The organism is Brevibacillus fortis (assembly GCF_046196545.1).
Classification (GTDB): Bacteria; Bacillota; Bacilli; order Brevibacillales; family Brevibacillaceae; genus Brevibacillus; species Brevibacillus fortis_A.
In genome coordinates this window covers 5,945,172-6,060,514 of record NZ_CP176370.1, presented here as the reverse complement: position 1 = coordinate 6,060,514, position 115,343 = coordinate 5,945,172, and the positions used below count along the sequence as shown (strand labels likewise).

At 45.4% G+C, this 115,343-nt stretch carries 107 protein-coding genes, 1 pseudogene and 1 riboswitch (2 of these 109 cut by a window edge); of the genes and pseudogenes, 99 read left to right on the top strand and 9 right to left on the bottom strand.

Features of this window, described 5'->3' with window-relative positions; all coding sequences use genetic code 11:
• Positions 1-7: the 3' end of a stage II sporulation protein R gene (gene spoIIR / locus ACKKE8_RS29435; RefSeq protein WP_409176108.1), read on the top strand. It extends 776 nt beyond the left edge of the window; the window shows 7 of its 783 coding nt (coding positions 777-783); the start codon falls outside the window, past its left edge; the stop codon is at positions 5-7.
• 58 nt (positions 8-65) lie between these two features.
• On the opposite strand, the gene ACKKE8_RS29430 is transcribed toward spoIIR, so the two are convergent.
• Positions 66-863: a DUF3298 and DUF4163 domain-containing protein gene (locus tag ACKKE8_RS29430; protein WP_409176107.1), complete on the bottom strand. Its 798-nt coding sequence runs from the start codon at positions 861-863 to the stop codon at positions 66-68.
• A 230-nt stretch (positions 864-1,093) separates the two neighbouring features.
• Between ACKKE8_RS29430 and ACKKE8_RS29425 the strand changes: the two genes are divergently transcribed.
• The 54 genes from ACKKE8_RS29425 (at position 1,094) to ACKKE8_RS29160 (ending at position 56,292) form a co-directional block, all read left to right on the top strand.
• A complete protein-coding gene (locus ACKKE8_RS29425) occupies positions 1,094-2,173 on the top strand; it encodes an L-threonylcarbamoyladenylate synthase (protein ID WP_409176106.1) in 1,080 nt (359 codons plus the stop codon).
• A gap of 56 nt (positions 2,174-2,229) precedes the next feature.
• A complete protein-coding gene (locus ACKKE8_RS29420; RefSeq protein ID WP_409176105.1) occupies positions 2,230-2,790 on the top strand; it encodes a manganese efflux pump MntP family protein in 561 nt (186 codons plus the stop codon).
• Between the two features lie 33 nt (positions 2,791-2,823).
• Positions 2,824-3,294 (top strand): low molecular weight protein arginine phosphatase, encoded by a 471-nt coding sequence (locus ACKKE8_RS29415; RefSeq protein WP_409176104.1) that lies wholly within the window; start codon positions 2,824-2,826, stop codon positions 3,292-3,294.
• A gap of 140 nt (positions 3,295-3,434) precedes the next feature.
• The gene (gene rpiB, locus ACKKE8_RS29410) at positions 3,435-3,890 is read left to right on the top strand and encodes a ribose 5-phosphate isomerase B (protein WP_007725502.1); all 456 of its coding nucleotides are present in this window, start codon (positions 3,435-3,437) and stop codon (positions 3,888-3,890) included.
• On the top strand, positions 3,891-4,460 hold the full coding sequence (locus ACKKE8_RS29405) for a TIGR01440 family protein (protein ID WP_409176103.1): 570 nt from the start codon (positions 3,891-3,893) through the stop codon (positions 4,458-4,460).
• Positions 4,461-4,700: 240 nt separating this feature from the next.
• Positions 4,701-5,951 carry a serine hydroxymethyltransferase gene (gene glyA / locus ACKKE8_RS29400; protein WP_409176102.1) on the top strand — a complete coding sequence of 417 codons (1,251 nt, stop codon included), beginning with the start codon at positions 4,701-4,703 and terminating at the stop codon, positions 5,949-5,951.
• Positions 5,952-6,132: 181 nt separating this feature from the next.
• Positions 6,133-6,762: a uracil phosphoribosyltransferase gene (gene upp, locus ACKKE8_RS29395; RefSeq protein ID WP_007725492.1), complete on the top strand. Its 630-nt coding sequence runs from the start codon at positions 6,133-6,135 to the stop codon at positions 6,760-6,762.
• Positions 6,763-6,780: 18 nt separating this feature from the next.
• Positions 6,781-7,929 (top strand): non-hydrolyzing UDP-N-acetylglucosamine 2-epimerase, encoded by a 1,149-nt coding sequence (gene wecB, locus ACKKE8_RS29390; RefSeq protein ID WP_409176101.1) that lies wholly within the window; start codon positions 6,781-6,783, stop codon positions 7,927-7,929.
• 223 nt (positions 7,930-8,152) lie between these two features.
• A complete protein-coding gene (locus tag ACKKE8_RS29385) occupies positions 8,153-11,317 on the top strand; it encodes a phosphodiester glycosidase family protein (protein ID WP_409176100.1) in 3,165 nt (1,054 codons plus the stop codon).
• A 125-nt stretch (positions 11,318-11,442) separates the two neighbouring features.
• Positions 11,443-12,822, top strand: coding sequence for an adenosylmethionine--8-amino-7-oxononanoate transaminase (bioA, locus tag ACKKE8_RS29380; protein ID WP_409176099.1), 1,380 nt, complete (start codon positions 11,443-11,445; stop codon positions 12,820-12,822).
• Positions 12,823-12,827: 5 nt separating this feature from the next.
• Entirely contained in the window at positions 12,828-13,547 is a 720-nt protein-coding gene (gene bioD, locus ACKKE8_RS29375) for a dethiobiotin synthase (protein ID WP_409176098.1), read from the top strand.
• 20 nt (positions 13,548-13,567) lie between these two features.
• Positions 13,568-14,563, top strand: a complete 996-nt coding sequence (gene bioB / locus ACKKE8_RS29370) for a biotin synthase BioB (RefSeq protein ID WP_409176097.1) — start codon at positions 13,568-13,570, stop codon at positions 14,561-14,563.
• A 15-nt stretch (positions 14,564-14,578) separates the two neighbouring features.
• A complete protein-coding gene (gene bioF, locus ACKKE8_RS29365; RefSeq protein ID WP_409176096.1) occupies positions 14,579-15,772 on the top strand; it encodes an 8-amino-7-oxononanoate synthase in 1,194 nt (397 codons plus the stop codon).
• 1 nt (position 15,773) lies between these two features.
• Positions 15,774-16,511 carry an alpha/beta fold hydrolase gene (locus tag ACKKE8_RS29360; protein WP_409176095.1) on the top strand — a complete coding sequence of 246 codons (738 nt, stop codon included), beginning with the start codon at positions 15,774-15,776 and terminating at the stop codon, positions 16,509-16,511.
• The gene (gene bioC, locus ACKKE8_RS29355; RefSeq protein WP_409176094.1) at positions 16,480-17,340 is read left to right on the top strand and encodes a malonyl-ACP O-methyltransferase BioC; all 861 of its coding nucleotides are present in this window, start codon (positions 16,480-16,482) and stop codon (positions 17,338-17,340) included. The genes ACKKE8_RS29360 and bioC overlap by 32 nt, the downstream gene beginning before the upstream one ends.
• A gap of 45 nt (positions 17,341-17,385) precedes the next feature.
• On the top strand, positions 17,386-19,374 hold the full coding sequence (locus ACKKE8_RS29350) for an ABC transporter substrate-binding protein (protein ID WP_409176093.1): 1,989 nt from the start codon (positions 17,386-17,388) through the stop codon (positions 19,372-19,374).
• A 148-nt stretch (positions 19,375-19,522) separates the two neighbouring features.
• Positions 19,523-20,713, top strand: a complete 1,191-nt coding sequence (locus tag ACKKE8_RS29345) for an acetyl-CoA C-acetyltransferase (protein WP_409176092.1) — start codon at positions 19,523-19,525, stop codon at positions 20,711-20,713.
• 165 nt (positions 20,714-20,878) lie between these two features.
• A complete protein-coding gene (locus tag ACKKE8_RS29340) occupies positions 20,879-21,052 on the top strand; it encodes an AtpZ/AtpI family protein (RefSeq protein ID WP_307724157.1) in 174 nt (57 codons plus the stop codon).
• A 13-nt stretch (positions 21,053-21,065) separates the two neighbouring features.
• The gene (locus ACKKE8_RS29335; RefSeq protein WP_409176091.1) at positions 21,066-21,434 is read left to right on the top strand and encodes an ATP synthase subunit I; all 369 of its coding nucleotides are present in this window, start codon (positions 21,066-21,068) and stop codon (positions 21,432-21,434) included.
• A 113-nt stretch (positions 21,435-21,547) separates the two neighbouring features.
• Positions 21,548-22,342, top strand: coding sequence for a F0F1 ATP synthase subunit A (atpB, locus tag ACKKE8_RS29330; RefSeq protein ID WP_409176090.1), 795 nt, complete (start codon positions 21,548-21,550; stop codon positions 22,340-22,342).
• Between the two features lie 43 nt (positions 22,343-22,385).
• Positions 22,386-22,616, top strand: coding sequence for a F0F1 ATP synthase subunit C (atpE, locus tag ACKKE8_RS29325; protein WP_017252354.1), 231 nt, complete (start codon positions 22,386-22,388; stop codon positions 22,614-22,616).
• A 173-nt stretch (positions 22,617-22,789) separates the two neighbouring features.
• The gene (gene atpF / locus ACKKE8_RS29320) at positions 22,790-23,293 is read left to right on the top strand and encodes a F0F1 ATP synthase subunit B (protein ID WP_017252353.1); all 504 of its coding nucleotides are present in this window, start codon (positions 22,790-22,792) and stop codon (positions 23,291-23,293) included.
• A complete protein-coding gene (locus tag ACKKE8_RS29315) occupies positions 23,290-23,817 on the top strand; it encodes a F0F1 ATP synthase subunit delta (protein WP_409176089.1) in 528 nt (175 codons plus the stop codon). Before atpF ends, ACKKE8_RS29315 begins: the two co-directional genes overlap by 4 nt.
• Positions 23,818-23,860: 43 nt before the next feature.
• Complete coding sequence (gene atpA / locus ACKKE8_RS29310; protein WP_409176088.1) at positions 23,861-25,372, top strand: F0F1 ATP synthase subunit alpha; 1,512 nt, start codon at positions 23,861-23,863, stop codon at positions 25,370-25,372.
• Between the two features lie 74 nt (positions 25,373-25,446).
• Positions 25,447-26,310: an ATP synthase F1 subunit gamma gene (gene atpG / locus ACKKE8_RS29305; protein WP_409176087.1), complete on the top strand. Its 864-nt coding sequence runs from the start codon at positions 25,447-25,449 to the stop codon at positions 26,308-26,310.
• A gap of 48 nt (positions 26,311-26,358) precedes the next feature.
• Entirely contained in the window at positions 26,359-27,768 is a 1,410-nt protein-coding gene (gene atpD / locus ACKKE8_RS29300) for a F0F1 ATP synthase subunit beta (RefSeq protein ID WP_007725462.1), read from the top strand.
• A gap of 27 nt (positions 27,769-27,795) precedes the next feature.
• Positions 27,796-28,194 carry a F0F1 ATP synthase subunit epsilon gene (locus ACKKE8_RS29295; protein ID WP_017252349.1) on the top strand — a complete coding sequence of 133 codons (399 nt, stop codon included), beginning with the start codon at positions 27,796-27,798 and terminating at the stop codon, positions 28,192-28,194.
• A 221-nt stretch (positions 28,195-28,415) separates the two neighbouring features.
• Positions 28,416-29,156 carry a DUF6042 family protein gene (locus ACKKE8_RS29290; RefSeq protein ID WP_409176086.1) on the top strand — a complete coding sequence of 247 codons (741 nt, stop codon included), beginning with the start codon at positions 28,416-28,418 and terminating at the stop codon, positions 29,154-29,156.
• Between the two features lie 303 nt (positions 29,157-29,459).
• Complete coding sequence (locus ACKKE8_RS29285) at positions 29,460-29,831, top strand: NADH-quinone oxidoreductase subunit A (RefSeq protein ID WP_015893615.1); 372 nt, start codon at positions 29,460-29,462, stop codon at positions 29,829-29,831.
• Positions 29,822-30,340 (top strand): NADH-quinone oxidoreductase subunit B family protein, encoded by a 519-nt coding sequence (locus ACKKE8_RS29280; protein ID WP_007725455.1) that lies wholly within the window; start codon positions 29,822-29,824, stop codon positions 30,338-30,340. The genes ACKKE8_RS29285 and ACKKE8_RS29280 overlap by 10 nt, the downstream gene beginning before the upstream one ends.
• Positions 30,337-31,644 carry an NADH-quinone oxidoreductase subunit C gene (locus tag ACKKE8_RS29275; RefSeq protein ID WP_409176085.1) on the top strand — a complete coding sequence of 436 codons (1,308 nt, stop codon included), beginning with the start codon at positions 30,337-30,339 and terminating at the stop codon, positions 31,642-31,644. The genes ACKKE8_RS29280 and ACKKE8_RS29275 overlap by 4 nt, the downstream gene beginning before the upstream one ends.
• A 3-nt stretch (positions 31,645-31,647) precedes the next feature.
• Positions 31,648-32,796, top strand: a complete 1,149-nt coding sequence (locus ACKKE8_RS29270; protein WP_409176084.1) for an NADH-quinone oxidoreductase subunit D — start codon at positions 31,648-31,650, stop codon at positions 32,794-32,796.
• Positions 32,793-33,803, top strand: a complete 1,011-nt coding sequence (gene nuoH, locus ACKKE8_RS29265) for an NADH-quinone oxidoreductase subunit NuoH (protein WP_409176083.1) — start codon at positions 32,793-32,795, stop codon at positions 33,801-33,803. Before ACKKE8_RS29270 ends, nuoH begins: the two co-directional genes overlap by 4 nt.
• Positions 33,804-33,938: 135 nt before the next feature.
• On the top strand, positions 33,939-34,352 hold the full coding sequence (nuoI, locus tag ACKKE8_RS29260; protein WP_007722093.1) for an NADH-quinone oxidoreductase subunit NuoI: 414 nt from the start codon (positions 33,939-33,941) through the stop codon (positions 34,350-34,352).
• Between the two features lies 1 nt (position 34,353).
• Positions 34,354-34,863: an NADH-quinone oxidoreductase subunit J gene (locus ACKKE8_RS29255; RefSeq protein WP_409176082.1), complete on the top strand. Its 510-nt coding sequence runs from the start codon at positions 34,354-34,356 to the stop codon at positions 34,861-34,863.
• The gene (gene nuoK, locus ACKKE8_RS29250) at positions 34,860-35,171 is read left to right on the top strand and encodes an NADH-quinone oxidoreductase subunit NuoK (protein WP_007722089.1); all 312 of its coding nucleotides are present in this window, start codon (positions 34,860-34,862) and stop codon (positions 35,169-35,171) included. Before ACKKE8_RS29255 ends, nuoK begins: the two co-directional genes overlap by 4 nt.
• Positions 35,172-35,198: 27 nt before the next feature.
• Positions 35,199-37,112, top strand: coding sequence for an NADH-quinone oxidoreductase subunit L (gene nuoL / locus ACKKE8_RS29245; protein ID WP_409176081.1), 1,914 nt, complete (start codon positions 35,199-35,201; stop codon positions 37,110-37,112).
• The gene (locus ACKKE8_RS29240; protein ID WP_409176080.1) at positions 37,105-38,637 is read left to right on the top strand and encodes a NuoM family protein; all 1,533 of its coding nucleotides are present in this window, start codon (positions 37,105-37,107) and stop codon (positions 38,635-38,637) included. The genes nuoL and ACKKE8_RS29240 overlap by 8 nt, the downstream gene beginning before the upstream one ends.
• A gap of 3 nt (positions 38,638-38,640) precedes the next feature.
• Entirely contained in the window at positions 38,641-40,173 is a 1,533-nt protein-coding gene (gene nuoN / locus ACKKE8_RS29235; protein WP_409176079.1) for an NADH-quinone oxidoreductase subunit NuoN, read from the top strand.
• A 104-nt stretch (positions 40,174-40,277) separates the two neighbouring features.
• On the top strand, positions 40,278-40,508 hold the full coding sequence (locus tag ACKKE8_RS29230) for a DUF1146 family protein (protein WP_409176078.1): 231 nt from the start codon (positions 40,278-40,280) through the stop codon (positions 40,506-40,508).
• Positions 40,509-40,606: 98 nt separating this feature from the next.
• Positions 40,607-41,350, top strand: coding sequence for a YwmB family TATA-box binding protein (locus tag ACKKE8_RS29225; protein WP_409176077.1), 744 nt, complete (start codon positions 40,607-40,609; stop codon positions 41,348-41,350).
• Positions 41,351-41,368: 18 nt separating this feature from the next.
• A complete protein-coding gene (gene murA, locus ACKKE8_RS29220) occupies positions 41,369-42,694 on the top strand; it encodes a UDP-N-acetylglucosamine 1-carboxyvinyltransferase (protein ID WP_409176076.1) in 1,326 nt (441 codons plus the stop codon).
• Positions 42,695-42,866: 172 nt separating this feature from the next.
• A complete protein-coding gene (spoIID, locus tag ACKKE8_RS29215; protein ID WP_409176075.1) occupies positions 42,867-43,883 on the top strand; it encodes a stage II sporulation protein D in 1,017 nt (338 codons plus the stop codon).
• A gap of 88 nt (positions 43,884-43,971) precedes the next feature.
• Positions 43,972-44,700: a peptidoglycan DD-metalloendopeptidase family protein gene (locus ACKKE8_RS29210; RefSeq protein ID WP_409176074.1), complete on the top strand. Its 729-nt coding sequence runs from the start codon at positions 43,972-43,974 to the stop codon at positions 44,698-44,700.
• A gap of 180 nt (positions 44,701-44,880) precedes the next feature.
• Entirely contained in the window at positions 44,881-45,165 is a 285-nt protein-coding gene (gene spoIIID, locus ACKKE8_RS29205; RefSeq protein WP_003388385.1) for a sporulation transcriptional regulator SpoIIID, read from the top strand.
• 81 nt (positions 45,166-45,246) lie between these two features.
• Positions 45,247-46,263 carry a rod shape-determining protein gene (locus ACKKE8_RS29200; protein WP_088909734.1) on the top strand — a complete coding sequence of 339 codons (1,017 nt, stop codon included), beginning with the start codon at positions 45,247-45,249 and terminating at the stop codon, positions 46,261-46,263.
• A gap of 6 nt (positions 46,264-46,269) precedes the next feature.
• Entirely contained in the window at positions 46,270-47,259 is a 990-nt protein-coding gene (locus ACKKE8_RS29195) for a flagellar hook-basal body protein (RefSeq protein ID WP_409176073.1), read from the top strand.
• Between the two features lie 15 nt (positions 47,260-47,274).
• A complete protein-coding gene (locus ACKKE8_RS29190; RefSeq protein WP_409176072.1) occupies positions 47,275-48,108 on the top strand; it encodes a flagellar hook-basal body protein in 834 nt (277 codons plus the stop codon).
• 34 nt (positions 48,109-48,142) lie between these two features.
• Positions 48,143-48,397 (top strand): DNA-directed RNA polymerase subunit beta, encoded by a 255-nt coding sequence (locus ACKKE8_RS29185; protein WP_016740209.1) that lies wholly within the window; start codon positions 48,143-48,145, stop codon positions 48,395-48,397.
• Positions 48,398-48,527: 130 nt separating this feature from the next.
• Entirely contained in the window at positions 48,528-49,049 is a 522-nt protein-coding gene (locus ACKKE8_RS29180) for a CDP-alcohol phosphatidyltransferase family protein (RefSeq protein ID WP_409176071.1), read from the top strand.
• A 163-nt stretch (positions 49,050-49,212) separates the two neighbouring features.
• Entirely contained in the window at positions 49,213-49,671 is a 459-nt protein-coding gene (gene fabZ / locus ACKKE8_RS29175; protein WP_137033611.1) for a 3-hydroxyacyl-ACP dehydratase FabZ, read from the top strand.
• 70 nt (positions 49,672-49,741) lie between these two features.
• The gene (locus ACKKE8_RS29170; protein ID WP_409176070.1) at positions 49,742-50,479 is read left to right on the top strand and encodes a WecB/TagA/CpsF family glycosyltransferase; all 738 of its coding nucleotides are present in this window, start codon (positions 49,742-49,744) and stop codon (positions 50,477-50,479) included.
• A gap of 27 nt (positions 50,480-50,506) precedes the next feature.
• The gene (locus tag ACKKE8_RS29165; RefSeq protein ID WP_409176069.1) at positions 50,507-51,607 is read left to right on the top strand and encodes a glycosyltransferase family 4 protein; all 1,101 of its coding nucleotides are present in this window, start codon (positions 50,507-50,509) and stop codon (positions 51,605-51,607) included.
• A 176-nt stretch (positions 51,608-51,783) separates the two neighbouring features.
• Entirely contained in the window at positions 51,784-56,292 is a 4,509-nt protein-coding gene (locus ACKKE8_RS29160; protein ID WP_409176068.1) for an S-layer homology domain-containing protein, read from the top strand.
• 77 nt (positions 56,293-56,369) lie between these two features.
• Here ACKKE8_RS29160 and ACKKE8_RS29155 read toward each other — a convergent pair whose 3' ends face one another.
• Positions 56,370-57,029: a YigZ family protein gene (locus ACKKE8_RS29155; RefSeq protein WP_409176067.1), complete on the bottom strand. Its 660-nt coding sequence runs from the start codon at positions 57,027-57,029 to the stop codon at positions 56,370-56,372.
• 272 nt (positions 57,030-57,301) lie between these two features.
• Here ACKKE8_RS29155 and ACKKE8_RS29150 point away from each other — a divergent pair, with 272 nt between their 5' ends.
• The 4 genes and pseudogenes from ACKKE8_RS29150 to ACKKE8_RS29135 all read left to right on the top strand — a co-directional run.
• Positions 57,302-58,510, top strand: coding sequence for a TolC family protein (locus tag ACKKE8_RS29150; RefSeq protein ID WP_409176066.1), 1,209 nt, complete (start codon positions 57,302-57,304; stop codon positions 58,508-58,510).
• Positions 58,511-58,960: 450 nt separating this feature from the next.
• Complete coding sequence (locus tag ACKKE8_RS29145) at positions 58,961-62,122, top strand: S-layer homology domain-containing protein (protein WP_409179225.1); 3,162 nt, start codon at positions 58,961-58,963, stop codon at positions 62,120-62,122.
• A gap of 128 nt (positions 62,123-62,250) precedes the next feature.
• A complete protein-coding gene (locus ACKKE8_RS29140) occupies positions 62,251-66,762 on the top strand; it encodes an Ig-like domain-containing protein (RefSeq protein WP_409176065.1) in 4,512 nt (1,503 codons plus the stop codon).
• Between the two features lie 863 nt (positions 66,763-67,625).
• Positions 67,626-68,246, top strand: a pseudogene (locus tag ACKKE8_RS29135) (hypothetical protein); the annotation flags it as partial.
• A 434-nt stretch (positions 68,247-68,680) separates the two neighbouring features.
• Here ACKKE8_RS29135 and ACKKE8_RS29130 read toward each other — a convergent pair.
• From ACKKE8_RS29130 to ACKKE8_RS29120, 3 genes are all read right to left on the bottom strand, one after another.
• A complete protein-coding gene (locus ACKKE8_RS29130; RefSeq protein WP_409176064.1) occupies positions 68,681-69,193 on the bottom strand; it encodes an SMI1/KNR4 family protein in 513 nt (170 codons plus the stop codon).
• 21 nt (positions 69,194-69,214) lie between these two features.
• Complete coding sequence (locus ACKKE8_RS29125) at positions 69,215-69,559, bottom strand: HNH endonuclease (RefSeq protein WP_409176063.1); 345 nt, start codon at positions 69,557-69,559, stop codon at positions 69,215-69,217.
• Positions 69,560-69,634: 75 nt separating this feature from the next.
• On the bottom strand, positions 69,635-70,111 hold the full coding sequence (locus ACKKE8_RS29120; protein WP_409176062.1) for a hypothetical protein: 477 nt from the start codon (positions 70,109-70,111) through the stop codon (positions 69,635-69,637).
• 160 nt (positions 70,112-70,271) lie between these two features.
• On the opposite strand from ACKKE8_RS29120, the gene ACKKE8_RS29115 reads away from it, so the two are divergent.
• The 3 genes from ACKKE8_RS29115 to ACKKE8_RS29105 all read left to right on the top strand — a co-directional run bounded on the left by ACKKE8_RS29115 (position 70,272) and on the right by ACKKE8_RS29105 (position 72,279).
• A complete protein-coding gene (locus ACKKE8_RS29115; protein ID WP_409176061.1) occupies positions 70,272-70,619 on the top strand; it encodes a site-specific integrase in 348 nt (115 codons plus the stop codon).
• Between the two features lie 104 nt (positions 70,620-70,723).
• Positions 70,724-71,038, top strand: a complete 315-nt coding sequence (locus ACKKE8_RS29110; protein WP_409176060.1) for a tyrosine-type recombinase/integrase — start codon at positions 70,724-70,726, stop codon at positions 71,036-71,038.
• A 788-nt stretch (positions 71,039-71,826) separates the two neighbouring features.
• The gene (locus ACKKE8_RS29105; RefSeq protein WP_409176059.1) at positions 71,827-72,279 is read left to right on the top strand and encodes a hypothetical protein; all 453 of its coding nucleotides are present in this window, start codon (positions 71,827-71,829) and stop codon (positions 72,277-72,279) included.
• Between the two features lie 292 nt (positions 72,280-72,571).
• Here the strand turns inward: ACKKE8_RS29105 and ACKKE8_RS29100 are convergent, their stop codons facing one another.
• From ACKKE8_RS29100 to ACKKE8_RS29090, 3 genes are all read right to left on the bottom strand, one after another.
• A complete protein-coding gene (locus ACKKE8_RS29100; RefSeq protein WP_409176058.1) occupies positions 72,572-73,384 on the bottom strand; it encodes a hypothetical protein in 813 nt (270 codons plus the stop codon).
• A 54-nt stretch (positions 73,385-73,438) separates the two neighbouring features.
• Entirely contained in the window at positions 73,439-74,302 is an 864-nt protein-coding gene (locus ACKKE8_RS29095) for a tyrosine-type recombinase/integrase (RefSeq protein ID WP_409179224.1), read from the bottom strand.
• 328 nt (positions 74,303-74,630) lie between these two features.
• The gene (locus ACKKE8_RS29090; protein WP_409176057.1) at positions 74,631-76,451 is read right to left on the bottom strand and encodes a hypothetical protein; all 1,821 of its coding nucleotides are present in this window, start codon (positions 76,449-76,451) and stop codon (positions 74,631-74,633) included.
• A 1,261-nt stretch (positions 76,452-77,712) separates the two neighbouring features.
• On the opposite strand from ACKKE8_RS29090, the gene ACKKE8_RS29085 reads away from it, so the two are divergent.
• The 22 genes from ACKKE8_RS29085 to ACKKE8_RS28980 all read left to right on the top strand — a co-directional run bounded on the left by ACKKE8_RS29085 (position 77,713) and on the right by ACKKE8_RS28980 (position 99,716).
• On the top strand, positions 77,713-78,654 hold the full coding sequence (locus ACKKE8_RS29085; protein WP_409176056.1) for an accessory Sec system S-layer assembly protein: 942 nt from the start codon (positions 77,713-77,715) through the stop codon (positions 78,652-78,654).
• 96 nt (positions 78,655-78,750) lie between these two features.
• Positions 78,751-79,698, top strand: a complete 948-nt coding sequence (locus ACKKE8_RS29080) for an SLAP domain-containing protein (protein ID WP_409176055.1) — start codon at positions 78,751-78,753, stop codon at positions 79,696-79,698.
• 41 nt (positions 79,699-79,739) lie between these two features.
• Positions 79,740-80,735, top strand: coding sequence for an SLAP domain-containing protein (locus tag ACKKE8_RS29075; RefSeq protein WP_409176054.1), 996 nt, complete (start codon positions 79,740-79,742; stop codon positions 80,733-80,735).
• Positions 80,736-80,914: 179 nt separating this feature from the next.
• Entirely contained in the window at positions 80,915-83,491 is a 2,577-nt protein-coding gene (locus tag ACKKE8_RS29070; RefSeq protein ID WP_409176053.1) for a S8 family peptidase, read from the top strand.
• A 61-nt stretch (positions 83,492-83,552) separates the two neighbouring features.
• Positions 83,553-83,654, top strand: a riboswitch (SAM riboswitch).
• Positions 83,655-83,787: 133 nt separating this feature from the next.
• Complete coding sequence (gene metK, locus ACKKE8_RS29065) at positions 83,788-84,993, top strand: methionine adenosyltransferase (RefSeq protein ID WP_217437969.1); 1,206 nt, start codon at positions 83,788-83,790, stop codon at positions 84,991-84,993.
• Positions 84,994-85,144: 151 nt separating this feature from the next.
• The gene (locus ACKKE8_RS29060) at positions 85,145-86,161 is read left to right on the top strand and encodes a polysaccharide deacetylase family protein (RefSeq protein ID WP_409176052.1); all 1,017 of its coding nucleotides are present in this window, start codon (positions 85,145-85,147) and stop codon (positions 86,159-86,161) included.
• Positions 86,158-87,300 carry a sensor histidine kinase gene (locus ACKKE8_RS29055; RefSeq protein ID WP_047069765.1) on the top strand — a complete coding sequence of 381 codons (1,143 nt, stop codon included), beginning with the start codon at positions 86,158-86,160 and terminating at the stop codon, positions 87,298-87,300. The genes ACKKE8_RS29060 and ACKKE8_RS29055 overlap by 4 nt, the downstream gene beginning before the upstream one ends.
• 33 nt (positions 87,301-87,333) lie before the next feature.
• Positions 87,334-88,041: a response regulator gene (locus ACKKE8_RS29050; RefSeq protein WP_409176051.1), complete on the top strand. Its 708-nt coding sequence runs from the start codon at positions 87,334-87,336 to the stop codon at positions 88,039-88,041.
• Positions 88,042-88,111: 70 nt separating this feature from the next.
• Entirely contained in the window at positions 88,112-88,477 is a 366-nt protein-coding gene (locus ACKKE8_RS29045) for a glycosyltransferase family 2 protein (protein WP_409179223.1), read from the top strand.
• A gap of 149 nt (positions 88,478-88,626) precedes the next feature.
• Complete coding sequence (locus ACKKE8_RS29040) at positions 88,627-90,615, top strand: DEAD/DEAH box helicase (RefSeq protein ID WP_409176050.1); 1,989 nt, start codon at positions 88,627-88,629, stop codon at positions 90,613-90,615.
• Positions 90,612-91,397 (top strand): ComF family protein, encoded by a 786-nt coding sequence (locus ACKKE8_RS29035; RefSeq protein ID WP_409176049.1) that lies wholly within the window; start codon positions 90,612-90,614, stop codon positions 91,395-91,397. The genes ACKKE8_RS29040 and ACKKE8_RS29035 overlap by 4 nt, the downstream gene beginning before the upstream one ends.
• Before the next feature lie 87 nt (positions 91,398-91,484).
• The gene (locus tag ACKKE8_RS29030) at positions 91,485-91,913 is read left to right on the top strand and encodes a TIGR03826 family flagellar region protein (protein ID WP_069850884.1); all 429 of its coding nucleotides are present in this window, start codon (positions 91,485-91,487) and stop codon (positions 91,911-91,913) included.
• 110 nt (positions 91,914-92,023) lie between these two features.
• Entirely contained in the window at positions 92,024-92,299 is a 276-nt protein-coding gene (gene flgM, locus ACKKE8_RS29025; RefSeq protein WP_409176048.1) for a flagellar biosynthesis anti-sigma factor FlgM, read from the top strand.
• Positions 92,300-92,371: 72 nt separating this feature from the next.
• Positions 92,372-92,863 carry a flagellar protein FlgN gene (locus tag ACKKE8_RS29020; RefSeq protein ID WP_409176047.1) on the top strand — a complete coding sequence of 164 codons (492 nt, stop codon included), beginning with the start codon at positions 92,372-92,374 and terminating at the stop codon, positions 92,861-92,863.
• Between the two features lie 12 nt (positions 92,864-92,875).
• Positions 92,876-94,363, top strand: a complete 1,488-nt coding sequence (flgK, locus tag ACKKE8_RS29015; protein ID WP_409176046.1) for a flagellar hook-associated protein FlgK — start codon at positions 92,876-92,878, stop codon at positions 94,361-94,363.
• Positions 94,364-94,380: 17 nt separating this feature from the next.
• Positions 94,381-95,283, top strand: a complete 903-nt coding sequence (flgL, locus tag ACKKE8_RS29010; protein ID WP_069850879.1) for a flagellar hook-associated protein FlgL — start codon at positions 94,381-94,383, stop codon at positions 95,281-95,283.
• Between the two features lie 19 nt (positions 95,284-95,302).
• The gene (locus tag ACKKE8_RS29005) at positions 95,303-95,881 is read left to right on the top strand and encodes a DUF6470 family protein (RefSeq protein WP_409176045.1); all 579 of its coding nucleotides are present in this window, start codon (positions 95,303-95,305) and stop codon (positions 95,879-95,881) included.
• Between the two features lie 13 nt (positions 95,882-95,894).
• Positions 95,895-96,311, top strand: coding sequence for a flagellar assembly protein FliW (gene fliW / locus ACKKE8_RS29000; RefSeq protein ID WP_409176044.1), 417 nt, complete (start codon positions 95,895-95,897; stop codon positions 96,309-96,311).
• Between the two features lie 11 nt (positions 96,312-96,322).
• Positions 96,323-96,574, top strand: coding sequence for a carbon storage regulator CsrA (gene csrA, locus ACKKE8_RS28995; RefSeq protein WP_409176043.1), 252 nt, complete (start codon positions 96,323-96,325; stop codon positions 96,572-96,574).
• A gap of 164 nt (positions 96,575-96,738) precedes the next feature.
• On the top strand, positions 96,739-97,560 hold the full coding sequence (locus tag ACKKE8_RS28990) for a flagellin (protein ID WP_327934867.1): 822 nt from the start codon (positions 96,739-96,741) through the stop codon (positions 97,558-97,560).
• Between the two features lie 256 nt (positions 97,561-97,816).
• Entirely contained in the window at positions 97,817-98,638 is an 822-nt protein-coding gene (locus tag ACKKE8_RS28985) for a flagellin (protein ID WP_327934868.1), read from the top strand.
• A 256-nt stretch (positions 98,639-98,894) separates the two neighbouring features.
• The gene (locus ACKKE8_RS28980) at positions 98,895-99,716 is read left to right on the top strand and encodes a flagellin (RefSeq protein WP_409176042.1); all 822 of its coding nucleotides are present in this window, start codon (positions 98,895-98,897) and stop codon (positions 99,714-99,716) included.
• Between the two features lie 150 nt (positions 99,717-99,866).
• On the opposite strand, the gene ACKKE8_RS28975 is transcribed toward ACKKE8_RS28980, so the two are convergent.
• On the bottom strand, positions 99,867-101,336 hold the full coding sequence (locus ACKKE8_RS28975) for a hypothetical protein (RefSeq protein WP_409176041.1): 1,470 nt from the start codon (positions 101,334-101,336) through the stop codon (positions 99,867-99,869).
• A gap of 115 nt (positions 101,337-101,451) precedes the next feature.
• On the opposite strand from ACKKE8_RS28975, the gene ACKKE8_RS28970 reads away from it, so the two are divergent.
• From ACKKE8_RS28970 to fliS, 15 genes are all read left to right on the top strand, one after another.
• Positions 101,452-102,000, top strand: coding sequence for a serine O-acetyltransferase (locus tag ACKKE8_RS28970; protein WP_409176040.1), 549 nt, complete (start codon positions 101,452-101,454; stop codon positions 101,998-102,000).
• Positions 102,001-102,164: 164 nt separating this feature from the next.
• Complete coding sequence (locus ACKKE8_RS28965; RefSeq protein ID WP_409176039.1) at positions 102,165-102,770, top strand: hypothetical protein; 606 nt, start codon at positions 102,165-102,167, stop codon at positions 102,768-102,770.
• Positions 102,757-104,622: a motility associated factor glycosyltransferase family protein gene (locus tag ACKKE8_RS28960; protein ID WP_409176038.1), complete on the top strand. Its 1,866-nt coding sequence runs from the start codon at positions 102,757-102,759 to the stop codon at positions 104,620-104,622. Before ACKKE8_RS28965 ends, ACKKE8_RS28960 begins: the two co-directional genes overlap by 14 nt.
• 15 nt (positions 104,623-104,637) lie before the next feature.
• A complete protein-coding gene (locus ACKKE8_RS28955) occupies positions 104,638-105,648 on the top strand; it encodes an NAD-dependent 4,6-dehydratase LegB (protein ID WP_409176037.1) in 1,011 nt (336 codons plus the stop codon).
• Positions 105,645-106,826: a LegC family aminotransferase gene (locus ACKKE8_RS28950; RefSeq protein ID WP_271755614.1), complete on the top strand. Its 1,182-nt coding sequence runs from the start codon at positions 105,645-105,647 to the stop codon at positions 106,824-106,826. Before ACKKE8_RS28955 ends, ACKKE8_RS28950 begins: the two co-directional genes overlap by 4 nt.
• Positions 106,819-107,991: a UDP-N-acetylglucosamine 2-epimerase gene (gene neuC / locus ACKKE8_RS28945; protein WP_409176036.1), complete on the top strand. Its 1,173-nt coding sequence runs from the start codon at positions 106,819-106,821 to the stop codon at positions 107,989-107,991. Before ACKKE8_RS28950 ends, neuC begins: the two co-directional genes overlap by 8 nt.
• Before the next feature lie 87 nt (positions 107,992-108,078).
• Positions 108,079-109,170, top strand: a complete 1,092-nt coding sequence (neuB, locus tag ACKKE8_RS28940) for an N-acetylneuraminate synthase (protein ID WP_409176035.1) — start codon at positions 108,079-108,081, stop codon at positions 109,168-109,170.
• Entirely contained in the window at positions 109,154-110,152 is a 999-nt protein-coding gene (locus ACKKE8_RS28935; protein ID WP_409176034.1) for a hypothetical protein, read from the top strand. The genes neuB and ACKKE8_RS28935 overlap by 17 nt, the downstream gene beginning before the upstream one ends.
• A gap of 14 nt (positions 110,153-110,166) precedes the next feature.
• Positions 110,167-110,829, top strand: a complete 663-nt coding sequence (locus ACKKE8_RS28930; RefSeq protein ID WP_409176033.1) for a class I SAM-dependent methyltransferase — start codon at positions 110,167-110,169, stop codon at positions 110,827-110,829.
• Positions 110,830-110,863: 34 nt separating this feature from the next.
• Positions 110,864-111,529 (top strand): class I SAM-dependent methyltransferase, encoded by a 666-nt coding sequence (locus ACKKE8_RS28925; protein ID WP_409176032.1) that lies wholly within the window; start codon positions 110,864-110,866, stop codon positions 111,527-111,529.
• Positions 111,530-111,557: 28 nt separating this feature from the next.
• Positions 111,558-112,607: a nucleotidyltransferase family protein gene (locus ACKKE8_RS28920; protein WP_409176031.1), complete on the top strand. Its 1,050-nt coding sequence runs from the start codon at positions 111,558-111,560 to the stop codon at positions 112,605-112,607.
• A complete protein-coding gene (locus tag ACKKE8_RS28915) occupies positions 112,604-113,296 on the top strand; it encodes a cytidylyltransferase domain-containing protein (RefSeq protein ID WP_409176030.1) in 693 nt (230 codons plus the stop codon). Before ACKKE8_RS28920 ends, ACKKE8_RS28915 begins: the two co-directional genes overlap by 4 nt.
• Positions 113,297-113,375: 79 nt before the next feature.
• Positions 113,376-113,732 carry a flagellar protein FlaG gene (gene flaG / locus ACKKE8_RS28910; RefSeq protein ID WP_017252270.1) on the top strand — a complete coding sequence of 119 codons (357 nt, stop codon included), beginning with the start codon at positions 113,376-113,378 and terminating at the stop codon, positions 113,730-113,732.
• 12 nt (positions 113,733-113,744) lie between these two features.
• The gene (gene fliD, locus ACKKE8_RS28905; protein WP_409176029.1) at positions 113,745-115,223 is read left to right on the top strand and encodes a flagellar filament capping protein FliD; all 1,479 of its coding nucleotides are present in this window, start codon (positions 113,745-113,747) and stop codon (positions 115,221-115,223) included.
• Between the two features lie 15 nt (positions 115,224-115,238).
• Positions 115,239-115,343 carry the 5' end (the start) of a flagellar export chaperone FliS gene (fliS, locus tag ACKKE8_RS28900; protein ID WP_017252268.1) on the top strand. 273 nt of this gene lie beyond the right edge of the window, so the window shows 105 of its 378 coding nt (coding positions 1-105); its start codon is at positions 115,239-115,241; the stop codon falls past the right edge of the window.

Genomic DNA, 115,343 nt, shown 5'->3' with positions numbered 1-115,343 from the left:
CTCCTAAGCTGGACATATAAAACGACACCCGCCGCTCGTGCAGGTGTCGTTTTGAATTGCTACGATTACTTTTTGAACAAAGCCTCACGAATCTCAGGTTTCAACAGACCTTGGTAACGATGAGCAGGGATTGCGAACTCTGGCATTCCTGCTGCATAAGCGGCAATTTCGTATTGACCAAAATGAATGACCAGGTTGCCGTCTTTAAAGGAATAGCCTTGATCCTCTCTGATGCTTTCGAATGCATCGTAAGGGTTAAAGCCATCCGCCTCGGTCTTTTCTTTGATTTGTTGCGAAATGATTTGATTGAGAATGGTACGGTAGTCATAGCCAGGCTGGAACAGGTCAGCCAGCTTCAGTTGTTTTGCCTTGGCCTGATTATCGATGGTGTAATACGTAACATCCGTCATGCCATGTGCTCCGCCCGTATAAATGTAGGTTTGTACGGAGAAAGAAACGAGTTTGCCAGCATTGTGCACCTCATAGGAGATGTCTAGCGCATGAGGGCGTGGCTCCCAGCCGTGTTTTTTCGCTTCTGCCGCATCTTCATTGCCGGATTTTTTTCCTTCAGCCAAGCCTGTTTGCGCTTCTTTCAGCAGAGTAGCGTTCAGCTTTGCTTCAAAAGCTTTATCCTTCATCCCGCTAATCACTGGGATGGATACTTTACCTTGAAATTCTTTCGTATCGACCGTAATGGTTTTTGGTGTGAACACGACACCGTTAGCTTGTGGCTTTGGCGCTTGTACAGCAGGCTTTGTGGAGGTTGCAGGTGAAGCAGGTGCTGCAAATACTGGAGCAGCGACGGCTGTTAACAATACAGCTGTGCCAAGCAGGCTGGAAGCTAAGGATTTAAAGGATGACATTTCATTCACGGTCCTTTCGGTAAAGGGAAAGTTATTGTTTTGTTTTCGTGTTCATTCTACTACAAGGCTAAGACAGATGAAGTTAAAAAAAGGTAACAAAATTCTCTTTTCCACGCTGTTCAGAAAAGTTATTCACAAGTTACCCACAGCCTGTTGAAAACTTTTTGGTGCACATCTATACTTAAGGCACTCCTTACAAAGAAACGAGCTAGAGAAAGGATTTTTTAACGATGGAAATGAATTTTGTGACAAAAGTCTGGTCTGTGGATAACGATGTGGAAAATCAGCATAGTTGTGCACAGATTGTGGATGCAGCCCGTTTTCTTCGAGAAGGGGCAGTTGTCGCGTTTCCCACGGAGACGGTTTACGGCTTGGGAGCGAATGCATTATCAAATGAAGCAGTGGAAAAAATATTTACAGCCAAAGGCAGACCCAGCGATAATCCGCTGATTGTACATATTGGGGCGTGGGACCAGTTGTCCACAGTAGCAAGTGAGGTTCCGGAGAAAGGGAAAAAGCTGATGGAGGCGTTTTGGCCTGGACCGTTGACGGTGATTTTGCCAAAAACGGATCAAGTAGCTTCGCTGGTAACGGCAGGTCTGGATTCAGTCGGGGTTCGCATGCCTGATCATCCGATTGCCTTGGCTTTGATCAAGGAAGCGGGGGTACCGATTGCAGCTCCGAGCGCCAATCGCTCTGGACGTCCGAGTCCAACGACAGCGGCGCATGTATTGGCTGACTTGGATGGACGCGTAGCAGGTGTGGTCGATGGTGGGGCAACAGGTGTTGGAGTAGAGTCTACGGTTATTGATGTTACGCAGGATCCGCCCATGATCCTGCGCCCGGGCGGCATCACACGGGAGCAAATGGAACCGGTGATTGGCTACGTGGAGCTGGACCCTTCTTTTCAAGTGGGAGCAGCCGAGGCACCGCGCTCTCCAGGGATGAAATATACGCATTACGCTCCTGAAGGGGAAATGTGGCTAGTTTCAGGAGAGCGTGAAAAAGTTCGGGCGAAAATGGAAGACTTGCTGCAACAGGCGAAGCAGCACGGTCAAAAAACGGGTGTGCTGGCAACGGAAGAAACAGCTCCCTTTTGGCAAAGTCACGCGGCGGCAGATGTCGTTCTTGTGGTCGGATCACAAGCGGATCTGGAAGTGGTTGCCCAACAGCTTTATGCTGTGCTGCGAGAATTCGACGATCAAGAAGTGCAGTATATTGTCGGTGAGACTTTCCCGCGAAACGGGTTGGGTATGGCCGTGATGAATCGCTTGGAAAAGGCTGCTGGAGGCCGAGTCTTAACCGTGTAAACCTGTCCTAAACTCCCCCTTGTCCGCATAAGGTGAAGAGACGGGAGGGGAGCTGCTTGGACCAGGTGTTATTCCAATGGGGGCAATTTTTGACGTTGCTCATTATTGCTTTCGCCTTAAGTATGGATGCCTTTTCGTTGGGAATTGGCGTAGGAATGGTCGGGATTCGGTTACGAGAGATTATCAAAGTAAGTATCACCATCGGACTATTTCATATTATGATGCCGATTATCGGGATTGTCGTTGGAGCGTACTTGTCCGATTTGGTTGGAGATATAGCCGTGTTTATTGGCGGCGGTGTCCTGATGATCATCGGCTTGCATATGCTATGGAATGGCTTCGTCCAAGGGGATCAAAAAAGTGTATTGAAGACAAAAGGGTTCGGACTTATGCTCTTCGCATTTAGTGTCAGCCTGGATGCTTTCACGGTCGGTTTCTCGTTTGGATTGATCGAGGTCAATAGAATTTTGGCCATCTCCCTTTTTGGAATAATGGGTGCCACCATGTCCTACTTCGGTTTATTGTTAGGCAGGAGTGTGGGAGGGTGGCTTGGGGATTATAGCGAATTAGTAGGTGGACTTATTTTGTTTGGTTTTGGGTTAAAATTTATGTTATAACCTGACTAATTAAGAGGAGAGGAGGAACGATACGTGAAACGGATACTTTTCGTCTGTACGGGAAATACGTGCCGCAGCCCAATGGCAGAAGCGATGTTCCGTGCGAAGACAGACGGGCAGGGGCTTGAGATACGTTCAGCTGGAGTGGCGGCATTTGCCGGCCAGGATGCCTCCTTGCACGCCAAACAAGTATTAGAAGAACGAGGAATTGCCCACGATCACAAGTCCAGCAAGGTAGACGAAGGGTTGATTGAATGGTCTGATGTCATTTTGACCATGACGCACGGTCACAAGCGCGCGGTCTTGACGTATTTCCCCTCAGCGACTGAAAAGGTGCATACCCTACAGGAGTTCGTTGGGATAGAAGGCTTTAGTGATATTGCTGATCCGTATGGGGGATCACTGATGGATTATCGCAGGTGTGCCGAAGAAATCGAAGAGTCACTGGAAAGGCTCTCCATGATGCTCAAGGACCCAGGTCTTCGTAAATCAGTGGATGAATAGGGTGCTGGTGAATAGCCAGGGCCTTGTTTTTTGTGAGAGTACGAACGATTTTTTAGTGATTTGATAAAAATGTTCACTTTTTACTTATTGTTTTTTGATGTATACTAGACGAAGATTATGAGACAAGCGAGGGATGACAGATGAAAGTAGCACTTGCTGCTGATCACGGTGGATACAAGCTAAAAGAGGAGATCAAGACTCTGCTGGCCTCCATGAACATCCAGACGGAAGACTTCGGCTGCACCTGCGAGGAATCGGTTGATTATCCCGATTATGCTTTGCCAGTAGCGGAAAAGGTGGCAGCGGGGGAGTTTGATCGAGGCATTCTCGTTTGCGGAACAGGTATCGGCATGTCGATCGCAGCCAACAAGGTTCCAGGCATCCGTTGTGCACTTGTGCATGATACGTTTTCTGCACGCGCTACCCGTGAGCATAACAACACCAATGTGTTGGCGATGGGTGAGCGAGTGATTGGGCCGGGTCTTGCGCTTGATATCGTGAAAATTTGGTTGGAAACAGAGTTTCAAGGTGGTCGCCACGAGCGCCGTGTGGAAAAGATTTCCCAAATTGAAGCGAAGCATGCGGGAGTGAAGTAAGTGGATTTATCCGCTATCGAAAAACAAATCAGTGACATTGTCGAAGAAGTAGCCGATATGGCAGAGCTGAAAGCTGGACATCTCATGGTGATTGGGTGCAGTACCAGCGAGGTGCTCGGGGAGCATATCGGTAAAGCTGGCAGCCAAGATGTAGCGAAAGCTCTGTATCGTGGGATTCAATCTGTTGTAGAGAAGCGCGGCATTGCTGTTGCCTTTCAATGTTGTGAACATTTGAACAGGGCTCTGGTCGTCGAGCGTGATGTTGCATTGCGATACGGACTGGAAGAGGTCTCGGTTGTTCCCGTTCCGACTGCTGGAGGCTCTATGGCTGCGCATGCATTTACACAGTTCGCAGATGCAGCCGTTGTGGAGCAAATTCACGCGCACGCAGGCATTGATATCGGCCATACGCTTATCGGCATGCATCTGAAGCATGTGGCAGTACCGGTGCGTCCGACACAGCGTCTCGTTGGACAAGCACATGTTACGGCAGCGCGTACGCGTCCCAAGCTGATTGGCGGACCGCGTGCCGTGTATGAGAAGACACCACCGAATGAAAGCTGCACGTAAAAGGTTAGTTCAAAAAAACGTCTTTTGATCACGAAGTAATCCAGAAAGCTAATTCGACATCGAATATGGCGCTCACCTCCGAAGTCCGGTGCTCATGTAAGTTGCCTACACTCTGCTCCTCCTTCGTTCGGTTCTCGCCATCTTCTCGGTGCTGAAAAGCCGTCTTTTTAAACAAGCATTAAAAAGAATGTGGGACAAGCCCACCTTTTGATCACGAACTTTCAAGGAGGAGAAACTATTATGCTAGATTTTTTGCGTAAACAAGACCCGCAAGTCATGGAAGCTGTTCAACTGGAGCTCGGAAGACAACGCGACAAGATTGAGCTGATTGCTTCTGAGAACTTCGTAAGCCGCGCAGTTATGGAAGCAATGGGAACTGTTTTGACGAACAAATACGCAGAAGGATATCCAGGACGCCGCTATTACGGTGGTTGCGAGTATGTGGATATCGTGGAAAACATCGCGCGCGACCGCGTAAAAGAAATTTTTGGCGCAGAGCATGCAAACGTACAACCACACTCCGGCGCTCAGGCGAACATGGCTGTATACTTCACGATTCTTCAGCCAGGCGACACTGTACTGGGAATGAACCTGTCCCACGGTGGTCACTTGACGCATGGTAGTGCAGTAAACTTCTCTGGTACGCTGTACAATTTCGTTGATTACGGTGTAGACGAAGATACTCACCTGATCAACTATGAAGTTGTTCGTGCAAAAGCGTTGGAGCACAAGCCAAAATTGATCGTTTGTGGTGCGAGTGCCTATCCGCGTACGATTGATTTTGCCAAGTTCCGTGAGATCGCGGATGAAGTGGGCGCGTACTTCATGGTAGACATGGCACACATCGCTGGTCTGGTTGCGGCAGGTCTGCATCCAAACCCAGTACCGCACGCGCATTTCGTTACTTCTACGACGCACAAGACTCTGCGTGGACCACGTGGCGGTTTGATTTTGTGCAAGGAAGAATTCGCGAAAGGCATCGACAAATCCGTGTTCCCAGGCGTTCAAGGTGGTCCGTTGATGCACGTCATCGCTGCAAAAGCGGTTGCCTTCGGCGAAAACCTGCAACCAGAGTTCAAGGATTACGCAGCTCGCATCATCAAAAATGCACGTGCTTTTGCGGAAAGCTTGACTGCTGAAGGTCTGACGCTCGTTTCTGGCGGAACGGATAACCACCTCGTATTGGTTGATGTAAGCAAAATCGGCCTGACAGGTAAAGTAGCTGAGCATCTGTTGGACGAAGTAAGCATTACTACGAACAAAAATACCATTCCTTACGATACACAAAGCCCGTTTGTTACAAGCGGTGTGCGCATGGGTACGCCAGCAGTAACAAGCCGCGGTTTTGATGAGGAAGCGATGAAAGAAGTAGCAGCGATTATCGCTCTGACATTGAAAAACCCAGAGGATGCTGCAAAGCACGAGGAAGCACGCCAACGTGTGGCAGCTTTGTGCCAACGTTTCCCGATGTATGAAGGCTTGAATATCTAAGCAAGGCAACGAGAAGCAGACCCAGTGGAAATTTTCCCATATGGGTCTGCTTTTTTTCCACTTCCCGGCTGTAGATAGGGATCGGGGATGCGAAAAAGTACGAAGATTAGGCAAATTGACGGCACCACTCTCACCAGCTATTATAGAAAGGATGTATTGATAGGGAAACGGAGGAAATGACATGAGCCGTGTATATGTGTTTGACCATCCGCTGATTCAGCATAAAGTTACGTATATTCGTGACAAGAATACAGGGACCAAGGAATTTCGCGAACTGGTAGATGAAGTGACTACTCTGATGGGCTATGAAATTACCCGTGATATGCCGTTGGAGCAAACCACCATCGAAACGCCAGTGGCTACCTGTCAGTCTAATGTAATTGCTGGTAAAAAAGTAGGGTTGGTACCGATTCTGCGTGCTGGTCTTGGTATGGTGGATGGCCTGATGAGGCTGATCCCTGCTGCCAAAGTAGGACACGTAGGTCTTTACCGTGATCCGGAAACCCTGCAGCCTGTTGAGTATTATGTGAAGCTGCCATCCGATGTTGCTGAGCGTGAGTTGATCGTAACTGACCCGATGCTGGCGACGGGTGGTTCTGCTGTTGCTGCTCTTACCGCTTTGAAAAAACGTGGAGCGAAAAACTTGAAACTGATGTGCCTCATCGCTGCTCCAGAAGGCATCAAACTGGTGCAGGACGAGCATCCTGATGTAGATATTTACGTAGCGGCTGTTGATGAATATTTAAACGACCATGGATACATCGTGCCAGGCTTGGGCGATGCGGGCGACCGCTTGTACGGCACGAAGTAGTCGGAGAGGGAAATACGGATGAAAACTGTAAAAGTAATGACGGTATTCGGCACACGTCCGGAAGCGATCAAAATGGCGCCGCTTGTCCATGAATTGAACAAGTACAGCGAACAGATCGAATCGGTCGTTTGCGTGACGGCCCAGCATCGTCAAATGCTCGATCAGGTTTTGGACATTTTTGATATTCAACCAGACATTGATTTGAACATCATGAAGGATCGCCAAACGCTGGTGGGTGTGACTACTCGCGCATTGGAGAGCCTGGATGAAACGATGAAGGAAGTAAAACCGGACATCGTCCTCGTACACGGGGATACGACAACCACTTTTGTTGCGAGTCTGGCTGCTTTTTATAATCAAGTCGCGATCGGACACGTGGAAGCGGGTCTACGCACATGGGACAAGTACTCGCCGTTCCCGGAAGAGATGAACCGTCAGTTGACAGGTGTAATGGCTGATCTGCATTTCTCTCCGACCAATGGATCGGCTGACAATCTTCGTCGCGAAGCAAAGCCGGAAGAAAGCATCTACGTGACAGGAAACACAGCGATTGACGCGCTGAAAACAACGGTTCGCGAGGATTACACGCATCCGGTGCTTGATCGCGTAGCTGGTCAGAAGCTGGTGCTGATGACGGCACACCGCCGCGAAAATTTGGGCGAGCCGATGCGCCGTATTTTCCGTGCAGTTCGAAGACTGGTGGACGAGCATCCTGAGATTGCTGTTGTGTATCCGGTTCACTTGAATCCGGCTGTACAAGAAGTAGCGCAGGAGATTCTCGGAAACCACGATCGCATTTCGTTGATCGAACCATTGGATGCCCTTGATTTCCACAACTTCGCTCGTCGTGCCCATCTCATCCTGACCGATTCTGGCGGGGTGCAGGAGGAAGCGCCGTCTCTTGGCGTACCAGTCCTGGTTCTGCGCGATACGACAGAACGTCCTGAGGGTATTGAAGCAGGCACGTTGAAGCTCGTGGGAACCGACAAAGAGCAAGTTTATGCAATGGCAAAAGAATTGCTGACCAACCAAGCGGCTTACGATGCCATGGCGCATGCTGTCAACCCTTACGGGGATGGCGAGGCTTCCCGCCGTATCGTAGAAGCAATCCTCTATCATTTTGGTTTGCGAGCTGAAAAACCAGAGCCTTTCCAACCAGGTCAGTAACATACAGCTAGGAAAACCCGCCAGGTACCGTTCGTCAAAACCGGGCGGGTTTCTTGTTGTAGAGCGATTATTTTGATTTCGATGACTGACGATTTGGTATGTTTTTCTAATAGAGAATCGAGAGAATTGGCGAAACTATCCATGACCTTTTGCGTCTAATATTTAGTTGCTTGGCTTAGATGGTAGAAAGACAGAGTTTGGAATACGGAGAGGAGTTACCAACATGAGAGCGCAAAGGATAGTGACGCTGCTCACGGCCACGACCATGGCCTGGGGAGCTTTTGTTCCGTTTGTGCCGTTTGCGACCAATGTCGCACACGCCAGAGCGGAGACCAGTGCATTGAATATGATGTGGCAAACCCCAATTGGTGAGGGGACCACTTTGCAGAAATATACGAAATCATTTGCCAATCAAGTCGTCACGATCATGGTGACCAAGGTTGATCTGAATAATCCTTACGTTGAGGTCAAACCGGTATACGGAACGAAAGGAAAGCTGACAGACAGGCAGACGGTTACACAAATGGCGCGTGAAACCGGAGCTGTAGCAGCGATCAATGCCGACTTTTTTAACATGTCGAAGCGGGGAGCGCCGTTTGGCATTGTCATGAAAGACGATGAACTCGTTTCTTCCATGGGCTTGGTCTCCTACTGGTACGCTCTAGGCTTGACTGGAGACAAGATGGCCATCGTCGATAAGTTTGGTTTTGGCGGCAAGGTTACTGCTCCTAATGGCGCTACCTATTCGATTCAGGGTGTCAACAAGGAAGAGTACAACCCGAGTGACGGACGAAAAAGTCACCAGAACCAACTGAACGTCTATACCCCTTCCTTTGGCAGAACCAGCTTGGGGACGATATCGGGCTATAAAGATGTCGTCGAGATTCTGTTTGTAGACAACGTAGCCAAAGAAGTTCGTGTGAATCAACCTGGCGTATACATACCTTACAACGGCTATGTCCTTTGGGGACATGGAGCAGCAGGAGCATTTCTCAAACAAAACTTTCCAGTAGGCGCTACTGCGACAGTTGAGTACCAAACGACACCGCAGACACTCGACTTGAACCATGCGGTGGGTGGCAATGTTCTTTTGGTTGATCATGGGAAAGCACTGTCGTCCTTTCCAGCGGACAAGTCCATCACGAACAAAACGGCGCGCACAGCGGTCGGTGTTTCCCAGGACGGGAAGACCTTGTACATGGTCACGATCGATGCGAGCCAAGGCGTTTATTTGGATGAACTGGCAAAAATCATGGCGGAGCTCGGCTCTTATCGGGCTGTAAACTTTGACGGTGGTGGTTCTACGACCATGGCAGCTCGCATGCTGGGTGAGACACACGCGAATCTGTCGAATAAGCCGAGCGGCGGTGCTGAGCGTCGTGTGCCTACTGGACTAGCTGTATACAACACGGCACCTGCTGGAGAATTAAGAGGCTTCCAAATCGATGTACCAGCAGATGTACTTATCGGACAAACTATCCCACTCAGCGCTTCCAAAGGATATGACGTTCATTACCAGCCGTATGCGATCAATTCAGGCGACGTGAGTTGGGAGGCTAGTCAGTCCGAAGCGGGAACCGTTAATGGCAAGCAATTCACACCAGCTCGCTCCGGCAAGATCACATTGACTGCGCGATTGGGCAATGTGACGCAAAATAAAGACATTCAAGTCATTTCCGGCAACGATGTGCAGCAAATCATCGTTTCCCCGAATCCGATCACGATTGCACCGGGACAATCTCTTAATCTCGATGTCAAAATCAAAACGAAGAAGGGCTCTACCGTACAAGCAACGCCACTTAGCGTAAAAGCGAGTGTCGATTCTTCTGTAGCGACGATTAACGACAATCTGCAACTGGTAGCAGGCAATGAGCCGGGCAACGGAAACCTGACGATTACGTATGATGGCGTGTCGACAACCGTACCATTTGCTGTCGGACAATTTGAGCAGCCATGGCTCACCTTCGATAATCAGGCTGGCATATACCATGCGGCAAATCCATCCAGCATCAGTTCCGCTGGTTCGTTCGCGCTCGTTTCTGATCAGACATTCCGCACGAAAAAGGCAGCGAAGCTGGTGTACAACTTCTCTGGAGCACCAGCGAACAACATGCGGATTTCGTACGGCGTTCTGGGGGCAAAACCTGTGACCATCCCTGGCAAACCGCTCGGATTGGGGTTGTGGGTCAATGGTGACAACAGCGGACATTGGCTCCGTGCAGAAGCAGTCGATGCAAACGGCAAGCCAGTCTACGTCGATCTGGCAAAAGAGATCAATTGGACAGGCTGGAAGCAGGTTAAAGGCTACTTCCCGAGCAATGTTGCGTATCCATTGCAACTCAAGAGTGTGTATGTCGTTGACCAAGCCAATGATGGCATTACACACGACAAAGGAACACTGTACTTCGACGAATTCTCGCTGCTCTTGGGCAACCAGACAGGTCAACCAAGCGATGTAGCCGTTGTTCCTGAACTGCCAGGCAGCATGTCCCTCGGGGCGGAGCTCGATCTCCATTATTCCCTTGCAAATACTGCACCTTACCTGGATAGTGCCCTGATTGATGTGGAGTCGATCGTGACCCAGCCGATGCCAGGATATGTGCCTGCTGATTATTCGTTCACGATTAAGCCGGGCGAACTAAAAGCAGGACAAGAGGACGCAATTTCAACTTCGTCGATTCAGCTGACCTTGGCACCGAAGCAATGGCTCGCTGGAAAAGGTGTTGGACTCTTGTACGTAAACGAAGTAAACAATACTTTGGATCCGCTTCTGGGAACCATGAATGCTCAAGGTCAGTGGGTATATGAAGTCAATAGCTACGGCAAGTACATTCCATACTACCTGGACAATGCGGGTACGGGCAGCGCTGGATTTACAGATATCACGAAGCATCCAGCCAAGGCAGAAATCACCTACATGGCGGAAAAGGGCTACGTGAAGGGTTTGACGGAGACGACGTTCGGCCCAGAGGTTTCGTTGACTAGAGCACAGTTCGTCACCTTGCTCGCGCGCACTTTTGAATGGGAGCTTCCATCCTCACCAAAGCTGAAATTCAAGGATAAGGTGCCTTCCTATGCGCAAGGTGCCGTACAGGTTGCCGTTTCCAAAGGCCTGGTGAAGGGGTATAACGATAATACCTTCCGTCCGGATCAGCCGGTGACTCGCGCAGAGGCCGCAGTCATTCTCGATCGTCTCGTGAATAAAAAGGGAGCGACGAAAAAGGTCTCCGATAAAGGGACATGGCCATCCTGGGCATCTACATCCATCAACAACATGGTCGGACTCGGTCTGATTGATCCAGTTGGAGGAAATTATCAGCCGAATAAACCGACGACGAGAGCAGTGTGTGTCGTTGCACTGTATCGCATCCTGCATCAAGACAAATAAGAATGACAATAGAAAAGGTCAAGCTTCTCGAAAAAAGAGGAGCTTGGCCTTTTTTCTTTTTCCATGTCGAAGAAAAAAGCTTTGCAAAATAGGTTAACCATTTTAAAATAACGGTTAACAAATATATGTTAACCAAGGTTGTGATTTGGTTGTTAAATAATTACGCAGAGCTCTCTGCCAAAAACAAGCAATACGTTTGGCATCCCTTCACCCAAATGAAAGACTACGTCGCACAGGAGCCACTCATTATTGCGAGAGGAGAAGGGATCAAGCTGTTCGATATGAACGGCAAGGCTTACTACGACGGTTTTTCCTCTGTGTGGTTGAATGTCCATGGCCACAACGTTCCCGAGCTGAATCAGGCGATCACGGAGCAGCTCGAGCAGATTGCCCACTCTACCTTGCTCGGCATGGCAAATGTCCCATCCATTCTATTAGCGGAAAAGCTGATCAACCTCGCACCAAAAGGATTGAGCAAAGTCTTTTACTCTGACAGCGGGGCAACGGCAGTCGAAATCTCATTGAAAATGGCGTTCCAATACTGGCAAAATCGCGGGCAGACTGGAAAGCATTCGTTTATCACGATGAACAATGCCTATCACGGGGATACGATTGGAGCTACCAGTGTGGGAGCCATTCCTCTCTACCATCAGGTTTACAAACCGCTGCTCTTTTCTCCACATGTCATTCCATACCCTTATCCATACCGGCAGGGTGGTGAAGAAGCGGCCGTTCAGGCCACATTGAGCAGTCTGGAAAGTTTGCTCAAGGAAAGAGCTCATGAGATTGCGGCGATGATTGTAGAGCCGGTCGTGCAGGGAGCAAGCGGCATGATTATCATGCCGGACGGTTGCTTGAAAAAAATCGCGGAGCTGTTGCGCGCCTATGATGTATTGCTGATCGCAGACGAAGTAGCGACAGGATTTGGACGCACGGGCAAAATGTTCGCTTGTGAGCATGATGGGGTCGTGCCAGACATCATGGCGGTCGCAAAAGGACTTACGGGAGGGTATTTGCCAGTAGCGGCTACCTTAGTAACCGAGCAGATTTATGATGCCTTTTTCGCCGACTACGAGGAACAGAAAACCTTTTTTCACGGACATTCGTTCACGGGAAATCCACTTGGCTGTGCAGTTGCTCTCGCCAACCTGCGGCTGATGGAGGAGCGCGGAGTCGTTCAACAAGTCGCACAAAAAGCAACCGATCTGGATCAATTGCTAAAGCCACTTCGCGATCTGCCTCATGTAGGGGAAATCCGGCAAAAAGGCTTGATGGCGGGAATCGAGCTGGTTCGGGATAAAGAGAACAAGGAGCCCTATCACTGGAATGAGCGGATCGGTGTGCGTGTCTGTCAGGTAGCGAGAGAAAAAGGGCTTCTGACACGACCGTTGGGCAATGTCATCGTTTTTATCCCACCGCTTGTATCTACAACCGAAGAATTGGCTGACATGGTTCGGATTTTGATGGAATCGATTCAGGATGTAACGACAGGTGATAAGGAGTGATTGATGTGGCTGATCGACCCTTTTCCGGATTGTTCGTCACAGGAACAGATACAGGGGTAGGCAAAACGGTTGTGACTGCTGGAATCGCATCCGTGTTGCGTGAGACAGGAGTGGACATAGGGGTTTGGAAGCCAGTCCAGTCAGGAGCACGAGCACATGATGAGGGCAGTGACGCTATGCACTTGAGAACGTGGAGCGGAGTGCCTGACGCGTGTGAGGAGATAGCCCCGCTCTGTTTTGAGGCACCGCTCACCCCTTTTCTGGCTGCGGAAGCAGAGGGGAAGAGCTTGACTATGGAGGAAGTAATCGCTGGAGGTCGACCTCTGATGGAACGTTATCCGGCACTCCTCGTCGAAGGAGCCGGTGGTCTGATTGTGCCATTGACTCCAACCGAAACGATGGCAGATCTCGCTGTTCGACTGAACCTGCCTATGCTCATCGTGGCGCGGGCTGGGCTCGGCACGATTAACCATACGCTTTTGTCCGTTTGGTATGCACGGGAACTCGGGATCGAGGTTGTAGGTGTCATCCTGAATCAAAACAACTCAGCTGGTGTTATCGATGAGAGTGTCAAAACAAACGCGAGCATGATTGAGAGCTACGGGGGAGTTCCCGTATGGGGCGTACTTCCATGGATAGACAAACCGTTAGAGCGCCAGCAGTTGACACAGCTGATCCGAGAATGTGTAGATATCGGCCAGTTGTGTCAGTGGAGCGAGAAATAATAGAAAGAGGAGACGAGAAAATGAAGCAAAGCACCTGTCTGGATTGGAAGGATTACGCAAGCAAAGCCATCAGGAAAGAAGAGTTTACACAGGAAGAGGCAATGAGGGTATTGCAAGCGCCAGATGATGAGCTGCTGCTGGTCATGAACGAAGCTTTTCGCGTCAGAAAACACTTTTTCGGAAAAAAGGTCAAACTGAACATGATCATCAATGCCAAGAGCGGCCTATGCCCAGAGGATTGCGGTTACTGCTCGCAGTCGATTGTTTCGAATGCTCCTGTATCCAAGTACACGATGCTGGACAAGGAGACATTGCTCTCAGGTGCGCGAGAAGCCATGAATCGAAAAGCAGGTACATACTGTATTGTCGCCTCAGGACGTGGTCCAACAGAAAGAGAGCTGGGTCAGGTCATCGAGGCAGTCAAAGAAATCCGCGAGACGATGCCGCTGAAAATTTGCGCGTGCTTAGGGATATTAAGCGACGAACAAGCAACGCGCCTAAAAGATTCAGGTGTTCACCGCTACAACCATAATCTCAACACGAGTCGCAACCATTACGAAGCGATTACGACAACGCACACGTACGATCAGCGTATACAGACAGTCGATACCGTGAAAAGAGCAGGGATGTCGCCCTGCGCTGGCGTGATCATCGGCATGGGGGAGAGCGATGAGGAGATCGTCCAGATGGCATTTGCCCTGCGCAATCTCGACGCAGATTCTATCCCGATCAATTTTTTAAATGCGATTCCCGGAACCCCGTTGGAGGATAAAGGACGCACTCCGGCAATGAAGGCTCTTCGTGTTCTCGCCTTGTTCCGATTTATTTGCCCGGATAAAGAAATTCGTGTTGCGGGCGGTCGCGAAGTGAATTTGCGCACCTTGCAGCCGCTATCCTTGTATGCGGCGAACTCGTTGTTCGTGGGCGACTATTTGACAACGCCCGGGCAAGAAATCACGACAGACCATCAGATGATTGAAGACCTCGGGTTTGAAATCGAGCTGTGTGCGCTGTAGGACAGTAGGTCTACCATGAACAAACGATATGCATGGTTGGAGGAAGAATACGATTCATTGCGTAAACAATCGCTGGCAAGAGAATGGAACACCGTAGAGTCAGCCAGTGATCACGCAGGCACGTGGATTCAAGTCGAAGGGAAACCATTATTAAACCTGTCATCGAACAACTATTTGGGCTTGGCCCACGATCAACGAATCGTGGAAGCTGGCAAGATGGCAGCAGACGAGTGGGGGGCAGGAGGAACTGCCTCTCGTCTCGTCCATGGCAACTACGCATTATATAACGAGCTGGAACAACAATTGGCGGCGTGGAAGGAGAGAGAAGGGGCGCTTGTCTTTGCAAACGGATATCAGGCAAATACGGGGGTAATTGCAGCACTTGCCGGAAGAGGCGATGCTGTTTTTAGTGATCGGTTGAATCACGCCAGTATCGTCGATGGGATCGTGCTCAGTCGGTCGGAGCATTTTCGGTACAGACATAACGATATGGAGCATCTGGCATTTTTGCTGAAAAGGCACCAGGATGCAAGACGGAAGTGGATCGTCACGGACAGCATATTCTCCATGGACGGTGATAAAGCTCCCCTTCTTGAGTTAGTACAACTGCGAGATCGTTACGATGCCATGCTGATGGTTGACGAAGCCCATGCGGGAGGAGTGCGTGGTGAAGAAGGGCAGGGCTTGTGCCACGAGCTGGGCATTACCGGACAAGTCGATGTTTTGATGGGAACCTTCAGCAAGGCATTTGGTGTTTATGGGGCATACGTATGTGCAGATGAGATCATCATTCGTTACTTGATGACAAAAGCGCGCTCGCTGGTGTATTCGACAGCCCTGCCCCCTGCTGTGATCGGCTCGAATCTGGCGGCGTTGTCTTTGGTACAAACAGAGTCTTGGCGAAGAAAAGCAGTGAGGCAGAATGCGCTCGTGTTTCGCCAGTTGCTTCGCTCACGCGGGTTTACCGTAGACGAAGAAGATACGCCAATCATCCCGCTCACGTTAGGAGAGAATGAGTGGACTTTGCAATTTAGCAAAAGACTTCGGCAACGAGGGATTGCAGCAGTGGCGATTCGACCGCCTACCGTGCCAGAAGGAACCGCACGTATCCGCTTTACCGTGATGGCTGTTCATACGCGCGAAGAACTGGAATGGGCCTGCGAGCAAGTGAGCGAAATCAGAGACGAGCTTCAAAGGGAGGGACGATAACGTGAGAAAAGTGATGCTGTGGCTAACAGGCTGGGGGATGGCGGATAGCAGTTGGGATGCTGTTCGCTCACAATTTCCTTCCTATCAGCACATCGCTCCCGATTATTCGGACGTTACAGACTCCGTGCAATTTTTCGAGAAGATAGAGGGGGAAATCCGCTCTCTTTCGGCGGAGGAGCTGATTGTAGTGGGGTGGTCCATGGGAGGGATGCTCGGAATACGCCTCGCTGCCCAGTACCCGGTCTCAGCACTTGTTTTGATCGGTACGACAGCGCGTTTTACCTGCGAACAGCATGACCTTCGCAAAGGGTGGCATCCTGCCATTTTGCAAAGGATGAAAAGGCAGCTTTCCGTAGCACGCGAGCGGGTGATGGACGCATTTGTCGAACAGATGCTAACACCAGGAGAGCGTAAGCAAATAGGCTTGCATGTGGAGTTGGATAGCCAGAAGTGGAGTACGGCAGCGTTGATTGCGGGCTTGACCTATTTAGAAGAAGAGGATTGCCGCCCGTTCCTGTCTTCGCTGACTACTCCCACTATCGTTATTCATGGAATGGAAGACGCTATCTGTTCGCTCGCAGCCGGAGAAGAACTGGCGAGTAGCCTTGAAGGTGCCCATTTCGTGCAAATTCCTGACTGTGGTCATGCCCCGCATGTTTTTGTTCCAGAGGTTGTAGCAGATTCGCTAAAGAGGATGGTGGAGCAGCTTGCAGAAGAGAGCAATCAGCAGCCGATTTAGTGAGAAGGCTGTCTCATACGAAAAATACGCACTCGTGCAAAAGAAGATGGCCGATCATTTGAGTCAATTGGTTACAGAAATAAGGAACGAGAACGAGGTGCAAAACATCCTGGAGATTGGCTGTGGGACAGGGGGATTAACCCGCGTCATTCGCAGCCATTTTTCTGCTGCCCATTACGAAGCGGTAGAGATTGCATCGGGCATGTTGGAGCAGGCAAAGAACAATCTGGAGCAGCATGGCCTGATTTGTTCATTTTCTCAAGCCGATGCCGAAGAATGGGTATGGGAACAGCAGGCGAAGTCAAAGGATTTGGTCGTTTCAGGAGCGTGTTTTCAGTGGTTTGCCAAGCCAGCGCATACGCTAAAAGGATTGAGAAGAATCCTGAAGCCCGGAGCGCCTTTGATTTTTTCGACATTTGGACCCGATACTTTTTGGGAGCTGCATGATTCGTTTGCGAATGCTCATGCGATTTTGGGGGAAAAGGGAGTGCGCCATGGCTTGGAGTTTCTCTCTGCACGTGATTGGCACGAGCTATTGGAGCAAGCAGGGTTTACGGATATAGAGGTGATAAGGAAATATGAGCGGCTCACTTACCCGGGTGTACGGGATTTCTTGCATGCCGTGAAAGCTGTGGGCGCCAGTGCAAGTATGGAGCAAGGGAGTGGTATGGGACGCAGAAAACTCCTTGCAGAAATGATTCGTTACTATGAGCAGACGTATAAAAGAGAAGTGGGCATCCCTGTCACCTACGAAGCTATTTACGTTCGCGCGGTTTGTTCTTTCGATGATTTTTGCTATAGATATGAGAATGGTTATCAAATAAAATAAAAAGAAGAACGATGGGAGGGCTAACAAGGAGTTGAGCGCCACACAATGAACGTGGATGATCATATTTTTCTATGGAATCAGGCAAGTGTACGATTACATGATGTACGGCATATCGTCATGCGCGCCGGAGAGCAGCTGCGATCCTATCAATTGCCGGCTAGTGCCTTTCTATTTTCGGTGAGAGGCAGTGGTCTGATTCGTCTTGACGGGAATGTGCATGCTATCAAGAATTGCTATATGGCTCATGCTGGCAAAGGTACTTACGTGGATATCGAGGAAATAAAGGATGAGCTGGAATACTATCTGATTTTGTATAAAGCTCATGTACCGTTGCCTTGTCGGCAGGAACTGTTACGTTTACTGGAGAAAACACAACCTTTTCACATCCAATACGGCTTTACCCCCATGCATCAGGCAAGTGTATTTGTTGCAATCTCACGTATGCAGCAAGCATGGAATCAGAACGGCAACCTGAACAAGCTGCGAGCCAAGGCCCTACTTTATCAACTGGTATGTGAGCTAATGGCACAGATGCAGTCACAAGGAATCGGGGTAACGGTACCGAATTTGGTCGTTCAGGCCGTCAGGTATATTGAGGAGCATTACGCAGAGACGTTCACACTCGATGATCTTTCCACGCTTTTAAACTGCAGCTCCCGATCTTTGCAACGCACCTTTAAAGCCCAGCTAGCAGTCGGCCCTATTGACTATCTGATCCAGGTGCGCATTCAAAAAGCGCAGGAGCTGCTGCGCCAAACGAATGTGGGGCTAAAAGAGGTAGCGGAATCAGTAGGTTATACAGACAGCTATTATTTCAGTCGTATTTTTAAAAAATATACAGGTATATCTCCGTCTGCTTATAAGGAAAATCCTCTGACATCGGAACAGCGTCGCCAAAGTCCATTACTCTTGTCGCGATATTCCATTGCTGGTCAAAAGCTGTGGAAATATAATGATCACATTGAAAATGAAAATCAAAATCACCTACGATCAAGAGATGGGGGAGCCGTACCGATGTATAAGAGTACAAAAGCGATGCTGGCGCTGAATCTGATGCTTAGCCTTACCTTGCTGCTCGGAGCCTGCTCAGCTGGCGGAACGAATTCCAGTAATTCGGGGAGTACAACCACTGGCGCTACGAATCAGGTAGCGACGCAGTCCAATACAACGCAATCTAGTGCGACTCAAGAAGGGAAGAAAAGCGAGACGCGTACAATCAAGCACATGAAAGGCGAGCTGACGCTTGATTTTAAACCAGTCAGAATCGCTGTGCTGGACACACAATATGCAGATCAAATGATTGCCTTGGGCGAACTGCCAGTAGGTAGTGTTATCACAACGGGGGACGGTACGAAGTTTCCAGAGTATCTCATGGACAAGCTAAAAGATGTTCACGTACTTGGAACAAAGGACGAGCCCAATTCAGAAGCGGTCGTGGCTATGGAGCCTGACTTGATCATTTGCACGGAGTTCCAAGATAAAATCTATGATAATCTAACCAAAATCGCCCCAACCATCATGTTTAATCGAAACGAAGACTGGCGTGAAACACTGATTACCTTCGGAAAAATTCTCGAAAAAGAACAAGAAGCTGAGCAAATCGTAAAAGACTACCAAGAGAAAACGAACAAATTGAAAGCAGAATTCGCAACCAAGCTCAAGGGTGAGTCCGTCGCACTTATTCGTCCGCGTGACAATGCTATTCGACTGCACACAGTTGAACACCGTACGGCTGCTATCTTGTATTCCGATTTAGGACTGACTCCTCCCAAGCCAGCGATGGATAAATCAGATACAGCTACGATGATTTCTCTGGAGGTGTTGCCAGAGGTAAATGCCAATCACTTATTTGTCGTAACGGACAAAGCGAATCAAGCATTGACGGACGAGTACAAAAACAGCTCCATTTGGAAAGGGCTAAAAGCAGTCAAGGAAAATAAGGTGTACGAGGTAAACACAACCGTGTGGATCGCCTATTACGGCCCGATTGCCATCAACAATATCGTCGATGAAATTGCAGAAGCACTTCTATAAATTATTCAGACCGTCACTCTCTTCTCTAAGAGCAGTGATGGTTTTTTCATGAACAGGAAAAGAAAGCGATTTCTTGGCAGGAATTATCATGAAAAGATGGAATCTTAAGAAGGTTGCCTATCCTGTGTATTCGAGGGGTGTGTGGAAGATGAGTCAAAGAGAAATCGTCATTGCGAGTGCTGTGCGCACTGCTATAGGTAGCTTTCAAGGAACGCTTGCAGGTGTCAGCGCGACAAAGCTGGGCGGGATTGTACTGGAAGCAGCGCTAGAGCGTGCAGGTGTTTCCAAGGATGCGGTCGATGAAGTGATTATGGGGAATGTACTGTCAGCAGGCTTGGGTCAAAACCCGGCGCGCCAGGCTTCTATTCACGCGGGCCTTGCTCATGAAGTTCCCTCCCTGACAATCAACAAGGTTTGTGGTTCAGGTCTAAAAGCCGTTCATTTGGCCGTTCAGTCAATCCTTGCTGGTGAGGCAGAAGTTGTCTTGGCTGGTGGGATGGAAAATATGAGCCAGGCACCATACTTAATGGAAGGAGCGCGCTCAGGCTACCGCATGGGAGATCAGAAAGTAGTAGACTCCATGATTCGCGACGGGCTTTGGTGTGCTTTCAACGACTATCACATGGGCATTACAGCGGAGAATCTTTGCACCAAATACGAAATTGGACGCGAAGAGCAGGATGAATTTTCAGCGTGGAGCCAGGAAAAAGCTCAGCAAGCGCTCGCTAGTGGTCGTTTTCAGGAAGAGATCGTGCCAGTTCCGATCCCGCAGCGAAAGGGTGACCCGGTGTTGTTTGCCGTGGACGAATTCCCGCGTGCTGGCGTGACAGCCGAAGCGCTAGGCAATCTGAAGCCTGCATTTAAAAAGGATGGAACCGTAACAGCAGGGAATGCATCCGGCATCAACGATGGAGCAGCAGCTCTCTTGATTATGACACGCGAGAAGGCAGAAGAGCTAGGAGTGAAGCCTCTCGCCCGTATCGTAGCCAATGCGAGTGCGGGTGTTGATCCGAGCATCATGGGGTACGGTCCTGTTCCAGCTACCAAACGCGTACTGGAAAAAGCGGGACTGTCGATTGCTGACATCGATTTGATCGAAGCAAACGAAGCTTTTGCCGTCCAATCATTGTCTGTTGGCAAAGCACTGGGCTTTGATCGCGAGAAGCTGAATGTCAACGGCGGAGCCATCGCTTTGGGACATCCAATCGGTGCGAGTGGCGCGAGAATCTTGGTCACGCTCGTGCATGAATTGCAAAAGCGAGAAGGGGCAAAATATGGGTTAGCGACTCTTTGCATTGGTGGGGGACAAGGGGTCTCCACAATTGTCGAGAAAATTTAAATTTTAAATTGTGAACGCTTTGTGTACACAGAAACGCTTGCGTTGACAAAGGGAATAAATCTTCGTTAATATGGATGAGGGCATTTGGAAATTGTGTGCCCTCTCCTTATGTGAAAGGAGAAGGATAAACTGGCGAAACTTGACAATCCATGGCGAGCACTTGGTTTGGTCAGCGTACTTGGTCTTGACTTTGCCATTTGTGTGGTTGCCGGTTTTATGATCGGCAGATACGCGGATCGCCTACTAGCGACTGATCCTTGGTTCTTGCTTATTGGCTTGATTACAGGGATTGCTGTTGGTGTATACACTGTCTATCGACTCATTCGCCCATATCTGTAGGGGGTGACGAACGATGGAAGCGTTTGCTTTAGCGATGCGAAAGACTTTTCGCTATTCTTTATGGTGTATGGCATTGTTTGTGATACTGATGGTTGTATTGCCTGAACACAAGATTTTTTTGCAGAGTTTGTTGCTTGGAACAGTGACAGGAATCATTAATACCAGCGTTCTCGCAAGCAAGGTCTGGGTTGTTGGGCAAATGGCAGATGACCCTAATGTCAGACCAAAAGGAACGGGCACGATGCTTCGGTTCATGATTGCCGGGCTAGCCGCCTATACTACCTTTCTTTTCCCTCATATCTTCACATTATCAGGGGTTCTACTTGGGTTGTTTTTGATCCAAGGAATCAGCTATCTACTCGTATTCCGCAATTCAAAATAGATTTGTTACCAGCATTTCCTTTTAATGAAGTGATTTTACCAGAGAGCGTTCGATAGCAATGTGTAGACAGAGTTTCGGACAACCTCTATCTATCGATGGAAAGGGGTGAAAAGATGGGTCATCATTATACCTTAAGGTTTGAGTTAGGCGGCATGGTATTTGACATCGCTACGATTCTCATGATGGTTCTTACCGCACTGCTTGTGTTTATCTTCCTGTTTGTAATGACACGAAAGCTGGAAACCGGAGTACCTGGTGCTAAGCAAAATGCAGTTGAGTGGATTTTTGACTTTGTCAAGAATGTTACTGCAGGATACATGGATCACAAGAAAGTCATGATGATGATGACGCTTGGTATTACGTTGTTTCTCTACATCTTCATTGGGAACCAGCTAGGTGTTATCGCCAACGTCACCACAGTGCACAAAGGTGAAATCAGCGAAAGTGTTATGAAGATGCTGACGATTGCTCCTACGCCAGAAGCCGAAGCGAAGAAGCGCGAAACCGTTGAGCACGAGCTAGCTGACAAAGGGGCTCATGTAATCTGGTGGAAGTCTCCAACTGCTACGCCAAGCGTAACATTTGGTTTGGCATTGGTGGTATTGCTTTACTCCCACTACCTCGGTATCAAGAAAAGTCCAGGTGGTTGGTTTAAGCACGTATTCCTCAACCCGATTCACATTCTTGAGGAGTTTATCATTAAACCGCTGACGCTTCCTTTGCGTTTGTTCGGTAACCTTTTTGCAAAAGAGATTATGATTGCCTTCCTGTTGAGTGGGGGTGTTTTGGCCGCAGCACCATTGTTTATATGGCTCGGCTACTCCGTCTTCGTAGGTGCAATTCAGGCGTTCATTTTCTTGACTCTTTCTATGGTTTACATTTCACAACTTGTGAATGATGAACACTAAAATCTAGTTTTGGTTAACAACAATTTAGGGAGGTATTTTTAACATGGAAGTTATGGGTGTAGCTATTGCTATGGGTCTTATTTTCGGTTTGGCAGCACTTGGTGGTGCTTTTGGTGCAAGTAACGTAATCTCTAAAACAATTGAAGGTGTTGCTCGTCAACCCGAAGCTCGTGGTAACCTGATGGGTATCATGTTCCTCGGTATGGGTCTCGTAGAGGCGATTCCAATTATCGCAGTAGCTGTAGGTTTCATCTTGATGGGACGTCTGGGCTAAGCGAACAGCTGAACAGTATTAAATAGGCGGAGGGTCACCTTCGCCTATCTTTTAGTAGGGAAAAATCAGGCTTCGGCCAAAGCTTGGCATGGAAGTCTTCAGTAATAATTCTGGTAAGTACGCAAAGAACTTATTGCAGAATCTTTCGTTTGTCAGGAAGGAGTGAACTAAAAATGGTTGAGTTTGGAGCCGTATCCCTGGAATGGGGCACATTACTACTCCAGGTGATTATTTTCGTTTTGCTGTTGATCGTTGTTTCCAAATATGCAACAGGACCGATTGCGGGCGTATTGGAAAAGCGCCGTGCTCATGTTGAGAACGAGCTCGCTACTGCGGAACGCAACCACAAGGAATCCGAAAAGCTTTTGGCTGAACAACGCCGTCTTTTGGATGAAGCTCGCGCTGAATCTAAAGCGATCATCGACCGTGCTGCAAAGCAAGCGTCTGATGAAGCAAGCAAAATCGTTGCTGAAGCACAAGCAGCTTCTGAGCGCATGAAAGCAGATGCAAGTGCTGAACTGGCTCGTGAAGTAGAAAAAGCAAAACTCGAACTGCGTGAGCAAATGACTGGTCTTTCCGTGCTCTTGGCTTCCAAGATCATTGAGAAAGAACTGGACGAAGCAGCTCAAAAGTCTACTGTTGACAAATTTCTCGCACAAGTGGGAGATCGCCTATGAGTAGCGCAGTAGGAAAACGTTATGCTCGCGCTCTCTTTGAAGTAGCGAGTGAGCGTAGCAAGATTGATCAGGTAGAGAGAGACCTGGGTGCAATCGTAGAAGCGGTTGAAGGCAATGAAGATCTGAAAAAGATCATGTTGCACCCGCACATCGCAGCAGATGCAAAAAGCCAGCTCGCTGACGAATTGTTCAAAAGCCATGTAGGGGAAGAAACCTTTAATTTTCTGAACGTCCTGATTGAGAACGGACGCGAAGTTGAACTGGTTGATATCTACCGTTCTTTTGTACAATTGGCGAACGAAGCTCGTGGATTCGCAGATGCGATTGTGACTAGTGCAAAGCCGCTTTCTACTGAAGAGCAAAATGAGCTGGCTGAGAAGTTCGGCCAAACGCTGAACAAAAAGCTGCGTATGACAGCAGTCGTAGATCCAGCGATTCTCGGCGGCATTATTATTAAAATTGGCGACCGTCTGTATGATGGCAGTCTGAAAACGAAGTTGGAAACCTTTGCGCAAAAGGCGTAAAGTTCGATGGCTTTTAAGAAGTTGGATGAATGGGGTGAATTAAGTGAGTGCAATCAGACCAGAAGAGATTAGCTCCCTCATTAAAGAGCGGATCGCTAACTTTAAATCTGAAATCGAAGTTGTGGATGTAGGCACAGTCATCCAAGTAGGTGACGGTATTGCTCGTGTTCACGGTTTGGAAAAAGCCATGCAAGGTGAGCTCCTCGAGTTCCAAAATGGCGTAATGGGTATGGTACTCAACTTGGAAGAAGACAACGTGGGTGTCGTTATTATGGGACCTTTCCGCGACATTAAGGAAGGCGATACTGTAAAACGTACCGGCCGCGTTATGGAAGTTCCAGTAGGGGAAGCGCTGCTCGGCCGCGTTGTAAACCCACTGGGTCAACCAATCGATGGTCAAGGCCCTATCGCAAATGACGGTTTCCGCCCAATCGAGAGCCCAGCTCCTGGTGTTATGGCGCGTAAATCCGTACATGAGCCACTCCAAACAGGTATCAAAGCGATCGACGCGATGATCCCGGTTGGTCGTGGACAGCGTGAGTTGATCATTGGTGACCGTCAAACTGGTAAAACAGCAGTGGCGCTCGACACGATCATCAACCAAAAAGGTAAAGACATGATTTGTATCTACGTTGCAATCGGTCAAAAGCAATCCACCGTTGCAAACATCGTAGAAACTCTGCGTAAAGCAGGGGCTCTGGATTACACGATCATCGTTTCTGCTACTGCGTCTGACCCAGCTCCAATGTTGTACCTGGCTCCTTATACTGGTGTAACAATGGCTGAGTACTTCATGTACAAAGGCGGACACGTTCTGTGCGTATACGATGACCTGTCCAAACAGGCTGCTGCATACCGCGAAATGTCCCTCTTGCTCCGTCGTCCTCCAGGCCGTGAAGCATATCCTGGTGACGTATTCTATCTGCACTCCCGCTTGCTAGAGCGTGCTGCGAAACTGTCTGATGATCTGGGCGCTGGTTCCATTACGGCTCTGCCATTCATCGAAACCCAAGCGGGTGACATTTCCGCATACATTCCAACCAACGTGATCTCCATCACGGACGGTCAGATCTTCCTGGAGACAGACTTGTTCAACGCAGGTCAACGTCCAGCGGTTAACACTGGTCTCTCTGTATCCCGTGTAGGTGGTTCCGCGCAAATCAAGGCGATGAAAAAGGTAGCAGGTCCACTCAAGCTCGAGTTGGCTCAATACCGTGAGTTGGCTGCGTTTGCTCAGTTCGGTTCCGATCTGGACAAAGCGACCCAAGCTCGTCTGACCCGTGGTGAGCGTTTGATGGAAATCATGAAACAAGGTCAGTTCGATCCAATGCCTGTTGAGAAGCAAGTTGCTTCTATCTATAGCGCTACAAGAGGTTTCCTGGATGACATTCCAGTAGCAGAAGTGCGTCGCTTTGAGAAAGAGATGTTGTCTTTCTTGGATTCCAACAAACCGCAACTGTTGGAGCACATCCGCACAACGAAAGACCTTCCAGATGAAAAAGAATTCAACGCAGCGATCGAAGAGTTCAAAAAAGGCTTTTCGGTAACTCGCTAATCGTTAACCTGATAGACATCAGATGCATGCCGGGCTGTTTGCCCGTGCATGCGTCCTCAAGGTGGTGAAAACGAGTGGCTAAAGGAATACGTGAGATTCGACGCAGTATCAAAAGTAAAAAGGATATGCGCCAAATCACGAAAGCGATGAAAATGGTGGCGGCTGCAAAGCTTCGCCGTAACCAGGATAAAGCTGAGGCGGCACGCCCGTATGCTGACAAGATCCAAGAAGTGATCGCAAGCATCGCGAGTGGGAACTCTGGTTCCAAACATCCAATGTTGCAAAATCGTCCGGTGAAAAAGACTGGTTATATTGTCATCACTTCCGACCGTGGACTTGCTGGGGGTTACAATGCCAACATTCTCCGTAAAGTGGTAAATACCATTAACGAGAAGCACAAGTCCAAGGATGAGTACGGTATTTTTGTGATTGGCCGCAAAGGTCGTGACTTCTTCAGCAAAAGGAACTACCCGCTTTTGGATGAGGTTACAGGTCTGCCAGCCAGCCCAGCCTTTGCTGATATCAAGAAAATTGCCGGTGCAGCAGTCCAAATGTTCGAGAATGAGCAGATTGACGAACTGTACCTGTGCTACAACAAGTTCCAAAGTGCAATTTCGCAAATACCTACCGTAAAACAATTGCTGCCATTAGAAGCTCCCGAGAGCAACAATGCGCGCGAATTGAATTACGAGTATGAGCCGTCCTCGGAAGAAGTATTGGCGGATCTGTTGCCGAAATATGCGGAAACACTGGTTTACAGTGCACTCCTCGAAGCAAAAGCTTCCGAAGAAGGTTCCCGTATGACTGCAATGGGCAACGCGACAGACAATGCTACGGATATGATCAACCGTTTAACGTTGAGCTACAACCGTGCTCGTCAGGCAGCCATTACACAAGAGATTTCCGAGATCGTTGCAGGTGCAAACGCACAGGCTTAGTGGCAGCGAATAGCTCCCAATTTAGCTTTACAGGAGGGAAGAAGTAAGATGGCGAATGGACGTGTGGTTCAGGTAATGGGTCCGGTTGTTGACGTCGAGTTCGACCGCGGACACCTGCCTGCCATTTACAATGCGATCAAGATTCAACATAAAGCACAAAGCGCTGGTGAGCGCGACATCAACTTGACTGTTGAGGTTGCTACTCATTTGGGCGATAACTTGGTTCGTACCGTTGCAATGTCTTCCACTGACGGTTTGGTTCGTGGTATGGAAGCAGTTGATACCGGTGCAGCTATCTCCGTTCCAGTGGGTGCAATTACCCTCGGACGCGTATTCAACGTATTGGGTGAGCCGATCGACCTGCAAGAACTCGGTCAAGTAGATCGTCGTGACCCAATTCACCGTAAAGCTCCTGAGTTCGTAGACCAAGCAACGACTGTTGAGATCCTGGAAACAGGTATCAAAGTTATTGACCTCTTGGCTCCGTACATCAAGGGTGGTAAGATCGGTCTGTTTGGTGGTGCGGGTGTAGGTAAAACCGTTACTATTCAAGAGCTGATCAACAACATCGCGCAAGAGCACGGTGGTATTTCCGTATTCGCTGGTGTAGGTGAGCGTACACGTGAAGGTAACGACCTGTACCACGAGATGAAAGACGCAGGCGTTCTGCCGAAAACCGCGATGGTATTCGGTCAGATGAACGAACCGCCTGGTGCACGTCTTCGTGTAGCGTTGACTGGTCTGACTATGGCGGAATACTTCCGTGATGAAGAAGGCCGCGACGTTCTTCTCTTTGTTGATAACATCTTCCGCTTTACTCAAGCGGGTTCCGAAGTTTCTGCTCTCTTGGGCCGTATGCCATCTGCGGTAGGTTACCAGCCAACACTGGCTACCGAAATGGGTCAGCTGCAAGAGCGTATTACCTCCACGAAAAAAGGTTCCGTAACGTCCATTCAAGCGATCTACGTACCAGCGGATGACTACACTGACCCGGCTCCTGCTACTACGTTTGCTCACTTGGACGCTACAACGAACTTGGAGCGTTCCATCGCTGAGTTGGGTATCTTCCCTGCGGTAGATCCACTCGCATCCACTTCCCGTGCTCTGGCTCCTGATGTAGTAGGACAAGAACACTATGATGTGGCTCGTAGCGTTCAAAAAATCCTGCAACGTTACAAAGAACTGCAAGATATCATCGCGATTCTCGGTATGGACGAGTTGAGCGACGACGACAAGCAAGTAGTTGGACGCGCACGCCGCATTCAACGTTTCTTGTCCCAGTCCTTCCACGTTGCCGAGCAGTTCACTGGTAACCCAGGCCAATACGTGCCATTGAAAGAAACTGTTCGCAGCTTCAAGGAAATCCTCGAAGGTAAGCATGACCACCTGCCAGAGGGCGCGTTCCTGTACGTAGGTACAATTGAAGAAGCGGTAGAAAAAGCGAAGAAAATGGCGTAAGACACCCTGGAAAGGGGAGACGAGTAAGTGAGTAAGATGACAGTTGAAGTCGTAACTCCTGAACGGGTTGTCTACAGCGGTCAGGCTGAAATGGTGATTGCTCGCGGCTTGCAAGGGGAAATCGGTATTATGCCGAACCACGTGCCGTTGGTAACCCCGCTGAAAACAGCGCCAGTTCGGATTAAGACAGAAGGCGATAAAGAAGTAAAGATGGCTGTAAGCGGCGGCTTCATGGAAGTTCGCGGCGATAAAGTGACCATCCTTGCTGAAACGGCTGAATTGCCGGGAGACATCGATGTTGAACGCGCGAAGGCAGCGAAAGAGCGTGCTGAAAAGCGTTTGGCTGAGAAATATGCCGAGCTCGACGTCAAGCGTGCAGAACGCGCGCTGCAACGTGCGATGGCACGTCTCGACGTAGCGAAGTAAAGCGTAAGCTTGATATCCCCGCGCCCATGTGGCTGCGGGGATTTTTCAGTTATCAGGCGATGAATGATGAGCCATAGAAATCGGGCATGATATTTCCAGTTGGTAATTGCCTAATGTTTCTGTGTATAATAGACCTAATGCCCTGCCGACGAGCTACGTTAGCATGAAAAACAGCGGGAAAAAGCGGCATTGGCTATTGGGATTAAAGGAGAGTGTAATTGATGCAAACCGTTCGCGATATCCGCCACAATCAAGATGGCGTAGTGATTCCTAGCAGCTTTGCGGCTAATGGCTGGACAAGCGTGCTATCTCATGAAATGAATGTTCTCTTCCAGGCAATGTGCTATGTGGTAACGAAGCATGAGTCAAAAGAAGAAATGAGAAAAGCTCTGGACGAGTTTGATGCATTAAAAGGCACATTCACCGAGCCTGTTCAAGAAGGCTTTAAGTCTGAAGAGGATTTTAAAGGCTATGTAAACCTCTTGAACAGATTCAAAGCGTTCATGAGCCGTTCCGATTATGCATATCCGACATCTCTTGACGAAGCGATTGAGCTTTTCGTGAAGTGGGGTCTGGTAATCGATAATGGAGATGCTTGGGATGTACCGGTTTATCCATTCCCAGATGCATCTGAGTTGTTTAAGCTGAGTGAAGCAGAATCTCTTGCATTGGCTCATATTAAACTGGAAGCATTGGTTCATCCGATGTTTAGTCGCCTCGTGATGAAGCTGCACGAGCAAGAAGAAAATGCGTTCAGCATGTCCAAAGCAGAAATGAAGCAATTGCTGAACACCAATGATCAGATGCTGGCAGAGGTTCTGATCAAGCTGACTCCATATATGGAAGAAGCGATTGAAAATATGCTGGAGATCCCAGAAGACGAGAAGATGAACTTCACGATTGTATGGGAGCGCATTTACGAGGATTTCCTCGGACAGCAATTTTCAAACAACGTTCAATAATTAAGAGAATAAGAGAGCCAGACGGGCATATTCGTTTGGTCATCATACTATGCTGGAAAAACTCAGGGAGAAATCCCTGAGTTTTTTCCCTTTATATGGCACAAAAGGAAGGCTTTCGTTAGACACCCTATTGGCAATTTGCTATAATGATAAAGGTATTTTTTTCTAGCAGTATCAATTAGCGACAGCGTTCATACCTACACCTTTGATGCTGCGAGCAGTACCCTTTTGAGGGAGTCTCGACTTCTTCTGGAGGACAGCGCAAGACGATTCATACCTTTCTCAAGAGCGGAGGGAACGTGGGTGAGTGACATCTATACCAACAATTATGTGATTGTCGCGATCTTTTTGATTCTTGGTGTGCTATTGCCCGTGGCTACAGTCAGTTTTGTTGGTCCATTACTTCGTCCAAAGAAACCAACACGGGAGAAGCAAACTACTTATGAAAGCGGTAACATTCCTGTTGGTGACAGTTGGGTGCGTTTCAACGTGAAGTATTACATCTTTGCCCTCATGTTTGTCATCTTTGATGTAGAAACACTCTTTCTGTATCCGTGGGCCGTCGCTTACAAAGAACTGGGGCTCTTTGCCTTAGTCGAGATGGTCATCTTTATATCCTTGCTCGTCGTAGGATTGATTTACGCGTGGAGAAAGAAGGTGCTGGAATGGAACTAGACCTGACAAGCATTGCGCCTGAATTGCAAGAGGAATTGAATCGCAACGTCATGTTCACGACATTGGAAACAGTAAAGGGATGGGTTCGTAGCAACTCGTTGTGGCCATTAACCTTTGGCTTGGCCTGTTGCGCAATCGAGATGATGGGAACGGGTGGGGCGCGTTATGACCTCGACCGGTTTGGCGTTATTTTTCGAGCATCCCCAAGACAGTCCGATGTCATGATCGTAGCCGGAACCGTTACGAAAAAGATGGCACCACTGCTGCGCAGGCTGTATGATCAAATGCCTGAACCAAAGTGGGTGATTGCCATGGGCTCCTGTGCGACAGCAGGAGGTCCGTACGTACGCTCGTACAGCGTGGTAAAAGGTGTAGACCAGATTGTGCCTGTCGACGTATATATTCCGGGTTGCCCGCCTAACCCTGCCGCTTTGATCTACGGAATCAATAAGCTCCAAGAAAAAATCCGTTACGAAGCGAAGACTGGGAAGCAGGTGACCAATCTATGAGCGACGAGAAGCGCAAGCCGACGCCGGAGGAAAAGGCAGCGGCAGCGGCTGAAGCCCGTGCCAAGGCCGAAGCTTTGCGAAAATTAAGAGAACAGGAAGCCCAGGCTTCCCAAGAGACGAACCAAGTGGAGCCATCTCAAGAGCCACAAGAGGAAGTCTCTGCTCCGGATGCAAAACCTGTGTCTGAAATGACACCTGAGGAAAAAGCCGCAGCCAAGAAAGCAGCAGCGGCCGAAGCGATTGCCAAGGCAAAAGCGGCGAAGGAAGCAAAAGAAGCTGCGGAAGCGGAAACCCCAGTTGCCGAGCAACAATCAGAAGCAGTTGCTACACCAGCAAAGACTGTGTCTGAAATGACACCGGAAGAAAAGGCCGCAGCCAAGAAAGCAGCAGCGGCTGAAGCGATTGCCAAGGCAAAAGCAGCGAAGGAACAGGCAGAAGCTGCTTCAACACCAGTAAAGCCCGTGTCTGAAATGACGCCAGAAGAAAAAGCCGCAGCCAAGAAAGCGGCTGCCGCAGAAGCACTAGCCAAGGCAAAAGAAGCGAAAGAAGCAAAAGAAGCTGCGGAAAATGGAGCCGATACAGCTCCAGATGCGGATGCCAAGGCGAAGGCCGCAGCTGCCGCAAAAGCCAAGGCTGCAGCAGCAGCCGCTGCTAAGGCAAAAGCCGCACGTGAAGCAGGCGGCGATGAATCCGGTGATGATGACGCCAAGGCAAAGGCCGCAGCTGCCGCAAAAGCCAAAGCAGCCGCAGCAGCAGCAGCGAAGGCAAAAGCAGCGCAAGCGACTGGGGATGAGGCCCCGGCAGAGGAAGCGCCGAAAGCCCCTTCCAAAAACCAGCCCTATCTTGATAAATATGTGTCACGAATTTCCGAAGCATTTGGACAGGAAGTCATTGAGGCTTCGTATATTAACGAGCTGGGAAAGGAAGTACCAACTCTCACCATTCAAAACGAACGTTGGCATCAAGTTGCCCAATTTTTAAGAGATGACGAGCAATTGAGCTTTGAGTACCTGTCCGATCTTCACGGTGTCGATTACGAGGATCGCCTGGAGGTATACTACCACTTTTATTCCTACAAAAATCGCCAAAGCTTGGCAGTAAAGGTCAAAACGAGCAGAGAAGAGTCAAAAGTTGCTTCTGTAATGGACCTCTGGCATGGCGCAAATTGGAATGAAAGAGAGACTTTTGACCTTTTGGGCATTCATTTCCCGGGACATAAGGATTTACGTCGAATCCTGTTGCCCGATGATTGGGTAGGGTATCCGCTGCGCAAAGATTATGTGCAATACGACGAGGAGGTTTAGCAGATGAACCATAACATCCTCACGACTCATGTTGATACCTCTTCTGAAACAGGACTTCGTACGGAAGAGATGTTATTAAACGTAGGTCCACAGCATCCGAGTACTCACGGGGTATTTCGCTTGGTAGTAAAAATCGATGGGGAAACCATTAAAGAAGCGATTCCAGTAATGGGCTACCTGCATCGAGGTACAGAGAAGCTGGCAGAAAACTTGACCTATACGCAAATTATTCCCTATACAGACCGTATGGACTACGTTTCCGCCATGACCAACAACTACGTTCTCTGCCACGCAGTAGAAACGATGATGGGGTTGGAGATTCCAGAACGAGCTCAGTTTCTACGATTGATCGCGATGGAACTGAACCGGGTAGCGAGCCATTTGGTTTGGTGGGGAACGTTTCTTTTGGACATTGGTGCGATGGGGCCCTTCCTGTATGCATTCCGTGATCGGGAGACGATCCTAGATTTGTTTAATGAGCTGTGCGGGGCGCGGATGACCTTTAACTACATGCGCGTAGGTGGAGTGAAATGGGATGCACCTCCAGGCTGGATTGACAAAGCCAAAGAATTTGTCCAGTACATGAAGGAAGAATTGAATAACTACCACCAGCTGGTGACAGGGAATGAGATTTTTATCAACCGTCTCAGAGGGATTGGCAAGTTCGATACAAAAACGGCATTGGATTACTCGCTATCAGGTGTCATGCTCCGCTCGACAGGTGTCAAGTGGGATTTGCGCAAGGACGAACCGTATTGCATTTACGATCGTTTTGAATTTGATGTGCCGACAGCGACTGAGGGAGATTGCATGGCGCGCTATCATCTGCGCATGGCTGAAATTGAACAATCTCTGCGAATTCTTGAGCAGGCATTGGAGCAATTTCCGAGTGAAGGCGAAGTCATGGGCAAAGTACCACGTGTGATTCGCCCGCCTGCTGGGGAGACTTATGTGCGCATCGAGTCACCGCGGGGAGAAATTGGCTGCTACATTGCCAGTCAAGGTAAGGATAAACCGTGGAGATTGAAGTTCAGACGGCCTTCGTTTACCAATCTGCAAATTCTGCCTAAGCTGTTGCAGGGGGAAAACCTCTCAAACATGGTTGCCATCCTGGGCAGTATCGACATCGTGCTCGGGGAGGTTGACTGTTGATGAATACTCTCTTGCAGCAAGCCCCCTCATGGGGGACCACGCTTTGGTTTATCGTAGCGGCAGTTTTATTGCTTGCAGTCGTGTTGGGATTTGTTACGTACGCCATTTACTTCGAGCGTAAAGTGATTGGGTGGATGCAGCTGCGCATCGGGCCGAATCGAGTAGGACCATTGGGACTTCTCCAGACGGTTGCGGATGTTGCCAAGCTGCTATTAAAGGAAGATATTCGTCCGCAGCACGCTGACAAAGCGTTGTTCACTTTAGCACCAATATTGGCCTATGCCCCTGCTTTTGCCGTATTGGCGGTTATGCCTTTTACGGACAGCATTCGGTTCGCTGATCTGGGAATAGGGCTGCTGTACTATATCGCCTTGTCTGGGATCACCGTATTAGGCGTGATCACGGCTGGCTGGGCCTCGAATAACAAGTACTCGCTGATCGGGGGTCTCCGCTCCGCTGCGCAGATGATCAGCTATGAAGTACCGCTGGTCATGTCCGTGGTGGGGATCGTTCTATTGACGGGCAGTATGAATCTCAAGGATATTGTCGATGCACAGCAGGATGTCTGGAATATTGTTCCGCAGTTTATCGGATTTGTAGTATTTATCATTGCTGCCCAGGCTGAGCTGAATCGTACGCCGTTTGACTTGCCAGAAGCAGAGTCGGAGCTCGTTGGTGGTTACCACGTCGAGTATTCCGGTTTCCGTTTTGCGATGTTCATGCTGGCGGAGTATGTGTACATGTTCGGGATGGGTGCCTTGATCACGATTCTCTTTTTTGGTGGATGGTTGCCGATTCATCCATCGCTGGACTTCATTCCGGGAATCGTTTGGTTTATCCTTAAATTTTCAATTTACGTCTTCCTCCAGTTTTGGATTCGCGCCACGATGCCGCGCTTACGTGTCGATCAACTGATGTCGTTTGCCTGGAAAGTGCTGTTGCCCGTGGCATTATTCAACATCCTGCTCACAGCCGTAGTGGTTTCTTACCAAAATGGCATGTTCTAGTAGCGACTTGATCGAAAACGACTACGTCCCACTGTTTTCATAGCGCAGGCTTCGCCATAGGCTTGCTTCGCCAAAAGCTAGCTTTCGTCAAAAACGTGGTGCAGCCAAGTTCTCAAATCCTGAGGGGTGACACACATGCTAGGACTGGCCAAAGGCCTGGGGTATACATTTAAAAAGCTCACGGAGAAAAAAGTAACCCACTTCTATCCGGATGTGCCCTTTCCAATGCCGCCTCGCTTTCGCGGTATTCAGCACTTTTCTCCTGAAAAATGCATCGTCTGCAACCAATGCGCACGCATTTGTCCGACGGAGTGTATTCAACTGACAGGGAAGCCCCATCCTGATCCGGAGAAAAAGGGAAAGATTATCGATACGTACGATATCAATTTTGAGCTATGCATTTTATGCGATTTATGTACAGAGGTTTGTCCGACAGAAGCGATTGTAATGACAAACAACTTTGAACTGGCTGCCTATAGCCGGGACGAATTGTACAAGAACTTGAAATGGCTCGACGACAACAATACGAACGTCAGGGAGGAGAATTAGTATGACAGGCGAATTCGTTGCCTTTTTTATCCTGTCCCTTCTGACGATCGGTGGCGCGGTGTTTATGATCAGCTTTACGCGCGTTGTCCACATGGTCATCTCATTGGGCGTTACGTTTATCAGCATTGCAGGTCTGTTTATTTTGCTGGGAGCAGAGTTCGTCGGGGTCGCACAAATTCTGGTTTATTCAGGGGCTATCTCCATTTTGATGCTCTTTGGAATCATGCTGACCAAGCACGATGCGAACGATGAGGGAACAGGCCGGACATGGAAAAACCGTTTTATCCTGCTCTTCGTAATCGTTCTGTTCGGATTATTGTTCTGGGGTGTCCAAAATACACCGTGGCCTGCGCCACCGCCACCTGCAGATGCTCCTGTAGACAATGCAAAAGAAATCGGTATCGAAGTGTTCACCAAATTCGTCATACCATTTGAGCTATTGTCTGTTCTGTTGTTGGTCGCGTTGGTTGGTGCGATCATCATGGCGAAAAAGGAGGGGGATAACGAATGACAGTAAGTATTTCCTCCTACTTAATGGTCGCTCTGATTCTCTTTTGTGTAGGCCTGTACGGCGCATTGACGAAGCGAAATGCAGTCGTCGTCTTGTTATCAATCGAACTGATGCTGAATGCTGTAAATATTAACCTGGTCGCCTTTTCCAAATTCGGGTTGTATCCATCCGTGACGGGACAAATCTTTACCTTGTTCACAATGACGGTTGCAGCTGCCGAGGTTGCCGTAGGGTTAGCGATTCTGATTGCGCTGTACCGCAACAAGGAGACCGTGAATGTAGATGAAATGGACCAAATGAAACGATAAGAGGGAAACCTGAAAAGGAGGACAAAGATGGATACTCTAATGCACTATGCCTGGCTGATCCCTCTGTTTCCGCTTCTTGCTTTCATCGTGATCGTCTCATTTGGTCGCCAATTGAAAGAAGGAGCGGCCATAGTGGGCATTACCCTGACGGCTGTTTCTTTTGGAATCGCAGTGCTCATCTTCTGGGAGAGATTCCAGGGTGGGGGAACCGATTACAATTATGTGATAGATTGGCTGCATATTGGCGATATCGTGATCAACATGGGATTCGAAGTGAATCCGCTGAATGCCATGATGCTCGTCATTGTGACATTGGTCAGTCTGTTGGTCCAAATCTATTCCAAAGGCTACATGCATGGGGATGAACGCTTTCCGGTGTTCTATCAATACCTGGCACTGTTCACGTTCTCCATGCTGGGATTAGTAATTTCGCCAAATTTGTTGCAAGTATATATTTTCTGGGAGCTGGTCGGGGTATGCTCCTTCCTGCTCGTTGGCTACTACTACTTCAAGAAAGAGGCAAAAGCGGCTGCTAAAAAGGCTTTTATCGTTACACGTATCGGGGACCTTGGTCTGTTCATCGGGATATGTCTGTTGTTCTGGTGGACCGGAAGCTTCGAGTACGGGGCGATTTTTGAGAGTATCGCACTCGGACGATTGGAACCATGGATGATTACGCTCGCGGCGATCCTCATTTTCGTTGGCGCCATGGGAAAATCAGGTCAATTTCCGCTTCATACGTGGTTGCCTGATGCCATGGAAGGTCCAACACCTGTGTCTGCATTAATTCACGCGGCAACGATGGTCGCGGCTGGTGTTTATTTGGTCGCTGCTACTTATCCGCTGTTTATCGCATCGGATACCGCTTTGACAGTTGTGGCGTATGTAGGAGGATTCACCGCCATATTTGCAGCTTCGATCGGCCTGACCCAACGGGATATCAAGCGTGTCTTGGCTTATTCCACAGTCAGTCAGCTCGGGTACATGATGCTGGCATTGGGTGTAGCTGGTGCTGCTGGTTATGTAGCAGGTTCATTCCATTTGATGACGCACGCCTTTTTCAAAGCACTGCTCTTCCTTGGAGCAGGTAGTGTCATCCATGCAGTACATACGCAGGATGTATTCGAAATGGGTGGCTTGTGGAAAAAGATGCCGATCACCGCTTTGACCTTCTTGATCGGTTGCTTGGCGATTGCGGGGATCTTTCCGTTCGCTGGTTTCTGGTCGAAAGAAGCGATTCTGGGAGCTGTTTACGGAGCGCATCGCTACGATTTGCTGTTCATCGCGCTGTTAGCAGCATTCTTTACTGCATTCTATATGTTCCGTCTGTTCTTCCTGACATTCGCAGGGAAGGCACGTGGCAAGCACGAGGCGCACGAATCTCCAAGAGTCATGACAGGTCCGCTCTTGGTCTTGGCATTGCTTGCGGTTGTCGCGGGCTTTGTGAATACACCGTACGCGCCATTACTCTCTGATTGGTTATTGTCAACGAACACAGGGGCGGCAATCACGAGCATTTTTGGGGAAGCCAGTGAGCATGCACCATCTTGGTTGCAGATTGTGGCACTGCTGATCTCCATTCTTGGAGTCGTGCTGGCGTACCTGATGTACGGTAAGAAATCAATCTCCTCGGACACTATTCCAGAAACAATGCCGTGGCTCTATCAGCTCTCGTACAAGAAGTACTACATCGATGAGCTATATCACAACGTCATTGTTCGTCCATTAGGCTGGCTTGGATTTGTCCTGGATGTATTTGATAAGTATATTGTGGATGGTTTGGTTGGATTGACAGCAAAAATCACCCAAGGAATCGGATATTTGCACGCAAGAGTACAAAGTGGGCAGATTCAGTCCTATGGGGCAATGGTCATATTCGGTCTGTTACTCTTGATCATCGCCATCAGTTTGACGGCTAGGGGAGGTGGACTCTTTGGGTAATATCCTTTTGTCATCACTGGTGTTCTCTCCGCTGCTGGCGATACTCGTCATGGCTTTTATCCCCAGTCGACATGCAGGTGTGATCAAGCAGGTCGGGATTTTTGGAACGTTGCCGGCACTTATCTTGGCAGGTTGGATGTTCGGGATGTTTGATTACGAGACAGCCAATCTGCAGTTCGTAGAAAAGCACAATTGGATTTCGATTCCGATTGGAATGGCTCAGGCAGGCACCGTCTTTGCTTTTGAGATCAACTATGAACTCGGTGTAGATGGTATTTCGATGGCATTGATATTGCTGACGGCGATAATCGGTACCCTCGCAGCAATTGCTTCGTGGCAGATCAAGAAGAGACAGAAGGAGTATTTTATCCTGTTTCACCTGCTGTTGATCGGCATGTTGGGAGTCTTTGCTGCAGACAATCTGTTTCTGTTCTTCATTTTCTTCGAGCTGACACTCGTACCGATGTACTTCCTCATCGGGATTTGGGGATATGGGGAGCGCGAACAAGCGGCGAACAAATTCCTGTTGTATAACGGAATCGGTTCAGGGATCATGCTGCTGGCTTTCATCGTGATCTTTGTCATCATGCGGACGCTCAATATGGATGAAATCACGGCGATCCTGACGACACCAGGGCATCCGATAACCGAAATCCTTACGCCGGAAATGCGTTTTGGCATCTTCCTAGCACTATTTATCGCTTTTGCGATCAAGCTGCCAGTATTTCCGTTCCACACGTGGATGCTACGCGTACACGTACAGGCTCCACCTTCTATCGTTATGATTCACTCCGGTATTTTGCTGAAGATGGGGGCATACGGTCTTTTGCGGATGGGAATCGGCTTCTTCCCAGAGCAGGCCTATGATTTCTCTACGTGGATGGCAGTATTGGGGATTATCAATATTTTGTATGGAGCTGTGCTGGCTTTCGTACAAAAGGATTTGAAAATGGTGCTGGCTTACTCCAGTATCAGCCATATGGGGATCGTCTTGCTCGGTTTCGCATCGATGAACACGATCGGGTTTCAGGGAGCGATGTTCCAGGTGGTATCCCACGGCTTTATCTCAGCACTGCTCTTCTTCTTGATCGGTGTCATTTGGGATCGGACACAGACATCGATGCTCGACGATTTGGGCGGTTTAGCCAAGTCCATGCCGTTTGTCAGCGGTGTGTTGTTGGCAGGCGGGATGGCTTCACTCGGACTTCCGGGCATGTCCGGATTCATTAGTGAGTTCTTTGCCTTCCTCGGTCTGTTTGGTCGTTTGCCAGTAATGGCAGCAGTGGGAGCGATCGGGATTGTCCTCACCGCGGTTTATTTACTCAGAGCGATCTTGAAAACGACTTTTGGCCCTACTCCAGGTAGATGTACCGGACTTGCTGATGCACAGCCGATGGAAGTCATTCCGATGGTAGTCCTATTGGGATGTATTATTCTCATCGGGGTTTATCCGGCAGTTCTGGGGAATCCGATGCAGCAGGCGCTGAAAACGATCGTACCTATCGTAACGGGAATAGGAGGGTAATCCATGGAGGTTAAAGATATTTTCTCATATGACTGGAGCTACCTTCTGCCCGAGTTTATCATTCTTGGCTTTGCTACCTTTTTATCACTGCTGGATCTTTTTGCGGGCAAGCGCCTTGGCAAGCAGGTCATTGGTTGGCTATCCTTCCTGGGAACGGTCATAGCGGCGATCTTTGTGATCATCAATATGAATGCTCTCGATAAGCCATACAGCTACATGATCGACATGATCCGAATCGATGATTACGGCAATGCGTTCAAGCTGATTTTCCTGGCAGGGACAGCTTTTGCCATTCTCATCTCGCTGTCCTATCTGAAATCAGGGGAAATCCAGCACAGAGGCGAGTATTACTATTTGCTGCTGACCGGGCTTCTCGGCGCTATGGTCATGGCTTCGTCGGCTGACTTGATTACCTTGTTTGTGGGACTGGAGTTATTGTCTCTCTCGTCCTATGTATTGGTCGGATTGCGAAAAAAATCGCGGCTTTCCAACGAGTCGGCCTTCAAATACGTCGTTTCGGGAAGTATTGCCACGGCTGTGCTCCTGTTCGGGATGTCGTACGTGTACGGACTCACGGGAACCACACATATTTATGAAATCTCATTCCGATTGGCAGAAGCGGGAATGGCGGGCTATCAGTTCCTCGTCTATACAGCATTTGCGTTTCTCGCAGTAGGTCTTGCATTCAAAATATCTGCGGCACCCAACCACATGTGGGCGCCAGATGTTTATCAGGGTGCACCTACTCCGGTCACTGCTTTCCTGGCAGTTGTGTCTAAAGCAGCAGGGTTCGCGCTGATCTTTCGAGTGATGATGATCTCGTTTTTCAACGTTTCCGATGGAACGGGATCAGGACGGTTCTTTTTCGAACAGGGAAGCCTCTATCTGGGGTTGATGGCAGCGGCCTCGATGATTATCGGGAACACGATGGCGCTCAGGCAGACAAACGTCAAGCGTATGATGGCTTACTCAGGTATTGCGCAAGCGGGCTACTTGCTCGTGCCGTTTGTACCGCCGACCTCTCTCTTTTTCAGCGAAGTGATCTTCTATCTGTTCGGTTACTTGCTGGTCAGCTTTGGTGCTTTCGCTGTGATTATGGTAGTATCTCGTGAGCAAGAGACAGAGGATTTGAAAGGATTCGCCGGATTGTACCATCGCTCACCAGTGATGGCAATCGCGATGAGCATCTTCCTCTTGTCCTTGGCAGGTATCCCGATTACGGTTGGCTTCTTCGGGAAGTTCTATCTGTTCATGGGTACATTAGTGGTAGAAAACTACTGGCTGGCGGCGATTATGATCATCACCAGCGTCATTTCCTACTACTATTACTTTGGGATTATTCGTCAGATGTACATGCGTCCTGGGACAACCGAAGCACCGATGGTTGTGCCAAAAGGCATTTGGACGTTTATTCTCATCATGGCAATCGCTACCGTATTCTTCGGTGCTTTCCCGGGTCTGGTTACTGACTATATCCAGATTCATTTGAATCCGTCCTTTGATTTTGGGAACATGCTCTCTCCCAGCTCTCAGTGATACTCGTAACTGAATAGCACTTCAGGTACAATAGAAGGGATGGCTCGTGATCGGGCCGTCCCTTTTTCTATGATTCTCGGAAGGGTAATGAGGAGGTAACGAGCATGCCACAAGAAATATATGGCTTGTTGAGTATCATTTTATCGATTGCGTTTATTGGGCTCGCTTGGTGGGCGTTGCAATCCTTTCGCTTTGATAAGATTTTGAAAAAACCAAATGGTGTTCAGGCGAAACTGTTGCAAATTTTCCTTTCCATTGTGATTGGATATGAACTGTCCCGCTTTTTCCTTGATTACTTGGGCTGGTCCCTGACATTCGGGAATTTGTTCAACTAAATACGAGAAAGACGATGATTCGCTGGTATATCCACCCAGCTACATGTACAAAATGAGAAGTACAAAGAGATACATGTAAGCATAGGGAGAGGATATCAATGGGGAAATGGTCTGGTTGGTGCGTGCTGGCTCTATTGCTCGTGATGGGGGCCGTGTATTGGATGCCTGCACAAGCAAAGGAAGAAAAGCCGGTTGTGACAGAAATGATGAAAGTACTAGAAGAAACGGGCGCAACGGGTGTATCGGTTCAGGTACGTATGCGTACGGCGATGGGAGAAGGCCTGCGTCCTGAACAAGTAAAAGAGTTGGCGACGAAATGGGCACAACAACTTGAGATTCCGTTTTCCCCAAGCGAACAATCGCGTAAACACAACATACTTGCATATAGGACTACATACACACAAAACGGCGTGGATATGAGCTACGAGGTGACAGGAGTACCTAAAAATGGGGCATTTTCTGTATATCTAGTACTTCAGTTATCTGGAAACCGTGATTCCCTACTATATATTGGACAAGTACAGGAAACCTTCACGAATGCCCTGCAAAGCGCCGACTTTATTCCGCAAATTAGCACTTGTATTCGCGGATTGTACAATGTTAAGATGGGTGTTGACCAACAGGAGGGTAAAATATTGTCGATTTTTGGTACTCTCCAGGCGACAGAATTAGAACGTTTGCAAGATGATACGGTTGTCAGCATTTCAGGGTATACCCCTATGTGGGAATCATTCATCGCGTTAAACGGTCAAAAGATGAATCTACAGGTGGCTACGCATCGTGACAGCCATTCTGGAACATGGATTACGGTAGGTACACCAATCATCACTGTGGAATATTAGCACGCGGAGGGGTACACATTGGATAAAATTATTGTCCGTGGTGGTAAGGCATTGGCTGGAAATGTAAAAGTATCTGGCGCCAAAAATGCCGTACTCCCTATTATTGCAGCATCTATCTTGGCAGAAGAAGGGACTTGCGTCATCTCAGATGTACCAGGCCTTGACGATGTCCGGACGATATGCGACCTCTTGAAATCGATGGGAATCTCCCTTACATATGATCACGAAGTGCTGACGATCGATGCTTCCAAGCTTACGAGTGTAGAAGCGTCCTATGAACTGGTTCGCAAAATGCGCGCTTCTTTCCTCGTGATGGGGCCGCTTTTAGCCAGAAAAGGACAAGCTCGTGTCGCTCTTCCGGGTGGATGTGCCATTGGTACACGCCCAATCGACCAGCACCTAAAAGGGTTTGAGGCTATGGGAGCCAAAATCGAAATCGGACAAGGGTTTATTGAAGCGACGGTTGAAGGACGATTGAAGGGTGCGAAAATCTACCTGGATATTGCTAGCGTCGGTGCAACAGAAAATATTATGATGGCCGCTGCTTTGGCAGAGGGAACCACGTTGATCGAAAATGCGGCAGAAGAGCCGGAGATCGTTGATTTGGCGAACTTCCTGAACAGGATGGGAGCAAAAATCCGCGGAGCAGGTACAGGCTCGATCCGTATCGAAGGCGTGGAAAAGATGAAGGGCTGCACACATTGTGTCATTCCTGACCGCATTGAAGCAGGAACTTTCATGGTTGCTGCAGCGATTACTGGTGGGGATGTCTTTGTGGAAGGTGCGATTTGCGATCATCTCAAATCCGTGACCGCCAAGCTTCGTGAAATGGGCGTGGACATTGAGGAGCAAGAAAACGGCATTCGTGTACGCCGCACAGGCCCAATGAAAGCAGTTGACCTCAAAACGCTGCCATACCCTGGCTTCCCGACAGATATGCAGTCGCAAATGATGGCGCTTTTGCTTGTTTCGGAAGGAACGAGCATCGTGACCGAAACAGTATTTGAGAACCGCTTCATGCACGTGGAAGAGTTCCGTCGCATGAATGCGAACATCAAGATCGAAGGCCGCAGTGCCATCGTCGAAGGTGGTTCCAAGCTGACAGGCAGCAAGGTAGCAGCAACTGACTTGCGTGCGGGTGCAGCACTTGTACTGGCTGGGCTCGTATCGGAGGGAGAGACTGAGGTTTCTGCCCTGCACCATATTGACCGTGGCTACGTGAATTTTACCGAAAAGCTGCTGGCTTTGGGCGCAGATGTAGAACGCTTGGTTCCAGAAGAAAAGGCTCGTGAAAAGGCAGTTTCCGAAACCATCAAAGTAAGCTTCTCTCCTAATTTTGCTTGATAAATGCGTCAACCATATGGCAAAACGAAAGATTCTCTGCGTATGCAGGGGGTCTTTTTTTCGTTCTCTCGACTCTCTCATTCTCTCGTTCTACCGCTCTGTTACCAAACATAGACTTTAGTAGGTTATTCAAACTTTTCGTGTCTAGTACGTAACGGGGAGGATCTCTTGCATGAAACGCTATCTACTCATGTGGTTTATCGCTTTGCCGATCTTGCTCGTCCTGATGCCTGCTGCTCTGGTCTTTTGGTTTTCACCAGCAATAGGTCCTGTCGGTCAGCCAACTGTGGCCGTCTCGGAGCCTGCCATACCGGCGATGAAGGAATCGGCTTCCTCTTTGCCAGTAAAGGTGTACCGTACAGAAAAAAAGGCCGTGGAAACCTTGCCGCTAGAAACGTATATTACCGGAGTCGTAGCGGCGGAAATGCCAGCTGAGTTCGAGCTGGAGGCTTTAAAAGCACAGGCGTTGGCGGCCAGGACCTATATCGTGCGCCGATTAAAAGAGGGCAAGTTTGATGATGTGCCATCAGGCGGTCAGGTCTTGGATACGGTGCAGCATCAAGTCTATATGGATGAACAGCAGCGGCGTGAGCGTTGGGGAGACCAGTACGAATGGAAAAATAAACGCATCCAGCAAGCAGTTATGGCGACAACAGGGATAATCCTGACCTACCAGAACGAACCCATTGACGCTACATTTTTTTCCACCAGTAATGGTTTTACAGAAAACTCGGATGAATATTGGGAAAAGCCCATTCCTTATTTGAAGAGCGTTGCGAGTCCATGGGATATTCAATCTCCTCGCTATGAGGAAACGGTCGTCATGTCCACTGTGGAGCTAGAAAAGAATTTGGGCGTCAAGCTCACGCAGGAGGCTTCTACCAATGGCTCCTGGTATCGGATCGAATCGCGGACAACCGGAAATCGCGTAGGAACCATCAGCATTGGTGGCAAGGAATTTTCAGGAAGAGAGTTTCGTGAAAAGCTCAATTTGAATTCTTCTTCCTTTACGTTGGACTTGCGCGGCAATCAGGTTTTCATTACGACCAAAGGGTACGGTCATGGTGTCGGGATGAGTCAGTGGGGAGCAAATGGAATGGCCAAAAGCGGCAAAAGCGCGGAGCAAATCGTCAAGCACTTCTACCAAGGAATTAGTCTGAAAGAGTATACAAGCGTGATCCCAGCTTAAAAAGAAAAGCAAATTTTTACTTTTCCCTACTCTCTCAGGTTTATACGCCAAAATTCTGGCGATACTGAGGGATGAGGTGATGAATAAAATGGAAGATCAAAAAAATCAACCAATTCCATTCAAGAAGGCAAGTTCTTGGAAAAAAGTTTTGGGCAAGAAATGGGCGTTTCCTGCAATCTACATCGGCACCGCAGCAATCATTCTCGCTTTTGTGATGTGGTATCAGGGCAATGTCATGGACACGGTATCCAAAATGACGAATGGCACAGATGGCGTGGCAGTGACAACTCCTGCAGCTCCTGAGACGACTACACCGCAAAACGAAGAAGCGGTACCTGCTACAAGTGGCGTACAACCACTCGCTTGGCCAGTAGGAAAAGGCGTGCAGTACAATGTGGGCATGAACTACTACGATGAGAAAGCCTCCAAGGAGAATCAGCAAAAAGCATTGGTGAGCTTCGACCACACCTTCTACCCGCACACAGGTATTGACCTCGTATCCACAGATGGAAAGAGCTTTGATGTCGTCGCAGCTCTTGCGGGAAAAGTAGTAAAAGTGGTGAACGATCCACTCGTCGGCAACGAGATTGAGATTGAGCACGCAGACAAAATGATTACGGTATATCAAAGTCTGGAAAGCGTAACAGTCAAACCAGGCGATGAAGTGACACAAGGTCAAGTAATCGGGTCTGCTGGGCGCAACACTTTTGAAAAAGACGCCGGCGCACATCTTCACTTTGAAGTTCGCATCGATAACAAGCCTGTAAATCCAGAGCAATACTTGATTCAGGCTGAAACGGAAGTAAAAAATCAATAACCGATGAATTTAGAAAAACACCTGCAAAATACAACAATTGCGGGTGTTTTTTTGTGTGTGGTACAAACTGTTGAAAAAAGATGCGGCCGTGCTGGCTTGTCAGGCTTGGAAACGTAGAATATGTGTCCCTACGCACCCATATATTGTATCAGACAATGTAGATACAAGGAGGCGAGTAATGTGCACGACTACATCAAAGAGCGGACCATCAAAATCGGCCGATATATTGTAGAGACAAGAAATACGGTTCGGATGATCGCTAAAGAGTTCGGTGTTTCGAAAAGTACTGTGCACAAGGACTTGACTGAGCGGCTGCCTGAGATAAATCCAGAGTTGGCGAACCAGGTTAAGGAAATTTTGGAATATCACAAAGCCATCAGACATCTTCGGGGAGGCGAAGCGACCAAAATTAAGTACAAACGGCGTAGTAAAAAAGTACGAGTAGAACAGGAGGAGAGTGTGTAAGAAAGAATTTCCTTGTCCTCTCACGTAGAAGAGCCTATGATATTAGGTAGAAATGTAACTGGTAATCAGGGAGGACCTTTCATGTTTGGCAAAGATATCGGAATCGACTTGGGCACGGCCAATGTCTTGGTTTTTGTAAAAGGCAAGGGAATTGTCCTAGACGAACCATCTGTCGTGGCAATAGATAGTAAAACCAGAAAAGTTTTGGCCGTGGGAAATGAAGCCTATCGCATGGTAGGACGCACCCCAGGAAATATCGTAGCGATCCGACCTTTGCGAGAAGGGGTTATCGCGGATTTTGAAATCACTGAGGCCATGCTGAAGCACTTTTTGAACAAAATTGGTGGAAAGAGCATGTTTGCCCGTCCGCGTATTTTGATTTGCTGCCCGACCAACATCACGTCTGTTGAGCAAAAGGCAATTCGCGAAGCAGCTGAGCGCAGCGGTGGAGCAAGAGAAGTATTTATCGAAGAAGAACCGAAAGTTGCCGCAGTTGGGGCAGGTATGGACATTTTTCAGCCGTCCGGTAATATGGTAGTGGATATCGGTGGGGGAACGACCGATGTAGCGGTATTGTCGATGGGCGATATTGTCACGTCTTCCTCCATTAAAATAGCAGGCGATACATTCGATGTGGCTATTATGCGTTACATAAAAAATAAATACAAATTGCTGATTGGAGAGCGTACGGCTGAAGATATCAAGGTTCAGATTGGAACCGTATCCGGCGGACGCCAGGACGAAATGGACATTCGGGGTCGAGACATGGTAAGCGGCTTGCCGCAAACGATTACCATTCGCTCCAATGAAGTCCAGGAAGCCCTGGCTGAGTCGGTGAGTGCGATTGTACAAGCCTCAAAATCTGTTTTAGAACGAACACCTCCGGAGCTTTCTGCCGATATAATTGATAAGGGTGTTTTCCTGACCGGTGGCGGCGCATTATTGCACGGTATTGACGAGATTCTGGCAGAGGAGCTGAAGGTTCCTGTGCTGGTAGCGGACGAGCCAATGATGTGCGTTGCAAAAGGAACAGGAATGATGCTGGACTATTTGGACAAGATGCCGGCTAACTCGAATAAGCGATTATTCAGGGGGTAAGATTACGTGATCAGAGGCTTGTATACGTCTGCATCTGGCATGCTGGCTTTGCAGAACAGGCAAGAATCGCTGGCGAACAATTTAGCAAATATCAATACACCCGGGTTCAAACAGGACGTGGGTGTCATGCGTGCATTTCCGGAGCAATTGCTCTCACGCATGAATGATCATGAGGGACTGGATGTTCCGGGCATCCCTACTATGCCTGGACAACCTGCCATTATCGGGCGTTTGCACACAGGGGTATACATGTCGGAGGCGCTACCGAATTTTGCGCAGGGGGATATTGAAGAGACACGCAATCCGTATGATCTTGCGTTGATGGACAATATTCAGCCAGATCAGAATGGCAATGAGCGGCGGTTGTTTTACAGTGTGGCGCGGATTGAACAAGCAAACTTGGCTCAGCCAGCACAGCAAGAGGATATCCGCTATACGAGAAATGGTAACTGGAGCGTGAATTCAGAAGGTTACCTGGTGACAGCGGAAGGGTATTATGTGCTGGATAGTTCTAATCAGGCAATTCGTATTAACCATGATCCAGCACTCGGTACCAATGTCGGTCAAAACCTGAAAATTAACGAGCGTGGCGAATTGATGCAAGTTACCATTGATCCCATCACAAAAGCAGAACAGTATACGGCACTTCCTACTCATGCTAGATTGGGACTTGCGGTGGTAACCGATCCGCTGAAGCTTGTACGTGAAGGAACGAATGTTTTCCGATTTGAAGGTGACGTAGCGGTAGAAGGGATTGATTTGGCAGAAGCCAACGATCAGGCTGCCATAGCAGCAGGTACATACAATACTCCTACGGTCGAAGGACGTTTCGGTACACAACAGGGCTGGCGTGAACGCTCGAATGTAGACCCAGGTCAAACCATGACGAGTATGATGAGTGTGCTTCGTGCCTATGAAGCGAACCAACGGGTGATTACCACAATTGACGGTACGCTGGAAAAGGCTGCTAATGAAATTGGTCGGGTTAATGGATAATAGGAGGTAGGAAGGATGCAGTCGCTTAATATTTCCACATCAGCTATGCGCGGTATTCAGCAAGCGTTGGACAATACAGCCAACAACCTGTCGAACATTGATACGATTGGGTACAAGCGCAGGGTCGCATCGTTTTCCGAGCTTCTCACAGACTCAATGAATGAGCAGCCGGCAGCGGACAACCAAAATCGTAATACACCAGTGGGGATAAGAGTCGGTAGTGGAGCGCATCTTGCCATGACCAAGCTGGATCTCGGTCAAGGCAGTCTCAAGCAGACAGATGTGCCGACAGATGTTTTGATTGAAGGAGATGGCTATTTTTTGGTCACTCGTAAAATCAAAGATGCGAATAACATCACCGTGGATGAAGAAAGTCGCTTTACGCGTAATGGTTCTTTTAAGCTGACTTTTGATAATGATGAGAATGGATACGTATTGCACACCACTTCTGGTCATATTTTGACAGATGATAGTGGTACAAATATCGTATTCCCGGAGCCAGTAAAAAACATCTCGATTTCTCCTGATGGTACTTTTAATGCGGACGGAATGCCGGCACCTGTAAAAATTGGTGTATGGAATGTAGAGAACCCTGATCAGTTAAAGCAAGTCGGCGAGAATCTGTTTGATGCCGAATTGGCTTTCCGGGCAGGACCGCAAAGTAAATACACCAGTGCATATGATAGTGGTGTAACATTGCGCCAAGGTGCTCTCGAATCATCTAACGTCAGCATGACAGAGGAAATGTCCCAACTGGTGAACATTCAGCGTGCGTATCAATTGAACTCACGCGCAATCGGCATCAGTGATCAAATGATGGGCATTGCTAATCAACTGAGAAGCAGATAACCCATATAATTTCAGCATGACGGAGGAGAGGAGCATGGAACAAGGGAAGAGCAAACGTTTCCCGCGTCAGACCGAAGAAGTTAAGTCAAAAGCAAGAGAGCGGGAACGGAGCGGCAAAAATTGGCGGCTGAGAGTTGCCAAGATGGTGCTGGTCCCACTCCTGCTGTTTTTCTCACTGGTCATTGGTCTGATGATCGGATACGGTGGGGTTGGCAAGAAGCCAATGTCTGATGTATTCGATCTGGGAACCTACAAACATATGTGGGATTTAATGTTTGAAGATACGTAAATACTAAGCTGGACAAGCCCGAACCTATGGTTGGGGCTCTTATTTTTTCGAGGACTTGTTGTGGTGTTTGTCCACAGAGTATAATAGATCGAGTGGTTGAAAAAGGAAGTGACGATTTGAATACGGAGGGATGTCCGTGAATCTTCCTAATTTGCTTACGATCTTTCGCATCGTGCTCATCCCTTTGTACCTGTATGTCTTTTTTTCGGAGTTTCCGTATCATGTTGAAATCGCTTTAGGCATTTTGATTTTGGCGGGAGTGACCGATATTGCGGACGGGTACATCGCGCGGAAGCATAAGCTTGTGACCACCATCGGAATGATGTTAGATCCTCTGGCAGATAAATTAATGATGCTGGCGGTCATCGCCTCATTATTTTTGACAGATCGTATCAGTGTATGGGCTGCCCTGTTTTTCTTTGTGCGGGATCTGGCAATGATAGTAACAGGAGCTGTTTACCACTTCCGCGGGAAAAAAACCGTCCCGGCAAACGCCTACGGCAAGCTGACAACTGTTCTTTTGTATGTTGTCATTCCGCTGGTTATGTATCGCTATGAGTACAGTGAAGCGATACTTTGGTCGGTTATAGCGTTCTCCTTTATTGCGAGCGCGATTTATCTGGCAAAGGCTCGACTATTGAACCGCGTGTAAGGTTGAAAAAGAGCACTTCCCGCCTTTGGGGAGGAAGTGCCCCTTTTATCTTAACCCCGCTTGTCCGTTCAACTGGGGCGGGAGTTATGTATATTGTTTCGTTGATTTAAGGGTATTCATGCATAGACAAGTCTAGTTAAGTATGGAAATGGAGCGATACATAGTGGAAATCAAAGCGCCTTTGGATATTATGCAAATTCAGGAAATCATCCCGCACCGTTACCCGTTTTTGTTGGTAGACAGAATTGAAGAGCTGGAGCTAGGGAAAAAAGCGGTTGGAATTAAAAATGTCACGATAAATGAACCGTTTTTCCAAGGCCATTTTCCTGGTTATCCAGTCATGCCTGGTGTCCTTATTGTGGAAGCATTGGCACAGGTTGGGGCAGTAGCGATGCTCAGCATGGAGGAACATCAAGGAAAAATCGGACTGTTTGCAGGTATTGATGAATTCCGTTTCAAAGATCAGGTGAAGCCGGGAGATACGCTGGTACTAGAGGTTGAGCTGACTCGTGTGCGTGGTACCGTCGGCAAAGGGCATGGAAAAGCATTGGTAAATGGGAAAGTAGTAGCAGAGGGTGGATTGATGTTTGCCCTGACTGCAGGAAATAAGGCACATTCATGATCATCTTGAATGTGCCTTTCTTTTCGGGTAGAATGGCTAATGGGCAACTCCATGCATTGAAGGTGAAGAAATGACCAAACAGGTCGCAACCATATTAGATGTGCCATTTACGACTCGCGGTTTCCGTGAGACTGTCGATCATATAACAGAGCGCATACAAAGCGGTCAAAAGACCCACGTGGTGACTGCTAATCCAGAAATCGTCATGGTAGCGAGAGAGAATCGCGCTTTCCGTTCTATTGTAGAACAAGCCTATGTCGTTCCAGATGGGATTGGAATCGTGTACGCTGCTAAATGGACGAATCAGCCGATTTATGAGCGCGTTACAGGTGTGGAGCTTCTGGAAGCGCTCATGGGGAAAGCCGATCAACATCAGTGGGGCGTGTATTTACTCGGCGCCAAGCCAGATGTCATTCATTTGGCAAAAGACAAACTGAGTGCTCGTTATCCGAACGCCCGAATCGTCGGATGTCGGGATGGCTATTTTCGCCCAGAGGATGAAGCTCAAATTGTACAAGAAATTGCCGAAGCGAAACCGCAGCTCCTGTTCGTCGCATTGGGTGCGCCCAGACAAGATGAATGGATGGCGAAGTATCGCGATCAGTTAAATGCCTCCCTGATGATGGGGGTAGGCGGAAGCTTTGACGTCATTTCCGGGAAAGTGAAGCGCGCTCCCGAGATTTGGCAAAAATTGCATTTGGAATGGTTTTATCGACTTGCTTCCGAGCCTTCTCGCTGGAAGCGTCAACTGGCTATTCCCCGGTTTGTTCTAACCGTATTGAAAGAAAAATGGAGTAGCCGTTCCTAGATGCATCCGTAGAGAGGAGAACAGTCGATGTCTACACTAATCCTCGGATTTCTGACTTCGCTGATCATATCGTTTATTGCAACACCGTATGTAAAAAACCTGGCTGTAAAAGTAGGCGCAGTGGATGCCCCGAACCAGCGAAAGGTACACACGCGAATCATGCCACGTATGGGTGGCTTGGCTATTTATATCGGCTATCTGGTAGCATTCTTCCTGTTTGTCCCGTATACGAGCCTATCGGAAATGTTGGGAATTTTCATCGGAAGTACGATCGTTATGGTCGTCGGTATGCTCGATGACAAATACCAGCTCTCGCCGAAGTGGAAGCTGCTCGGACAGCTAGTCGCAACAGCGATTGTCGTTATTCCTTTTGGCTTGAAGATCGGCGTCGTGAATCTGCCGTATAGCGGAAGCATTGATTTCAGCAGTGGCTGGCTCTTCTGGCTCGCGATTCCGATTACGATGCTTTGGATTGTCGGGGTAACGAATGCGGTCAACCTGATTGATGGTCTCGATGGCCTGTCGGCAGGTGTGTCTGCAATTGCTGCAGGAACAATGGGTGTCATGGCCTTGTTGATGGACGATTACAAGGTAGCGACCTACTGTTTCGTGCTCCTCGGAGCGATCCTGGGTTTTCTCTACTTTAACTTTCATCCGGCTCGTTTGTTCATGGGCGACACCGGTTCGCTTTTCTTGGGCTTTAATCTGGCTGCACTGTCGATCATGGGCTTTAAAGAAGCGTTGTTCGTTTCCTTTATCATTCCAATCGTCGTGCTGGGTGTACCGCTCTGGGATACGTTCTTCGCCATCGTGCGCCGGATCGTGAACAAAAAGCCGATTTCGAGCCCAGACAAAGGTCATTTGCATCACTGTTTGCTGAACATGGGTCTGTCGCATCGGTCGACTGTACTCACGATTTACTCGATTAGCATTTTCTTTGGAATGATGGCGATTCTGCTGACGAAGACGACGAAGTGGACTACGATTATTGTCATGGTCGCGCTACTGATTGTCATTCATCTTGGAACGGAGATTGTTGGACTCGTAAGCCGCCGACACCGTCCACTGATCAATACGTATCGACGGATTAAAATTAAACAGACCGATCAACAGCGTCGGACGAACTAAAAATACAAAGAACCCTAGCATCCATTTGGTGCTAGGGCTTTTTTTCGCCAAAATTTAGGGGGAAACACTTAAGTACAGAAGGGAATTGTCCGATAAATAAAGGGAGATGGATTATGCCCGATCATTTCTAATGCGGGACAAAAAAGCGATTCATAATAACACAGAGAGGTGAAAAAATGAACAAGTCCTATCAACAATTCCGTCGTTGGCTGGCAATGTGCCTGACGATGATGCTGATTGTAACAGGTGTATTGCCTGCCGTTCCTGCTTTTGCTGCATTCGGTTCCAACTGGAACAATACAACAGGTGTTCAGACACCACCCGACTATATTGCGTCAGGAAATAGTGGGGATGGTAAAACGTATAGCACGCCGATCAAGACCAAATCCAAGTTGATACACAATGTTGTGCTTACATACAACAATTCCACCAAAAATGGTCAAGGCGTTGATGTACTGATTGATAATGTTCCACTTGCGAACAATCAACTATTTGTAAACGAAAAAATTACACTGCCTGATTTTCAACTGAATAGCAGTGGAGCAGTAACAAAAGTTACAGTGAGGCCAAAAGTAACGGTCGAACCAACGAACGATACAGCAGAGATTTTCTTTCAGTACACACCAAATCCTGCTGCTCCTGGATTAGGTAAGCTAACATTTTTAAACACCGGACAAGGTGAGCATCAAAGTGATCCAATTAAGGTAACGAACAGAACAGTTTCAAATTTGAAATACCTGTATGATGTTTCAGTTGGTCTGGATAAATCACAGGCTGTCGAAGTTCAAGTAAACGGAGTAACTGTTCGAACAGTAAACGGCCCTGGAGGTACCTTGCCAGATATTGATTTATCTCCAGGTTTGAATGCAGTTCAGTTGTTTGCGCCAAATACAGGAGAACGTGACATCATTTATTATGAGTACAACTCGCAGAACAGCCCAATCTCCATTACCAACTTCTCTGGTGGAACGACAGCCTATACCCCAGTGATTTATGGGGATTCCACCATAACTCTAATTGGTACATATGGTAGTGGAGTAACAGGAAGCAGTTTGCGATTGAAGATTATTACAAACAATGGTCAGTCTGAACAAAATTTAGCAAATACTGCGCCAGCGATTAATGGTAGTACATTTACCTTTAGCAATATTGGCTTGAAGCCGGGTCTGAATCAAATCTCCTTCTACGAAAAGGTTGGAAATGTAACAAAAGAGCACTATCAGTTCTATGTTCAATACAACAACACGCCTCTGGTTAGTGATTTGAAAGTAAATGATACACCGCTGAACGATCCAAATGTCAATACGAGTCCGACCTATATCACGGTTCCTTCTCTCAACCGTCTGAATTTGAATATGGATGGGAAAGCGCTCAATGCAGATACCGTTGAAGTGAAAAACATGCGTACAGGTGACGTAGTCAAAACACAGGTAAACCGTACAGGTTCCTTTGGATTGAGTGTCCCATCCCAACTTGGTGAAAATACTTTAGAGATCAGAGTATTTAACCAAAATAAAGAGGTTGGGACGTTTGTCCGCAAGTTGTTGGTCACCACTACATCATCCGGAAGCTCGGATCAATTTTATAAAGTAATGTTGAATGGAGTATCGCTTCTGCCTAACCAGCAATCGACGTTAACAGGCCCAGCAACTTCTCCAGTTATGGCACTGCATGGTTCGGCACTGCTAAAATTTGTAGATATTGCTGGTGAGCAGCAGTTCCAAGAATTCAAGGTTACAATTTCCGAAGGTGCAACGAAAAAAGAATACAAGAGTGCAGACGGGGTAAGCTTTACACAGATTGGTAACCCGCAAAGCGGATTTACGGAATATGCCGTAAATATGCCGACGATACCTGCAGGTAGCTTCGTGGACGGTAAAACGTACAAAGTATCTTTGAGCTATCAATACCTGACAAAGGCATCGGATAATACCGTAACGTCTCCATCGGGCTTTATTAATGTCGCGAACTACGAGTACGAGTTCAAATACTTGGATAGCTCCAAGCCGAACATTTCACAAGTGATTAATTTGGCAAACGCACAAGTATTGTCTCCGACGGTTGCGAATATAATTGTTACTTCACCGTTGGAATTGAAGGTAGTTACGAAAAATATATCAAATCCAACCAGTGCAACGATCACATATAACGGACAAGCGTTAACTTCAGGAACAGACTATGTAATTACGACTGGGACAGATGAATTTACACTTACTCTGAAAAAGCTGCCCCAGGGTCAAGGGAAACTGGTGATTGGATATACTAGTGCAGCGGGTTCATTATCTGCTGCTTACACCTTGGATATTCGCATTACCCCATTTGCTCAAATTACCTATGTAGATGCAACTGGACAGGTACGCAGCTTCGAAGATGGATATCAAGTAAAGAGTGAGAATGACATTCGCAATCTCGACGGGAAAGTGTACAACTATGTTTTGAAGTCAGGTAACATTGAGGCAACGCTGAACGGCGCAGCCATCACAGTTTCTGATATTGATACAAGCAAAGGTACATTCCTTATCAAAAAAGATCAGCTCGCTTACAAAAAAGGCAATAACGTCCTGAAAATCACCTTGAAAGACGATCCACAAACAGTTTTCACCTATAACGTTTCCTACAACTCATCCAAGACGCCATCTGTGGAGAACATAAAGCTGGAAATTATTTCAAATGGCAAAACCGAAGAGTTGACCAAGAAGGCGGGCGATGCTACCTATAAGACAGGTGCCAACTTCTTGACCAACTTGAGCTTTACAGTAAATGATGCAACACATGTCTACATCGAAAAGAACGGGAAACGTATCAATGATTTCCGCTACAAGAGTGGAGATTGGGAACAAGATTCGACGAACCAGGAGTACGTAAAAGCACGCCTCGAAGCAGCGTTGAATAACGATTTGGAAGACTTGTTCGATGATCACAACATTGATTCACAGTCTCGTTCCCAATTTGAAGGAAAGATGACCACGAAGAAATACGGCGATCTTGTTGAAGAAGTGCAAGATGCTGTGACTGATGCCAAAGAACAGGAGCAGAAACTGGCCCTCTTCCCACTTACGTTGAAAAAGGGTGGAACAACGGTCTACACCATCGTAGCCGAAGATGACAATGGTACTGTCATTCGCTATGACATTAACATCGATCAGAAATATTCCAGTTGGGAAGTTCTGTCCCCAGTAAAAGCAAAAGAAAACGATCCATACGTTATCGTAAATAGCAACAGTGCTGTTGTGAAAGTGTTTGCGGAAAATGCGGACAAAGTATTGTTCGGCAAAACAGAGGCAAAAGTAACCAATACAAGCAACCCTGACTTCTACTACGATGACGATCAGGGTAAAACAATCCCAGAGACCTACTATGTGTTTACGTCTACGGTTGCACTTAAAAAAGGTCTGAACACGATCAAATTCTCTGTTGTGGTAGGCGATAGCACCTATAAAGACGAAATCAAGATTTACAATGCGAGTTCGACTGTAAATGGTGCAGAATATCGTGATGTATTAGGGAAGAAAACTACTTTCAGCGTATTTGATAAGCAGTTTGAACTGAAGTTCCCAAAAGGTACCGTATTGCTGTCACCAGATGACAGCCGTGCTGGTCAAGAAGTGAAGAATCCTAACGGTGATATTTTTGTCGATGTACCTCTATACTTCGGTATGGCAGACCGGACAACAGGACAAATAAACATCGACGAGGATAATTTGGAAGAACGACTGGTACTGGAAGCTAACTTTAACTATGCAAGTCCCCTGTACTATGTAGATGCAGGTGATACAGAAGCTCCGGGTGGTCGTGATCCATACCACGATGAAGGCGATGCAGAAGACTTCAAGAGCCGTTGGCAAGACAATCTGGTTCCTAGCCTTCGCGGTACACTTACCATCAAATACGATCCATCCATCGTAAACGCAGCGAATAACATCCTGACCGTTTACTATCACAATGGGGATGAATGGAAAAACATTGGTGGCGTAGTGAGTACAAGCAAAAAGACTGTTACGGTGCCGTTTGCTGGTTTTGGTTATTACATGGTCATGAAAACGAGAGAAACATACGATGATGTCATCGGACATGATTTCGCTCGTGATGCAATTGAGACGCTGTACGCCAAAGGAATCATGCCAGCATACAGTGGAAGCAGCTTTGGCGCTAACCGTGACATGACTCGCGGTGAATTTGCAACCATGCTGGTCAAATCGATGGATCTGCCAATTAACGCTGGACCATATCGAGATAGCAACGAGCGCGATCCGTTAGAACCAACCTTTACCGATGTTCGTCCGAATCGCGATTCGTGGGATTATCAGTACAAATACATTGAGACGGCTGCTCGCGCTGGGATTATTCGTGGAAAACAACCAGGGTACTTCCGTCCAGATGAAAATCTTACTCGCGAAGAAGCTGCAATCATGATCGCACGTGCGCTTAATCTCAAATTGGGCACACTCGATGCTTCCAAGCTGGCTTTGAACAAAATGTTCTCAGATGCCAAAGACGTTAGCTACTATGCAGCTCCATCCGTACTTGCTGTCAGCAAGGCGAAGCTGATGAACGGCGAAATAGATAATCCAGGTGAGAAAAAGTCAACCTACAGCTTCAAACCAACTAACAACCTGACGCGTGCTGAGATGGCTGTCATCACCATCCGTGTCATGGTCCAACTCAAAAAACTGCCTAAGCAGTAAGCCGAGATATTTCGCCATATATAATAGAAGAAAAGCTGAAGAGGTCATCGCCTCTTCAGCTTTTTTCATTGAGAAAATTACTCTTCTTCCACATCTCCAACCGCGTCTACAGGAACCTCCACATATTCCTTTTCCCCGAGCTCGATCTGAGCCTGTCCATTCGTCAAATCAACCATTCGTGCGACAAACTCATCCTGTTCACCCTCAGGGATCAGCACATGCGCAGTCACCTTGTCTGTAAAATCCGTACCACTCACGCGATGCTCGCCTAGACGCAGTTCGTTTTCCACTTTGCCCCACCACGTATAGTCCACGCTGACAGAGATCGTCTGATGTAGCGTGTGCACCACGATCTTCGCAGCCTTCAATGCAGTGACCGTTCCAGCTGTATAAGCCCGAACGAGTCCACCAGCCCCGAGCTTGATTCCGCCGAAATAGCGCGTGACGACCACGACCGTATCCTTCACGCCGTTTTTCTTGATGCATTCCAGGATCGGCTTGCCTGCCGTACCGCTAGGCTCCCCGTCATCACTCGAGCGCTGAATCTGATCGTTTTCCCCGATGACAAAAGCGGAACAGTTATGGGTAGCATCCCAGTGCTTCTTTTTTATCATCGCGATAAACGCTGTGGCTTCTTTCTCAGTGGTAACCCGCTGGGCATATCCGATAAAACGGGAGCGCTCAATGACGATATAGTCATCACCGTAGCCAGCAATGGTTTTGTATTGGGTAAGCATCGTACAATCACCTCAAGAAAAGGATAGCATGTCAAAGAAATGTTGGCGAACACTGAAATGTTTTTGACACATAATCGTAGTACTCTATGTGGTGTTTGTGGAATAAAAAAGGATAGGGAGGAGCTACTTATGATTCCCTTATGAAAATGCTGGTATGGCATAATTTTGCGTGTGAGAAGTATAACTCTGTGATATAGTGATCTTGGGACAAACCACATATTTAATGTGGTTAATAATTTTATGCTCAATATAAAATGAAGGAGTGGAATTCAGTGAATTTTCCATATTCGAAAAAGAAATGGATGTCTATCAGTTTGGCGGCATTATTAACAACAGCACTTGGCGCAGGCACCTTGACGGCATCTGCGAATACAGGCTCCGATCAAGCAAAGGCACCTGCGACTGTACAAGCATCTAACGATAAAGTAGCAGCTGAGGCAGGCAAAGATAATACAGCAACGCCAGATGCTACCGCAGCAGATGAGTTGACGTTGGAAAAAGCCATTGAACAGGCTATGAAGACGAACGCTACATTGCAAAATGCTCGTTTCGATGCGAGAAATGCGGATATTAGCAGCTCTCTAGCCTACAGAAGTACCGCTTCCATGACAGCAGACATGCTGGAAACTTTGGATGATGCAAAACAGAAGTTTGTGACAAACGCGACAGCCGAAATGAACAGAAAGCTGAACGCGTTGGCTGTTAAGTCCACAGAAGGAAAAATCAAACTTGGTGCACAAGATGCTTATTACAAGCTGATTTTTGCTCAAGATGACGTGAATCTGAAGAAACAAAGTCTGGCGCGTGCAGAAGCACAACTGAAGGTAGCCAAGGCTGCATTTGATGTAGGAACCAACGCCAAGACAGATGTCCTCGAAGCAGAAGCGGGAGTAGCCGCAGCAAAAGCAGCGCTGACGGCAGCTGAAAACAATTTGGAAATCGAGCGTATGAACCTGAATGACTTCCTTGGTGTGGAATTGCAAAAGGAATGGAAAATCGTTTCTTCGAATAAGCAAATGGCCCCCATTGCGATGACGATGGCAGAAGCGGAGAAGGAAGCACTCTCCAAACGTCTCGAAATCACAAAAGGTGAGGAAGAGCTCAAGCTCGCTGAATTGAACGTGAAGCTGATTGCGGAATATACGGCAGCCTCTACTCTTCAAGGTCAACAAGCTCGCAACAACGTAGAAAAAACGAAACTCTCCATTGACGAGGCAAAACGGACCGTCTCCAAAGACGTTGCGCAGTCCTATCTTAATCTGAAAACAGCGCGCGAGGCAATTGACTTGCAAAAAGCAGCCAAGGACGCAGCGGCTGAGAGCTATCGCCTGAAGAACTTGCGCTATGAAAATGGCCTCGCGACGACTCTGGAAGTCATTAATTCAGAGGAACAATTGTCCAGCCGTGAGAATGAATACCAAAAATCGATTCTGAATTACAATCTGGCAGTCGTAAAATTTGAAACAGCTCTTGGAAACTAATCAAAAGAAGCAAGAATTGTAAGCTTTTGAATCAAATTGGAAAAAGGTTCAGTCGTGACAGCACGCCATATGTCCCCTATAATACGGAGTGTGGCGGATGTCACTTCGTACATAATGAACAGGTGAATAACGAACCACGAAAAAAACTTTAATTTTTTTTCGAAGGCGCCGCAACTTTTGATTCGCTCAGGCGTTTAATAGGATGTCACACGAAAAACGGGGAATTGTGTAAAAAAGATTCACGAATTCTAGCAGTTGTGTTACACTAGTGATTGTTGCATTTTACACAATACTGAATATACTAGAGATTTTTAACACAAAAAGCGAGGCTTTCCTGCGAAAGGAGGTGACACGCGCTTGCAGGATTCGGGCTTTAAAAAGAAAGATAGATTAACAACAAATATTCCCCAAGAACAATTTGTTTATACTAGAGGAGGAGAACACAAGGTTATGAAAAAGGTCGTTAACAGTGTATTGGCTAGTGCACTCGCACTTACTGTTGCTCCAATGGCTTTCGCAGCAGAAGAAGCAGCAACTACTACAGCTCCTAAAATGGACGCTGATATGGAAAAAACCGTAAAACGTCTGGAAGCTCTTGGCCTGGTAGCAGGTTATGGCAACGGCGAATACGGTGTAGACAAAACTATCACTCGTGCAGAGTTCGCTACTCTGGTTGTTCGCGCTCGCGGACTGGAGCAAGGTGCGAAATTGGCACAATTCAGCAATTCTTATACAGATGTAAAATCTACTGATTGGTTTGCTGGTTTCGTAAACGTAGCTTCCGGCGAAGAAATCGTAAAAGGTTTCCCGGACAAATCTTTCAAACCACAAAACCAAGTTACTTATGCTGAAGCTGTAACTATGATCGTTCGTGCACTGGGTTATGAGCCATCCGTTAAGGGTGTATGGCCTAACAGCATGATCTCCAAAGCTTCCGAGCTGAACATTGCTAGAAGCATCACTACTCCTAACAATGCAGCAACTCGTGGCGACATCTTCAAAATGCTCGACAACGCTCTTCGCGTAGACCTGATGGAGCAAGTTGAATTCGGTACTGACATCCGTCATGAAATCACGAAAGAAACTCTTCTGACTAAATACCTGAAAGTTACTGTTCGTGACATGGAATGGGCTCAAGAAGCTGGCAACGACAGCGATGACCTGCCATTGGTAACTAACGTACCAGCTATCGGTCTGGGCAAAATCAAAGCTAACGAAGTTACTTTGAACGGTAAAGACGCTGGTATCGGTAACACTACTTACAAAGTAGCTGACGGTATCAACGCTAACGATTTCGCTGGTCAACACGTACAAGTGTGGATCAAAGACGACCGTGAAGACGTAATCGTTTGGATGGAAGGTTCCACAGACGAAGAAGTTATCATGGACCGCGTGGGCGAGTTCACATTGAAAGGCAAAACTATCGACGATAAAGATTTAGAAGATCTGAAAAATGCTGATCTGGCTGATCTGAAATTGGAGTTGGATGCTAGCGAAAAAAGCTACCGTTTCAACAAAAACACTCAAGTAACTTACAACTTCACTCGCTTCAACGATGCAGTTGATGGTTTGAAAGATATCATCAAGGACAACGCTGCTGGCAGCTTCACTTTCGGTGCAAAAGTTGTTCTGGACAACAATAACGAGATTGCTTACATCCACGTTATTGACGACCAATCCATGAACAAAGAAGAAGACGGCGTTAAATACGGTTCCGAAGTTATCTCCAAAATCGATGCTGATAAGAAGAAAATCACAAACCGTGATAACGACAAGTTCAACGAACTGGAAGACAAAGAAGAAGGTAAAGACTTCTTGGTATTCCTCAACGGTAAACCATCTAAATTCAGTGAGCTGAAAGAAGGCATGGTTTACAGCGTATACTACGCTGATGGCGACGAAGACAAACTGCTGGTATTCGCTACTGACACAGTAGTAGAAGGTAAAGTAGACAGTGTTGTTACCCGTAACAGCAATGACGTTCGCCTGAAGATTGGCGACAAAGTTTATCGTGTCTACGAAGGTGCAACTTTCTCCGATGACGGTAACAAAGATGTTCAAGACATTGACAAAGACAACTGGGATCTGGTTGACAGCTTGGACGACGAAACAGTAAAACTGTACCTGGATGCTTCTGGTCGTGTTCGTCACATCGAAACGAAGGATGCAATTGACGATCGCAAACAAAAAGCAATCGTCACTCGTGCAGCTACTTTCAACACAAGCAAAGACACTTGGGATTTCAAAGTATTGACTCAAAAAGGTAAAGAAGTAACTGTTTCTTTGGAAGCGAAAGACATCTATGACTTTAATGGCAAGAACTACTCAAGAAACGGTCAAAACGAGAATGATCTCAAAGAAATTCTGGTACCAAGCAAAGATAAAGACACTCTCCTTGTTGAATTGACGCTTGATGCTGATGGCAAACCAGACAAAGTTGAATTCATCAAGCCAGTGAAAGTTATGGAAGAATCTGGCAAGGCTTGGGATGACCTCGCTGATGAAGACGATGACATGGTTGGCGACTACGAAGTTACTGACAAAACGGCTGTCTTCAACATGACTGGTGAATTGGTTGAAGGCGGCGAAAAACGTGCAGAACTGAAAAACGCTAAAACTGCGAAGTTCAAAGACGTTGCTGATGAGAACGACCTGTCCGTAATCTACACAATCAACGATAAAGACGAAGTAGAAGCAATCTTTGTTGTTGAAGGCGAAGGTTTGACCGGCGATGCTAAATACGGTATGGTTAAAGAATTCGACCGTAAAGGCGGAAAAGACACCATCAAAGTATGGATTAAAGATGGTGATAACATCGTTGAAAAAGAATACAAATTGGATGGCTCTTCAGACGATCTGAAGGATGAAGATCTCCGCCGTGGCGACTTCATTGCATTCACTTTGGATTCCAACGATGAAGTTATCGTTGACGATGTAGTTGAAGTTGTTGACAAAAACGAAAAAGGTACACTTGCTCAAGTAGCTGGTGAATCTGACTTGAAAAAAGCTAACATCTCGAAATTCATTGTTGGTCTGGTTGACGACGTAAATAAAGACACCATCACTTACAAAGATGCGGATGACAACAAGCAGAAAGCTAGGATCAAATCTGCTACAGCTTACTTCGATTTGTTCGATGATCTGGGTGGCGTAGATGGCGTAAACGAAGGCGACTACGTTGTAATGATCGACAGCGCTGACGTTGACGGTACGAAATACGACTTCGTTCTGATTGTTTCCGATGAGAAGGAAGTTCGTAAAGAAAACCTGGAAAAAGATGCAGAAGCATTCTTGAAGCAAGAAGCAGGTGAAGAAACACCAGAGTGGGATGCTCTTAAATCCAGCTACAACGGTACTTGGGTAGCAGCTGGTTCTGTTATTCACCAAGCTAATGTAGAATTGAACAGCGACATCAAAGTATCCGATGTTAAAACTGTAGAATTCTACGTTGGTGGTAAAAAAGTTAGCGAAGATGATCTGAAAATCGTAGAACAAGGTAACGGCTACAAAGTTACTTACTACGGTGACAAAGCTGTAAGTGAAGCTGAAATCCGTGTAACTAACGATAAAGGCGAAACTGACAAAGCAAAAGTTAAATACACAGAAGCGTAAGAATTACGTTTCTAGTAAGTAGTCCCTTAGGGATACAGAATTAGAACATGGAGGGGATGTGGTCCCCTCTATGTTCTACATACCCTACAAAAATAGAACTTCCTATCAAAATTACGGAGGGGTAGTACGTGAATAAAAAAGTAGCTCTCTCAGTTCTTTCTACCGCAGTAGTAGCTAGCATGGCGGCTTCTGCTTTTGCAGCACCACTCGAAGGTGTATATGTTGGCGGAAATGTAAAAAAATACTATCACACTGATACTTTGTTCGAAATGACTAAAGAAGCAAGAGCGCAATACAAAGCTCACCTGAAAGCTGTTGGCGAAGACAATATAGTATTCGTTGACCACAAAGGTAAAGGTGCTTCTATCCAAGAAATCTTCGATGAAGGTAAAGCAAAAGCTCTTGAAGAAAAATTGGTAAAAGAAGATTTTGCTGATCTCTATCAAGTAGTTAAGCCAGACGGTACTACTTCCGGTACTGAAAATGCTAAAGATAAAGTAGATCCAGCTACAGGTGAACTGCAAGTTGAATCTGTAAGTGCTATTAACAAAACAACGATTGAAGTGAAATTTACAGCAGCTGTTGATGCTGTAGAAGTATCTAACATCACACTTTCCAAAGGTAAAGTTGATACAGTTAAACTTTCTGATGACAAGAAAACTGCAACCGTTGGCTTCCAGGGCTTGAACTATGGTGAGAGCGTTACTGTAAAAGTAGCTGGAGTTAAAGCTGGTGACAAAGTAGTTCCTGAAAAATCAGAGACAATCAAAGTTCCATTGATCAACGAGATCTATGAACTGGCAATCAACTCTGATGATGCGGACAATGTAATCCTTGCTGATGGCGCGACCAAAACCATGTTGACTGCCACTCTTAAGGAAAAGAAAACTGGAAATGTAGCTGATGTAGATGGCGTTGTCAAGTTCTCTGCTACAAAGGGCGGTATTGCTCAAACCGAAGTTACCCTTGAAAACGGTAAAGCATCTGTTCAATTGACATCTGCTGCATCTGATACAAGCATTGTATCTTTCATCACCGTAACCGTTGTTGATGCTCCGGCAGCTAAGGAATATGAGGGTCTCACTGGACAATTCCAAGTAACCTTCTCTCCAGATCCTGGTTCTGAGAATCCGTTAAAATTCGTAACTGCTGTTAAAGCTGAATCCAACCAAGCAGACCGTTTCTTCGTAACCTTCTCTGACAAGATTAGTGCTGTTGATTACAAAAAAGTTGTGACCGATCCTAAGTATAATGGTCAGAAGTTTGGCATTAACGTTGACGGTTATGAGGTAGCAGTGAAAGATGTCATTCAAAAGTCGGATAAAGTTCTTGAGTTCATCCTTGACACCGACAATTTAGGATCTAAGAAACCTACATCTAATAAGATTAGCCGTGCAATCACAGGTGATTTAACAGCTCCAAACTATTTGCAAGATAACGAAACACATATCCTGACTTTCCCTGCAAATGTAGGTGAACTCGTTCTCGCTAACACAGGTATTCAGTTCATCGTAACTGACGCTAAGCGTCCATTTATCTATGGGGTAGAATCACAAGATCAGCTTGAATTCAAAGTGAAATTCTCTGAATCCATGGCTGAAGACTTGGCGGAAGGCGTAGATGGGCAAGTCAACGATAAATTCTTGCTCGACGGTAAGAAAGTTCGTTTGCACGAAGGCACTGCTACTGCTGCACAAGTAGCTGATGCAAAGGCGAAAAATGAAGTTATTGTTACTAAATTGGAAGTTGGATCCTATAACGCACTAACTGGTCAAGACACACGCAATTACGTGAACTTCAAATTGCATCCTGACTTTAAGCTTGGTGCAGGTAACCACCAAATCCAGATCGCGAATGTTGGTGACTGGGCTGCGCTCGTTGACTCTAACAACTTGGTAACTACGCAAACATTTGACTTTAATGTTAAAGTCGATGATGGCAAGCCTGTACCAAGCATTGAAGTTCAATCTCCAGAGCAATGGTTGATTTCCTTTAACACGACAGTAACTTCTATTGAAGATAAAACTGTTGAGGATGCATTTAAGCTCTATAAAGCTGATGAACTTGCGACACCACTGGTTTACGGTGAAGATTACGTCATCACTCCAGTAAATGAAGAAGGTAAGGCAATCGGCGCTACTATTCAGGCTGGTGAAGTTGTTCCATACGCAGATAAATACCTTGTTGAGTTCACAAAAGACTGGACTGTCTACTATGGAACTGACTCAACAAAAGATAACTACTTCACCTCTACTAAAAATCCTTATAAGGTAGTAGTTAACAACTTGCGCAACGGCCTCTACAACCAAATGAACGAGACTCCATTGAGCGTTACTCTGAATTTGGATGGAGTATCTCCTACAATTGCTAGCGCAGTTGACGTAGGTACATTGGAAAACAAAACTGCTAACGGTCATGTCGTAACTGACAATGGTCAAGCGGTATTTGTAAAAATGAGCGAACCAGTTCAAATTACTCAAAATGGAAACACACTCCCATTGACACCAAGCCAAAAGCAACTCAACGGTACTGGAATTCCACAGCCTACATTTGAGTTTGTTAAGGGCGATAAAGTAGTCCTTGGTAAAGTTAAAGATGGCACTGTATGGGAAGATGATAAAGACTTCGTCGTTGTTCCAGAAACTACACTAGAAGGCGGAACTTGGACTCTGTACATCCGTTCGATTTCTGACGATGTAGGAAATACCTCTGCTACGGTTAATACCCAAGTAACGGTACCTGCTACTACTACTATTACAGATACCAAAGTGGCGTGGTCTGCATTCGACAACGATGGAGATAAAGATTATCTCTACATCAAGTTTACAAAAGAAATGGATCCTTCCGGAGCAGCTGGCGTATCCCGTACAACGAACTACATCTTCAACGCTGTAGCATTGCCAGATGGTTCTCAAGTTGTTCGTGGTATTAAAAATGTTACTAACAATTGGGATGGCGTAACCATCGAAATGCCTAAAGGTGGATTCGACGGTGCGAACCGTGGAGAAGTTGACTTCCGCTCCGTATTGAACGTTGCGAACAACTTTAAAGCAGCTGATGGAGAAGTCCTCTCTGGACCATATGAGGTTCAGCTGGAAGACACTAATCATGATGCTCCTTTCACTGACAATGACATGGTATTCGAAGCAGTTTACTACAACAAAGATGCATCCGCTGCTTTGAATGATGCAGCAGTATTGGGTGCAACTGCATTCGATGAAGATGCTGATGGTAAGATTGATGCAGTTGAACTGAAACTTGACAAAGCTGTAGATTTTGCTGGAACTGATGAAGTGAAAGTGAATGGTAAAACATTCAAGTACGCTTCTGGTACTGGCACTACATTGGTCAAGTTCACTGCAATCAGTGATTCCAATGAAGTACCAGGTACTGATGCAACAAAACTTCAAGTTACTGCATTCAACGGTGGCATTATCATTAATGATGGCCTTGTCGTTGATAAAGCAATACCAGTCGTAACAGCTCTGAAAGGCGCTGCTGGAAGCAAAAACGTAACTCTTACGTTCTCTGAAACAATTAAGTCAACAACTGGCGATGGAAAATTGACTAAAGACGACTTTGAATATGTTGAAGCTACAGTCGCAGGCGGAACTACAAATGGTCCAATCGCAAGTGTAGCGACAAACAAAGGTAAAGTTTCTTCCTTGGTAGTAACTCTTACCAACGAACTGAATGCGACAGATGCGAAAAATGACTTTGCAAAACTGCTGAATACTGTAGTTGACTTAGCAGATAATGCAGCAACTGGCACGCCAACACCTGCTAACAACGCACCTACAGTTGCAAATCCAATTCTAGACAAAGCAGGTACTGCAGGTGGTGCTGTAGTAACAGTTGACGCTTCCAACACCTTTGCAGATGCAGATGCAGATACGCTGACTCTTGCTGCAACTTCTAGCAATGCAGCAATCGCTACAGTTACTGTAAATGGTAACAACATCGAAGTAACGCCAGTAGCTGCAGGTACTGCAACTATCACTGTAACTGCTAATGATGGTAAAGGTGGCACTGTCACTGAAACTTTCGATTTCGTTGTGAACCCAGCTGCTCCAGCTAACAACGCACCAACAGTTGCAAATGCAATTCAAGACACAACTGGTACAGTAGGTACAGACGTAACAGTAAATGCCTCTGGTACTTTTGCTGACACAGATGGCGATACTCTGACTCTTACAGCAGCATCCAGCGACAGCGCAATCGCAACTGTAGCAGTTAACGGAACCGATGTAGTAGTTACTCCGGTTGCTGCAGGTACTGCAACTATCACTGTAACTGCTAATGATGGTAAAGGTGGCACTGTCACTGAAACTTTCGATTTCGTTGTGAACCCAGCTGCTCCAGTTAACAACGCACCAACAGTTGCAAATGCAATTCAAGACACAACTGGTACAGTAGGTACAGACGTAACAGTAAATGCCTCTGGTACTTTTGCTGACACAGATGGCGATACTCTGACTCTTACAGCAGCATCCAGCGACAGCGCAATCGCAACTGTAGCAGTTAACGGAACCGATGTAGTAGTTACTCCGGTTGCTGCAGGTACTGCAACTATCACTGTAACTGCTAATGATGGTAAAGGTGGCACAATCACTGAAACCTTCGACATCACAATCTCTTAAAAAAATCACGAAACGTTACTTCATAAACTCATCTGAGTGAAAGAAGTGGAGAAGACCCCTTAGACAAGGCAACTACGCGGCGTCTAGGGGGTTTTCTCTAACTATTTTGTTGAATCGATTGGTGCAATTCCAATCCATGAGAACAGCCTAACCACTCATGTGCCTAATCCTCCTGCATGGAAAGCAGTCCTATAACCAACTGCTCCCGTGAAGTCAGGTGAAGTCGTACTTGCATAAAGCAAGGCGGGGCTCCTTAAAAGTTGGCTATGGTTAGGCGACGAATCCATGTTGACCCAATGCGAGATAGCTGTTGTTAGGTAGTTAAGCGCTAGGGGTTTAACAACAGTCGATGTGCGCGAAATCGTACAAACGAAACAGGAATAATTCAGGCTGTTAAACCTGTTTTTCTCGTATTGTATAGTGGGGACCTAAGGTCAGCAAAACAAGGGATAGACAAGGTGGAACGTTTGAAGTCTTATCAGAAGAGGTGGGATAGCACCAGTGAGGCTGATAAGATGGCAGCGGGTTCGTAGTAGTGTAGATGGCTTGCCGTTTGTACCCGTAGTGGTAACACAGGCGGGGAGGAGAAAACTGGCCGGAGCGAAGGAACCCAGTCAGCGGATAAGAAGGATACGAGAACTTACAATGGGCGTTGTAGTTTCTCAAGTCTACAAATGAAGAACAACAAAGTAGGATTGCAGAAGGATTCGTTCTGCAATCCTCTTTGTTGTTTCATGAATTTCATTCCTTCTTATTGGTTGATGAAACGCCGTGTGCGATGAAAGTCGCCTGCACGGTGTAGGCTCGAATCGAAAGCCCTCTAAAATAGAAGGTTATAAGTCGAGAATTGCAACCATGCACCTGTTGTCCAAGATTCCATTGCCGCACAGGTTGTGTCTGTGGATGACGGAGAATTCACATTAGACGCAAGTCATGCTTTTCGCGATGATGACGGTGATCAGCTTAAGTTGACAGCTGCTTCGGGTGATTCATCGGTCGCAACAGTATACATCCAGGGAACAGACCTGGCCATAACACCGGTAGCTGCTGGGATCGCAAATATAACGCTGACGGCAGATGATCAAAAGGGCGGTACCGTTTCTCAGACGTTTATCGTTACAGTTACGAACTCAACACCTGCTAAGGCAACAATAACCGATCCTGGGCATGAATGGTTTACAGAGTTAGAAGTTACGTTTGACGAGCCTTTAGATGATGAGACCACAGCTATAAACAATATTGTGGATCTGATTGTAAATTCACGTGTAGATTTTTACTATCCTGTAAATGATACGACAGACACGATCAAGGTTAAGTCCATAAGATGGGATCTCTCCAATCGTAATCGTCCAATATTATATCTTGAGACTGAACCGAGAGCACTTGGTCAAGGCTATTTCGAATTGGAAATGACTTTTGTTTCGAATCAAGTGAAGGATTTGTCTGGTGATGTAACCAGCAAAGCGACAGGTGTTGTTCATTAATAGGGCAAACATTTCTGCTGTGTTCAAAGATGTTAGAAAAAGAGCTTGCCTCGAAAAGGAGGCAGGCTCTTTCTTTTGCCAGGACTAGCTGCAAAACACTAAAAAAACTCGCTGCATAACTCTTCCTGAGGGATTGCCACTAAGTACTTTCAAATAACATCATATCAAGATAAATAACTGAACATCCTGCATAATATAAAGAATGCAGTTAGGGGTACCGCCAACCAAATGCGAAATTTGTACGGTAAGACCTTAGCGATCATGTAATTCACAATGGTGCCGTCAGCAAAACGCGAAATTCCCACGTTAACCAAACCAGCGTAGCTGTCACAGCTGACGAAACAACTAGAAAACTAGAGAAGTCCCATTATTAAAAAAGGGATGTCTCTCAGTCGAAAAATCGACTTTTGAAACAGCCCCTTCTTTCTTTCCACTTACCAAGTCCAAAACTCTGTTCCTTGAGCAATGATTAATCTTTCCAACCAAGTTTCAAAATTCATCTTCATAGTTGATCCATTTTCTGGAATAACGTCATCATCATGATCAAAGCGAACTAAATAATGCGCTTTTCCTTCTTTTACACGATTTGAATCAATAAAGATATAGTCACCATTGCTCACAGAGATTGGATACCAATGTTTAGGCATATAATCAAGATGATTGTGTATAATTTTCTCTAGGCTTAATAGCTCATATCCACCTCCATATTTTATGTCCCGGAAGAGCCTAGCTCCATTGTGTATTTTTATGAATTTTTGGAAATCTACTGGTATGCTCCATCCTGTAACTCTTATAAATTTTTCCATCTCAGAATCAGTTGCTGGAGTATTAAATGAAAAAACTGCTTGATACACATCCCCTCCTGGATTTTGCACCAACAGTGTGTTGTCTTTATCAAGCCGACTTTTCAATCCCTCTAGTGCCATTAAGCAAATATTTCCTTCCAAAAGCAGATCTCCTTTCCTGCTTTAGTAGTCATCTCCATCTGGTATGTACTTACCATAAGATGCCCACCAAGGGGTAACTTCCTGCCTATGAAAATCCTCTGGTAATGGAATCAAGTTGTCGAAGTCATTGTACCCACCATAAGCCAATGGAATAATATGGTGGATATCTACATCGCTCCAATTAAAATTTGGTACACCATACTTATTCTCATACCATTTAATATATTCCTTCCTAACTCCTGGATCTCTTTGTTCTCGCTGGGATTTAGGAAGCCAAGCGAGGTCTGCTTCATCAGGCTCAAACATTTTTATTCTACTATGAGCGTCTCTATACTTAGGATATTCAATACCCTTTTTGTTAAGCAAAAATTCTTTTCCTACCTTATGGTCTGCATCGGATTTTCCATTGGGCCATGTTGCTAATGACGTGCTTACAGTCCGCTAAAAATTTGTATCTACAATGCTGACTGGATCGCTTACTTTCATTGCTGTTTCTTTTATTTCGGGAGCTGTAAAGGTGTAGTGAAAAACATCTTCATCACGGTATGATCGTTTCCGATTAGTTGAAGACTCCAATGTTACTTTCCCGGTAATCATTGCCACCCTGGCAACATTGATATCCTCAATTTCTACATACGAAACGATTTCTTTGTTTCGTTCATCTATTATCAGACCCGCTACAAGTTTAACACCCGAACCTCCTGTTTTTGAACGAAGGGAGACTTCCTCACCTGTATTTTCTTCCAGATGCAACTCCTGAACTTCATGCTCTGATATTTCGAAATTCTTGTCTAGTTTTTCTCCGGTTTCATCTTCAAGTTCTTCTATTGCCGATAGATGAATTGAAGAAAGTTCCTCTGCGTTTAAAAGTTCACCTGTACCAGAATCAATAGTAAGTTCAATTTCCGTTGCAAGCACTACCGCATTCTCGACCCAGAGGATGTCCGTCAGGCTTGGAGTAACGATAAGGTTAAGATATGGCACGCTTTTCGGAAGTTCACGTCTAGTAGTAGAGAGTAACCGCCCTGCGCCAATCAAAAGGAGCAGGGCATTTTTGCGTTTTCAGGAGGGAGAAATATTGAATCCGATCAAGGAGTTCGAGCAATACCTTGTAGAGAACGGGATTGCTCCAAAGACAATTGAATCCTACGTAGGTGACGTGAAAGGCTTTTGTACGTTCTTGCAAGGAATGGGCGTGGAGCAACCGACCGATTTGAAACGCTTCTACGTCTCCAGCTTTAAGAACTACCTGACAGAAAACAAGTACGCATTGGCAACCATCAACAAAAATATCAACTCGGTACAGGCGTTCAACCTGTTTCTGATCGACCGCAAGCTGGCTACAGAACAGGTCGTCACGCTACGGAAAGACAGGATCACGGTGGCCGCTGGCAGTGAGGGAGAGAGAGGTGGATGTACTTTCTGAGCTGGAGGTCAACCAGTTGCTGTTCTTCGTACAGGACAGGAGCAAAGTCAGCCTACGGAATCACCTGATTGTTTGGCTTCTGTTGTACACGGGTGTTCGTGTGAGTGAAACTATGCGGGATTCAACTGAGTGACCTAGACTACCTCACTAACACGCTACGGGTAACAGGCAAAGGTGGGAAGTACAGAGAGGTTCCTCTTCGCCCTGACCTTATCGATCTAATCAAGGAGTACATTCGTTCAGAAAGACAAGGAAACAAGCACAGAGACAGTCCCTATCTTCTTCTGAGTCAGCGAGCGGAGAAGTTGCACAAGGACACGGTCAATACGCTCCTAGAAGGCATGGAAAAGCAGCTCGGCTTCAAGCTGTACCCGCACAAATTCCGCCACACACCTGACTCTGGCAGAAGTTCAAGCTGAAGTTACTAAGGTAAACAATCCTTAATAAAATCACGAAACGTTACTTCATAAACTCAACTGAGTGAAAAAAGTGGAGAAAACCTCTTAGACAGAGCATCATTGCAAAGTCTAAGAGGTTATTCTCTAACTACCCTGTCGAATAGATTGGCGCAATTCCAATCCATGAGAACAGCCTAAGATACTCATGTGCCTAATCCTCCTGCACGGAAGCAGTCCTATACCAATTGCTCTCGTGAAGTCAGGTGAAGTCGTACTTGTGGAAGAAGCAAGGCGGGGCTCTTTAAAAGCTGGCTATGGTCAGGAGACGAATCCATGGTGACCCAATACGAGATAGCTGTTGTCAGGTAATGAAGCGCTAGGGTTTTGGCAACAGTCGATGTACGCGAGATCGCACAGACGAAACAGGAACAATTCAGGCTGTTAAACCTGTTTTTCTCGGATTGTATAGTGGGGACCTAAGGTCAGCAAAACAAGGGATAGACAAGGTGGAACGTTTGAAGTCTTATCAGAAGAGGTGGGATAGCACCAGTGAGGCTGATAAGATGGCAGCGGGTTCGTAGTAGTGTAGATGGCTTGCCGTTTGTATCCGTAGTGGCAACACAGGCGGGGAGGAGAAAACTGGCCGGAGCGAAGGAACCCAGTCAGCGGATAAGAAGGATACGAGAACTTACAATGGGCATTGTAGTTTCTCAAGTCTACAAATGAACAATTTCCAAAAAGGATTGCAGAGAGAGATCATTTCTGCAGTCCTTTTTGGCGTTTCATGCTGTTTAAGACGACTGTTGAAAATGAATGACAGTGCTTCAGCGATCTTTTTCCAGCTATATGATGCGATTTATCAAGAGTTAAAAGCAGATTATAATATTACAGGAAGTGGAACGTCTATTTATATTAATGAACCGACTCAAGAGGCAGACAAAGATATTACCATCACGTTAGAAGATCTAGACGCGACAGGTGTCACTGGAGTAGGTTCAGAATGGAACAAAGGAGTTGCTGGTACGGGAGGAGTAGCTGAGGTAAATGAACTTGAAATTACTGAGGTTGGTTCTGGAGCGATGGATGTGCGTGTTAACTATACCGACGGATCCTTCTTTTTAAACGAGACTGTTACCGTTACCCTACAAGGTACAGAAACACCTTCTGAAGTTGCAGACAAAATTGCCTCACTCAATGATGGCAAAGGGATATTCCGCCAAAATATCACTGTTTCTGGGGCGAGCGTAATCAAAAATAGATAGAAACGAAGTTTAACCAAGATTATTAAAAGAAGGCTTAATACGGGGCTTATCATATCTGTCGGTGGATTTCGTATTTACCCCAAAAGAGTCTGACTCGCAGAGGCAGACTCTTTTTACATGACCTTCTTGCGTTATTTTCATTCTAAAAAGCAATAGTTATAATGAAAAGTCGCTTTGATAGCGGCAAAGAGAAAGACGCCACTACATAAAATGCCTCCCAAGCTAAGCGTAAAAACATAGATGGGGAGGCCAGTACCTACGAATTATTTATAATGAAAGTGACTATTTGAATTTAAAACTTTCCAATCAACGTACTAATCTCTCTCTCATAGCCATACCGCTTAAAAAACTCAATCAATGCTACAGCAAATATATCTCGCTGGCTAATATTTTTTTCCTTACTGTATTCACGCACCATTTGATCAAGTGTATTTGTCATATGAACAGACTTCGTAACGAAAACGCCAGGTACGGCATATCGAGGAACTTTGCCTGATTCCGAGCCAGGGACGACCAGATCGATTAAACGGCCTCTGTTGCGCTCCAAAAGCTCGAGTAGGGAAAGATACTGATCTATCTGGTTCGAACCCATAAGACCGGTTCTATCCCCTACAAAAGGCTCCTCAAGTTCTTCCAGCGGGATTTCCTTAGAGGAACTCGTTACTGCTTCGTTACGGACTATTTGCTTATCAGTCAGTTTCCCATATTCCTTCACATAGTTCTTCGTATCAGAACACCACTTGTACCCTTTTGCCTTCATATATGTCGCAAGCTCACGATGATCCTGAAAGCCCATACGTTTGGCAATCGTCTTCGCATCTGCTCCCTCTTTCTGAAAGAGGGAGAGGATCGTCGACTCCATTGAAGACTTCATTAAATCATTGCTTGGGTCCCACTTCTCGGTATGTGTATGTATAGGTACATAGGCTTGTTTATAACGATCCCACATAAAGTTCTTGCGACGCATGTATATATCTAGCGTCTTGTAATTCTTATGTCCCAGTTCCTGCGCTAACTCATCTCTCGTTTTTCCCTCCACCATGCCTCGCAATATCTCATTGACTCGCTCATCATAGATGGGTTTTTTCTCTGTACGTATATCCACACTCTACACTCCTATATATCTCTTTTAAAGTGTTTGGATTCTTTATACTCTCACCTACAAATGGTTGATTGCATCTCGCAACTGATCCAGATTGGTATGAGTATAAACACTGGTTACGTTCAAAGATGAATGTCCTAGAAGTTTTTGTATTTGTACCAGATTAACATCCTTTTTGACTAGTTGACTTGCAAAGCTGTGGCGGAGGATATGAGCTGTCACTTTCTTGCTCCACCCTAATCGTTTGACTGCTTCCGTAATTTCTCGGTTAACGTAAACCGGCGACAGCTTCCCGGTTTTTTTAGTGCAAAAGAACCGATTAGAATCTGAATCAGGTCGATGATGTAGTACGTATTCTCTCAACATGGGTAGTAAACGGGGAGAGATGGGAATAAATCGATCTTTGTTTCCCTTACCTGCCACTACGTGAATCACCTGCTGGTCCCATTTTACATCATGTATTGTGAGGTTCAGGCATTCGGATATGCGCATACCAGTCAAGAAGAGAACCATGACCACTAGTTTTATTAGTGAGTGATTGATTGCATTTACTAGATCGTTTACCTCATCTTCTTCTAGGTATGTTCTTTCTTTTTGTTGTATTTTTATTTTCTCAACGGACAATGCAATATTCCGAGGAACCCACTCCTTTTTATGCGCATATGCAAAGAATGAGCGAAACGTATGAAGGTTGCGCTGTCTGCTGGCAGGAGCATAGGATCGCTCTGATTTGAGATATAAAAGAAAGTCCTCAATATCCGTAACTGTTACTTCATCGACATACGGTTCACAGTTGTATTTACTTTCCAAAAAACGGGTAAAGTAGGTGAGATCCTTTTTATATCCCGTTATTGTTTGTTCACTCCGGCCAATAGAGAACAAGTATTGCAAGAATAGAACTATAGCTTGAGTTAACACCATTTGTTTCGAAACACCACCATGAATGCCAGTGTACGTAAGCAGAAAGAATAAATTCAAAATAAAGAACACGATTAGTATAACCGTTATTTGGATATTTACATACAGTGAAACGAAAGTGTTATGTGATTATAAAAGTTATAAGTATTCAGTATATGTAAATGTAAATGAAAGGGACTAGCGCATGATAGCGATAGTCCCTTCCACCATTTGCAACAGTTTACAAATTTTTTGGGACGGTCAGAAAAAGACCCCGTACACATTTCTGCGTATGGGGCACTCTTTCCACTTCCATTGCTCTTTTCGATGAGCTTATGAAGTAATGTTTCGATTACTGAGTAACAACAATGTTAGCTGGAACGGACAAAACGTTTCCTGCAGCATCTTTCACATCAATTGTCTCCAATGCTTTCAAAGAGAGGCCTTTAGCGATTTTATCTGCATCAACTTCTGCAATTGTTACTTTAACAGTAGTTTTAGCATCAGCGCCAACGCCAGCATCTACATTGTTAGCAGGTGTTTGCGCTTGACCACCAATCAAAACTTCGAAGTCTGCACCGGTAGTATCCAAAACAGCTTCAGAGAAAGTCAAAGTGATTTCTGTTGTTCCAGTCAGCTTAGCAGAAGTTACAACTGGGGCAACGTTCTCATTAAGCGATGTTCCGTTAGTGAGGTATGGCTCCATCACTTTAGCAGAACCAAGAGCTTTCACATCAGAGATGTTGATGTTGCGTTTACCAGTGAATTCGTTAGAACCTGCTTTCAGATTCAGAACTGCAACTTGTGTAGTTACACCATTAGCAATTTCAGCTGGCAGCAATGTTACGGATTCAACAACAGCGCCGTCAATTTTGTAGTTAGCTGCATTCGTAGCAGAAGCTCCGTCTACTGCTTGGTCAAAAGTAACTTTTACTTTGTTGTTGTCAGTACCTTGCTCAACAGCTGTTACTTTCACAACTGCATCACTAGCTGGCACACCATCTTTACCACGAGTGAATGTAGATTTAGCTTTTTCAACATCTACACCTGCAGCACTAGTCACACCAGTGAACGTCAGGTCGAGGTTGTAAGTAGCACCCTCAACATCAGTATCAGTTCCCAAGAAAGTATCGAGATTTACACGAACTACTTTCTTATTAGTTGCATCTTGTTTTACTTCTGCTTCAGCACCAGTAATAGCATTGGTGATATGGTCTTTAACAAAAGAACCAGCACCAGCTACTTTTGCACCAGTAGCAAGTGTAACATCTTTATCGAAGGTCATTTCAAGATATTGCTTGCTATCAGTAGCATCAACTACTACATTAGAAGAAGCAACTTTTGGTGCAGCTGCATCTTTCGTGAACACTACAACTTTGCTAGTTTCCACACCATTTTCACCGCTGAGGTCTTGGAATCCAGAAACTACAACAGTTTGAGCACCGTCAAGTACAGCAGGAGCCGTTACATGATAAAGAGTAGGATCAGTAGTATCTTTCACTACTTTATCAGCAGCAATTGTTTCTGTGCCAACTTTAACTGTAGTAGGGTTCTTAGCGAGTTGCTCGGAGAACTTAACAGTAAATGTAGTTGCACCAGTTTGAGCGATAGTAGAAACTGTTGGAGCAACGCCGTCCAATGCGCCTTTAACCATTGTTACAGTTGCAGGGTTTGGAGTGAGCAGGTTGCTCGCAGTGTCTTGCGTACCGATCAATGTCGCAATTACTGTTTTACCAGCAGCGATATCACCAGTCATAGTGAAAGTCACTTTGTCAGTTGTAGTAGTGAAGTTATGGCCAATACCAGCTGTAACTGGAGTACCGTCAGCATATTTGTATGTTACAGTACCGATTGCACTAATTGGTTCAGAGAATGTAACAGTGAATGTGCTAGCGGAATCTTTTACAGTGGAAACGATTGTTGGAGCGGTGGTATCACCAGCGAAAGTTACAACATCGTCATATTTAACAAAAGTAGAACCATCTTTAGCTTTGAGGTTCTGGATAACTACGTTATAGCGTTTGGAAACTGCATTAGTAGTAGTAACAGTTAATGTTTTTCCGTCTACGCTCAGTTGACCTTTCAATGCACCAGCAGCATCAGCAGCAGCATCGATAGCTTTGAAAGCTACTACGTTATCTACGAATTCGCCATCTTTACCATTTTTGAACAAAGATACAGCATCTGCTTCTTTGTTGAATTTAACTTCAACAGTTGTACCGTTAATAGCACTAACCCTTACAATAATTTCTAATTGTTCACCAATTCCAGCAAATCACGTCCTACCAGTATTTTCATAGTGATCATGTTGCCGATCATTTGTAGAAAAAAGGAATATGGATGAAGCTGATTGCTAAGTAATGGAAATCCCCACAATATGGAAGTGTAGCTTTGCCTTTGGAAGATGAAATTTTGAAAAAATAGCAAAATAAAACTGGACAATTAAAAAGGACCACTCTATTAACGAATAGTCCTCTAACCTAGTAGTAAAAGCTCATCCTTAGGCAGGATAAGTTTTTGTTTTTATTGTTATGAAAAATATTATACAAAAATGTTAATAACTACCACGACATATCAACGACGTTATCACTATGGAGGAGGTAAATGAAATAATTGAAAGGGACAAATCGTCTTTATAATAGAAGAAACTGAAAAAAACATTTGTACAAGTCAGGGTACATCAGATAGAAGGTATGGGTGGAGGCAATAAACCAACCGAGTATTTGCGAGTGGATAAGTCAGGAAGACTGAACTCGTTCAAGTAAATTAAACAAATCAAAACGTAAATGGGCATGAGCATGTGTGGCTTATCGTTGATAATGCTACTGCAGGATTATGAATTGATGTGACTATGAATCCAACACCACAAAGAAATTAGAAAATCAGAAATAGCCTATCGCACTGGTGATAGGCTATTTTGCTATAAACATAAAAAAGAACCAACTGCACACGACAGTTGGCCAAAAAGAAATTCCCCAAGTTATTTGTTTAGACCCTTACATTTTATCAATAATAAACAACGTTGTAAACTTTAACTCATTTTGGAAATGTTATACACAAAATCTTCGACAGCTCGATAGCTTAAAAATTTTTCTTCATTAGATATGCGACGAAAGATATGCGACAAAGACACGCTGAACGATCAAGGGTGTTTGCACGGTATAGACCGACTAAGAAACGGTCCTTGAGGATGCGAGCAAACCAGGTTCTCCTTTTTGCCCCACCGTCCATCCTTCCATTCCTTGACATCCCCTGTTGCGTACGGGTATCCTAACATAACTAACAGTACGAATCATGCTGTGAAAAGGTTGCAAAAACCGTTTGTTTTCTGCTTGGAATGCCAAGTTTTCTATGTTGCAAAAGGATGTCACTATGCTATAGTGGATGACGAATGTAACTATATATAGATGAAGAGAAAAGTTGGGAGCGACGATATGTTATCCTTCTTGAAGAATCTAATGGGGAATAAACCGACAACCAATGAGGTGCGAGAGCAGGTTCAGGAGGAATCGATCCTTTCCGCTGCTGATACCGAACAGTCTCATCAGGAAGCGCAACAGATACACGAGGAATCAACTGGCGTCATCACAACACTCTCGCTGCATGAATTGTGGGAGAAGCAGTTGGGGGCGCAAGAGAAATACTCGCTCTCCTTTATGGCTCAGGAACTGGAACCTTTGCAGCCAGGGAATATCTCCTTGGCAGGGACTTCACTTGTTCCGCATGACGACGGGATTGAAGTGGTAGCATTTGTCCGGAACAGCACGGACCGTCCAATCAGCCTGAATGAGATGACACTGGTGGTACTGTTTGGGGATCAGGAGCTGTTTACCCGCCAATCCTTTGATTTCAGCGAGCTTGGAGAAATTCCGCCGCGTTCTGCAAGACCGTGGTCGTTTGTATTTGCCAGAGAGCACTTTTTACAGGTAGAAGTTCTTCTCGTGAATTGGAAGATCGCTTTTGAGATGGCGCAGAAGAAGATGGTTCTTCCACAGCAGCTGGAACTGGAGGAATCCTGGATTAAGGCGCTGACTGATGAACAAAAAACGTCCTTAATTGAATTAGCGAAGAACCTTCCTGCTCTAAAAGAGGGAGAAGTAAATATACAAAGTGTGCAGATTCGGAGAACCGAAAGTGGTGCTCTGAATGCGATGCTTTTGATTCGTAATGGTTCTACCCAGTCACTGTCCTTCGAAAAATTGCCGCTGGCGCTGTATGATGCAAGCGGAGATAAAGTGGCAGAAGGTCTGTTTGAACTAGGAAGCCTGACTGTAAATGCCAATACCAGCAAGCCATGGCTGTTTATTTTCCCGCCTGAGAGCATCCAAAAGGAAGAACTGGACTTGTCCCGTTGGAAAGTAAACGTTCCCCAATAAGCCTGATGCAAGAGAGCGAATTTGCATAGGCTAGTCAAAAAAGTTTATCATGATGAGAGAGCTTCGTTCGTGTCCGGACGTGTGAGGAGGTAGCCTATGTTTTCCTTTATGAAGAATTTATTAGGTAAGGATCAACAGGATCTGAAAAAAGATATTCAAGAAGAGTCTGCCATCGATGTCGCCGAGTTGAAAAACACCGAGGTCGAAATGGAAAGCAATGAGCAACAGGAAGAGTCTACAGGTGGAGCTGAAAAGATTCGCACGGAATTGTCTCTGAGCCCGATTTGGGAAAGTGAGCTGGATTCCGAGAAAAAGTATACGCTTCGCTTTTTGCAAGAAGAATTGCCTGAGATTCGCAAAGGCATGATTAGCGTAACGGGATTCAGTATGATTCCGCAGCCAAACGGCATGACAGTAGCTATGTTCTTCCGTAACTCCACGAATAAGCCAGTGCGGATTAAAAACGTTGGATTAGCGATTTATCTCGATGATAAGGCGTTTGCGCGGATCAAGGTGGATTTGTCAGATATGGGCGCAATTCCGCCGCATACCAGCCGTCCATGGGAGGTATTGTTCCCGGAAGAGAGCTATCTGCATGATAATTTCACCTTTAACCGCTGGAAAGTGGTTATGAAGGCTGGGAGAAATTCGCATGTATGGCCTCGTAATCTGGAGCTCGATCCCGAAATGGAAAAGCGCATGACTGATCGCCAAAAGGACCGTCTGGAAGCGTTGACGCAGTCTTTGCCATTGATTCCGATTAATACCGTGCAGGTTACTGGTTTTGACATCGGAATGACAAAGGAAGGACAATTGGTAGCAGCGATGCTCTTCCGCAATGGGATGGCCCATGATTACCGTCCAGATGAAATCAAGCTGACGATTGCTGATGCAAATGGTGATCTGGTAGCAACAGGTGTACTGGATGCGAGTAGCATTAATGTGAAGCCGGGTTACAGCCGTCCATGGATGATTGTATTCCCGCCAAATTTAGTGAAAAAGCCTGATGCCGACCTGAAAAGATGGACGCTTGAGGTAGAATAGAGCGCAATACTTTTAAGGTGTGGGAAAGAGGAGGTTGACTTATGAGTTGGTTATTGGAAAATTGGTTTGGCTCCAAGGAGAGCTTAGAGCAAGTACGCGAAGATATTCATGAGAATCTTCATAGAGAGTTTTATTTGGGTGTATCCGGATTAGATAATCCGCAGCAATCTGCGAACCGTGTGGAATCCAAGGAATTGTTTTTGGTGCTGAACGGTCCGTGGGATGATCAATTGGACGAAGCGGAGCATGAGCTCTTGCAATACGCGCATGATGAAATGCCTCCGGTTGTTCGTAACGAAGTAGGGATCATTCCTTTCTTCACACAGGTTACCAATGATGGTTACTTGGTACTTACCTACGTTCGCAATGCGACTGACCGCAGCATTTTGCTGCAAAAGCTTCCGTTGTCTTTGGTGACGGAGGATGGAGAGGAAGTCGCGAGAAAGACTTTTGATCTGATCACATCCGGTCCAGTGATGGAAATGTCTAGCCGTCCGATGGAATTCATGTTCCGCTGGGATGAGTTCGATCGTATTCCTGAAAAAGAGGTTCCTCTGAAGCTGACCTACATCAAGCCGAAAAAGCACGAAGCAGAAGAGGATCAAAACTTTAATTTGGGTCTGAGTGCAGATGAGTCCAAGCAATACATGCAGCAGGCAGCAGAGAAGGCTCCGATTGTAGAGGGCGAAGTAGATTTGCAAGTTCTCGACATCAAGCCAGGTGAAGATAACGGATTGAAAGTCATCGTTGCTTTCCGTAACGGTCTGGCAAAACGTCTGGAGTTTACCGAAGTGCCGATTATCGTTCATGATAAAGATGGCGATACCGTAGCACGCGTACACTTCACCTTGGAAAACATGAAGGTAGAAGCTAATAGCCATCGTGTATGGGCATTTGATATTCCGTTCTCCTCCATTAAAAAGGAAGAGGTAAATTTGGCGGAACTGACTGCTTTTATTCCGAAAGCACAGCAAAGAAAAAAAGAAAAAGCTCAGGTAACACCTGAAGTGGAAGACAATAAAGGTTTGTTACAGTAAGGAGAAAACCCTTTTTGCCCATGGTGAAAAGGGTTTTGTACTGTTATAACGTTCCAAATATTGGGTGATCAGGGTTGCATGTCTGCCTTTTCATCCGCTATGCTAGGACGAGAAGATAAATACCTGAATTCCTTTTAGACTGCTCATCTTGCAGGGGAGAGAAGGAAGGACTATTTTACATGAAAAAATCAGTGAACATGTCAGTAGCGACAGCGATAAGTGTCGCGCTAGTGATGGCAAACAACCAAACGATCTATGCTGCAGCACCACCAGCATCAAATGACTACTATTTAAGTAACCAGCTTCATTTGAGCCAGATTAGAGCTCATCAAGCATGGCCAGTCGTAAATAGTAATGAACAGATTATTATTGCGGTGCTGGACTCCGGTGCGGATTATAAGCATCCAGATTTGAAGGACAACCTTCTGCCGGGTGTGAATCTTGTCAATCCCGGGAGATCTGCCCAGGACGATAACGGACATGGAACAGAAGTAACTGGTGTACTGGCTGCTAGCGGGAATAACAGTATTGGTGTATCCGGTGTCTTGTGGAATGCCAAGGTTTTGCCAATTAAAGTTTTGGCCAAAAATGGAGATACTACGGTGCAGACTCTTGCTAAGGGTATCAATACTGCCTTGGATCGTGGTGCCAAAGTCATCATGATGTCTCTCAGCAGTATGGCCTACTCCAAGGAACTGGCGAATGCTGTGCAACGAGCGGAAAGAAGCGGAGCGGTTCTGATTGCAGCTAGTGGCAATGAGAGTAGCCGTGTGGCTTATCCGGCAGCTTATCCCACGGTGATAGCGGTAGGGGCTGTAAGGAGTAACAATGAAGTGCTGTATCAAAGCAATACAGGGCCTGAGCTTAACCTGGTAGCGCCTGGTTTCAATGTTTATACGACCAAGCTCGGGGGAAAATACGGTTCTTTTAGCGGTACTTCAGCAGCGGCACCACAAGTAGCAGGTGCAGCGGCGCTCATACTAGCTCGTCATCCCAAACTAAGTCCATTTGATGTGAGACAATTGCTTTATCAAACGGCAACGGACTTAGGGGAAAAGGGATGGGACCGGAAAACTGGCTACGGGTTGTTAAATGTCGACAAGGCAGTTCGAACGGCCTTATCCTACGACTTTTTAGAGCCGAATAATCAGACGTACTCAGCAAAAGCGTTCCCGATCGAGTCTCAGATACGTGGAAATTTGGGGCCCAAAGACACGATAGACTGGCTGAAGATGGACATCCCTTACGATGGGAAGGTCAGCTTCACAGCGTCAGTGACTTCCGGTGTTTCTTCAGCGATGGCAGCTACCTTTTACCCAGAGAATCGTCCGCCGATTACGCAATACTTCGGGAATGGGGATACGATCACTGTTCCGGTCAAGGCGGGAAGAATGAATATCCGCTTAATGCGTAACGGAGGGGTCAACAACGCTTTTACCTATGTGTTGACGAGTAAGTTTACCATCAATCCGGACCGTAACGAACCGAACGATACACAAGAGACGGCAAGACCGCTCGTAGGCAACCAAATCAGTGTAACAGGCAATTTTCACGATGAAGGGGATCAGGATTGGTTCTCCTACTATGTTCGTGAATACGGGCATTTGGATGTTTCTGTTAGTCCTGATAACAAGCGTGTCGATCTAATGCTGGGTATCGGTAAACAAGAGCCCGGGAAAAAGACGGTTGTCTGGGACCCTAACTACGATAATGGAACGAAAGACAATCCGACAGAGCGCGTCCAAAAAGAAGTGTCACCGGGTAAGTATTACATCCGTGTGAGTGAGTACAATCGCAATGCAGTGAATGGCGAATATCAGCTGGATCTGGGATACACGCCAGTAAAAAAAGATTTTAATGAACCGAATGACACCTATCAAAAAGCGTCTCCGTTAAGCGGTGGGACAGTGATGTCAGGCACAATACCGACAGCTACTGATTCCGACTGGTTCCAATTTACTGTGAATAGTGAATCGTATGTGACGTTCCGAGCGCCGTACATTCCTGTCGATAGCGGCTTTCGTTTCGCGCTCTATAGCGATCGAAACATGAACTATGCGATCGCTTCGACGAATGAGGTAGCGGAGCTGTCTAACCGAGGAAACGATGTTATCGGTTTGCGTTTACAACCAGGAAAATATTATGTACGCCTTAATAGCGGTACTTCGTTCAAGTATGAATCGTACCGACTCACGGTGACACAACAGAAACTGATAGCGGGCTATCGCGATATTTCGGACCACTGGGCGCGCTCAGAGATCGTCAGACTTAGCTCTCGCGATATTGTAAATGGATTTAATGATGCGTCGTTCAAGCCGAATCAGGCAGTGACCCGTGCAGAGTTTGCGACGATGCTGCTTAAGTCGATGCGTGCGACCGGTTCCAAAGTAGCGACTACCTACACAGGAAAAACGACCTTCCGGGATATGCCAAAACGGCACTGGGCGTATCATAACCTAGGTGTAGCCTATCAATTAGGAATTTTGAAAGGGTACCCGAAGAGTGAAATGAAGCCGGATCAGCCGATATCGCGTGCAGAGATGGCGGTAATGATTGCGCGGGCACGTGATGTTTTGATGTATAACCGTGGTACCTCGAATTATCAGGATGTGCCAACGAGTCACTGGGCTTCTCCTGCCATTGAGGCTTTGACATCTAGAAATTGGCTCAGTGGGTACGGTTCTTCCTTTAAACCGAATGGAAGGGCGACTCGCGCAGAGGTAGTGGTGGTACTTTCCAAAGCCTATCAACTATAAGTAAAATTTTTCCTATTGACATCTCTGAAAAAAACAATTATTCTATTATCCGTAATGGATACTCTTATCCAGAGCAGGCGGAGGGACTGGCCCTATGAAGCCCGGCAACCGATCTAGAGCGGTGCTAACCAGCAGAACGGACATCTGTTCTGGCCGATAAGAGGATGAAGGAAGCAAAAAACGCTCAAACCTTTTCCTCCTAAAAAATGGAAAAGGTTTTTTATTTGCGTTTACGTAGATAAAATCCTGACTCGGCTACCACACTATTTGTATGAGGTCAAAGGAGGTATTTTCTCATGGCTTTGCAAAAAGGTCGTCGTCTGTTTACATCCGAATCTGTAACTGAAGGACATCCGGATAAAATTTGTGACCAAATTTCCGACTCCATCTTGGATGCGATCCTGTCCAAAGATCCAAACGCTCGTGTAGCTTGCGAAACTTCCGTAACTACTGGTTTGGTTCTCGTAGCAGGTGAAATCACCACAAACACTTATGTGGATATCCAAAAGCTCGTTCGTGAAACTATTCGTGAAATCGGTTATGACCGTGCGAAATTCGGTTTTGACGCTGACACTTGCGGTGTGATTACTGCAATTGGCGAGCAGTCCGCTGACATTGCACTTGGTGTAGACCAAGCATTGGAAGCACGCGAAGGCAAAATGACTGACGCCGAGATCGAAGCAATTGGTGCTGGTGACCAAGGTTTGATGTTTGGTTTTGCTTGCAATGAAACACCTGAGCTGATGCCACTTCCGATCAGCATGTCCCACCAATTGGCTCGTCGTCTGACTGAAGTACGTAAAAACGGAACACTTGCTTACCTCCGTCCTGACGGAAAAACACAAGTAACCGTTGAGTACGATGGCGACAAACCAGTTCGTATCGATACAATCGTTATTTCTACCCAACATGCTCCTGAAACAACTCTGGAGCAAATCAAGCAAGATCTGGTTGAACACGTAATCAAACCAGTTGTTCCAGCTGAACTGTTGGACGCTGAAACCAAATACTTCATCAACCCAACTGGCCGTTTCGTAATTGGCGGACCACAAGGGGATGCTGGCTTGACTGGCCGCAAAATCATCGTAGATACTTACGGCGGTTATGCTCGTCATGGCGGCGGTGCGTTCTCCGGTAAAGATCCAACAAAAGTTGACCGTTCCGGTGCTTACGCAGCTCGTTATGTAGCGAAAAACATCGTGGCTGCTGGCCTCGCAGACAAATGCGAAGTACAAGTTGCTTACGCAATTGGTGTAGCACAACCAGTTTCCATCGCAGTAGATACATTCGGTACTGGTACCATTTCCGAAGAAGCTCTGGTAAAATTGGTTCGCAAACACTTTGACCTGCGTCCTGCTGGTATCATCAAGCAGCTCGACCTTCGTCGTCCTATCTACAAACAAACAGCTGCATATGGCCACTTCGGACGCAATGACCTGAATGTTCCTTGGGAGCAAACAGACAAGGCGGAAATCCTGAAGCAAGAGGCTGCTCAACTGTAATATTCATCAATGACATAAAAAGAGCCTGGTGTTGCTACTGGGCTCTTTTTCGTTTTAGGTGCAAAGTCATCCAATTATTGGGTCAATTGTTGCACAGGAATTTGTAGGACTGTGTCGAATCTCCTAGTGAGGAAGTAGAGGAGGGGTTTTTTTGCCGAACAGAAGGCTCTTCCTGATCGTGTTTCTTACTTTTTTGTTTCTTGCAGTGGCTATTGGGTTGTTAGGCGAATCTTTTCTGGAAAAAAAGAATAAACAAGAAGTGCAACCTTTTCCCCAAGTGGATACGTCTATAAGCATAAGTGAGACGAAAAATGCTGAGCCAAACGTCACACCAATTGAAGAAGCAGCGGTTCAAACGAAAAAGTGGTATAACAATCAGGTTGTGGTTTTGACGTACCATCATGTCACGGATCAATCAAATCAGCGGTATGTCATAGCTCCTGATCAATTTGCCCGACACATGAAATTTTTGCATGATAACGACCTGAATCCGATTTCGTTGGATGAGTTCCTGCGATTTATGGAGACGGGTACCTTACCGACTGAGAATGCTGTTTTGATTACGTTTGACGATGGGTATGAGAGTTACTACACAGAAGCATTTCCGATCTTACGTACATACGGCTACCCTTCAGTAAACTTCGCGATTGCGGGGCGCTTAAGAGATGTAGCTGACCGAAAACGGGAGAATATGACGCCACCACTTACGCGTCAACAGGTTAACGAAATGATTCATTCCGGACTGGTTACAATCGGGTCCCACACGTACAGTCTGCATGAAGAGGAAGAACGAAATGAGTGGGGCGATCTTGGCCCAGAAACAGCTCCGGTCTATCTGAAAGACTTGCAGCGTTTAGAGGACGAGAAAGAGTACAGGGACCGCCTCTATGTGGATTTCAGTATATCTCGCGTCAGTTTAAGCGAATGGATGAAGCAAGAGATTGATTTCATCTCGTTGCCATTTGGCTACACAAGTCCAATCGTACTGGAGACAGCTCGTCAAGCTGGCTACCGATATGTATTTACATCCAATCGCGGATTCGTAAAACAGGGAACAGATCCTTTTGCCATTCCACGCAATGACATGGGACTGCGAGATGTTGAAGAAGAGCACCTCCAACAGTTGTTCACGAAGGCTAAAAATGAGTTTGAAGGAGAGCAATCATGAACAAAGCGATAGACATCAGCGTGCTGGACGGGGTGATCAAGCGAACGATTGAAACCGTAGAAACGAGTAAAACCCAAATATTTGATATAGCTGAAAACGCCAGACAGCATGGCAACTCATTGAAGTTTGATTTACATGAACTTCGACAAGAGATTTCCAAAGTGATTCAAAAAGTCGATGCGCTTGAACTCGCGTATCGCAAATCGCGCAACAAGCTCGTGCTGGTCAGTCGCAATTTTCATATGTACACGGAGGAAGATATCAGGGTTGCGTATGAAGAGGCGAGCCGTATTCAGGTAGAATTGTCCATTTACCGCGAGCGGGAAAACAATTTGAAGCGCAGAAGAAATGATTTGGAGCGTCAACTGCGTACCTTGGAAGAAACCATCGTCCGTGCAGAAAAGCTGGTTTCTCAAATGGGCGTCGTGCTTGGTTACTTAACGGGTGACTTAAGCAAGATAGGTGAGGCGCTGGAATCGGCGAAGCAGCATCAGTTGATGGGCTTAAAGGTAATCCAGGCTCAGGAAGAAGAGCGCAAGCGTGTCGCGCGCGAGATTCACGACGGTCCAGCTCAATCGATGGCGAATGTCGTGCTGCGTTCGGAAATTGTAGAACGCATGTTGAAAAACGAGCGCATTTTGGAAGCCCAAATGGAACTTCACGAGCTGAAGGAAATGGTGCGCTTGAGCTTGGCGGATGTTCGACGTATTATTTTTGATTTACGTCCAATGGCATTAGATGACTTAGGACTAGTACCTACCTTGCAAAAATATATTCAAACATGCGAAGAGCGTATTCAGTCTTCCATCGATCTGGTAGTATTCGGCGTGGAGCCTCCTTTGCGCAGTTCGGTAAAGGCTGCGATCTTCCGTTTGGTTCAGGAATGTCTGAACAATGTGGAGAAGCACGCAGGCGCTACGACAGTTCAAGTGAAGCTGGAATTTGTACAAGATTCGTTAAGCCTTGTCGTCAAAGACGATGGGGTCGGATTCGATCTGGAAAAACGCATGGCGAATGGCAACTCTTTTGGACTCTTGGGAATGCGTGAGCGTGTACAGCTCTTAGAGGGCAGTGTCGAGCTGCAATCCGCTCCGGGAGAGGGAACCAAGGTTATATTCCAAATACCGATAAAATTGTGACATGATACGTAAATAAGTACTGGGGGATGAACCATGGATAAGAGACAGCAAGAACTCCGCATCGTGATTGTGGATGACCATCAATTATTTCGTGAAGGCGTAAAGCGAATATTGGAAATGGAAGAAGATTTCAAGGTCGTCGGGGAAGGTGCGGACGGAGGAGAAGCCACAGTATTGGCGGAAGAGCACAAGCCGGATGTCTTGTTAATGGATATTAACATGCCGAACATAAATGGCGTTTCTGCTGCAGAAAATGTGATTTCGGTAAGCCCTTCTACTCGTGTAATTATGCTTTCGATTCATGATGATGAGGGATATGTGTATCGTACACTCCGAGCTGGAGCGTCTGGCTACTTGCTGAAGGAAATGGGAACGACAGACCTCGTTGACGCTGTGCGTGTAGTGGCGAGTGGTGGTGCATACATACATCCAAAGGTGACGGGCAAGCTGATTGAAGAATTCCGTCGTCTGAGCGAGCAGGAAGGGACGGCAGAGCGTAGCTTCTCCGTAGATGAATCGCAAACCATCGATCCAAAAGTGATCGAGTCGCTTACCCGTCGCGAGCGCGAAGTATTGCAACTGATGGCAGAAGGGAAAAGCAATCGTGCCATTGGGGAATTCTTGTTTATTAGTGAAAAGACGGTTAAAAATCACGTCAGTAGCATTTTGCAAAAGCTCAATGTTCAAGACCGGACACAAGCTGTTGTCATCTCCATTAAAAACGGTTGGGTGAAACTGTAGGAAGCGCTTCCTATTTGCACTCTGTTCAAGCCGTGCGGCATACCTTGGTATAGGAGGAGGTATGACCGTGATGGAAGAGCTGATTGTATGGCTTTTGGCAGCATTTGGCTGCTCCTCTTTGTTGGTAATGATCGCGGAGCGCTGGACCAATCGGACGGATAGCGCGAGCGAGCTCCCGCATGAGCATTATCGGTTGCTGGTGCGCAATTCGGAACAGGTGCTGGAACGTGTAGTGCGGAGTCTGCTGTTTCGCTCGTATTGGAGTGGCAGACCTATCCGAATTACCTTGATAGATGATGGATCAGACGATGATACAAAACAGATGACAGCCGTCTTGAATCGTTACCCGTACGGACATTGTTTGGGAGACGGACAGGAGGATATGGCGGCTGGAACCATCGTCATTGATCTGCGGGAGAAAAAAGAGGGAGCATAAAAGTTTGTTGAGCGTAAATATTACGAGCTGTCGATAATAGATCGGCGGCTCTTTTATTTTTCTACAGCCTGATTTTGGTTCCGAAATTTATTTGCTGGACCTGTCTGTCTTTTTGCACACTAAGGGCAAGAGGGCGGGGGAGTGAGCGTATGCGTGAGTATTTGCTGTATATCAAAGCTTGCGGCGGATCAATACCACAGGTGCAGACTTATGTTACGCCGAGCTTTTCTGTAGATCGTTCTTTTTGGCAGGAGAGAGAAGGATGTGTCCTGCATGTTATCGGGAAGACATCGTCGCTTGCCCTGGCCTTTTCCTTGCGTGCGAAAGTGAACGGGTATTTAATGGAACAAGTTGGTAAAGGGCGGATGCTGACTGATGGATATGTAAAAGAGTTGAGAGCGCTGGCGGTAAGTAGCGTGTGCGAAGCGAGCAACTTATATGGAAGGGAAGCAGCGAGTGTACAGGACCGCCGAGAGCAGAGGTGGTTTTCTTGGGAGTCAATCGAGGAGAGTGTGGAAGTTTCTTATCTAGGTAACAAAGAATTAGGGAAATTGCCGGGGGCTCGGTTGGGCTATTTGGGTGGTCACGAGCTTCTTCGAAGGAGCTCATCTCGGGTGAATATACAAGAAGCTGTTTTGAGAGAGATTTTGGACGGGCGTGCGCTCCTTTGGGATGAAGTGGAGTCCTTGCTGAAAAAACGAGGGGTGGACGTGAATGATTTGTCAGCCATTTTGCATGCACTCGTGCTTGCAAACAAAGCGGAGTGGCGACCGGGTATTCGTTTTGCGGTCATAAAAGGATGGTGGCGCAATCGGTTGGAGTTGGTCTGTGAACGCTGCGGAAGCGCAGGAGAGAAGGTGGAGTTTACTTATTGTCATACGTGTGAGCAAGGGTGCGCTTACTGCACAGCTTGTTTAGGAATGGGCAGGAGTAAGTGTTGCACTCCGTATTTTTTAATGGATGTAGGAGAATCTCTTATCCGTAGCGCAGACCACTTGCAGAACGTGGCGAGATTGGAGTGGGCGGGGAAGTATTCGGCAGATCAATCGCGGGCAGCTGAGCGAGCGCGTTGCTTTGTTGCCAATCCGAGACCAGGGCTATCGGAGTTTTTGATCTGGGCAGTTTGTGGAGCGGGCAAAACAGAGTTGTTATTCCCTTCGGTTACAGAGGCACTTGCTGCTGGCGGTCGCGTTTTGATTGCGACACCTCGAAAAGACGTCGTACTAGAGTTAGCCCCGCGTATTAAGCGAGTCTTTCCCGGGGCTAAAGTGATTGCCGTCCACGGTTCGAGCGCGGAAAAATGGGAAGAGAGTGACATTACGATTGCGACCACGCATCAGGTCATGCGCTACCATAGTCGTTTTTTGCTGGTCGTTCTCGACGAGGCCGACGCGTTCCCTTATCATAATGATCCTGTTTTGTATCGCGCTCTATCCAGAGCGGTGAAAAAGAGTGGGAAGCTCCTCTATTTAAGTGCAACACCTCCGGGATATTTGCAAAAGCGGCTCGTTAGAAAAGGACGCTCAACCCTAGGCTCGTCTGGGGCGATACCGCTATTCTCAGATACACATGTTCTGTTACCTGGACGCTACCACGGTGCTACGCTTCCTGTCCCCAAGATTCTCACGGTACAAGGCTTACATAAGCGCGTTCAGACGAATCGAATTGTGGCACCGTTTATAGAAGCGGTGAGTAGTTCTCTGAATGAAGGCCGACAAGTTTTTGTTTTTGTCCCGCGAGTTGATGAAATTGACAGGGTGCTATCGTACCTTCAAAAGTGGCTTCCTGCTCACGCGGGGGAGATGGCCGGTGTTCATGCGGCAGACCCTATGCGGGAGGAAAAGGTACTCGCATTTCGAGAAAAACGTTATACCGTCATGGTGACGACTACGATTCTAGAGCGAGGTGTGACCATACCGAAGAGCGACGTAGTTGTGGTAGGTGCGGAGGCACCTGTATTTGACGAGGCATCATTGGTGCAGATAGCAGGACGAGTAGGACGATCCGTTGATGATACGTCGGGTAGTGTTTTATTTTTGCAAGCAGAACGCGCTACTTCTCCAAAGCGGGCCGTCAGACAGATATTACAGATGAACAGCTTGGCTCAAAGGCTCGTGGAACAAAGAGGCCTTTCGTGATTAGTGGGATGTGTGTCCGTTGTGGTGGGCGTATCGCAGCTCTCCAAAAGGAATCGGTTGTTCGTGAAAAGGCACGACAGCTATCCGATCAGGCGAGCTATCCGGTCATCTACCGCATGTTAAAAGGGATTGTGTTGTGTGGAGTCTGTCTTGATGCTTTGTCGTTGATTGGGGATGATATTTGCCAGCGGTGTGGGCGTGACAGGGATTTGCTGGCTAGTATCGGCAACGAAGGGCTATGCAGGGATTGTTTTCATGGAGAAGATGATCAGATATTGGTGGCAAATCGGAGTTTGCTTCGCTATGAAAAGGGAGAGAAGGATTTGCTCGGATTGTTTAAATACCGCGGTGATGAGCGGCTAGCTTTATACTACGGTACGCTTCTCGCCATTACGGTTCAGCGTTATTACAGGTCTATGGGTTTTACCTGTATCACGATGGTTCCTTTACATCCACAACGATTGCGGGAACGCGGCTTCAATCAGGTTGACTTGCTGGCCCGGCATTTAGGAGCGGCAATCAAAATTCCTGTCAAACCGTTGCTTCTCAGGACGAAGGATACTCCAAAGCTGAGCAAGCAAAAAGGGCGCGCAGCACGTCACGAAAGCATGCGCGAAGCTTTTGTGTGGGATGGCCAGGATGTGCCTGTGCCCTCTGCTGCTAAAATCCTGCTTCTTGACGATATTTATACGACTGGTTCGACGTTGCGTTCGTGCGCGAAAACAATCAGAGAACATTTGGGGCCAAGCTGTGAAGTATATTCCTTGACAATATACCGATAGCCAGTTTGGAAAAATTAAGCTATGATGTAGGCATATAACGGATGTGGAACCGTATGAACTTTCTGAACGGAAAAGGGGTTGTCCGATATGTCTATGGGCAAGTTGGCAAACTGCTCGCGGTGTGATGCTGTATTTGTACAAGCAGTCCGTGACATTTGCCCCAAATGCTATAAAGAAGTGGAACAAGAATATGAAGCATGCGCCCAATTTTTGCGCAAGCGAGAAAATCGCGGATCGAATATTCACCAGGTGAGCGAAGCCACTGGCGTGAGCGTGAAGCAAATTACGAAGTTTATCAAAGAAGGGCGCATTTCGGTTGCCGGAAATCCCAACCTTGGCTATCCATGTGAGCGCTGCGGTTTTTTGATTCGAGCAGGCAACATTTGCGAATCTTGTCTAAAAGGCTTGAAGCACGAAATCACGCAACAACTCGAGGTAGAGCAACGATTGGACGAAATCCAACGCGCCGATCTGGCTCAGGCAGCTTATCGAAGAAAGCAGAATAGTGACGAATAGTTTTATGCAAAAAAACTAATCGTACATCATGAAATTGCCGATGATACTACTAAGAGGTGTCATCGGTTTTTTCTATGAAAAGACCGTTGGTATGAGAGGATGGTAATCAGATGCGGATTAATGAACCTAACCGTGTCGGGATGATCAATGCTTACAACAAGACAAGTAACAACCAGGTAGGCAAAAGCGGTAAAATCCCGATGGGCAAGGATGAAGTAAACATTTCCACAGAAGCGCTTGAAATGCAGAAGCAAGTAGAAGATGTCAACTCTCCACAACGTCGGGAAAAAGTGGAGCAGTTGAAGAAGCAAGTGGAGGAAGGAAAATATCACGTCTCAAGTGAGCGGATCGCTGATAAGCTCCTGTCCTTTTGGAAAAAGCTGTAACACAGATCTGAAGAGGACCTTTTGAACAGCCTCTTTAAATAGTTTTCGATGGAAGATGAGGAGAAGCAAGGAATGGACAGACTCTACGATCTGCTCGACAACTTGATCCAGTTGCACAAAGCCTTGTACACCCTAGCCTCGCACAAGAAAGAAGTGCTGGTAAAAGGGAGTGTGGATGAACTGGTAGCCATTACACGCCAGGAGCAAAAACTGATCAAGGGCGTCACAGAAGCTGAAGCAGCCCGCCAGCAAGTCGTAAAAGAACTGACAGCACAGAAGGGCTTTGCGCTGCAAGAAGGCACACTGGCTGAATTGATCAAGTTGACGACCAGTGCGGAAGAGAAGATGCGACTCACTTCCTGTCGTAATGAGCTAAGCCGGATTGTGACCGAACTGCGCGATGCTAACGACCTGAATCAGCAGTTACTGGGGCAATCCCTTTCTTTTGTAAACATGACGCTCGACCTGATCACGGATACGCCCGAGGACGACTTCATCTACGGAAGGCCGACCTCGGATACGTATCGTCAGGCTAATCGAACTTTTTTCAATAAAAAAGCGTAAAGAGGTGTCGAAATGCGCTCTACTTTTCATGGAATTGAAGTCAGTAAACGCGGCTTGTTCGCTCAACAGTCCGCGCTAAATACAACGGGACATAATATCTCCAATGCGAATACAGAAGGTTACAGTCGCCAGCGCGTGAATATGCAGGCTACGACTGGTTTGCCTTATGTGGGGATGCAGGCGAGTATCGAGCCGGGGTTGCTCGGAACAGGGGTTCAAGCTACCAGTATTCAGCGGCTGCGGGAAGAGTTTTTGGATATTCAGTATCGGAATGAGCACAAACGCCAAGGCTACTGGGATGGCCGTTTGGAAACGTTGGAGAAATTGGAAGGCATCATGAATGAACCTTCCGATACTGGCTTGCAAAAGGTTATGGACCAGATGTGGCAAGCATGGCAGGACCTTGCCAAGGACCCGACAGATACGTCTGCTCGTGCGGTTGTTCGAGAACGAAGCAAGGCAGTAGCGGATACGTTTAACACGCTGACTAATCATATCAAGGAAGTACAAACTGATCTCAACAACGTGGTCAATGTAAAAGCGATGGAGATAAACTCCCTGGGCCAACAGATTGCCAGCTTGAACAATCAGATTGCAAACGTGGTACCGCATGGCTATCAGCCAAATGATCTCTATGACCAACGTGACGTGCTTTTGGACAAGCTCTCCAAGTTGGTGGAGATTCGTGCGACGCAATCGACAGCGGGAATGGTCAATGTTACGATTGAAGGTCGAGATTTTGTTACAGGGATTACTTCTCAACCAGTAGCTACTGTACAAAACCCAGCTACTGGCCTAAGTGATATGACATTAGGTGGAGCTGCATTTGTGCCGACAACCGGCTACATGGCGGGAACACTCCAATCTCGTGATCAGATTGTGCCGAACATGTTGAAACGCTTGGATGTTCTGGCGGTGAATCTGACGAAGGAAATCAACGATCTGCACCGGGCAGGACGAAGTTTGAGTGATATTAACAATGGCACAGTACAGGATCTGCCATTCTTCGTAGATGCGAACTCACTGGCAACTAATCCAGCATCCAAAAATTATCCAACGAGTGCATCTGGGATTGTAGTTAATCCAGAAATTATGAAGAGCTTGGATGCAATCGCAGCAGCGCAAGAAGAAGCAGGTAGCACGCCTGTTGGAAATAATAAGAGCGCACTTGCGATTGCTTCGATTAAATTTAAGGTATTAGCTGCAGGTTCTGGGCCTAATGATTTGGCAGAAAGCTCTACACTGGATAACTACTATCGCTACACGATCAGCCAATTGGGTGTTGACGCACAGGAAGCCGAGCGTAACCAGTTGAACTCTGAGATGCTCGTAGGTACGGTAGATAGCCAGCGTCAATCTGTATCTGGCGTATCGATCGATGACGAAATGGCGGAAATGGTGAAATACCAGCATGCATACAGTGCTTCTGCTCGTGTCATGACGAGCATGGACGAGATCTTAGACAAAGTCATCAACGGCATGGGCCGAGTGGGCCTCTAATTAGGAGGGAATAGAGTATGGCAGTACGTGTGACGCAGAATATGTTGAATAGTAATATGCTGCGGAATTTGAATAAATCGATGCGGAATATGGATAGTTTGCAGGAGCAATTGTCATCTGGGAAGAAGATTGCAAAACCTTCTGATGATCCTGTTGTGGCAGCGCGTGGTATGTTTTATCGATCTTCATTGATGGAGAATGATCAGTATAAACGGAATGTGGATGAAGCAAAGTCTTGGTTAGATATGACGGATAGTACGATGGATGAAGTTGGTAATGTTATTAAAAGAATCAAGGAGATCCTAGTTTATTCTGGGGACGGAGCTATCTCGCCGGACGATTTGAAAACCATGGGTTCCGAGGTGCAGGAGCTCAAAAATCATCTAGGAACACTTGCTAATCAGCAGATTAACGGGAAGTATATATTTGCTGGTACAGATACTAATAAAGCTCCATTTGACCCTACAGCTAATGCGGGGAAAGGCGATTTCGTAAGTACAAACAGCTCCCTTATCAACTTAGAAGTGAGCCAAAATGTTTTTGTGACATCCAATATTAATGCACAAAAGATTTTTAACTTCCCTGATAACGCAAACAATATGTTTAAAGTGCTTGATAATGTTATTACTGAATTGAGTAATGGGAGAGGTGCGTCTCAATTCATAACAGGTATGGACCAGCAGTATGATAAATTACTGGCAGAGAGAGCCTCATTGGGAGCTAGTGTTAACCGGGTAGAACTTATCGCAGATCGATTAAAAACTCAAGATGTTAGTATTACAGAATTAATGTCAAAAAATGAAGATGCAGATATGGCAGGAGTTATGACGGATCTCAAAATGCAAGAAAGTGTACACTCAGCTGCACTTGGATCAGGTGCACGGATTATTCAGCCAACTCTGCTTGATTTTCTGCGATAGGTAATTAGGGGGTAGTGTGATGCAAATTCCTCAACTAAGGATGGAAAGCACATTTGCTCAATTAGGTTTAAACATAAATAAACCTGTACAATCGATCAAACAGCCCCAAGCGGAAATGAACCTAAGTCAGACACCCGCTGAACTTACAATTGTGCAAGGTAAGACAAAATTACAGATCGATTCTAGTCAAGCTAGAGCAAACATTGGGATTATGACATCTATGCAATTTAGTGATACGAATGCTGCTTATGGGCGTGAGAAATGGCTACAGTCGATCTCCGAGAAAAGCCAAGAAGGCGACCGATTGATGAGAATATATACTAAAGAAAATGCTATTGCTCAAATAGGTAGGGAAAAAGGATTGAGAGTATTGGAGGGAGGCTACCGACCACCGTCAACATCTAACGATGAGGGTGTAGATGTTAGCTTCCAAGCTGTCTCAGCTACTATTAATGTGAAGCGAAATGGAATGAGTATTAATCCAGTAACTAGACCTCCAGAGCTTTCCTATACACCAGGTAAAATAGAACCATATATGATACAATATAATAGTTTGAAGATTAGTGTGGTTGGCAGCCAGCTAGATAAAATGATGTAAGTGAGGGGATAACATGAACGAAAACCAACAAGTCGAATTGGGTAAGCTGTTTTTTGAGGATGGTATCCCTGGTTTTTCCCATTTGCAGTTTTTTCAGTTGGTACAGGAAGAGGAAAGCCCCTTTTTTTTGATTCAATCGACAGAAGAAAAAGATGTTGGTTTTTGGGTAATAAATCCGTTTTCATTCTTCCGCACCTATGAATTTTTACTTTCATCCGTAATAAAAGAGGCATTGCGCATCGATGAACAGACTCCGATAGCTATTTTTTCGATTATAACCGTACGGAGTGATAATCAAGTCACTGCAAATCTAAAAGCTCCAATTGTTGTAAATTTAACTAATCGTATGGGGAAACAAATCGTTTTACAGGAAGAATCGTATTCCATTCGGCAGCCGTTGTTTGAGAAACAAACAGCGGATTATGAATAGGTGGTGTTCACATGTTGGTCCTTTCTCGAAAGAAAAATGAATCAATTATGATAGGTGACACCATTGAAATAAAAATTATTTCTGTGGATGGAGATCAGGTGCGAATTGGAATTGAAGCGCCTAGGAATCTAGACGTGTATCGAAAGGAAATATTTGATGCGATCCAAGAAGAAAATCGCCTTGCTATAAAGAGTCAAATACAGATGCCAGGAGCAGTAAAACAGCTAATGAAAGAGCATAAAGTAAAAAAAGATGATAATTAGATCATCTTTTTTTGTTATGAAAATAAAAAACTGCTAAATAATCCAAACTTACTATCCGATAATTGAAAGGTAGGAATTAAGTCACAAGCACGTGCCTGTAATTCTATCTAATATTAATAGCAGTCACATGGACGTGATTGTCGACAACTCAAGGAGGAAAGAACATGATTATCAACCACAATATTTCTGCAATGAACACACATCGTCAATTGGGTGTAAACACAGGTAGCTTGGCAAAAAACGTGGAAAAACTGTCTTCCGGTTACCGCATCAACCGTGCTGCTGACGATGCTGCAGGTCTCTCTATCTCCGAGCGTATGCGTGCACAAATCCGTGGTATGGAACAAGCTTCCCGTAACTCTCAAGATGGTGTCTCCCTGATCCAAACAGCAGAAGGTGCACTGCAAACCGTTAACAACATGCTTGTTCGTATTAAAGAGCTGGCTACGCAATCTGCGAACGGAACGTATGATGACACGAACGACCGTGCTCGTCTGCAAGAGGAGTTGGCTGAACTCTCAAAAGAAATCACCAACATTAAAGATAAAACGAAGTTCAACGGTATTAATCTGTTGGCAAACACTGGCGATGAAATTAAAATTCAAATCGGTCAAGAGGCAGGACAAACGCTCTCACTCAATACGGCAAACTTCTCCATCGGTCAAGTTGCTACAGCTGTAGGCAATTGGACTTTGGGTACAGCAACAGGTGCATCTACTGTGCTGGGAAGTATCGACGATGTAATCAACCTGGTGAGCAAAGCGCGTTCTTACCTGGGTGCGAACCAAAACCGTTTGGAAAATACCATTAACAACCTGAATATTACTACGGAGAACCTGACAGCTGCAGAATCCCGTATCCGCGATGTGGATATGGCAAAAGAGCAAATGGCGTTCACGAAGAACAATATTCTTACACAGGCGTCTCAAGCAATGTTGGCTCAAGCGAACCAACTGCCACAAGGCGTACTGCAACTGCTTCGCTAATTTAATTCTGCTTCTAAATTGGAAGCAGCAGGATTCAATACATTGGCTGTCGAGAAATCTCGGCAGCTATTGTGTTTTTAGGCCAAAATTTTAGGTTAGGAAAGAAAAGAGAGAACAAAACTATTTAAATACTTCGCTGAAAAGCCGATATTAAAATTGTAGGGATGATTTGCAAGCGCGCGATTGCGAAAAGTCCCAGAAATTTATTATCTCAGTTGCAAGGACGTAACTGATTGAATATCAAGGAGGAAAAAACATGATTATCAACCACAATATTTCTGCAATGAACACACACCGCCAATTGGGTGTAAACACAGGTAGCTTGGCAAAAAACGTGGAAAAACTGTCTTCCGGTTACCGCATCAACCGTGCTGCTGACGATGCTGCAGGTCTCTCCATCTCCGAGCGTATGCGTGCACAAATCCGTGGTATGGAACAAGCTTCCCGTAACTCCCAAGATGGTATCTCTCTGATCCAGACAGCAGAAGGTGCGCTGCAAACCGTTAACAACATGCTTGTTCGTATTAAAGAGCTGGCTACGCAATCTGCGAACGGAACGTATGATGACACGAATGACCGTGCTCGTCTGCAAGAGGAATTGGATGAGCTCTCAAAAGAAATCACCAACATTAAAGATAAAACGAAGTTCAACGGTATTAATCTGTTGGCAAACACTGGCGATGAAATTAAAATTCAAATCGGTCAAGAGGCAGGACAAACCCTCTCACTCAATACGGCAAACTTCTCCATCGGCCAAGTTGCTACAGCTGTAGATGCATGGGATGTGAGTGCAACAACAGGTGCGTCTACTGTGTTGGGAAGCATCGATGATGTAATCAACCTGGTGAGCAAAGCGCGTTCTTACCTGGGTGCGAACCAAAACCGTTTGGAAAACACGATTAACAACCTGAATATTACTACGGAGAACCTGACAGCTGCAGAATCCCGTATCCGCGATGTGGATATGGCAAAAGAGCAAATGGCGTTCACGAAGAACAATATTCTTACACAGGCGTCTCAAGCAATGTTGGCTCAAGCGAACCAACTGCCACAAGGCGTACTGCAACTGCTTCGCTAATTTAATTCTGCTTCTAAATTGGAAGCAGCAGGATTCAATACATTGGCTGTCGAGAAATCTCGGCAGCTATTGTGTTTTTAGGCCAAAATTTTAGGTTAGGAAAGAAAAGAGAGAACAAAACTATTTAAATACTTCGCTGAAAAGCCGATATTAAAATTGTAGGGATGATTTGCAAGCGCGCGATTGCGAAAAGTCCCAGAAATTTATTATCTCAGTTGCAAGGACGTAACTGATTGAATATCAAGGAGGAAAAAACATGATTATCAACCACAATATTTCTGCAATGAACACACACCGCCAATTGGGTGTAAACACAGGTAGCTTGGCAAAAAACGTGGAAAAACTGTCTTCCGGTTACCGCATCAACCGTGCTGCTGACGATGCTGCAGGTCTCTCTATCTCCGAGCGTATGCGTGCACAAATCCGTGGTATGGAACAAGCTTCCCGTAACTCCCAAGATGGTATCTCCCTGATCCAAACAGCAGAAGGTGCACTGCAAACTGTTAACAACATGCTTGTTCGTATTAAAGAACTGGCTACGCAATCTGCGAACGGGACGTATGATGACACGAATGACCGTGCTCGTCTGCAAGAGGAATTGGATGAGCTCTCAAAAGAAATCACCAACATTAAAGATAAGACGAAGTTCAACGGTATTAATCTGTTGGCAAACACTGGAAATGAAATTAAAATTCAAATCGGTCAAGAGGCAGGACAAACCCTCTCACTCAATACGGCAAACTTCTCCATCGGCCAAGTTGCTACAGCTGTAGATGCATGGGATGTGAGTGCAACAACAGGTGCGTCTACTGTACTGGGAAGCATCGATGATGTAATCAACCTGGTGAGCAAAGCGCGTTCTTACCTGGGTGCGAACCAAAACCGTTTGGAAAACACGATTAACAACCTGAATATTACTACGGAGAACCTGACAGCTGCAGAATCCCGTATCCGCGATGTGGATATGGCAAAAGAGCAAATGGCGTTCACGAAGAACAATATTCTTACACAGGCGTCTCAAGCAATGTTGGCTCAAGCGAACCAACTGCCACAAGGCGTACTGCAACTGCTCCGTTAAGAACTGTTGCAGTTTCATTGATAGACTTCGATTACTCGAAGTCTATCTTTATTTTCTACTAGAGTAGAAGTGTTAGGATTTTTAAAAGGTAAAAATGAAAGGCTGCCGATTGTTATCGGCAGCCCATTACTTGAGGTTTATTTGATTCTTTTAGAAACCATGCTCTAACGTATAAGAGCCATTAAGGTTACTAATCATTGTAAAGCAGTATAACCCCCCGTATTCACTATATACTGTGAAATAACCATAAGTATTATTCAAAAATTCCTGTGCATTAGGGAATAACGTTTTTATATTCATTCCTTTACTAAAATCCTCTGAATGCTCCTCATAGAGTATAGTGGTTTCAATGAATGTATTCTTGTCACTAGAGTACAAACGAATGTTTAATGGAGTGCTCTCTGTAGACTTATATATTTGGGGATTATCTACAATAATCAGTTTTGAATGGTGAGAGAAGTTACTTACGCACAAGCACCACCATAGCTTTTTGGGAGGTCTCAGGCAAGTCATAACTCCTAGGCTGCATTCGGCTGGGAGTAATCCTGTGTCATTTTCACAAACTAAACCGGTAACGAGACGTGTCGGCAGTACCCCGTCTTTTTTCTTGAAAGTTAACGATTGCTCGCCTTTGATTGGTAGTAGAACTTGTTCACCTGTTTGAAAATTTTTTTGACTATTTAGGTAAGAAACTTCATATGAACCCGGATCAGAATCTGGATAAATGATAACGTATTTATCATCGACGTCACAATCAGGCACATTCATGTAGGCGTGAATATCATCCATATCAACTTTATCAGTGCCATGATTTGAGTAATTAAAGTTTGAATGAGTAATCTGATAATCTAATCCATCTAATGACTCATTCCCCACTAAAAGCCTTGTAAAAGCATCTGAAACAGCAAAGGAAATATTGGCGTTCGCTACTTGACCATCTAACCAGTGAGACAAATCTGGAAAATAATCAGACGGATAGAGTTTTACAGTGTTATAAGGTGAAAGACTAGGCAGCTCAATAAGAGTTTGGCGAATCTCATTGTTAGGTCCTGTTATGCGAAGAGTAATCATTTGATTATCTTTTGCTTTGCCCCCATTATGGAAAACGCAGAATGAGCGAACGGTAGTCGTATCGCGAAGGGTCCAGCAAGACTCTTCTCCTTTCGTTATGGTCTGACCCTCTTCTATTTCATACGGAGAATAGGTTCGTGAATAGCTATGAACCATAGAAATACTCTGCTTTGTTTCATAAATGGCCATGATAGCAGCGTAGGGGATGAATAAGTTTTTTGTACTAAAGACTTCAATTTCAATACTTCCCTCAAAAAATGAGTGGGGCTGTAAGTCGGGAGAGTAATTAATTACCTCGCCATTTTCAAAGGATAGCTCTTCTCTTTTTATTAAAGTACCAGCCATATCACGAGTTGAAGCCACAATAGCAACTTCAATTCCTCTTTTTAACTTCCAATAGTTCATGAATGAGAGGGTTGTTGAAATATCAGGAGCGGACTTATAGTAAAATATTGCAGATGATCGGAGTACCAGACCAAATTTTTTGTTAAAATTATCACGTTGGGAAATGGTTATTTTATCGTTTTTTTCAAGTATATCTTGCTTCATGTTGTACCTCTCCTTTAACGGAATTGTTCCAGTAAGTAGCTACTACTATTACTTTCGGCTTAAATTGAGTTCCATTGCATAATGAAATTATTATTTCATTTTATGGGGGAAGATGATGTTAAATCTACTGACGGTTATACGAAACAATTTTACTATTGCCCCTCAAATAGTGAATGCTAAAAAGGTAATAGAGTTATTAGAGTATGACTTAAATATGACTCCCGAAGAATTGGCTGTACATATTTATATTATTCAAAGGAAAATCATTGATTACTTTGGTGAATCAAACTCCAAAGAACTATTACAAGTGCTTAGCTATATACAGCGAATGTATACTCAAGTGGAAATTTATTACTCTGCCGAAATAGGAAATAATTTAAGGATTATTCATGGGTTGGGTACAGTTATTGGAGCACGTGTTGAAATTAGGGATAATGTGACTATCTATCAAAATGTTACTTTAGGGGATAAAGGTGATGGAAGTAGAAGACGGCCTAGAATTGAGGACAACGTAACAATTTTTGCAGGTAGTAAAGTTTTAGGCGGTATTACTATAGGAGCGAATTCCATTATTGGAGCCAACTCGGTAGTTTTAGACTCATTCCCAGAAAACTCGATTATTGCGGGCAGTCCAGCTCGTTTGATCAGTACTACGCGAAGCTAATATAAGCTTATTATAAAAAGCAACCGTGTTCTTTAGTAAGGAACACGGTTGTAATCTTATCGAGATTACATAAATTACTAATGGAAAGTCAAAAATTGCTTTTAACTTTTCAGTTGAATTTCGCCGATAAAATAAACAGAGTGTGATTATGGGAGGCGTACAATATGCGATTGTCTATTTTAGACGAGGAATATATTTTTGAAAATACAAGTTCAGCCATGATGCAACTTCTACAAGTTATTAGCGCTAAAATAAAAGACAATGACCTTCTCGTAAGTCATCTTACAGTTAATGGTGTAGAAGTGTTTTCGGATTTCGAGAGTTACTTAAATGAAAATTTATCGGATGTCGAAACAGTAGTTGTCTATACAACGAACTCAAGTAAACTAGTTAACGAAATAATGCTATCTACTGAAGAATACGTGAATAGAGCAATTCCACAAGTAAAAAGTCTGTCTGAACAATTTTATCAGGGAGCGACAACTGATACATGGTTGGCATTTGGCGAAATGTTAGAGGGATTGCAATGGTTCCAGCAGACCTCTCTGTTTATTCAAAATCAAGCGTTGCAGCCAGAATTATTAAATTTTGCAGCAGAAGCCTTAGATTTTACAGATGAGTTAAGAAGTCTTGAGGAAGCTGTAGAACAGCAGGATGTTGTTCTAATAGGCGACATCATTCTCTATGAAATACTGCCGAAATTCGAGGGAATATCCGCTAACATTGGCGAAATAAACAGTAATGAGGTATTAGATAATGTTGTTAATTGATAATATTACTTTCCTAAGAAAATTTTGCCCGACTACTTGGCAGTATATAAAAGATAGGGAAGAACACATCCGGCATGAGAATATCCGTGTTGAAACAACAAAAAATGAAAAACTTACGATTGTAGTAAAGACTGAGACGGGATGGAACTACCTTCACAGTAAATACAATCCGGACGTAGAAGCCGAAAAAATTCTGAGCCAGAACGAAAGTTATGCAGGAAAACATGTTTTCTTCTATGGGATTGGATTGGGATATCACGTTGAAGAATTTATTCGCAGAAATCCTGAAGTATCTTTTAGTATTTATGAACCGAACCTCGAGGTTTTTTATGGACTTTTGTCACACAAGAAAATATCGGATATAGCCAATAAACATACAAAGAATATATTTGTAGGAGAAGATATATCAAGTCTCTCTCAACACCTTCAAAACTTTATTAACTCTGTAAACGAAGAAGTTATTTTTGTGATTCTTCCTAGTTACGAGCGAATTTTTAAAGAACAAACGATACAGTTTATCGAAGAATTTCGTGATAAAGTTTTCAATAAGCGTGCAGGAATAGCAGCAAATATGTTTTATGAAAAATGGATTCCAATTAATAGCATAATCAATCTGCCTACAACATTTAAAACACCGAATATACTGCATGAATTGCCACAAGATTTTAAGGGAAAACCAGCCATACTAGTTGCAGCTGGTCCATCCCTTGATTATGAGTATGAAAACCTACGTTACATTAAGGACAACGGATTAGCTTATATTTTTTCGGTGGGTTCTTCTATTAATTCGTTAATAGAAAATAATATTTTGCCTGATGCTGCTTGTACTTACGATGGAAGCCGCGAAAATCACCTTGTTTTTAAAAAGGTAGTGGAACTTGGGATAACTAATGTACCTTTAATCTATGGAAGTATTGTCGGATATGAGACAATTCGTAAATATCCTGGGCCACTTTTAAATTTCTTAGTCGCGAGAGATGTTCTTGCTCCACTACTATTGAAAAGAGAAGACGGCAAAAAATTAGATTACGTTGATAACTCAAAGTCGATCGCAATCATAACTTTACAGTTATTATATAAATTGGGTTTCGATATGGTTGTGTTAGTAGGGCAAAATCTTGCATATTCAAAAGACCGTTGGTACTCAAAGGGAATTGAATATTACGGGGAAATAAGTGAACTGCAAAAGAAAGATGCAATAGTTGTCAAAGACGTAGAAGACAACGATATATATACGAACAGAGGATTTGAGGTATTTAGAAAGGAAATGGAGTTTTATGTTAACCAATACCATGATTTAGAGGTAATTAACACGACAAAAGGCGGAGCCAAAATCGCGGGTACAAGCTACCTATCTTTAGAACATGTAATTGCTGAACGTTTAACGAAGAAGCAGATTGTAAATCAAAACTGGATAACAAAGAAGGAAACTAGCTATGATCGTGGTTTCTTTGAAAAGCAATTTGAGTCGATTTTGGAGCAGCAATTGAAGCTAGAAAACATGTACGATTCATTTGAGAATATTTTGGAAGAAATGAGACAAGCATCAAGCTCAAAAAATTTAAAAAGACTTGGGAGATTATTTACAGAATTTGACCGATTATTTGATAAGCTACAAGATAATAAAGTGTACTTGCTACTTATTCAGTCGATGAACACAAATCACTTTGAGACTATCCTGAAAATGTTTCAAGAGCTTCGGTTTACGAGGGACCAAATTGCGAAAGCAGAAAGAGTTATTAGTGAATTTAGTACTTATCTTTCTTCTTGCCGGGCTGATTTAGAAAGCGTGAAAAAGCTACTTGAGTCTACTTCTGAAAATATGACTGAACATATGCAGAGAGTTGAATAGTTTGGGGAGAAAACAATGACCACAAGGGGAAAAAAGATACTGGTTACAGGTGCAGATGGATTCATAGGATCTCACTTAACTGAACGGTTGGTTCGCTTAGGATATGATGTGAAAGCATTCGTTAATTATAACTCCTTCAATTCTTGGGGATGGCTTGACCATTCACCAAATGAAATAGCAAGTGAATTAGATGTTTTCGCTGGCGATATTCGTGATCCACACGGAATAAAGCAGGCAATGAAAGATTGCGATACAGTGTATCACTTAGCTGCATTGATCGCCATTCCGTATTCATATCACTCTCCAGATACTTATGTCGATACAAATGTGAAAGGAACCCTTAACATTTTGCAGGCAGCAAAGGAATTAGGGGTTTCAAAAGTTGTTCATACTTCTACGAGTGAAGTTTATGGAACGGCGCAGTTCGTACCAATTACAGAAGAACACCCACTTCAAGGGCAATCGCCGTATTCAGCGAGCAAAATTGGTGCAGATCAGATGGCAATCGCGTACTATAGCTCGTTTGGATTGCCTGTGTCAATAATAAGGCCCTTTAATACATACGGTCCTAGACAGTCGGCACGAGCGGTAATCCCTACAATCATCACACAAATCGCGAACGGACAACAATCTATTCGATTAGGCTCTCTTCATCCAACTCGTGATTTTAATTATGTGGAAGACACAGTTCGAGGTTTCTTGGCTGTAGCTCAATCAGATAAATCAATTGGAGAAGTTATTAATATTGGAAGTAACTATGAAGTATCGATCGGACAAACTGTAGAGATGATTGCGGAACTAATGGGAAGTAAAATTGAGATATTTTCTGATGATCAACGGATCCGCCCTGTAAAGAGTGAGGTAGAACGACTTTGGGCAGATAATACGAAAGCAAAAGAATTATTAGGATGGGAACCAACATATGCTGGCGTAGATGGCTTGAGGAGAGGTTTGTCTCAAACAATTGAATGGTTCTGCAATCCCGATAATCTAAAACAATACAAAGCAGGTTTATATAATCTATGAAAAATTACGTGGATATCCAAACACTGGTTAATCAACTTAAGAGTGTCGTAGCTATAGACAATGATTTCATTGCCTTGCATGAACCGTCTTTTCAAGGGAATGAATGGACTTATGTGAAGGATTGTCTCGATACAGGATGGGTATCTTCTGTAGGGAAGTATGTAGATCAATTCGAGGATATGCTAAGGGATTACACGGGAGTTAAGCATGCCGTAGCAGTAGTGAATGGAACAGCTGCATTGCATATAAGTCTTATGCTAACCGGCGTAGAACAGGGTGATGAGGTGCTAGTGCCTACCTTAACCTTTATTGCAACTGCCAATGCCGTATCTTATTGTGGTGCAGTTCCTCACTTTGTAGATAGCTCAGAACTAACACTTGGTATGGATCCGATAAAACTCCAGCAATATTTACAGGAAATTGCTGAAGTGCGTGACGGATTCTGCTATAACAAGTTTTCTGGTCAACGGATTAAAGCAGCTATTCCCATGCATACATTTGGTCATCCAGTTGATTTGGATCCCTTGCTTGAAGTTTGCCAACGATACCATATTGATCTGATAGAAGATGCGGCTGAATCGTTAGGGTCATACTATAAAGGCAAACATACGGGAAACTGGGGGAAATTATCGACCCTCAGCTTTAACGGCAATAAAATTGTAACTACCGGTGGCGGTGGAGCAATTTTAACAAATGATGATGAATTAGCGAGATTAGCTAAGCATATAACGACAACTGCGAAAGTCAAACACACGTGGGCTTTTTTGCACGATCAAGTGGGATTTAACTACCGCCTACCGAATATTAATGCGGCTTTAGGTTGTGCACAATTAGAGAGGTTACCTCAGTTTATTCGGAACAAACGGTCGTTAGCGGACATGTATCAAGCAGCTTTATCCAAAATAGATGGGGTAAGACTGTTTATTGAACCTTCATTTGCGGAAAGTAATTACTGGTTACAAACTATTATTCTTGACGATAGATATATGGATGCTCGGGATAATGTTTTAAACTTTACAAATGAGCAGGGGTTTATGACAAGACCAGTGTGGACTTTGATGCATCGGTTAGCAATGTATGAGAATTGTCCTAAAATGGATCTTTCAATTGCTGAACGTTTAGAAAGAAAAATAATTAACGTACCAAGTAGTCCATTTCTTGGGGGAAATCATGAATAGACGTAAAATTTGTGTTGTTACGGGAACGCGTGCCGAATATGGCCTTTTATATTGGCTCATGAAGGAAATTGAAAGTGATGAAAGTTTTGAGCTGCAAATCGCTGTTACAGGAATGCATCTTTCGCCAGAGTTTGGCCTAACGTATAAATTAATTGAACAAGATGGCTTTACTATTCATGAGAAAATAGAAATGTTGTTATCGAGTGACACTCCGGTTGGTATTGCAACATCGCTTGGATTAGGAACCATTGGCTTTGCTTCTGCTTTTGATCGTCTTAAACCAGATATTGTTGTCGTCTTAGGAGACCGATTTGAAACAATGGCAGCTACTCAAGCTGCAATGATTGCAAGAATTCCTATTGCCCATCTATATGGTGGGGAAATTACTGAAGGAGTTATAGATGAGGCTATCCGACATTCTATTACAAAGATGGCTCACTATCATTTTGTTTCAACTGACTCTTATCGCAAAAGAGTGATTCAATTAGGCGAACATCCAGAACGAGTTTTTAATGTAGGTGCAATTGGATTAGATAATATTCGGAAAATGAAACTGCTTACCAAAACAGAATTTGAGAATAGTATTGATTTCACTTTGGGAGAACTAAATTTTCTTGTTACCTATCATCCGGTCACTTTAGACAGGATTGGTCCCGAAGAGACTATGGTTGAATTATTTGCTGCCCTTGATCATTTTCCGAATGCAAAAATAATATTTACAAAACCTAATTCTGATACAGATGGACGAATTATTTCTAAAATGATAGATGAATATGTTTCCGGTAATCAAAGCAGAAGTACCTCCTTTACTTCATTAGGACAACTACGTTATCTAAGTGCAATTCAACATGTGGACCTTGTGATCGGAAATTCATCAAGTGGAATAATTGAAGTCCCATCTTTTAAAAAGGCAACGATCAATTTAGGAAGTCGTCAACGCGGACGTTTTCGGACAGACTCTATCATTGATTGTGAAGAGCAGAGGAGCTCAATAATTAATGCGATTCAGTGGGGGATTTCAAACGATTTTCAACAAAAATTACAAAAATTACGATCCCCTTATGGCGAAGAGTATGTTTCATTAAAAATACTAGAGATTTTAAAAAGCGTAGATTATAAAGATTCTTTAATGAAATCATTCTTTGACCTAAGAGTGGAACACTGAAAGTAGTTCCGATTTTGAATCGTTGGAGCCATTAGAATTCTGTACAGGCGGAAGCTTTCATGATATTAAAGGAGGTTCTGTAGTCTGATGAAAAAAACTTTTATTATTGCTGAGGCTGGGGTGAACCATAACGGCTCTATCGAGATGGCTAAAAGGCTCATTGATGTAGCAGTTGAAGCGGAAGTAGATGCTGTCAAATTTCAGACGTTTAAAGCAAATAAAGTAATAAGTAAATTTGCTGAGAAGGCAGATTATCAAAAGCAAACCACAGGCTCCAATGAATCTCAGCTAGAGATGGTACGCAAGCTAGAACTTGATACTGAGGCACATTACGAGCTTCAAGAGTATTGTAATCAACAAAAAATAAAGTTTTTATCTACACCTTTTGATTTGGATAGCGTTGATTTATTGGTTAACCAAATCAAAGTAGAATTGATAAAAATTCCGTCAGGCGAGATTACAAATGCTCCTTTAATGCTAATGGTTGCTCAATCAGGTCTACCTGTAATTTTATCTACAGGCATGGCTACACTGGCCGAAATTGAACAGGCACTTGGTGTTCTCGCTTTTGGATATACTGCAGTTGATGTAAAGCCTTCAAGAAAAATGTTTCAAAATGCATTTTACAGCAGAGAGGGGCAAGAGCTTCTTCGATCAAAAGTATCTTTGCTGCACTGCACTACTGAATATCCAACCCCATATGAAGATGTGAACCTTCAAGCTATAGACACAATGAAACAAGCATTTGGTCTCAATGTTGGCTTATCCGACCATACGGAAGGAATAGCAGTCTCGATAGCAGCAGTTGCTCGTGGTGCAAAGATAATTGAGAAGCATTTTACATTAGATAAAACCCTACCAGGTCCAGATCACAAAGCCTCTCTGAATCCAAAGGAATTAATAGACATGGTAAGATCGATTCGACAAGTAGAAATGGCTATTGGTTCTCCAATTAAAACCCCCGCCTCATCAGAGCTGAAAAATAAGGATATTGCTAGGAAGAGTCTGGTAGCTTCAAAAAATATAGCAGCTGGTGAGATATTTACTATCGAAAACCTGACTAGCAAGCGTCCAGGTAATGGCATCTCACCGATGTGTTTTTGGGATATGTTAGGGGTAAAGGCTGACAAAGACTACCAAGAAGATGAGGTCATTACTAATTATGCAAGTCGAGTTTGAACAAGCAAAAGCGATCTTTAATAGGATAGAAAGTTCTCTGAAATGCCCTTCACAGGCTCCAGATTATGTTGTGATAGATGCGAAACGTGAAAAAGACTTAGAGCCCACTTTTTTTGTATATGAAGCGAATGGAGAAATATACTATCACTCTTTTCATAAATCTCCAATTCCTGATTCTAATTATTATGATGTTCAGACTCCATATGGCTATGGCGGGCCAATCTCCACCACTGAAGACCCCCTTTTTTTACAGTGTGCATGGAATGCTTACTCGGAGTGGGTCCATGAGAAACAAATAGTCGCCGAATTTGTAAGGTTTCATCCGATTTTGGAGAACTGGCGCTATTATCAAGGTGAAGTGATCTATGATAGGGAAACTGTATGGATAGATTTAACTAATGAAAATCTGTTTAATGAATATCAAACTCGTGCAAAAAGAAAGATTCGAAAAGCTATAAAAAATGAACTAGTAGTACATTGGGTTACTTACGAGGAGTTCTTTACCCATTTCCCTGCGGTTTACAAAGAGGTAATGAATAGCTTACAAGCAGATGATTTTTATTATTTTCCAGAATCCTACTTTGAAGCTTGGAAAACTGTAAAGGATGTCCACTTCGCTCTATGCAAACAAGAGGAAAGAGTAGTTGCCACTGTGTTTTTCTATCACAACAGTAGTATGATGGAATATCATTTATCTGCTGCAACTGACTTGGGTAAAGAGTTGGCTGCAACCCCTTTGATTATCCACGAAGCTGCATTACTCGGGAAACAATTGGGATATAAGCAATTGCATTTGGGTGGAGGGACGAATAATCAGATCGACAATCCACTGTTCTTTTTTAAATCAGGTTTTTCAAATCAACGTGGGAACTATAAAATTGGAAAAATCATTCATCAACCTGAAATATATGACAAGATGAAAGCCGATTGGCTTATAAGAAATGGTGCAGTCTCAAGCCGTATTTTGTTTTACCGATCGTAACGGGGGGAGTCTAAATGTCTTGGGATCCAGTATGGGAAGAGGTTTTTCGTCAACAAGCATGGGGAAAGTATCCAGGGGAAGACCTTATTAGGTTTATCGCCCGTAATTTTTATAACGCTAAATCACGACCGGAAGTAAAAATTCTGGAGGTTGGTTGTGGACCAGGGGCCAATCTTTGGTACATGGCAAGAGAAGGCTTTACGATATATGGAGTGGATGGTTCCAAAACGGCAATAGAACAGGCTAAGATTCGCCTAGACTCTGAATGCCCTGAATGGACAGGAGAGTTAGTAGTTGGCGATATTAATAAACTTCCTTTTCCCGATGAAACATTTGATGCAGTGATTGATAGTGAAGCATTGTCTTGTAATACATTTGAAAACGCAGCACTTATTTACTCGGAAATGGCTCGTGTTACAAAGCAGAATGGGAAGCTTTTCTCTCGTACATTCGCAAAAGGAAGTTGGGGAGACGAGACGGGTGAGAAGGTAGGTTATGATACATATCTAGTAGGAGAAGGACCTTTGCTAGGGAAAGGTTTTGCACGCTTCACCAATTATAATGATATCCCAGAACTTATTAAACACTTTACTATACAAGAAATACAATTGCTGAGTAGAGAATACTTACAAGAAAACAAAATAGTGAAAGAATGGGTTATCGTTGGAGAGAAGTAACGTTTCATTAATTTGATAGAGGGAATGAATACTAATGACATGGGATCCAGTATGGGAAGAGGTTTTTCGCCAGCAAGCATGGGGAAAATACCCAGGAGAGGATTTAATTCGTTTTGTTGCTCGAAATTTTTACAAGTCAGAGTCCCGCAAAGATATAAAGATATTAGAAGTAGGTTGTGGTCCGGGCGCTAATCTCTGGTATATGGCTAATGAAGGATTTCAGGTGTACGGTATAGATGGTTCTCACACTGCTATTGAACAGGCACAAATTCGGTTAGATTCAGAATGTCCAAATTGGAAAGGGCAGCTCTTCGTAGGTGATATCGGTACGTTACCTTTCCCCGACGAGTATTTTGATGCAGTAATAGATAATGGCGCAGTTACATGCAATTCACATGAAAACTCAATTTTAATATATAGCGAAATGGCTCGTGTAGCAAAAAAACAAGGAAAGCTATATTCCCGTACAATTGCCAAAGGAAGTTGGGGAGATGAGACAGGTGAGCATTTGGGGTATGATGCTTACATTGTAGACGAAGGCCCGTTGCTGGGAAAGGGATACATCCGATTTGCAAAATATGAGGATATTGAGGAATTAGTCAGCGATTTTTCAATACAAGAAGTGCAATTGCTTAGTAGAGAATACATGGATGTAAAAAAGGCAGTAAAGGAATGGGTCATTATTGGAGAGAAAAAGTAAGCTCCTTGATGAAAGGTGTGAAGCATCTATGAAGGATTGGACTAGTATATTAGCTAAGCCTACGACCCCTATTCTAGAAGTATTAGAGATAATTGATGCTGGAGCGAGACAGTTAGCCTTAATTGTTGATGAGAATCAAAAGTTGCTTGGTACTGTAACAGATGGGGATATTCGGCGAGGATTGTTAAAAGGCAGACAGTTGCATGACCAAGTATCGACAATAATGAATGCTTATCCAACAGTAGCATCTCCATATGACTCTCGAGAGAATATTTTGGCCCTGATGAAAATTAGGCAATTGCATCAGATACCCGTTGTGGACGAAGATGGGCGTGTTATCCATGTAGAAATATTGAATCAGTTGATTGGCCCAATTAAGAAAGATAATTGGGTCATTCTGATGGCTGGAGGATTAGGTACCAGGTTGCAACCACTTACTTATGATTGTCCAAAGCCTCTCTTGAACGTGGGTAATAAGCCAATTTTAGAAACGATTTTATTAAGCTTTGTAGAACAAGGGTTTCATCGTTTTTATATTTCAGTAAATTACAAAGCAGAGATGATAAAAAATCATTTTGGGGACGGCAGTCGTTGGAATGTTGAAATAAAGTATTTACAAGAAGAGCAGTCTCTAGGAACAGCAGGGGCACTGAGCCTGATTCCGGAAAAGCCTACTTTGCCTTTCTTTGTAATGAATGGGGATCTTTTGACAAAAGTAAACTTTAGTCATCTGCTGGATTTTCATTCGTCACACCGTGCGAAAGGGACTATGTGCATCAGAGAATATGATCATCAGATTCCTTATGGAGTCGTGAAGTTAGCAAAACATCAATTGCTAGAAATAGAAGAAAAACCCGTTCAACGTTTTTTTGTGAACGCTGGAATCTATACTTTGGATCCGAGTGTGCTTGATCTGATCCCCCAAAATACGTTTTACGATATGACTAGTCTTTTTGGGGTTCTAGGCGAACAACAAGGTCAAACAATCGCCTTCCCGATACGTGAATACTGGATGGATATTGGCCGACTGGCTGATTTCGAAAGAGCCAACGTTGAGTTTGCGGAGGTATTTGGATGATTCAGGGAAAATCTGTTTTAGCAATGATTCCTGCTAGAGGTGGATCAAAAGGGATACCACGTAAAAATATTAGAGAAGTTGGCGGGAAGCCATTATTGGGATGGTCGATTGAAGAGGCTAAAAAATCAGTTTATATTGATCGACTGATTGTATCAACAGATGATGAAGAGATTGCCGATGTGGCACGTCAACTGGGGGGGGAAGTACCATTTTTACGTCCGAAAGAATTAGCAATGGATGACACTCCGGGTATTGCTCCGGTATTGCATGCATTAGAAGTTCTTCCTAAATATGACTACGTTGTTCTCCTACAGCCAACTTCGCCACTAAGACAAGTGATAGATATTGATGGGTGTATTGAGAAATGTTTAAAAGAACAAGCAAATTCATGTGTTTCCATTACAGTGGTAGAGAAAACTCCGTATTGGATGTATCATTTGTCTGATAATGATGTGCTTGAACCAGTAATTAAAATAGAAGAGCGATTTTTAAGAAGACAAGATACACCACCGGTATTCTCTTTAAATGGAGCAGTGTACATAGCCGATACCAACTGGCTGCAAAAAACTCAGTCTTTTTTGGAGCCTGAAACAGTGGGGTATGTAATGCCCAAAGAGCGTTCTATAGATATTGATAACCAAATGGACATAGTAATTTTCGAAGCGGTATTAAAAGAAATGAAAAATTGACTTGAAAGATAAGTAAATCCCTATCCCGGTTTTTCCGATAAAGGTATTAAAGGGAGAATGGATCAATGGGGGAGGAAAAATGGATATTAATAGCAAAGGTGTAGCGGTGAACGGTGTATCTGGTTATTCAGATAAGGTGCTAAAGGTCAATGGCAGTAATCAAGGAAAAGAAGACATTGACGGACAACAGCAACCCAGTGGGAAAACCCTGAATTCAAAAGAATTGGTACGGGAAGTAGACAATCTAAATAAGTTTATGCAATCGAGTACTACTCATATCAAGTTTACTCTTCATGAAAAACTTAATGAATACTATGTCCAGGTAGTGAATGATCAAACGAAAGAAGTAATTCGAGAAATTCCTTCTAAGAAAGTCATGGATATGGTTGCTAAAATGCATGAGATGATTGGATTACTAGTGGACGAAAAAAGATAGGGAGGGATCGTCATGGGAATTCGTATTAGTGGTATGGCTTCGGGAATGGATACAGAAAAAATGATCAAAGATCTAATGAAAGCTCAAAAAGAGCCGGTAAACCGATTACAACGAAGTAAAACCTCTATTGAGTGGAAACGCGATGCGTATCGGGATATGAATACGATTCTAGCAGACTTGCAAAATACTCTTAAAGACTTACGTTTATCTAGCAGTTTTAACAAAAAGACGGCAACTTCAGAAAACGATAGTGTTGCTTCTGCTAGGGTAGTCGGTAAGCCTACTCTTACTTCCTACACAGTAGAGGTTTTAAATCTAGCCAAAGCAGGATCACCTCCAAGCGCAGAATTTACTACCGGTTTAACTGATAGTAAAGGTGTGATTGGAGGCGCAGACTTTACTATTACGATTAACAAGGATGGAGTAGGAGTACCTATTTCTGTTTTGGGAACAGATACGATGGAAGGTGTTTTAAATAAGATTAATAATGCAAAAGCTGGAGTTAAAGCTAGTTTTTTCAATAATAAATTAGTTCTTACCTCTGAGGATGGAAAGCAGTTTGAGGTTAAAGCATCTGGGAGCAATAATTTAAATATGGGGACGTCTACGCCATCAACTGCTGGAACAGCAGGAACTCCTGCTACTTTTAAAATTAATGGGGTAGAATACACATCTAAAACGAACTCTATTTTATTTGATGGAATCGATTTTACATTAAAACAGGCTAATGGTGGAAATCCAGTAGTCGTAAACACAAAAACTGACGAAGATGCAGTTTTTAATATGATCAAAGGCTTCGTAGACAAGTATAATGCTGTTATCGATACCATGAATAAAAAAATCTCCGAGCCGAAATACAAGGGCTACCAGCCGCTATTAGATGAAGAGAAAGAAGCCTTGCCTGAAAAAACTGCGGAAAAAATGGATAACATGGCACGCAGTGGATTGCTTTTGCGTGATCCTATTTTAACAAGTGGATTAAACGAATTGCGTCGTGCACTTAGTACAACGTTACAAGGGACTGGAGTTAATAAGTCTTTTGACACTCTTTCTGAAATTGGGATCGGTGGTCCTCCTAGTGGAAAGTATGCTTACGAGGAAAATGGGAAGCTCTATATAAACGAGACCAAGCTTCGTGAGTCCATTAGAACGAATGGAGACGATGTTCTCAAACTGTTCACGAATTACAGTGATGAAAAGATAGATCGAAATAAGAAGTACAACGAGTCGGGTGTCGCAGAACGCCTTTATGATAAACTCAAAGATGTAATGGAAAAAGTAACAAAAGAGGCAGGGTCAGCAGGACGTGCATTTGACGACAGTAACTTAAGTAAGAAATTAACAGAAACCGATAGAGATATCGATCGCTGGGAAGATCGATTAAAAATGATCGAAGATCGTTACTGGAAGCAATTCAGTGCAATGGAAAAGGCTATGTCGAAATCGCAATCCCAAGGTGCTTGGTTTGCACAAATGTTAGGGCAGAAATAACAGGGAGTGATGCAGATGTTACAAAATGCTGCACAAACATACCAGTCCAATCAGGTAACAACGGCTACTCCTGCTGATTTGACACTAATGCTGTACAATGGAGCACTTAAGTTCATTAAA

Excerpts from the sequence above, each read along its gene's own strand:
- ACKKE8_RS29430 (WP_409176107.1), bottom strand. The coding sequence starts at position 863 with ATGTCATCCTTTAAATCCTTAGCTTCCAGCCTGCTTGGCACAGCTGTA.
- ACKKE8_RS29425 (WP_409176106.1), top strand. The coding sequence starts at position 1,094 with ATGGAAATGAATTTTGTGACAAAAGTCTGGTCTGTGGATAACGATGTG.
- rpiB (WP_007725502.1), top strand. The coding sequence starts at position 3,435 with ATGAAAGTAGCACTTGCTGCTGATCACGGTGGATACAAGCTAAAAGAG.
- glyA (WP_409176102.1), top strand. The coding sequence starts at position 4,701 with ATGCTAGATTTTTTGCGTAAACAAGACCCGCAAGTCATGGAAGCTGTT.
- upp (WP_007725492.1), top strand. The coding sequence starts at position 6,133 with ATGAGCCGTGTATATGTGTTTGACCATCCGCTGATTCAGCATAAAGTT.
- wecB (WP_409176101.1), top strand. The coding sequence starts at position 6,781 with ATGAAAACTGTAAAAGTAATGACGGTATTCGGCACACGTCCGGAAGCG.
- ACKKE8_RS29385 (WP_409176100.1), top strand. The coding sequence starts at position 8,153 with ATGAGAGCGCAAAGGATAGTGACGCTGCTCACGGCCACGACCATGGCC.
- bioA (WP_409176099.1), top strand. The coding sequence starts at position 11,443 with ATGTTAACCAAGGTTGTGATTTGGTTGTTAAATAATTACGCAGAGCTC.
- bioB (WP_409176097.1), top strand. The coding sequence starts at position 13,568 with ATGAAGCAAAGCACCTGTCTGGATTGGAAGGATTACGCAAGCAAAGCC.
- bioF (WP_409176096.1), top strand. The coding sequence starts at position 14,579 with ATGAACAAACGATATGCATGGTTGGAGGAAGAATACGATTCATTGCGT.
- ACKKE8_RS29350 (WP_409176093.1), top strand. The coding sequence starts at position 17,386 with ATGAACGTGGATGATCATATTTTTCTATGGAATCAGGCAAGTGTACGA.
- ACKKE8_RS29345 (WP_409176092.1), top strand. The coding sequence starts at position 19,523 with ATGAGTCAAAGAGAAATCGTCATTGCGAGTGCTGTGCGCACTGCTATA.
- ACKKE8_RS29335 (WP_409176091.1), top strand. The coding sequence starts at position 21,066 with ATGGAAGCGTTTGCTTTAGCGATGCGAAAGACTTTTCGCTATTCTTTA.
- atpB (WP_409176090.1), top strand. The coding sequence starts at position 21,548 with ATGGGTCATCATTATACCTTAAGGTTTGAGTTAGGCGGCATGGTATTT.
- atpE (WP_017252354.1), top strand. The coding sequence starts at position 22,386 with ATGGAAGTTATGGGTGTAGCTATTGCTATGGGTCTTATTTTCGGTTTG.
- atpF (WP_017252353.1), top strand. The coding sequence starts at position 22,790 with ATGGTTGAGTTTGGAGCCGTATCCCTGGAATGGGGCACATTACTACTC.
- ACKKE8_RS29315 (WP_409176089.1), top strand. The coding sequence starts at position 23,290 with ATGAGTAGCGCAGTAGGAAAACGTTATGCTCGCGCTCTCTTTGAAGTA.
- atpD (WP_007725462.1), top strand. The coding sequence starts at position 26,359 with ATGGCGAATGGACGTGTGGTTCAGGTAATGGGTCCGGTTGTTGACGTC.
- ACKKE8_RS29290 (WP_409176086.1), top strand. The coding sequence starts at position 28,416 with ATGCAAACCGTTCGCGATATCCGCCACAATCAAGATGGCGTAGTGATT.
- ACKKE8_RS29280 (WP_007725455.1), top strand. The coding sequence starts at position 29,822 with ATGGAACTAGACCTGACAAGCATTGCGCCTGAATTGCAAGAGGAATTG.
- ACKKE8_RS29275 (WP_409176085.1), top strand. The coding sequence starts at position 30,337 with ATGAGCGACGAGAAGCGCAAGCCGACGCCGGAGGAAAAGGCAGCGGCA.
- ACKKE8_RS29270 (WP_409176084.1), top strand. The coding sequence starts at position 31,648 with ATGAACCATAACATCCTCACGACTCATGTTGATACCTCTTCTGAAACA.
- nuoI (WP_007722093.1), top strand. The coding sequence starts at position 33,939 with ATGCTAGGACTGGCCAAAGGCCTGGGGTATACATTTAAAAAGCTCACG.
- ACKKE8_RS29255 (WP_409176082.1), top strand. The coding sequence starts at position 34,354 with ATGACAGGCGAATTCGTTGCCTTTTTTATCCTGTCCCTTCTGACGATC.
- nuoK (WP_007722089.1), top strand. The coding sequence starts at position 34,860 with ATGACAGTAAGTATTTCCTCCTACTTAATGGTCGCTCTGATTCTCTTT.
- nuoL (WP_409176081.1), top strand. The coding sequence starts at position 35,199 with ATGGATACTCTAATGCACTATGCCTGGCTGATCCCTCTGTTTCCGCTT.
- nuoN (WP_409176079.1), top strand. The coding sequence starts at position 38,641 with ATGGAGGTTAAAGATATTTTCTCATATGACTGGAGCTACCTTCTGCCC.
- ACKKE8_RS29230 (WP_409176078.1), top strand. The coding sequence starts at position 40,278 with ATGCCACAAGAAATATATGGCTTGTTGAGTATCATTTTATCGATTGCG.
- ACKKE8_RS29225 (WP_409176077.1), top strand. The coding sequence starts at position 40,607 with ATGGGGAAATGGTCTGGTTGGTGCGTGCTGGCTCTATTGCTCGTGATG.
- spoIID (WP_409176075.1), top strand. The coding sequence starts at position 42,867 with ATGAAACGCTATCTACTCATGTGGTTTATCGCTTTGCCGATCTTGCTC.
- ACKKE8_RS29210 (WP_409176074.1), top strand. The coding sequence starts at position 43,972 with ATGGAAGATCAAAAAAATCAACCAATTCCATTCAAGAAGGCAAGTTCT.
- ACKKE8_RS29200 (WP_088909734.1), top strand. The coding sequence starts at position 45,247 with ATGTTTGGCAAAGATATCGGAATCGACTTGGGCACGGCCAATGTCTTG.
- ACKKE8_RS29190 (WP_409176072.1), top strand. The coding sequence starts at position 47,275 with ATGCAGTCGCTTAATATTTCCACATCAGCTATGCGCGGTATTCAGCAA.
- ACKKE8_RS29185 (WP_016740209.1), top strand. The coding sequence starts at position 48,143 with ATGGAACAAGGGAAGAGCAAACGTTTCCCGCGTCAGACCGAAGAAGTT.
- ACKKE8_RS29180 (WP_409176071.1), top strand. The coding sequence starts at position 48,528 with ATGTCCGTGAATCTTCCTAATTTGCTTACGATCTTTCGCATCGTGCTC.
- ACKKE8_RS29170 (WP_409176070.1), top strand. The coding sequence starts at position 49,742 with ATGACCAAACAGGTCGCAACCATATTAGATGTGCCATTTACGACTCGC.
- ACKKE8_RS29165 (WP_409176069.1), top strand. The coding sequence starts at position 50,507 with ATGTCTACACTAATCCTCGGATTTCTGACTTCGCTGATCATATCGTTT.
- ACKKE8_RS29160 (WP_409176068.1), top strand. The coding sequence starts at position 51,784 with ATGAACAAGTCCTATCAACAATTCCGTCGTTGGCTGGCAATGTGCCTG.
- ACKKE8_RS29155 (WP_409176067.1), bottom strand. The coding sequence starts at position 57,029 with ATGCTTACCCAATACAAAACCATTGCTGGCTACGGTGATGACTATATC.
- ACKKE8_RS29145 (WP_409179225.1), top strand. The coding sequence starts at position 58,961 with ATGAAAAAGGTCGTTAACAGTGTATTGGCTAGTGCACTCGCACTTACT.
- ACKKE8_RS29105 (WP_409176059.1), top strand. The coding sequence starts at position 71,827 with ATGAATGACAGTGCTTCAGCGATCTTTTTCCAGCTATATGATGCGATT.
- ACKKE8_RS29095 (WP_409179224.1), bottom strand. The coding sequence starts at position 74,302 with ATGGTGTTAACTCAAGCTATAGTTCTATTCTTGCAATACTTGTTCTCT.
- ACKKE8_RS29085 (WP_409176056.1), top strand. The coding sequence starts at position 77,713 with ATGTTATCCTTCTTGAAGAATCTAATGGGGAATAAACCGACAACCAAT.
- ACKKE8_RS29080 (WP_409176055.1), top strand. The coding sequence starts at position 78,751 with ATGTTTTCCTTTATGAAGAATTTATTAGGTAAGGATCAACAGGATCTG.
- ACKKE8_RS29075 (WP_409176054.1), top strand. The coding sequence starts at position 79,740 with ATGAGTTGGTTATTGGAAAATTGGTTTGGCTCCAAGGAGAGCTTAGAG.
- ACKKE8_RS29070 (WP_409176053.1), top strand. The coding sequence starts at position 80,915 with ATGAAAAAATCAGTGAACATGTCAGTAGCGACAGCGATAAGTGTCGCG.
- metK (WP_217437969.1), top strand. The coding sequence starts at position 83,788 with ATGGCTTTGCAAAAAGGTCGTCGTCTGTTTACATCCGAATCTGTAACT.
- ACKKE8_RS29055 (WP_047069765.1), top strand. The coding sequence starts at position 86,158 with ATGAACAAAGCGATAGACATCAGCGTGCTGGACGGGGTGATCAAGCGA.
- ACKKE8_RS29050 (WP_409176051.1), top strand. The coding sequence starts at position 87,334 with ATGGATAAGAGACAGCAAGAACTCCGCATCGTGATTGTGGATGACCAT.
- ACKKE8_RS29045 (WP_409179223.1), top strand. The coding sequence starts at position 88,112 with ATGGAAGAGCTGATTGTATGGCTTTTGGCAGCATTTGGCTGCTCCTCT.
- ACKKE8_RS29040 (WP_409176050.1), top strand. The coding sequence starts at position 88,627 with ATGCGTGAGTATTTGCTGTATATCAAAGCTTGCGGCGGATCAATACCA.
- ACKKE8_RS29030 (WP_069850884.1), top strand. The coding sequence starts at position 91,485 with ATGTCTATGGGCAAGTTGGCAAACTGCTCGCGGTGTGATGCTGTATTT.
- flgM (WP_409176048.1), top strand. The coding sequence starts at position 92,024 with ATGCGGATTAATGAACCTAACCGTGTCGGGATGATCAATGCTTACAAC.
- ACKKE8_RS29020 (WP_409176047.1), top strand. The coding sequence starts at position 92,372 with ATGGACAGACTCTACGATCTGCTCGACAACTTGATCCAGTTGCACAAA.
- flgK (WP_409176046.1), top strand. The coding sequence starts at position 92,876 with ATGCGCTCTACTTTTCATGGAATTGAAGTCAGTAAACGCGGCTTGTTC.
- flgL (WP_069850879.1), top strand. The coding sequence starts at position 94,381 with ATGGCAGTACGTGTGACGCAGAATATGTTGAATAGTAATATGCTGCGG.
- ACKKE8_RS29005 (WP_409176045.1), top strand. The coding sequence starts at position 95,303 with ATGCAAATTCCTCAACTAAGGATGGAAAGCACATTTGCTCAATTAGGT.
- fliW (WP_409176044.1), top strand. The coding sequence starts at position 95,895 with ATGAACGAAAACCAACAAGTCGAATTGGGTAAGCTGTTTTTTGAGGAT.
- csrA (WP_409176043.1), top strand. The coding sequence starts at position 96,323 with ATGTTGGTCCTTTCTCGAAAGAAAAATGAATCAATTATGATAGGTGAC.
- ACKKE8_RS28990 (WP_327934867.1), top strand. The coding sequence starts at position 96,739 with ATGATTATCAACCACAATATTTCTGCAATGAACACACATCGTCAATTG.
- ACKKE8_RS28985 (WP_327934868.1), top strand. The coding sequence starts at position 97,817 with ATGATTATCAACCACAATATTTCTGCAATGAACACACACCGCCAATTG.
- ACKKE8_RS28980 (WP_409176042.1), top strand. The coding sequence starts at position 98,895 with ATGATTATCAACCACAATATTTCTGCAATGAACACACACCGCCAATTG.
- ACKKE8_RS28975 (WP_409176041.1), bottom strand. The coding sequence starts at position 101,336 with ATGAAGCAAGATATACTTGAAAAAAACGATAAAATAACCATTTCCCAA.
- ACKKE8_RS28970 (WP_409176040.1), top strand. The coding sequence starts at position 101,452 with ATGTTAAATCTACTGACGGTTATACGAAACAATTTTACTATTGCCCCT.
- ACKKE8_RS28965 (WP_409176039.1), top strand. The coding sequence starts at position 102,165 with ATGCGATTGTCTATTTTAGACGAGGAATATATTTTTGAAAATACAAGT.
- ACKKE8_RS28960 (WP_409176038.1), top strand. The coding sequence starts at position 102,757 with ATGTTGTTAATTGATAATATTACTTTCCTAAGAAAATTTTGCCCGACT.
- ACKKE8_RS28955 (WP_409176037.1), top strand. The coding sequence starts at position 104,638 with ATGACCACAAGGGGAAAAAAGATACTGGTTACAGGTGCAGATGGATTC.
- ACKKE8_RS28950 (WP_271755614.1), top strand. The coding sequence starts at position 105,645 with ATGAAAAATTACGTGGATATCCAAACACTGGTTAATCAACTTAAGAGT.
- neuC (WP_409176036.1), top strand. The coding sequence starts at position 106,819 with ATGAATAGACGTAAAATTTGTGTTGTTACGGGAACGCGTGCCGAATAT.
- neuB (WP_409176035.1), top strand. The coding sequence starts at position 108,079 with ATGAAAAAAACTTTTATTATTGCTGAGGCTGGGGTGAACCATAACGGC.
- ACKKE8_RS28935 (WP_409176034.1), top strand. The coding sequence starts at position 109,154 with ATGCAAGTCGAGTTTGAACAAGCAAAAGCGATCTTTAATAGGATAGAA.
- ACKKE8_RS28930 (WP_409176033.1), top strand. The coding sequence starts at position 110,167 with ATGTCTTGGGATCCAGTATGGGAAGAGGTTTTTCGTCAACAAGCATGG.
- ACKKE8_RS28925 (WP_409176032.1), top strand. The coding sequence starts at position 110,864 with ATGACATGGGATCCAGTATGGGAAGAGGTTTTTCGCCAGCAAGCATGG.
- ACKKE8_RS28920 (WP_409176031.1), top strand. The coding sequence starts at position 111,558 with ATGAAGGATTGGACTAGTATATTAGCTAAGCCTACGACCCCTATTCTA.
- ACKKE8_RS28915 (WP_409176030.1), top strand. The coding sequence starts at position 112,604 with ATGATTCAGGGAAAATCTGTTTTAGCAATGATTCCTGCTAGAGGTGGA.
- flaG (WP_017252270.1), top strand. The coding sequence starts at position 113,376 with ATGGATATTAATAGCAAAGGTGTAGCGGTGAACGGTGTATCTGGTTAT.
- fliD (WP_409176029.1), top strand. The coding sequence starts at position 113,745 with ATGGGAATTCGTATTAGTGGTATGGCTTCGGGAATGGATACAGAAAAA.